The 113,338-nt window shown below is 73.3% G+C and carries 103 protein-coding genes and 5 pseudogenes (1 of these 108 cut by a window edge); 67 read left to right on the forward strand and 41 right to left on the reverse strand.

Annotated elements, in window-relative coordinates:
• Window positions 1-144 precede the first annotated feature (144 nt).
• The 4 genes from AB0N76_RS06610 to AB0N76_RS06625 all read left to right on the forward strand — a co-directional run bounded on the left by AB0N76_RS06610 (window position 145) and on the right by AB0N76_RS06625 (window position 2,768).
• A complete protein-coding gene (locus tag AB0N76_RS06610) occupies window positions 145-318 on the forward strand; it encodes a hypothetical protein (RefSeq protein WP_363553837.1) in 174 nt (57 codons plus the stop codon).
• Between the two features lie 208 nt (window positions 319-526).
• Window positions 527-1,318, forward strand: coding sequence for a TIGR04222 domain-containing membrane protein (locus AB0N76_RS06615; RefSeq protein ID WP_363553839.1), 792 nt, complete (start codon window positions 527-529; stop codon window positions 1,316-1,318).
• 129 nt (window positions 1,319-1,447) lie between these two features.
• Entirely contained in the window at window positions 1,448-2,116 is a 669-nt protein-coding gene (locus AB0N76_RS06620; RefSeq protein ID WP_363553841.1) for a DedA family protein, read from the forward strand.
• A 121-nt stretch (window positions 2,117-2,237) separates the two neighbouring features.
• Window positions 2,238-2,768, forward strand: coding sequence for a hypothetical protein (locus tag AB0N76_RS06625; RefSeq protein ID WP_363553843.1), 531 nt, complete (start codon window positions 2,238-2,240; stop codon window positions 2,766-2,768).
• A 113-nt stretch (window positions 2,769-2,881) separates the two neighbouring features.
• Here the strand turns inward: AB0N76_RS06625 and AB0N76_RS06630 are convergent, their stop codons facing one another.
• Window positions 2,882-3,634, reverse strand: coding sequence for a hypothetical protein (locus tag AB0N76_RS06630; protein ID WP_363553845.1), 753 nt, complete (start codon window positions 3,632-3,634; stop codon window positions 2,882-2,884).
• Between the two features lie 208 nt (window positions 3,635-3,842).
• On the opposite strand from AB0N76_RS06630, the gene AB0N76_RS06635 reads away from it, so the two are divergent.
• From AB0N76_RS06635 to AB0N76_RS06645, 3 genes are all read left to right on the forward strand, one after another.
• Complete coding sequence (locus tag AB0N76_RS06635) at window positions 3,843-4,190, forward strand: DoxX family protein (RefSeq protein WP_363553847.1); 348 nt, start codon at window positions 3,843-3,845, stop codon at window positions 4,188-4,190.
• A gap of 43 nt (window positions 4,191-4,233) precedes the next feature.
• Window positions 4,234-4,827 carry an RNA 2',3'-cyclic phosphodiesterase gene (gene thpR, locus AB0N76_RS06640; protein ID WP_363553849.1) on the forward strand — a complete coding sequence of 198 codons (594 nt, stop codon included), beginning with the start codon at window positions 4,234-4,236 and terminating at the stop codon, window positions 4,825-4,827.
• A 192-nt stretch (window positions 4,828-5,019) separates the two neighbouring features.
• Window positions 5,020-6,117 (forward strand): hypothetical protein, encoded by a 1,098-nt coding sequence (locus AB0N76_RS06645; RefSeq protein ID WP_363553851.1) that lies wholly within the window; start codon window positions 5,020-5,022, stop codon window positions 6,115-6,117.
• Between the two features lie 318 nt (window positions 6,118-6,435).
• Here the strand turns inward: AB0N76_RS06645 and AB0N76_RS06650 are convergent, their stop codons facing one another.
• Window positions 6,436-6,909, reverse strand: coding sequence for a DIP1984 family protein (locus tag AB0N76_RS06650; protein WP_363553853.1), 474 nt, complete (start codon window positions 6,907-6,909; stop codon window positions 6,436-6,438).
• A 372-nt stretch (window positions 6,910-7,281) separates the two neighbouring features.
• Here AB0N76_RS06650 and AB0N76_RS06655 point away from each other — a divergent pair, with 372 nt between their 5' ends.
• Entirely contained in the window at window positions 7,282-7,764 is a 483-nt protein-coding gene (locus AB0N76_RS06655) for a hypothetical protein (protein WP_363553855.1), read from the forward strand.
• Window positions 7,765-7,892: 128 nt separating this feature from the next.
• Here AB0N76_RS06655 and AB0N76_RS06660 read toward each other — a convergent pair whose 3' ends face one another.
• The 3 genes from AB0N76_RS06660 to AB0N76_RS06670 form a co-directional block, all read right to left on the reverse strand.
• Window positions 7,893-9,785 carry an FAD-dependent oxidoreductase gene (locus tag AB0N76_RS06660; RefSeq protein ID WP_363553857.1) on the reverse strand — a complete coding sequence of 631 codons (1,893 nt, stop codon included), beginning with the start codon at window positions 9,783-9,785 and terminating at the stop codon, window positions 7,893-7,895.
• Window positions 9,785-11,161, reverse strand: a complete 1,377-nt coding sequence (gene lysA, locus AB0N76_RS06665; protein ID WP_363553859.1) for a diaminopimelate decarboxylase — start codon at window positions 11,159-11,161, stop codon at window positions 9,785-9,787. The genes AB0N76_RS06660 and lysA overlap by 1 nt, the downstream gene beginning before the upstream one ends.
• A 176-nt stretch (window positions 11,162-11,337) precedes the next feature.
• A complete protein-coding gene (locus AB0N76_RS06670) occupies window positions 11,338-12,603 on the reverse strand; it encodes an MFS transporter (RefSeq protein ID WP_363553861.1) in 1,266 nt (421 codons plus the stop codon).
• Between the two features lie 454 nt (window positions 12,604-13,057).
• On the opposite strand from AB0N76_RS06670, the gene AB0N76_RS06675 reads away from it, so the two are divergent.
• From AB0N76_RS06675 to AB0N76_RS06685, 3 genes are all read left to right on the forward strand, one after another.
• Window positions 13,058-14,101 carry a helix-turn-helix domain-containing protein gene (locus AB0N76_RS06675; RefSeq protein ID WP_363553863.1) on the forward strand — a complete coding sequence of 348 codons (1,044 nt, stop codon included), beginning with the start codon at window positions 13,058-13,060 and terminating at the stop codon, window positions 14,099-14,101.
• Between the two features lie 189 nt (window positions 14,102-14,290).
• Window positions 14,291-14,965, forward strand: a complete 675-nt coding sequence (locus tag AB0N76_RS06680; RefSeq protein WP_363553865.1) for a DUF4097 family beta strand repeat-containing protein — start codon at window positions 14,291-14,293, stop codon at window positions 14,963-14,965.
• Window positions 14,966-15,029: 64 nt separating this feature from the next.
• A complete protein-coding gene (locus tag AB0N76_RS06685; protein WP_363553867.1) occupies window positions 15,030-15,539 on the forward strand; it encodes a hypothetical protein in 510 nt (169 codons plus the stop codon).
• Between the two features lie 91 nt (window positions 15,540-15,630).
• Here AB0N76_RS06685 and AB0N76_RS06690 read toward each other — a convergent pair whose 3' ends face one another.
• Both AB0N76_RS06690 and AB0N76_RS06695 read right to left on the reverse strand, forming a co-directional pair.
• Window positions 15,631-16,716 (reverse strand): AI-2E family transporter, encoded by a 1,086-nt coding sequence (locus AB0N76_RS06690; protein WP_363553869.1) that lies wholly within the window; start codon window positions 16,714-16,716, stop codon window positions 15,631-15,633.
• Window positions 16,717-16,919: 203 nt separating this feature from the next.
• A complete protein-coding gene (locus AB0N76_RS06695; protein WP_363553871.1) occupies window positions 16,920-17,114 on the reverse strand; it encodes a hypothetical protein in 195 nt (64 codons plus the stop codon).
• A 342-nt stretch (window positions 17,115-17,456) separates the two neighbouring features.
• Here AB0N76_RS06695 and AB0N76_RS06700 point away from each other — a divergent pair, with 342 nt between their 5' ends.
• Together AB0N76_RS06700 and AB0N76_RS06705 are read left to right on the forward strand one after the other, a co-directional pair.
• Window positions 17,457-18,026 (forward strand): ATP-binding protein, encoded by a 570-nt coding sequence (locus tag AB0N76_RS06700; RefSeq protein ID WP_363553873.1) that lies wholly within the window; start codon window positions 17,457-17,459, stop codon window positions 18,024-18,026.
• 86 nt (window positions 18,027-18,112) lie between these two features.
• Window positions 18,113-18,982: a YhjD/YihY/BrkB family envelope integrity protein gene (locus tag AB0N76_RS06705; protein WP_363553875.1), complete on the forward strand. Its 870-nt coding sequence runs from the start codon at window positions 18,113-18,115 to the stop codon at window positions 18,980-18,982.
• A gap of 33 nt (window positions 18,983-19,015) precedes the next feature.
• Here AB0N76_RS06705 and AB0N76_RS06710 read toward each other — a convergent pair whose 3' ends face one another.
• Window positions 19,016-20,242 (reverse strand): RNA-guided endonuclease TnpB family protein, encoded by a 1,227-nt coding sequence (locus AB0N76_RS06710; RefSeq protein ID WP_363553877.1) that lies wholly within the window; start codon window positions 20,240-20,242, stop codon window positions 19,016-19,018.
• 183 nt (window positions 20,243-20,425) lie between these two features.
• Here AB0N76_RS06710 and AB0N76_RS06715 point away from each other — a divergent pair, with 183 nt between their 5' ends.
• Entirely contained in the window at window positions 20,426-20,884 is a 459-nt protein-coding gene (locus tag AB0N76_RS06715) for an SRPBCC family protein (protein ID WP_363553879.1), read from the forward strand.
• A 99-nt stretch (window positions 20,885-20,983) separates the two neighbouring features.
• Here AB0N76_RS06715 and AB0N76_RS06720 read toward each other — a convergent pair whose 3' ends face one another.
• Entirely contained in the window at window positions 20,984-21,439 is a 456-nt protein-coding gene (locus AB0N76_RS06720; RefSeq protein WP_363553881.1) for a helix-turn-helix domain-containing protein, read from the reverse strand.
• Window positions 21,440-21,571: 132 nt separating this feature from the next.
• On the opposite strand from AB0N76_RS06720, the gene AB0N76_RS06725 reads away from it, so the two are divergent.
• A complete protein-coding gene (locus tag AB0N76_RS06725; RefSeq protein WP_363553883.1) occupies window positions 21,572-22,030 on the forward strand; it encodes an STAS domain-containing protein in 459 nt (152 codons plus the stop codon).
• 18 nt (window positions 22,031-22,048) lie between these two features.
• Here AB0N76_RS06725 and AB0N76_RS06730 read toward each other — a convergent pair whose 3' ends face one another.
• Window positions 22,049-22,594, reverse strand: coding sequence for a DUF6328 family protein (locus tag AB0N76_RS06730; RefSeq protein ID WP_363553885.1), 546 nt, complete (start codon window positions 22,592-22,594; stop codon window positions 22,049-22,051).
• Between the two features lie 217 nt (window positions 22,595-22,811).
• Here AB0N76_RS06730 and AB0N76_RS06735 point away from each other — a divergent pair, with 217 nt between their 5' ends.
• On the forward strand, window positions 22,812-23,324 hold the full coding sequence (locus AB0N76_RS06735) for an RICIN domain-containing protein (protein WP_363553887.1): 513 nt from the start codon (window positions 22,812-22,814) through the stop codon (window positions 23,322-23,324).
• Window positions 23,325-23,417: 93 nt separating this feature from the next.
• Here AB0N76_RS06735 and AB0N76_RS06740 read toward each other — a convergent pair whose 3' ends face one another.
• The 3 genes from AB0N76_RS06740 to AB0N76_RS06750 form a co-directional block, all read right to left on the reverse strand.
• Window positions 23,418-24,260, reverse strand: a complete 843-nt coding sequence (locus AB0N76_RS06740) for an alpha/beta hydrolase (RefSeq protein WP_363553889.1) — start codon at window positions 24,258-24,260, stop codon at window positions 23,418-23,420.
• A 5-nt stretch (window positions 24,261-24,265) separates the two neighbouring features.
• Entirely contained in the window at window positions 24,266-24,910 is a 645-nt protein-coding gene (locus tag AB0N76_RS06745) for a dihydrofolate reductase family protein (RefSeq protein ID WP_363553891.1), read from the reverse strand.
• A gap of 176 nt (window positions 24,911-25,086) precedes the next feature.
• Entirely contained in the window at window positions 25,087-25,392 is a 306-nt protein-coding gene (locus AB0N76_RS06750) for a hypothetical protein (protein WP_363553893.1), read from the reverse strand.
• A 374-nt stretch (window positions 25,393-25,766) separates the two neighbouring features.
• On the opposite strand from AB0N76_RS06750, the gene AB0N76_RS06755 reads away from it, so the two are divergent.
• Together AB0N76_RS06755 and AB0N76_RS06760 are read left to right on the forward strand one after the other, a co-directional pair.
• Window positions 25,767-26,375, forward strand: a complete 609-nt coding sequence (locus tag AB0N76_RS06755; protein WP_363553895.1) for a SigE family RNA polymerase sigma factor — start codon at window positions 25,767-25,769, stop codon at window positions 26,373-26,375.
• Window positions 26,375-27,085: a hypothetical protein gene (locus tag AB0N76_RS06760; RefSeq protein ID WP_363553897.1), complete on the forward strand. Its 711-nt coding sequence runs from the start codon at window positions 26,375-26,377 to the stop codon at window positions 27,083-27,085. The genes AB0N76_RS06755 and AB0N76_RS06760 overlap by 1 nt, the downstream gene beginning before the upstream one ends.
• Before the next feature lie 47 nt (window positions 27,086-27,132).
• Here the strand turns inward: AB0N76_RS06760 and AB0N76_RS06765 are convergent, their stop codons facing one another.
• The gene (locus tag AB0N76_RS06765; RefSeq protein ID WP_363553899.1) at window positions 27,133-27,570 is read right to left on the reverse strand and encodes a hypothetical protein; all 438 of its coding nucleotides are present in this window, start codon (window positions 27,568-27,570) and stop codon (window positions 27,133-27,135) included.
• Between the two features lie 222 nt (window positions 27,571-27,792).
• Here AB0N76_RS06765 and AB0N76_RS06770 point away from each other — a divergent pair, with 222 nt between their 5' ends.
• The 3 genes from AB0N76_RS06770 to AB0N76_RS06780 all read left to right on the forward strand — a co-directional run bounded on the left by AB0N76_RS06770 (window position 27,793) and on the right by AB0N76_RS06780 (window position 30,674).
• Entirely contained in the window at window positions 27,793-28,359 is a 567-nt protein-coding gene (locus AB0N76_RS06770) for a TetR/AcrR family transcriptional regulator (RefSeq protein ID WP_363553901.1), read from the forward strand.
• 96 nt (window positions 28,360-28,455) lie between these two features.
• Window positions 28,456-28,971, forward strand: coding sequence for a VOC family protein (locus tag AB0N76_RS06775; protein WP_363553903.1), 516 nt, complete (start codon window positions 28,456-28,458; stop codon window positions 28,969-28,971).
• Complete coding sequence (locus tag AB0N76_RS06780; RefSeq protein WP_363553905.1) at window positions 28,968-30,674, forward strand: FAD-dependent monooxygenase; 1,707 nt, start codon at window positions 28,968-28,970, stop codon at window positions 30,672-30,674. The genes AB0N76_RS06775 and AB0N76_RS06780 overlap by 4 nt, the downstream gene beginning before the upstream one ends.
• Before the next feature lie 69 nt (window positions 30,675-30,743).
• Here AB0N76_RS06780 and AB0N76_RS06785 read toward each other — a convergent pair whose 3' ends face one another.
• On the reverse strand, window positions 30,744-31,112 hold the full coding sequence (locus tag AB0N76_RS06785) for a hypothetical protein (protein ID WP_363553907.1): 369 nt from the start codon (window positions 31,110-31,112) through the stop codon (window positions 30,744-30,746).
• A gap of 97 nt (window positions 31,113-31,209) precedes the next feature.
• The gene (locus AB0N76_RS06790) at window positions 31,210-31,530 is read right to left on the reverse strand and encodes a hypothetical protein (RefSeq protein ID WP_363553909.1); all 321 of its coding nucleotides are present in this window, start codon (window positions 31,528-31,530) and stop codon (window positions 31,210-31,212) included.
• Window positions 31,531-31,909: 379 nt separating this feature from the next.
• Here AB0N76_RS06790 and AB0N76_RS06795 point away from each other — a divergent pair, with 379 nt between their 5' ends.
• The 3 genes from AB0N76_RS06795 to AB0N76_RS06805 all read left to right on the forward strand — a co-directional run bounded on the left by AB0N76_RS06795 (window position 31,910) and on the right by AB0N76_RS06805 (window position 34,938).
• On the forward strand, window positions 31,910-33,076 hold the full coding sequence (locus AB0N76_RS06795) for a HEAT repeat domain-containing protein (protein ID WP_363553911.1): 1,167 nt from the start codon (window positions 31,910-31,912) through the stop codon (window positions 33,074-33,076).
• A gap of 208 nt (window positions 33,077-33,284) precedes the next feature.
• Entirely contained in the window at window positions 33,285-34,106 is an 822-nt protein-coding gene (locus AB0N76_RS06800) for a S1 RNA-binding domain-containing protein (protein WP_363553913.1), read from the forward strand.
• Window positions 34,107-34,275: 169 nt separating this feature from the next.
• On the forward strand, window positions 34,276-34,938 hold the full coding sequence (locus AB0N76_RS06805; protein ID WP_363553915.1) for a hypothetical protein: 663 nt from the start codon (window positions 34,276-34,278) through the stop codon (window positions 34,936-34,938).
• Window positions 34,939-34,981: 43 nt separating this feature from the next.
• Here AB0N76_RS06805 and AB0N76_RS06810 read toward each other — a convergent pair whose 3' ends face one another.
• On the reverse strand, window positions 34,982-36,001 hold the full coding sequence (locus AB0N76_RS06810) for an LD-carboxypeptidase (RefSeq protein ID WP_363553917.1): 1,020 nt from the start codon (window positions 35,999-36,001) through the stop codon (window positions 34,982-34,984).
• Window positions 36,002-36,137: 136 nt separating this feature from the next.
• Here AB0N76_RS06810 and AB0N76_RS06815 point away from each other — a divergent pair, with 136 nt between their 5' ends.
• The 3 genes from AB0N76_RS06815 (at window position 36,138) to AB0N76_RS06825 (ending at window position 39,099) form a co-directional block, all read left to right on the forward strand.
• On the forward strand, window positions 36,138-36,959 hold the full coding sequence (locus AB0N76_RS06815) for a hypothetical protein (protein WP_363553919.1): 822 nt from the start codon (window positions 36,138-36,140) through the stop codon (window positions 36,957-36,959).
• Window positions 36,960-37,026: 67 nt separating this feature from the next.
• The gene (locus tag AB0N76_RS06820; RefSeq protein ID WP_363553921.1) at window positions 37,027-37,404 is read left to right on the forward strand and encodes a hypothetical protein; all 378 of its coding nucleotides are present in this window, start codon (window positions 37,027-37,029) and stop codon (window positions 37,402-37,404) included.
• Window positions 37,405-37,473: 69 nt separating this feature from the next.
• Window positions 37,474-39,099 (forward strand): hypothetical protein, encoded by a 1,626-nt coding sequence (locus AB0N76_RS06825; protein ID WP_363553923.1) that lies wholly within the window; start codon window positions 37,474-37,476, stop codon window positions 39,097-39,099.
• 21 nt (window positions 39,100-39,120) lie between these two features.
• Here AB0N76_RS06825 and AB0N76_RS06830 read toward each other — a convergent pair whose 3' ends face one another.
• Both AB0N76_RS06830 and AB0N76_RS06835 read right to left on the reverse strand, forming a co-directional pair.
• Entirely contained in the window at window positions 39,121-39,609 is a 489-nt protein-coding gene (locus AB0N76_RS06830) for a DUF1269 domain-containing protein (protein ID WP_363553925.1), read from the reverse strand.
• Between the two features lie 143 nt (window positions 39,610-39,752).
• Window positions 39,753-40,031, reverse strand: a complete 279-nt coding sequence (locus AB0N76_RS06835; RefSeq protein WP_363553927.1) for a hypothetical protein — start codon at window positions 40,029-40,031, stop codon at window positions 39,753-39,755.
• Window positions 40,032-40,241: 210 nt separating this feature from the next.
• On the opposite strand from AB0N76_RS06835, the gene AB0N76_RS06840 reads away from it, so the two are divergent.
• Window positions 40,242-41,369 (forward strand): hypothetical protein, encoded by a 1,128-nt coding sequence (locus AB0N76_RS06840; RefSeq protein WP_363553929.1) that lies wholly within the window; start codon window positions 40,242-40,244, stop codon window positions 41,367-41,369.
• A 127-nt stretch (window positions 41,370-41,496) separates the two neighbouring features.
• A complete protein-coding gene (locus AB0N76_RS06845) occupies window positions 41,497-42,465 on the forward strand; it encodes a hypothetical protein (RefSeq protein WP_363553931.1) in 969 nt (322 codons plus the stop codon).
• A 57-nt stretch (window positions 42,466-42,522) separates the two neighbouring features.
• Here AB0N76_RS06845 and AB0N76_RS06850 read toward each other — a convergent pair whose 3' ends face one another.
• The 3 genes from AB0N76_RS06850 to AB0N76_RS06860 form a co-directional block, all read right to left on the reverse strand.
• Window positions 42,523-43,557 carry a pentalenene synthase gene (locus AB0N76_RS06850; protein WP_363553933.1) on the reverse strand — a complete coding sequence of 345 codons (1,035 nt, stop codon included), beginning with the start codon at window positions 43,555-43,557 and terminating at the stop codon, window positions 42,523-42,525.
• A gap of 191 nt (window positions 43,558-43,748) precedes the next feature.
• Window positions 43,749-45,062, reverse strand: coding sequence for a phage tail sheath subtilisin-like domain-containing protein (locus AB0N76_RS06855; protein ID WP_363553935.1), 1,314 nt, complete (start codon window positions 45,060-45,062; stop codon window positions 43,749-43,751).
• 174 nt (window positions 45,063-45,236) lie between these two features.
• The gene (locus tag AB0N76_RS06860) at window positions 45,237-45,935 is read right to left on the reverse strand and encodes a hypothetical protein (protein WP_363553937.1); all 699 of its coding nucleotides are present in this window, start codon (window positions 45,933-45,935) and stop codon (window positions 45,237-45,239) included.
• 474 nt (window positions 45,936-46,409) lie between these two features.
• Between AB0N76_RS06860 and AB0N76_RS06865 the strand changes: the two genes are divergently transcribed.
• Together AB0N76_RS06865 and AB0N76_RS06870 are read left to right on the forward strand one after the other, a co-directional pair.
• Window positions 46,410-47,084 (forward strand): hypothetical protein, encoded by a 675-nt coding sequence (locus AB0N76_RS06865; protein WP_363553939.1) that lies wholly within the window; start codon window positions 46,410-46,412, stop codon window positions 47,082-47,084.
• Window positions 47,085-47,355: 271 nt separating this feature from the next.
• Entirely contained in the window at window positions 47,356-47,958 is a 603-nt protein-coding gene (locus AB0N76_RS06870) for a tetratricopeptide repeat protein (RefSeq protein WP_363553941.1), read from the forward strand.
• 71 nt (window positions 47,959-48,029) lie between these two features.
• Here the strand turns inward: AB0N76_RS06870 and AB0N76_RS06875 are convergent, their stop codons facing one another.
• On the reverse strand, window positions 48,030-48,272 hold the full coding sequence (locus tag AB0N76_RS06875) for a hypothetical protein (RefSeq protein WP_363553943.1): 243 nt from the start codon (window positions 48,270-48,272) through the stop codon (window positions 48,030-48,032).
• A 282-nt stretch (window positions 48,273-48,554) separates the two neighbouring features.
• On the opposite strand from AB0N76_RS06875, the gene AB0N76_RS06880 reads away from it, so the two are divergent.
• Together AB0N76_RS06880 and AB0N76_RS06885 are read left to right on the forward strand one after the other, a co-directional pair.
• The gene (locus AB0N76_RS06880; protein WP_363553945.1) at window positions 48,555-49,565 is read left to right on the forward strand and encodes a winged helix-turn-helix domain-containing protein; all 1,011 of its coding nucleotides are present in this window, start codon (window positions 48,555-48,557) and stop codon (window positions 49,563-49,565) included.
• A gap of 283 nt (window positions 49,566-49,848) precedes the next feature.
• Window positions 49,849-53,109 carry a BTAD domain-containing putative transcriptional regulator gene (locus AB0N76_RS06885; protein WP_363553947.1) on the forward strand — a complete coding sequence of 1,087 codons (3,261 nt, stop codon included), beginning with the start codon at window positions 49,849-49,851 and terminating at the stop codon, window positions 53,107-53,109.
• Between the two features lie 34 nt (window positions 53,110-53,143).
• Here the strand turns inward: AB0N76_RS06885 and AB0N76_RS06890 are convergent, their stop codons facing one another.
• Window positions 53,144-54,754, reverse strand: a complete 1,611-nt coding sequence (locus tag AB0N76_RS06890; protein WP_363553949.1) for an alpha/beta hydrolase — start codon at window positions 54,752-54,754, stop codon at window positions 53,144-53,146.
• A gap of 465 nt (window positions 54,755-55,219) precedes the next feature.
• Here AB0N76_RS06890 and AB0N76_RS06895 point away from each other — a divergent pair, with 465 nt between their 5' ends.
• Together AB0N76_RS06895 and AB0N76_RS06900 are read left to right on the forward strand one after the other, a co-directional pair.
• Window positions 55,220-55,699, forward strand: coding sequence for a hypothetical protein (locus tag AB0N76_RS06895; protein WP_363553951.1), 480 nt, complete (start codon window positions 55,220-55,222; stop codon window positions 55,697-55,699).
• Window positions 55,700-55,897: 198 nt separating this feature from the next.
• Window positions 55,898-57,481 (forward strand): alpha/beta hydrolase, encoded by a 1,584-nt coding sequence (locus tag AB0N76_RS06900; RefSeq protein ID WP_363553953.1) that lies wholly within the window; start codon window positions 55,898-55,900, stop codon window positions 57,479-57,481.
• A gap of 15 nt (window positions 57,482-57,496) precedes the next feature.
• Here AB0N76_RS06900 and AB0N76_RS06905 read toward each other — a convergent pair whose 3' ends face one another.
• Together AB0N76_RS06905 and AB0N76_RS06910 are read right to left on the reverse strand one after the other, a co-directional pair.
• Entirely contained in the window at window positions 57,497-58,228 is a 732-nt protein-coding gene (locus tag AB0N76_RS06905; protein ID WP_363553955.1) for a DUF4241 domain-containing protein, read from the reverse strand.
• Between the two features lie 97 nt (window positions 58,229-58,325).
• Entirely contained in the window at window positions 58,326-59,678 is a 1,353-nt protein-coding gene (locus tag AB0N76_RS06910; RefSeq protein WP_363553957.1) for a hypothetical protein, read from the reverse strand.
• A gap of 375 nt (window positions 59,679-60,053) precedes the next feature.
• Between AB0N76_RS06910 and AB0N76_RS06915 the strand changes: the two genes are divergently transcribed.
• Window positions 60,054-61,169 carry a hypothetical protein gene (locus AB0N76_RS06915; RefSeq protein WP_363553959.1) on the forward strand — a complete coding sequence of 372 codons (1,116 nt, stop codon included), beginning with the start codon at window positions 60,054-60,056 and terminating at the stop codon, window positions 61,167-61,169.
• 55 nt (window positions 61,170-61,224) lie between these two features.
• Here AB0N76_RS06915 and AB0N76_RS06920 read toward each other — a convergent pair whose 3' ends face one another.
• Window positions 61,225-61,695: a PH domain-containing protein gene (locus AB0N76_RS06920; RefSeq protein ID WP_363553961.1), complete on the reverse strand. Its 471-nt coding sequence runs from the start codon at window positions 61,693-61,695 to the stop codon at window positions 61,225-61,227.
• A 219-nt stretch (window positions 61,696-61,914) separates the two neighbouring features.
• Here AB0N76_RS06920 and AB0N76_RS06925 point away from each other — a divergent pair, with 219 nt between their 5' ends.
• Window positions 61,915-62,169: a hexameric tyrosine-coordinated heme protein gene (locus AB0N76_RS06925; RefSeq protein ID WP_363553963.1), complete on the forward strand. Its 255-nt coding sequence runs from the start codon at window positions 61,915-61,917 to the stop codon at window positions 62,167-62,169.
• Between the two features lie 387 nt (window positions 62,170-62,556).
• On the forward strand, window positions 62,557-63,075 hold the full coding sequence (locus tag AB0N76_RS06930) for a hypothetical protein (RefSeq protein WP_363553965.1): 519 nt from the start codon (window positions 62,557-62,559) through the stop codon (window positions 63,073-63,075).
• A 234-nt stretch (window positions 63,076-63,309) separates the two neighbouring features.
• Here AB0N76_RS06930 and AB0N76_RS06935 read toward each other — a convergent pair whose 3' ends face one another.
• Window positions 63,310-64,248, reverse strand: a complete 939-nt coding sequence (locus AB0N76_RS06935) for a MerR family transcriptional regulator (protein ID WP_363553967.1) — start codon at window positions 64,246-64,248, stop codon at window positions 63,310-63,312.
• A gap of 95 nt (window positions 64,249-64,343) precedes the next feature.
• Between AB0N76_RS06935 and AB0N76_RS06940 the strand changes: the two genes are divergently transcribed.
• Complete coding sequence (locus AB0N76_RS06940) at window positions 64,344-65,882, forward strand: alpha/beta fold hydrolase (RefSeq protein WP_363553969.1); 1,539 nt, start codon at window positions 64,344-64,346, stop codon at window positions 65,880-65,882.
• Between the two features lie 167 nt (window positions 65,883-66,049).
• Here the strand turns inward: AB0N76_RS06940 and AB0N76_RS06945 are convergent, their stop codons facing one another.
• The 3 genes from AB0N76_RS06945 to AB0N76_RS06955 all read right to left on the reverse strand — a co-directional run bounded on the left by AB0N76_RS06945 (window position 66,050) and on the right by AB0N76_RS06955 (window position 68,536).
• Window positions 66,050-67,741, reverse strand: coding sequence for a CHAP domain-containing protein (locus tag AB0N76_RS06945; protein ID WP_363553971.1), 1,692 nt, complete (start codon window positions 67,739-67,741; stop codon window positions 66,050-66,052).
• 233 nt (window positions 67,742-67,974) lie between these two features.
• A complete protein-coding gene (locus AB0N76_RS06950; protein ID WP_363553973.1) occupies window positions 67,975-68,289 on the reverse strand; it encodes a hypothetical protein in 315 nt (104 codons plus the stop codon).
• A gap of 7 nt (window positions 68,290-68,296) precedes the next feature.
• Window positions 68,297-68,536: a hypothetical protein gene (locus AB0N76_RS06955; protein WP_363553975.1), complete on the reverse strand. Its 240-nt coding sequence runs from the start codon at window positions 68,534-68,536 to the stop codon at window positions 68,297-68,299.
• 349 nt (window positions 68,537-68,885) lie between these two features.
• Here AB0N76_RS06955 and AB0N76_RS06960 point away from each other — a divergent pair, with 349 nt between their 5' ends.
• On the forward strand, window positions 68,886-69,857 hold the full coding sequence (locus AB0N76_RS06960; protein ID WP_363553977.1) for a LuxR C-terminal-related transcriptional regulator: 972 nt from the start codon (window positions 68,886-68,888) through the stop codon (window positions 69,855-69,857).
• Window positions 69,858-70,077: 220 nt separating this feature from the next.
• On the opposite strand, the gene AB0N76_RS06965 is transcribed toward AB0N76_RS06960, so the two are convergent.
• A complete protein-coding gene (locus tag AB0N76_RS06965; RefSeq protein ID WP_363553979.1) occupies window positions 70,078-70,383 on the reverse strand; it encodes a helix-turn-helix domain-containing protein in 306 nt (101 codons plus the stop codon).
• Window positions 70,384-70,754: 371 nt separating this feature from the next.
• Here AB0N76_RS06965 and AB0N76_RS06970 point away from each other — a divergent pair, with 371 nt between their 5' ends.
• From AB0N76_RS06970 to AB0N76_RS06995, 6 genes are all read left to right on the forward strand, one after another.
• The gene (locus tag AB0N76_RS06970; protein WP_363553981.1) at window positions 70,755-72,086 is read left to right on the forward strand and encodes a lipase family protein; all 1,332 of its coding nucleotides are present in this window, start codon (window positions 70,755-70,757) and stop codon (window positions 72,084-72,086) included.
• A 141-nt stretch (window positions 72,087-72,227) separates the two neighbouring features.
• Entirely contained in the window at window positions 72,228-72,788 is a 561-nt protein-coding gene (locus AB0N76_RS06975; RefSeq protein WP_363553983.1) for a GNAT family N-acetyltransferase, read from the forward strand.
• Window positions 72,789-72,877: 89 nt separating this feature from the next.
• The gene (locus tag AB0N76_RS06980) at window positions 72,878-73,801 is read left to right on the forward strand and encodes an aminoglycoside phosphotransferase family protein (protein WP_363553985.1); all 924 of its coding nucleotides are present in this window, start codon (window positions 72,878-72,880) and stop codon (window positions 73,799-73,801) included.
• A gap of 383 nt (window positions 73,802-74,184) precedes the next feature.
• The gene (locus tag AB0N76_RS06985; protein ID WP_363553987.1) at window positions 74,185-75,498 is read left to right on the forward strand and encodes a hypothetical protein; all 1,314 of its coding nucleotides are present in this window, start codon (window positions 74,185-74,187) and stop codon (window positions 75,496-75,498) included.
• A gap of 378 nt (window positions 75,499-75,876) precedes the next feature.
• On the forward strand, window positions 75,877-76,572 hold the full coding sequence (locus AB0N76_RS06990) for a hypothetical protein (protein WP_363553989.1): 696 nt from the start codon (window positions 75,877-75,879) through the stop codon (window positions 76,570-76,572).
• Between the two features lie 164 nt (window positions 76,573-76,736).
• Window positions 76,737-78,041: a hypothetical protein gene (locus AB0N76_RS06995; RefSeq protein WP_363553991.1), complete on the forward strand. Its 1,305-nt coding sequence runs from the start codon at window positions 76,737-76,739 to the stop codon at window positions 78,039-78,041.
• Window positions 78,042-78,149: 108 nt separating this feature from the next.
• Here the strand turns inward: AB0N76_RS06995 and AB0N76_RS07000 are convergent, their stop codons facing one another.
• A complete protein-coding gene (locus tag AB0N76_RS07000) occupies window positions 78,150-79,412 on the reverse strand; it encodes a hydrolase (protein WP_363553993.1) in 1,263 nt (420 codons plus the stop codon).
• A gap of 264 nt (window positions 79,413-79,676) precedes the next feature.
• Between AB0N76_RS07000 and AB0N76_RS07005 the strand changes: the two genes are divergently transcribed.
• Window positions 79,677-80,876, forward strand: coding sequence for an ATP-binding protein (locus AB0N76_RS07005; protein WP_363553995.1), 1,200 nt, complete (start codon window positions 79,677-79,679; stop codon window positions 80,874-80,876).
• Entirely contained in the window at window positions 80,873-81,556 is a 684-nt protein-coding gene (locus AB0N76_RS07010) for a response regulator transcription factor (RefSeq protein WP_363553997.1), read from the forward strand. Before AB0N76_RS07005 ends, AB0N76_RS07010 begins: the two co-directional genes overlap by 4 nt.
• Before the next feature lie 47 nt (window positions 81,557-81,603).
• Here the strand turns inward: AB0N76_RS07010 and AB0N76_RS07015 are convergent, their stop codons facing one another.
• Entirely contained in the window at window positions 81,604-82,635 is a 1,032-nt protein-coding gene (locus tag AB0N76_RS07015) for a medium chain dehydrogenase/reductase family protein (protein ID WP_363553999.1), read from the reverse strand.
• A gap of 143 nt (window positions 82,636-82,778) precedes the next feature.
• On the opposite strand from AB0N76_RS07015, the pseudogene AB0N76_RS07020 reads away from it, so the two are divergent.
• The 11 genes and pseudogenes from AB0N76_RS07020 to AB0N76_RS07070 form a co-directional block, all read left to right on the forward strand.
• Window positions 82,779-82,918: pseudogene (locus AB0N76_RS07020) on the forward strand (TetR/AcrR family transcriptional regulator); the annotation flags it as partial.
• Between the two features lie 236 nt (window positions 82,919-83,154).
• Window positions 83,155-84,504 (forward strand): bifunctional folylpolyglutamate synthase/dihydrofolate synthase, encoded by a 1,350-nt coding sequence (locus AB0N76_RS07025; protein ID WP_363554001.1) that lies wholly within the window; start codon window positions 83,155-83,157, stop codon window positions 84,502-84,504.
• A 426-nt stretch (window positions 84,505-84,930) separates the two neighbouring features.
• Window positions 84,931-85,338 (forward strand): Rid family hydrolase, encoded by a 408-nt coding sequence (locus tag AB0N76_RS07030; RefSeq protein WP_363554003.1) that lies wholly within the window; start codon window positions 84,931-84,933, stop codon window positions 85,336-85,338.
• A 137-nt stretch (window positions 85,339-85,475) separates the two neighbouring features.
• A pseudogene (locus tag AB0N76_RS07035) lies at window positions 85,476-85,529 on the forward strand (hypothetical protein); the annotation flags it as partial.
• A 100-nt stretch (window positions 85,530-85,629) separates the two neighbouring features.
• Window positions 85,630-85,743, forward strand: a pseudogene (locus AB0N76_RS07040) (transposase); the annotation flags it as partial.
• A gap of 453 nt (window positions 85,744-86,196) precedes the next feature.
• Window positions 86,197-86,385 (forward strand): hypothetical protein, encoded by a 189-nt coding sequence (locus tag AB0N76_RS07045; RefSeq protein WP_363554083.1) that lies wholly within the window; start codon window positions 86,197-86,199, stop codon window positions 86,383-86,385.
• Window positions 86,386-86,387: 2 nt separating this feature from the next.
• Complete coding sequence (locus AB0N76_RS07050) at window positions 86,388-87,674, forward strand: hypothetical protein (RefSeq protein ID WP_363554004.1); 1,287 nt, start codon at window positions 86,388-86,390, stop codon at window positions 87,672-87,674.
• An 8-nt stretch (window positions 87,675-87,682) separates the two neighbouring features.
• The gene (locus AB0N76_RS07055) at window positions 87,683-88,072 is read left to right on the forward strand and encodes a hypothetical protein (protein ID WP_363554006.1); all 390 of its coding nucleotides are present in this window, start codon (window positions 87,683-87,685) and stop codon (window positions 88,070-88,072) included.
• On the forward strand, window positions 88,069-88,542 hold the full coding sequence (locus AB0N76_RS07060; protein ID WP_363554008.1) for a protease inhibitor I42 family protein: 474 nt from the start codon (window positions 88,069-88,071) through the stop codon (window positions 88,540-88,542). Before AB0N76_RS07055 ends, AB0N76_RS07060 begins: the two co-directional genes overlap by 4 nt.
• Window positions 88,543-88,636: 94 nt before the next feature.
• Window positions 88,637-88,887: pseudogene (locus tag AB0N76_RS07065) on the forward strand (glycerol-3-phosphate dehydrogenase); the annotation flags it as partial.
• Window positions 88,888-89,503: 616 nt separating this feature from the next.
• Entirely contained in the window at window positions 89,504-90,196 is a 693-nt protein-coding gene (locus tag AB0N76_RS07070; RefSeq protein WP_363554010.1) for an AraC family transcriptional regulator, read from the forward strand.
• Window positions 90,197-90,562: 366 nt separating this feature from the next.
• Here AB0N76_RS07070 and AB0N76_RS07075 read toward each other — a convergent pair whose 3' ends face one another.
• Window positions 90,563-97,096 carry an RHS repeat-associated core domain-containing protein gene (locus tag AB0N76_RS07075; RefSeq protein ID WP_363554012.1) on the reverse strand — a complete coding sequence of 2,178 codons (6,534 nt, stop codon included), beginning with the start codon at window positions 97,094-97,096 and terminating at the stop codon, window positions 90,563-90,565.
• A gap of 93 nt (window positions 97,097-97,189) precedes the next feature.
• Complete coding sequence (locus AB0N76_RS07080; protein WP_363554014.1) at window positions 97,190-101,524, reverse strand: LamG-like jellyroll fold domain-containing protein; 4,335 nt, start codon at window positions 101,522-101,524, stop codon at window positions 97,190-97,192.
• A 1,206-nt stretch (window positions 101,525-102,730) separates the two neighbouring features.
• On the opposite strand from AB0N76_RS07080, the gene AB0N76_RS07085 reads away from it, so the two are divergent.
• Together AB0N76_RS07085 and AB0N76_RS07090 are read left to right on the forward strand one after the other, a co-directional pair.
• The gene (locus tag AB0N76_RS07085) at window positions 102,731-102,958 is read left to right on the forward strand and encodes a hypothetical protein (protein WP_363554016.1); all 228 of its coding nucleotides are present in this window, start codon (window positions 102,731-102,733) and stop codon (window positions 102,956-102,958) included.
• A 79-nt stretch (window positions 102,959-103,037) separates the two neighbouring features.
• Window positions 103,038-103,580, forward strand: a complete 543-nt coding sequence (locus tag AB0N76_RS07090) for a hypothetical protein (protein WP_363554018.1) — start codon at window positions 103,038-103,040, stop codon at window positions 103,578-103,580.
• 1,219 nt (window positions 103,581-104,799) lie between these two features.
• Here AB0N76_RS07090 and AB0N76_RS07095 read toward each other — a convergent pair.
• From AB0N76_RS07095 to AB0N76_RS07105, 3 genes and pseudogenes are all read right to left on the reverse strand, one after another.
• Window positions 104,800-105,408 (reverse strand): ferredoxin, encoded by a 609-nt coding sequence (locus AB0N76_RS07095; RefSeq protein WP_363554020.1) that lies wholly within the window; start codon window positions 105,406-105,408, stop codon window positions 104,800-104,802.
• Window positions 105,409-105,692: 284 nt separating this feature from the next.
• Window positions 105,693-105,959 (reverse strand): annotated as a pseudogene (locus AB0N76_RS07100) (hypothetical protein); the annotation flags it as partial.
• Between the two features lie 632 nt (window positions 105,960-106,591).
• Window positions 106,592-107,044, reverse strand: a complete 453-nt coding sequence (locus AB0N76_RS07105) for a hypothetical protein (RefSeq protein ID WP_363554022.1) — start codon at window positions 107,042-107,044, stop codon at window positions 106,592-106,594.
• A 362-nt stretch (window positions 107,045-107,406) separates the two neighbouring features.
• On the opposite strand from AB0N76_RS07105, the gene AB0N76_RS07110 reads away from it, so the two are divergent.
• Window positions 107,407-107,712, forward strand: a complete 306-nt coding sequence (locus AB0N76_RS07110; protein WP_363554024.1) for a hypothetical protein — start codon at window positions 107,407-107,409, stop codon at window positions 107,710-107,712.
• A gap of 339 nt (window positions 107,713-108,051) precedes the next feature.
• Here AB0N76_RS07110 and AB0N76_RS07115 read toward each other — a convergent pair whose 3' ends face one another.
• On the reverse strand, window positions 108,052-108,939 hold the full coding sequence (locus AB0N76_RS07115) for a hypothetical protein (protein ID WP_363554026.1): 888 nt from the start codon (window positions 108,937-108,939) through the stop codon (window positions 108,052-108,054).
• Between the two features lie 602 nt (window positions 108,940-109,541).
• On the opposite strand from AB0N76_RS07115, the gene AB0N76_RS07120 reads away from it, so the two are divergent.
• The 3 genes from AB0N76_RS07120 (at window position 109,542) to AB0N76_RS07130 (ending at window position 110,964) form a co-directional block, all read left to right on the forward strand.
• Window positions 109,542-109,670, forward strand: a complete 129-nt coding sequence (locus AB0N76_RS07120; RefSeq protein WP_363554028.1) for a hypothetical protein — start codon at window positions 109,542-109,544, stop codon at window positions 109,668-109,670.
• A gap of 6 nt (window positions 109,671-109,676) precedes the next feature.
• A complete protein-coding gene (locus tag AB0N76_RS07125; RefSeq protein WP_363554030.1) occupies window positions 109,677-109,997 on the forward strand; it encodes a hypothetical protein in 321 nt (106 codons plus the stop codon).
• A gap of 361 nt (window positions 109,998-110,358) precedes the next feature.
• On the forward strand, window positions 110,359-110,964 hold the full coding sequence (locus AB0N76_RS07130; RefSeq protein ID WP_363554032.1) for a hypothetical protein: 606 nt from the start codon (window positions 110,359-110,361) through the stop codon (window positions 110,962-110,964).
• A gap of 104 nt (window positions 110,965-111,068) precedes the next feature.
• On the opposite strand, the gene AB0N76_RS07135 is transcribed toward AB0N76_RS07130, so the two are convergent.
• The gene (locus AB0N76_RS07135; protein WP_363554034.1) at window positions 111,069-111,578 is read right to left on the reverse strand and encodes a hypothetical protein; all 510 of its coding nucleotides are present in this window, start codon (window positions 111,576-111,578) and stop codon (window positions 111,069-111,071) included.
• Between the two features lie 938 nt (window positions 111,579-112,516).
• Between AB0N76_RS07135 and AB0N76_RS07140 the strand changes: the two genes are divergently transcribed.
• Together AB0N76_RS07140 and AB0N76_RS07145 are read left to right on the forward strand one after the other, a co-directional pair.
• Complete coding sequence (locus tag AB0N76_RS07140; RefSeq protein WP_363554036.1) at window positions 112,517-113,092, forward strand: hypothetical protein; 576 nt, start codon at window positions 112,517-112,519, stop codon at window positions 113,090-113,092.
• Window positions 113,093-113,219: 127 nt separating this feature from the next.
• Window positions 113,220-113,338, forward strand: partial view of a hypothetical protein gene (locus AB0N76_RS07145; protein ID WP_363554038.1) — the 5' end (the start) only. Its footprint extends 457 nt past the window's final position; 119 of the gene's 576 nt are visible here — the first part of the coding sequence; the start codon lies at window positions 113,220-113,222; its stop codon lies beyond the right edge, outside the window.

The following is a 113,338-nucleotide window of genomic DNA, read 5'->3' on the forward strand; positions in this document are numbered from 1 at the left end:
TACCTCACCGTAGGAACGACCCAGACGCGGCAGGGACGTGGCAGCCAGTCACGCGCTTAGCTGCAAGCTCGGTCCTTTAGGGCCGAGAAGCTGACGGACGGGATCTGGACCTGCGGCGGTTCCCCGATCGTCCCGGGCTACGTCGTGACCGGCTACCAGGTCCCCGGCTGCAACGGGGTCGGTGCTTGGTACCACCAGCTCGCGAAGGTCGGCCTGCTCACCTGCCCGAACTCGCCGATCCCGGCCGGCTTCCGCTCGGGCCCCTACTGGGGGATCGGCTGCAGCGGCCACGGTGGCTTCTACCTCGCCCGCGCCTGACGCCCGGTCCGAACCCGATCGCACGCGCGCAAGCCGCAGGCACCGCACACCTCGTGCGGTGCCTGCGGCACGTCCGGCGGCGACGGGAGGCCGGCACGGGCCGGTCGGCGGAGGGGGCCCTCGGGGGAACTGCCGGCCCGGCGGTGTCGTCCTGCGGGGAGGGCGACCCGGGGGAGGGCCGCCGGATGTCCGGCGTGAAGGGGGCACGGTGGGGACGAACGGTGTGGTGGGCGCGGTGGCCGCCCTGGCCGGGGCGGGACTGCTGCGGTGGCTGCCCGTCCGGGGGCGGTCGGACGACCTGACGGCGGCGGGGCTCGCGGGGGTCCGCGGGGGGCCGAGGGCCGCGCTGGTGGCGGCCGTCGTCGAGCTGCACCTCGCGGGGGTGCTCGACGTCGACCGGCGGGGCCGGCTGCGCAGGGTGGTCCACAACTCGCCCGGGCGGGACGGGACGCCGTTGCACCGCGCCGCGTGGGCGGCGTTCGGCCGGACCCTGTCGTGGGCCGACGCCGCGACCGCCCCGCCGGTGCGCCGGGCCCGGGAGGAGCTCCGCGTCGACCTGGTGCGGCGCGGCCTGCGCTGCGGCCGGGTCCGGCTGGCGGCGGCGCACCTGCTGACCGTCACCGCCGGCGTCGCGGCCGCGCTTGCCGAGGCGCGGGGCGCGGGCGGGGCGGGCCTGCCCGTGGCGGCGCTCGCGCTCGGGTTCCTGTGCACGCCGGCGCGCACACTGGCCGGGCACCGGCTGCTGCGCGGGCTGCGCCGCCGTCACCCCCTGCCCGGCGCCGCGGGACTGGCGGCCGCGGGGGCCGCGGCGCCCGGGCCCGGGGAGACCGCCCTGCTGGTCGCGCTCCACGGGCGCCGGGCGCTGCGCCGGCTGCTGCCGGACGTCGCGGCCCGGGCCGCTCTGCTGGGCGGCCGCGCGGCCCGCGAAGCCGTCGCCCGCACCGGCGGTGGCCCGCACGAGGGATCCGGCGCCGCCCTGTCCGGCGGCGACGGCCCCTGACCCGCGGCCGCCACCCTTCCGGCGCCCCGGTCCCCCGCGCGCGGACGCGCTCCCCGCCCGACCGGGTCATCATGGGAACAGAGCTGACATCAGGGCGGAAAGCGGACCGATCCCTGGCGAGGGGGGCCGATGGGCGCGATCACCGACTGGCTGCGCAGCCTGTCCGGCCCGGTCGTGTACGCGGTCGTCGGCGGCATGGTCTTCACCGAGGACGCCCTGTTCTTCAGCTTCTTCATCCCCGGCGAGAGCGCCGCCGTCCTCGGCGGCTTCCTCGCCCACCAGGGCCGGGCCTCGCTCGGCTGGATGGTCCTGGTGGTGGTCTGCGCGGCCGTCCTCGGCGACTCCGCCGCCTACGAGATCGGCCGCCACCTCGGCCCGGCGATCCTGCGCACCCGCCCGCTGCGGCGCCACGCCAAGCGGGTCGACACGGCGCAGGACCTGATCCGCCGACGCGGTCCGGCCGCCGTCTTCGTCGGCCGGTTCATCGCCTTCTTCCGCCCGCTGGTGCCCTCGCTGGCCGGGGTGTCACGGATGCCGTACCGCCGGTTCCTGTTCTACAACGTCCTCGGCGGTATCGCCTGGGGCGTCGGCTTCACCCTCCTCGGCTACTTCGCCGGAGCCGCCTACACCAGGGTGGAGGGCACGGTCGGGCGGGTCGCCGCCATCGCGATCGCCGTGCTCGTCGCCGTCGCCCTGCTGCTCTGGTACCTGCGGCGCCACCGCACCCGGCACCCCGAGGACGACGACGGACACGGTGACGGACGCGACGATGAACGCGACGACGGACGCGACCCCTGACCCGCGTCCGCCGCTCCCCGTCCCACCTACCCACCCCCGACAGGCGGATGGACCCGGCGGATCCCCCAGGAGCCGGTGGGGCCCATCCGAGTGCACTGCCCGAAACCGCAGGTGAATCGGCATGAAGTTCGAACGCGATGTCAGCCCCGGCGACTGGCGGGATCCCGCCAAGGAGCGACGCCTCTACGCGCGCGCCCGGACCGAGCTGGGAGAGGTCGTCCTGCATCGCGCGCGGGCGAGGCGGGGAGGCGAAGCCCAGTGGGACGGCTGGGAGGAGTGGACGATCAGTCTTGAGGGTGAGGAGATCCTCGTCCTGCACGACATGGCCAGCCCGGGGGTCGCGGCACGCCGCCGAGTACAAAAGACCGTCCACGGAAGCTTCGCCGGGACCTGTATGAACCTGTCGGGGCGCCATTCGCCGCTGTCGAGCGGACGGTCCGTCGTCTTCGCGACGGAGACCGGCACGATCCGGTTCCGGACCCACCGGTTCAGCGCCCAGGCCCTTTCCCCGCAGGGTGAGGTCGTGGCGGAACGGCGTTCGGGCGATTGGGGCGGGGTGCGAGCCGAGGTCAACGTCGTGGCCGCGGTTTGCGTGTTCGAGTGGGGAGGCCTGGACGGATTCCTGGAGTCGCCCCTCCTCCAGTTCATCTGACGGCAGGGGCAGGGGCAGGGGCGGACCTTGAGGCGGTTCGCTGCGGGTCGGACAGGTGGCCGGTCCGCACGGGACGAGGTCCTCGATCCGGGTGGCGCCGGCAAGGGGGACGGTCAGCCGCCGGCGAGGCGGCGCGAGACGAGCCGGACCTCCTGGAGCTGGGCGGTGGTCAGCCGCCGGGCCTCCCAGACGACGCCGGCCACATCCGCGGCCCGGGGGTGGAGCGGTGGCAGGCCGTCCGGGAGGCGGACGCCGCCGAACGCCGCCAGGTCGCGGGCGGGGATGCCGAGCAGGCCCGCGAAGCCGGCGACCAGTTCGGGGGTCGCCTCGACGGTGCCGCGGCCGATCCCGCCGACCGTGGACGCCGCCAGGTAGGTCCGCCCGCCGGTGACCGCGTACAGGGCCTTGGCCGTGCCCGGCCAGGTGAGGTTGCGGCTGTGCGCGAGGTCCAGCAGTACCGCGCCGAAGCCCGGCTCGTACCGGTGGTGCGGCCGGTCGACCCCGCCCCGCCCCTGACGCACCACCGTCGGCTGCGCCCGGATCGCCTCCAGCAGCAGGCGCCGGTCCCCGGCGGGCATGGCCATCGTGTCGTGGACGACGCTGTCGACCGACCAATGCGGATTGCGGGTGACCGGGGTCAGATCGTCGGGCACCGGCTGCCCGGCGAGGACGAAGAGGTCGGCGGCGTGCAGCCCGAGCACCGGCCCGAGGCCCCTGAGCAGCTCGCCGCCCGGGGCCCGCCCGTCGAGCACGGCCCGCAGCTCTGCCGGCCCGGTGCCGGCCGCCGCCGCGAGCACGGCGGCGTCGAGCGCCCGGTGCCGCATCAGGCGGGCCAGCAGCGCATCGAACCGCCGTATCCCTGTCACCACGTCAACCTATCGACCCGCATACAGAGGCCGGACGGGAAGGCGTCACCGATACCCGGTGGGGAGCCGTCGGAAAAATTTCTGCGGCAGTGCTGTCACATCCGGGCGGGGTGGCGGGTCAGTGGAGTGTCCGAGCAAGCGCGGACGAAGTGGGGCGGGGTTCGTCCCGTCCGCTGTCCTCCAACACACGAAAGCCGGGGTTCCCATCATGTCCGTCGCCTACACCGTCCTCGCCGTCGTCAGCGCCCTCTGGGTTGGCTTCTCCGGCGTCTCGCTGGCGCGTCGTGCGGAGTTCGTGACCCAGCCGCTCGTGGAGTACGGGGTGCCGCGCTCGTGGTGGGCCCCGCTCGCGCTGGCCAAGCTCGCCGGCGCCGCCGGCCTGCTGGTCGGCCTCGCCGTGCCGGCCGTCGGCGTCGCCGCGGCGATCGGGCTGATCCTCTACTTCCTCGGCGCCGTGGCCACCTGCCTGCGGGCCCGCTCGTACAAGACCGTGCCCTTCCCGCTCCTCTACCTCGCCCCCGTCGCGGTCACCCTCGCCCTCGGCCTCGCCGCCTGACCGAGAGATCACGCGGCCGCCGGCGGGGTGCTAGAAATCCCTGATGAACGTTCCCCCCGAGCTCCCGACCCTGCGCGTCTTCGTGGCGCTGGCCCCGCCCGACGACGCCAAGGACGAGCTGGCCCGGGCCCTGGCGCCCGCCTACGCCGCCTACCCGCGGCTGCGCTGGAACCGGATCGAGGACTGGCACATCACCCTCGCCTTCCTCGGCGAACTGCCCTCCACCGCCGTCCCGCCGCTGCGCTCGGTACTGGCCGACCGGGCGCACTCGCACCCCGCCCTGCACCTGGGCCTGCGCGGGGGCGGCCACTTCGACGGACGGCTGCTGTGGAGCGGGATCGACGGGGACCTGGACGGGCTGCACCAGCTCGCCGCCGACGTCCGGCAGCTGGTCAGGTCCTGCGGGATCGAGTTCAACGAGCGCCCGCTGCGCCCCCATCTGACGCTCGCGCGCGCCCGCCGCGACGACCCCGTCAGCGTGCCGCAGGCCGCCGAGGGCCTGGCCGCCTTCGTGGGCCGGCGCTGGCCGGCCGAACGCCTCCACCTGGTCGGCAGCAACATCGGCCGCGGCCCCGGCCCGATCCACTACCGCGACATCGAGGCGTGGCGGTTCGCCACCCCAGCCCAGGACGTCTGAGGACATGTCCGGCCGAAGGGGGCGGAACCACCGGCCGGTCACGGCGGGACCCGGGCCTCGGGTGCGGTGACACCGCGTCGTGCCGGTACGATCCTCCTCGCCCGGTGCCCCCGTTCAAGCCCGGTGCCCGCCCGGGACCGCTCAGGTGCCCGGGCGATCCGTCCTCACCCTCCCCGGCCAGGAAAGCAGTTCATGCTCCTCATCTCCGTTGTCTCCCTCCTCGTGCTCGTGGTCGCCGGCGCGGCCCGGGTCGTTCCCAAGCTGCTCGCCCGGGGGCGGCAGGGCCGCCGGGCGGACGAGCTGCGGGTGGGTCTGGTCCCGCGCGAGCAGCTCGTGCTGTTGGGTGAGGAGCCGTCCGCCGAGGCGGCGGCCGTGCTGGAGGCGGCCCGGGCCGGTGACTGGCGCCCGGCGGCCGCGTACCTGGCGGAGGCCGAAGCCGACGCGGGCCTGCGCTGGGCGCGGCTGGGGCCGCTGTGCAAGGCGGCCGCCGAGGACGACAAGTGGCTGCGGCGCTGGCGCGAGGGGGAGCCGCGCAGTGCCGCCGCCGCCCTGCTGCAGACCGATGCGCTGATCGAGCGCGCCTGGGACATCCGCACGGGCCGGCTCGCCGCCGAGGTGAGCGCGGAGCAGTTCCGCAGGTTCCACAAGGTGCTGTTCGAGGCGGAGAAGACCGCGCTGGAGGCCGTCGAACTGGCGCCGGCCCAGGACCCCAACCCCTTCGTGGTGCAGATCGCCATCGCCATGGGACTGGGCTGGCCGCGCGAGGCCTTCCGCGCGCTCTGGGTCGAGGTGGTGGCCCGTGACCCGCACCACCTGCGGGCGCACGAGGGCGCGCTGCAGTACTGGTGCGCCAAGTGGCACGGCAGCCACGAGCTGATGCACTCCTTCGTGGACGCCGCGCTCGTCGACGCTCCGGCCGGCAGCCTGCTGTCCGTGCTGCGGGTGCAGGCGTTCTACGAGCAGCACACCCGCGACGGGGCGCCGGCGGACGCCTACCGCACGCCGGAGTTCACGGCGGCCGTGGACGCCCTGCTGGCCGACCTGGCACAGGCCGACCCGGCGCGTCCGCAGGTCCAGGACGCCCGGGCCTGGGCCGCCTGGGGGCTGGTCAAGAACGCCCGCCCGGCGCAGGCGCTGGAGCAGTTCAGGCTGATGGGCCGCGAGATGGCCGGCCCGTGGCGCTACTACGAGGACCCGCGCAAGGTCTTCGACGCGATGCGCGAGCTCAGCCTGCAGGCGGCCGCCCGCGCCTGGGTCAGTGGGCAGCGGAGCGGGGACATGACGCTGTAGCCGGACCGGGGACGGCCGCCCGGGCGCCGTACACCCGGGCGGCCACCTCGGAGGCCGGAAGGTGCGAGGGCCGTGCAATCAGCACGGCCCTCGCACCGGGTGTGGGGCGCCCCGTTCCCGCCCTCGTCGTCCGGATCTGCACATGGTGGTGAGCTGTGTGCTGTGCCCTGTCACCTGTACGCGATGCTGAGCTGCATGGTGTGGTGGGGAGTCGAACCCCTGCGTTGCTCTTCACGCGCCAGGGCCGGATGAACCGCCGGCCGCGGTGTGTGCACGCCTCCGTGGCGACTACCTGCTTCCCACACCCGGCTCGTGGGATCAGTCCTCGATCAGGTCGATCTCCCAGTTGGTGCGCTGGATCAGGGTGTCCACCTCGCGGATCTCCTTGGCCAGGGCGTCCGCCTGGGCGCGGAGCTCGGCGACCGGCAGGGCGGAGAGGATCCGGAGCTCGGAGCGCAACTGCCGTACGGCTCCGCGCTGGTCGCGTCCGGAGGCGGCGTCGGCGGCCGCGGTGGTCACCGAGTGGCGCAGCCGCAGGACGTCCCGGCGGGCGAGGGCGTCGGTGAGGGTGCCGCCGCCCTCGATGACCGCGGTGGAGTTGGTCCGGTTGATCTGACGGATCAGCCGCTCCAGCTCGTCCAGCACCTCGCCGGCCTGGGCCAGGACCTCGGCCGCGTTCTCGGCCGGCTCCTCGCCCTCCTGGTACCGGGCGCTGCCGACGACGCGCGCCCGCAACTGCTCCACCTGCCGCACCGCGGCCGCGCGCTGCGCGAGCGCTTCAGCCAGTTTCACCGCGTCATCACCTCTACGTCCTGCTGATCGTCCGGTAAGTATGCACATCGGGGCCTGACGGCGCCGCGGAATTCCTCGGCCGACCGCACCATGGCCGGCTACCCGGCTCCCGCCCGTACCATGAATGTGGTCGATTGACGAATCGTCAATGCCCAATGGGCCACACCTGCTTGGCCATTTGTGCAGGGCTGCCGCCGATCCTCGATTTCCATTGACGGGCCGCCGACCGGCTGATGGTGTTCATGCGCAGGGCCCGGCGTGCCGCGGATATCGGGAGGCCGTCGTCGGCCGGACCGTCTGCGGTCGGCCGACCCCGCTCCGCTTGCCGTCCGGCCGGTGGGAAGATCTGTGTCCGAGGGGTCAGCGTTGAGGATGGGGAAACTGGGCAGGGGCGCCGCGTCGGCCGCCGTGGCTGCCTCGATGGCGATGGGGACCGTGGTCGCGATGTCGGGCACGGCCAATGCCGGCACCGACTGGATCCAGGGGGCCGGATTCCTGATGAACTCCGTGTGCGACAAGCCCGATGTCACCAACGAATCCCTCGCCAACATGGGAGGAGATCCGCCCTTCTGGGATCAGGGCATCTTCCCCTGCGGGGGAGGGTTCAACCGGATCATGCCGATGGTCAGGATCAACGGCGTGCTCCACGTCTTCGGTGTGGGGACGGACTACGCGGTGTGGGTGAGGTACACCACGACCTGGAATTCGCTCGGCGGCCGCGTCGGCGGCGGATTCGTCGCGTACGACTACAGCAATTCCAATGGTTCCCTGACCCTGAAAATGACCGGCACGGACGGCAACCGCTGGTCCAAGACCCGCTACAGCGGCGGCGGCTGGACCGACTGGTCCCGGTAGGAGCGCACCGGTAGGAGCGCACCGGTAGGAGCGCACCGGGAGACGCGCACCGGGAGACGCGCACCGGGAGACGCGCACCGCCGGACCCTCGCGCGGGAGGGTCCGGCGGTGCGCGCGGGGCGGCCGGGTCAGCGTTCGCGCCCCAACTGCGGGACGTGGACGGCGCGGTCGGTGCGCTGCGGGTGGTAGAGCGTGTGCATGGGGTGGTGGATCCCCTGCAGGGCGTGGGCGACGGCCTCGGCGATGACGGGGGCCTGGGCGAAGCCGCCGGTGTTGTGCCCGGCGGTGACGACGAACGCCCCGTTGCGCGCGGCGATCGTCTCGAACAGGCCGAGGTTGGAGGCGGTCCACGGCCGCACGCAGTGCTTCTGCGTGCGGCGCAGCCCCTCGCGGCCGCCGACGCTCTCGTAGGCGTCGGGGAAGAGCAGGCGCACGGTGTCGGCGATCCCCGCGTGGATGTCCTCCAGGCGCCGCTCGTCGATGTTGTGCGGGTCGGCGCCCGTCCAGCCGTAGCCGGAGCCCACCATGAGGACGGGCCGTCCGGACTCGTCGCGCCCGACGGTGACGTTGGCGTCCTCCGCGACGTGGCCGCGCCGGGCCACCTTCAGCGAGTGTCCGAGCGCGGGGTCGGTGTTGGGGATCGTGGCCCAGCAGCCGAGCACCCCGTTCACCTGCCGCAGGACGGGGATCTGACGGCGCAGCGAGTCGTCGTCGGCGCCGGGGGAGAGCACGTAGTGGTCGTACAGCAGCGGGCCGTCGGTGGTCAGCACGCCGGTGACCACGCCCTCCCCGTCGCCGTCCCCGTCCCGCATGATCTCCTCCACCCGCAGGCCGAAGTGCAGGCGCACCCCGCCGGCCTCCAGGTCGTCGAGCAGGCGGGCCATGGTGTCGTGGACGTTGACGGTGAAGCCCTCGACGAGGACGCCGCCGGCGAAGGCGTGAGCGGCGGCGCGGGCCAGTGCGGGGAACCGCTCGCGGACCTCGCCGCCGGAGTAGGCGGCGATGGTGGCGCCGACCGCGTCCTGGCGGCGGCGGGCGGCGGCCAGGTGCGCGGGGTCCTGGTACAGGCGCAGGATGTCGTGGCGCAGCTCGACGTCGTCGAACAGCTGGGGCCGGGTGCGCAGCCAGGTCTGCCACAGCTCGCCGCTGCGCCGGTTGAGGCCGAGGATGTCGCCGTTGTAGGCGCGCGCCAGCCAGGGGGGTACGCGCTGGAAGTCCTGGACCCACTGGCGGTCCTGCTCGGTGTCGTGGCGGCGCACGTCCCAGCCGAGCCGGGCGGGCGGGCGGTCGAACACCGTCATGCTGTCGAGGTCGTCGGGGGACTTGGCGTGGTAGTCGTCCATCTCGGTGTAGGTGAACATGCGGGCGTTGCCGCCGCCGCGCGAGGCGCCGTACTCGGTCCAGGGGCGGGCGGCGCGCGGGTCCGGGGCCGCGTCGACGATCGTGACCCGGTAGCCGTCGGTGTGCAGGGCGTGCGCGGTCATCAGGTTGACGATGCCGGCGCCGATCATCAGCACCGTGCCGCGCCCGCGGGCGGGGGAGGGGAAGGGGGACGGGAACACGGCCGGGCGCGGCGCGCCGGCGGCGGCCTCGCGCTCCCGCTCCTGGGCGAACCGTTCGGCGACGGCGAGCGCCTCGTACGCGCCCGCGTCCTCCTCCCCGCCGCTCAGGGGTGTGACCGTGTACAGCGGGACGTCGAAGGGCAGGACCTCCGCGACCGGCCGCTGACGCATCGTCGGAAGACGGCGCTCGGACGTCCCGGGCGCACCGGGCACACCGCCGGCGGAGGCGACGATGCGCACGACGGCCAGCGGCTCGTCGCCCATCGCCTCGCGCCAGCAGCGCAGGACCTCCCGGCCGACCGGGCGGTCGGTGACGAGCACGTTCGGACGCAAGTCCCCGACGGCGCCCGCGAGCGTGCCCTCGTCCGCCGCGTGCAGGTCCGCGCGGCACACGACGACGCCGTCGGCCAGGGACTCGGCCAGGGCGGGTGAAACCGGTACCGTGACGACGATCAGCACTACTCGTTCCCCCCATCCGGACCGGACACCTCGGCGCCAGCATCGGCATCGGCATCAGCGTCGGCGTCCGTTTCCCGGATCTCCGTCAGGATCGTGTCCTCGAACCGCTCCCGGCGCACGACCAGCCGCGCGCGCCCGCCCTCGACGAACACCACCGGCGGCTTGTCGAACCTGTTGTGCTGGTTGAACATCGAGTGCGTGTACGCGCCCGTGCACTGCACGGCCAGCACCTCGCCGGGCGCCAGGTCCGGCAGCAGCACCTCGTCGATCAGCTTGTCCGTCTCGCAGTGCCGCCCGAACACCGTCGACTCGTGCAGCGCCGCACCCGTCAGCTCCGGGTTCGAGGCGAGGACGGCGTGGTGGACGGACTGGTACATGATCGGGCGCGGGTTGTCCGACAGCCCGCCGTCGACCGCCACCAGCCGGCGCGCGCCGCTGTGCTTGGTCGGGCCGACCGTGTACAGCGTCGTCCCGGCCTCGGCGACCAGCGAGCGGCCCGGCTCGACGCCGAACACCACGTCCGGCGCGCACAGCGGGACCACCTCCCGCAGGAACACCGGGATCAGGTCGCGCGCCCACTCGGCGGGGGTGGGCGGCGTGGTGACGCCGTCGTAGTTCACCCCCATGCCGCCGCCGACCGTGACGGCCGCCGGCCGCCAGGACCGGCCGGCGCCGGCCTGGACCTCCCGCACGAACGCGCCCAGGTCGTGCAGCGCCCGCCGGTGGTACTTGGTGTCCACCACCTGCGCGCCCAGGTGGAAGTGCAGACCGCGCAGCCGCAGCCCCGCACACCCCAGGATCCGCGCCACCGCCTCGGCCGCGTCCCCGGTGTGCACCGCCAGCCCGAACTTCGACTCCAGGCTGCCGGTCGTGTACTTGGGGTCGGTGTGGATGTCGATGCCCAGGTTCAGCCGGATGTCCACGGCCTGGACGACGCCCTCGCGCCGGGCCTGCCGGTCGATCGCCTCGATCTCGTCCAGGCAGTCGACCACCAGGGAACGCACCCGGCTGCGCACCGCCAGCTCGATGTCCTCGTGGGTCTTGTAGTTGCCGTGGAAGGTGATCCTCGACGGGTCGGCGCCCGCCCACAGCGCCAGGCGCAGCTCGCCCGCCGACACGACGTCCAGGCTCAGGCCCTCGGCGGTGGCGAGGCGGACGATCTCGCCGACCAGGAAGGCCTTCGAGGCGTAGGCGACGTCGATGTGCGGCCAGTGCGCGCGGAACGCCTCCAGGTAGGCGCGGCTGCGGCCGCGGACGTCCGCCTCGTCGATCACGTAGAGCGGCGTCCCGTACCGCCGCGCCAGTTCCAGCGTGTCGCAGCCGCCGATCTCCAGGTGACCGTCGGCGTTCACGTCCTGCGTCCCGTATTTGAACATGACTCCCCTCCATGGTTGTCGCGCGTGTGGTTTCCGGTGGTCCGCGCGCCCCCGCGCCGGACCACCGGCTGCCCCCGTTGCCCCCGTTGCCCCGTGGTCTCTTCGGGCCTCTCGGCCTCCGTGCCCCTCGGCCCCTCTCGGCCCCCGTGCCCTTCGCCCCCTCGCGCCCCGCGGGCTCAGCGCCCCCCGCCCGCGGCGATCCGCTTGCGCACCGCGGCGTTGGCGGCCGCCGAGATCGACAGGCCGATCGCCGCGATGAGGAGCAGGGCGGAGGAGATGTCGCCGACCAGCGCGAGCACGCCGGCGCTGATCGCCGATCCCAGCCCGAACAGGGCGAACTGCGCGGAGAACCCCTGGGTGCGCAGTCCGGCCGGGATGCTCGCTTCGAGGCTGATCGAGCGCTGGGTGTTGAACGGCGTGATGAAGAACCCCGACACCCCGACCCACACGGCCACCGCCGTCATGCTCCGCGACCACACCAGGGCGGCCACCGACGCCATGACGGCGACGAGCGTGAGGAACGACTGGACGGTGATGTGCAGGGTGATCCGGGGCGCCGCCTTCCCGTAGCAGAGCGTCCCGGCGATGCCGGTGGCGGCCAGCACGCTGACCAGGATCCCGGCCCAGGAGGTGGAGGCCCCGGTCCGGGCGAGCAGGACGGGCAGCGCCGACACGATCCCGGTCACCGCCATGCCGACCGCGACGGAGTCGGCCAGGCTGGGCCACGCCAGTCGGTGGGACCACAGCGACCGGGACGTCCCGCCGTCCCCGCCCGCGCTGTCCCCGCCCGCGCTGTCCCCGCCCGCGCCGTCCCCGCCCGGCCGGGGTGCGGCCGGCCCCGTCCCGACCAGCGGGCCGAGGAACAGGTGGACCCCCAGGAAGGTGGCGGCCATGGCGGCGACCTCGATCCACGGCAGGTGGAAGGTGCTCAGGCCCGCGATGACCACCGGCCCGAGGATCCAGCCCACCTCCGTCATGATCGAGTCCCAGGAGAACGCCAGCGCCCGCAGCCGCGCGTCGGCGTACTCGACGAGCACCGAGCGCGACAGGCCGGGCAGGCCGCCCGGCAGCGCGGCGCACAGCGCGGTGGTCACGGTCACCACGGCGGAGGAGAGCCGGAACGTCCCGAGCAGTGCGAGGGCGACGTGCAGCAGGAACGAGGAGACCGCCATGACGGCGAGGACGCGCCGCGGGTTCCCGGCGCGGTCCAGCACCCGGCCGGCGGCGGTGGCCGTCAGGGCGCCGGTCAGCGTGTAGACGCTCACCAGGAACGCGCCGTAGGCGTAGCCGCTGACGTAGGTCCCCAGGCTGATCAGCGCCAGCGTCGCCATCGGCTCGGTGATGCGGGCGAAGCAGGTGCCGAGCGCCCACCGCCACCACCACGGCGTGGTGAACAGCCGCGGCTTCGCGTCGAGCCCGGCCACCGCCGGCAGCGCGTCCATCAGGAGCCGCCGCTGGACGTGCGCGCCGCGCGGGCCGGACGGGTCGGGCGCACCGGACGGGTCGGGTGGGTCGGGTAGGTCAGGTGGTTCGGGCGGGGCATCGGGTGCTCCTCCAGGGGTGGATGCGGCGTCCGGACGCGGGGCGCCCCCTCGCTGACGGCGTGTGACCGACCGCACACGCCAGATCCGACGGAAAGCCAGGTCACGGTGTCCGTGAAGCGGTTGGGTGTTGTCATGACTTGATCGAAAAGGGGCTCCGGCCCCATCAAAACCGCTCCGCGGCAACGCCGTCACGGGCCCGGACAAACGCCGGACAAACGCCGGACAGGTCTGGACCACCCCGACCACAGCACCCCGGACGCCCCACCGCCACGCCGCCCCACCCCGCCCCGCCCCACCACGACCGACACCCACCACGACCGACACCGTCACGACCGACAGAGAGGACCAGCAGGTGGGACGGCAGGAACGGCCGCTCGACGCCGACGGAGGCCCCCTGGTGCTGTTCGCCCTGGACCTGCGCGAGCTGCGGCGCCAGGCCGGCAGCCCGCCCTACCGCCGGCTCGCCACCCGCACCAACTACTCCGCCTCCACCCTCGCCGAGGCCGCCTCCGGACGCCGGCTGCCGAGCGAAGGGGTGCTGGCCGCCTTCGTGACCGCCTGCGGCGGCGACCCGCGGGAATGGGAACGTCGCCGCATCCACACCCACCGCCAGACCACCCGCCCCCTCACCCATCCACCGGCCCCGGCCCCCGAGCCCACCCCCGTTCCCGCCACTCCCACCCCTGCCGCCGCCGCCCCCGCCCCCGTCACGCCTCCACCGGTCCCGATCCCGGCCCCCGACGCCCCCGCCCCGCGCCGCATCCTCTCCCTCCTGGCCGCCACGGTGATCGCCCTCGTCCTCACCCTCACGGTCGCCCTCGCCACCACCGCCGCGGGAGACTCCGGCGCACCCCCGGCCCTCGAAGCCCAAGCCCCCGAAGCCCAGACCCCCGAAGCCCAGGCCCCCGAGACGCCGGCCCCGCACCCGGATGCCGCCCGCCGGCTGCGCCCCGACACCGGCATCCCCCCGCAGTACCGGGACCTGATCGTCGACGCCGGCACCGCCTGCCCCGCGTCACCGGAGGTCACCCCGGCCCTGATCGCGGCCCTCCTCGAAGCCGAGAGCGGCTTCGACCCGAACCTGAGCGACCCCGCCGCCGACGCCTACGGCATCGCCCGCTGGACCCCCCGCGCGCTGCGCCCCTACCTGCCGCCCGACCGCCAGGGCGCCCTCCCCGCACCGCCGTTCACCCCCGAGGAGTCGATCCCCGCCCTGGGCCGCATGCTCTGCGCCACCGCCCCGACCCTGCACGCCGCCCCCGCCGACGCCCCGCTCGCCCTCGCCGCCGCCTACCGCGCCGCCAACGCCGCCCTCACCGCCGCCACGGCCGACCAGCCCTACCTCGACCGCGTCCGCCGCGACCTCCACCGCTACGGGCAGGCGTCCCCCGGGTAGCGTTCACTCTCAATTCATTGCAACATTCGACGGTTTGTCGTTGCGTTAGATTCAGAACTGCTGCAACGATATATCAGCTCTGACCTGCATAAATGAAGAATCGGCGCAACGAGCTTGTTGTCACGGGTTGGAAAGCAACGTAGCTTTTCCATCGTCAGAAACAACGAGCGCAAGCGCAGGAGAGACATCATGCAGAAGTTCGACACCCCCGCCCCGGTCACCGCCGTCCTGGACATCCCGGCGGGTCTCATCCGCTTCACCGCCACCGACCGCGGCGACACCGTGGTCGAGGTCCGGCCCCGGGACGCCTCGAAGCGGCGCGACGTGAAGGCGGCCGAGCGGATCCGGGTCGCCCACGCCGACGGCGTCCTGCACATCGAGGCCGCACCGGCCGAGAGCCGGATCCTCGGCGGCTCCGGGCAGGTCGAGGTCAACGTCCAGCTGCCGGCCGGCTCCCACGTCGAGGCGAAGGCCGCCCTCGCCGAACTGCGCGCCACCGGTCGCCTCGGCAACGTCGTTTTCGAAGGCGCGCAGGCCACCGTCGGGCTCGACGAGACCGCGAGCGCCCGCCTCACCCTCCAGGCCGGCGACATCCACCTGGCCCGCCTGAACGGCCCCGCCCACCTCAGCACCGCCAAGGGCCACCTCACCGTCACCGAGGCCACCGGCGACGGCGCCCTCACCCTGCGCACCGAGCACGGCGACATCGCGGTCGGCGCCGCCCGCGGCGTCTCCGCCACCCTCGACGCCGGCACCTCCTACGGCCGCATCCACAACACCCTCAACAACACCGACGGCCCCACCGTCCGCCTGGCCGTCACCGCGACCACCGCCTACGGCAACATCACCGCCCGCAGCCTCTGACCCACCCCACAGCACACCGACCCGCACCGACCCGCACCGACCCGACGACGAAAGGAGGCGGACCGTGAAGACGGCCCGCAAGCAGACGACACCCGGCGCGTTCGCCTCCTTCGCCCGCTACGTGCTCTGCGGCGGCGCCGTCGGGCTCGCCTCCAGCCTCGCCGTGGCCGCCCTCGCCACCCGCATCCCCTGGACCCTGGCCAACGCCCTGGTCACCGCGGTCTCCACCCTCCTCGCCACCGAACTGCACGCCCGCTTCACCTTCGGCGCTCCCGGCCGCGCGACCCGGCGCCAGCACGCGCAGTCGGCCGGCTCCGCGGTGGCCGCGTACGCGGTCACCTGCACGGCGATGCTCACCCTGCACCACCTGGTGCCCGCCCCCACCGCACTCCTCGACCAGGCCGTCTACCTGACCGCCTCCGCCCTCACCGGCACCGCCCGCTTCGCCGCGCTGCGCCTGCTCGTCTTCACCCGCCGCCCCCCGCGGCCCGTCCCCACCACCCACCCCCTGCCCACCACCACCGCCCGCACCCGCGCCCCGATCGCCCCGACCGGGCTCTGCCGGGCCGCCTGACCCGCCCGGCCGGACCGGCCGAGCGGGACCACGTCAGCCGCTCCCGGGCCGGCCCGACCCGGTGCCGTCCGCCCCGCCCCGGCTGCCCTGGCTACCCCGGGTGCTCCGGTGGGCCGTGGTCGCGCAGTTCGGTGATCACCGCCCAGGCGACCGACACCACCGGCACGGCGACGACCGCGCCCAGGACGCCGGCCAGGACGGCGCCGCCGGTCACCGACAGCGCCACCACCACCGGGTGGATCCGCACCGACCAGCCCAGCACCAGGGGGTGCAGCAGATGGCCCTCGATCTGGCCGATGACCACGATCAGCCCGAGCACCAGCAGGGCGACCACCGGACCGCGGGCGGCCAGGGCGACCAGCGCCGCGACGGCCAGCGCGATGGGGGAGCCGATCAGCGGGACGAGCGCGGCGACGAACTCCAGCACCGTCAGCGGCAGGACCAGCGGCACCCGCAGGACGGCCAGGCCGATGCCGACCAGCACCGCGTTGGTCCCCGCCACGATCAGCACGCCGCGGGTGTACCCCGCGAAGGTGTGCCAGGCGGCGCGCCCCGCCCGGCTCCAGACCGGCCTGGCCCGGGCGGGCAGTTGGTGCTCGGCCCAGCGCCACATCCGGTCGCCGGAGTGGAGGAAGAACACCGAGCAGAACACCGCGAGGGCCAGCCCGGTGAGCAGTTCGACGGCGCGGCCCGCGCCGCTGAGCGCGGTGCTGAGCAGCGCGGAGCGGTGGGCGGTGACGAACTGGCCGAGCTTGGCCCGCAGATCGGTCACGGTCCCGGCCCGCAGGTGGAAGGGGGCGCCGGTGAGCCAGTGGTCGATCCGTCCGAGGCCGCCGCGCAGTTCGGCGCCCAGCCGGCTCCACTCGCCGGCGACGGTCGTCCCCACCAGGGTGAGCACACCGGCCACGACCGCGACCGCGCACACGACGGCCAGCAGGACGGCGAGCGAGCGGGGCAGCACCCGGGCCAGCAGGTCGACGAGCGGCCGCAGCACCGAGGTGATGACCAGCGCCACGAACACGGCGATGACCGGCAGGGCGAGCAGGGACAGGGCGGAGACGGCCAGATAGGCGGCCACGCCGAGCACGACCAGCCTCCACGCGTACCCGGCGGCGATCCGCAGGCCGGGCGGCACCCGGTCCGCGGACGGGACGGGCCGCGCCCGGGGCGGCGTCACCGGCCGCTCGGCAGCCGCCGGCCCGGGCCGGCCGCGTTCGGTCGCCCGGTGCCGTTCAGTCGCACGGGCCGCCTCCTCGGCGTCGGCCGGGCACCCGGCGCGACGGGCACGCCGGGGTCCGGTGCCGCGCGGCTACCCGGACGGGGCGGCCGGAAACAGCCGCGGACACGTCGCAACGGCGGTGCGCGCGGGGGACTGCGGGCTCAGTCGGGCGGCTCGTGCGGCACCGGCTCGTGGACGGGCTCGTGGACGGGTTCGGTCGCCCCGTGCTCCGGGCCGCGCCTCGACCCCTCCTCGTCGTTCCCGGGCGGCGGATCGCTCTCGCCGGCCGCCGGGGACTCCGGGGTCTCGACGGGCACCGGCGGATCCTTCGGCACGGGCCGGTCCTGGTCGCTCACGCTGCTCAACTCCTCCGGGAGACGACGGACGGACGGTCAGGGACGGAACGCCGGACCCGACGAACACGCACACACCGCCATGGCGCGCGTCTATCCGGGCGCGCCCCGCCGAAACGTCACGGCAGCAGGCCCCGGCCGGTCCGCGACCGCCGCCGGTGCGTGTAGTCACCGGGGGAGAGGGCAGACGCCGGGCATGGACGACGAGCAGGCGGGGTGCCCGGCCGCACCCCGCGCTCCCGCGACCTGACCGTTCCGGGCCTTGTGCCGCGCGACGGCGTTCCCGTCCCCGATCCGTCCTCCATCCGCCCCCGATCCGGCCGGTCCGACGTTGAGGAGGCCCGGATGAACCGCCCAGTCAACGGGCCGCTGCCGGCCCCCGGCCGGACCAGGCTGCTCGCCTTCGGAAGCAGCGCGGGAGCGGTACGGCGCAGCCGCGAGTTCACCCGGGACGCGCTGGTGTCCTGGCACTGGCTGCCCGCCGCCGCCGAGGAACAGCGGACCGCCGAGGAGCAGCAGACCGACCAGGAGCGGCGGACCGCCGCGGAGGACGTCCTGCTGATGGTCTCGGAGCTGGTCACCAACGCCTGCCGGCACGCCCCCGGGGGCGTGCGCGAGCTACGGCTGAACTGGGACGGCGTCCGGCTGCGGGCGGAGGTCGCGGACGCCTGCCCGATCCCGCCGGGGCTCCTGCGGTCCGCCGCTCCGGGGTGGCCGGGCGGGCACGGCCTGCGCGTGGTGGACCGGCTCGCCCGCGCCTGGGGCTGGGCGCCCGAGGGCCGGGGCAAACGGGTCTGGCTGGAGGTACCGGCCCCGCCGGACCGCCACGCCCACCGTGCCCGCCGCGTCCCCCACATCCCGCACGTCCACCACACCCCGCACATCCCCCAAGCCCCACGCACCCACCGGGACTGACGGTGGATCGACGGTCGCCGCGCGCCACCCCCGGACGAGCAGCCCCGCGCGTCCGGGGGCAGACCCTTCGCACGGCGGCCGCGGACGTGTGGGAACAGGGCCGCAGCGTCGAACTGCTCCAGCGCTCGATGGCCTTCGCCGCGCTGTTCTTCGTGACGCTCGTCCCCCTGCTGGTCGTCATCGCGGCCGCCTTCCCGGCCCGCGGCAGCGGGATCGCCGAGTGGATCACCGACGGACTCGGCCTGACCGGAAAGGGCGCCGAGGCCGTCCGGCTCCTCTTCGCCTCCCGGGGCCAGGTGCTCAGCACCACCACGGGCTTCGGCCTGGCGGCGGTGGCGGTCTTCGGGATCTCGCTGATGGCCGCCGTCCAGGGCGTCTACGAGCGCATCTGGGAACTCGACCGCGGCCCGTGGCACGCGGTCTGGCGCCAGACCGTCGCGCTGGCCGCACTGATCGGCTACATCGTGCTGGCGGCCTGGAGCGGGTCCCCGTGGCGGCACTCGCCCGTCCAGCCGACCTTCCGCATCATGGTGACCACCGTCGGCGCCTTCCTGCTGTTCTGGTGGCTCCAGCGCCTGCTGCTCGCCGGCCGCGTCCCCACCGCCGACCTGCTGCCGGGAGCCGTCGCGACCACGGTCGCGCTGGCGGGGCTGCGCCTGTTCTCCCGGCTGGTCCTCGCGCCGCTGCTGGTGTCCAACGCGGTCTCCTACGGCACCGTCGGGACGGTGCTGGTGGTGCAGTCCTGGCTGATCGGCGTCGGCTACACGGTCTACGGCGGCGCGCTGGTCGGCCGCGCCGTGACCCGGGCCCGCCAGGAGCGCGGCCGGCCCCGCCGCGCACGGTTGCCCCGCCCCATGCGGTTGCGCCACCCCGCGCGGTTGCGCCGCCGCCGGGCGGGCAGACGCGCAGTCGGCCGGGAACGGCCCGGCCGCATCCCGCGAGGAGGCCCCAGTTGACATCCTCCCCCTCCTGCAGGAGGGGGATTCCCCTCAGCCTCGCGGCTGAGACACCCCACGTGTGGGGGGTGCTGGGACTATTTCCTGCTTCACCGACGACTGCCCGCCCGGAGTGCTCCGTTGAGGTCTGACACCGTCTCCACAGGCTGCAACCGCCAGTCCGGCGGCCAGAATGTTGCGGGCCGCGTTGACGTCCCGGTCGTGGGTCGTCCCGCAGTCGCACGTCCACTCGCGGACGTTGAGCGGCATCCTGCCTTGCAGGGTGCCGCAGGCCGAGCACAGCTTGGAGGAGGGGAACCACCGGTCCACGGTGATCACCTCGCGCCCGTACCAGTCGGCCTTGTACTCCAGCATGGACCGCATCTCGGTCCAGCTCGCGTCCGCGATGGCTCGGGAGAGCCTGCGGTTCTTGAGCATGTTCCGGACGGTCAGATCCTCGATCACGACCACTTGGTTTTCGCGGACGAGTCGGGTGGTGAGCTTGTGCAGGAAGTCCCTGCGCCGGTCGGCGATCCTTGCGTGGACCTTCCCGACCTTGAGCCGGGCCTTCGCCCGGTTCGCGCCGTCGCCCTTGGCCTTGCGGGACAGTTCCCGCTGGGCCTTGGCGAGTCGGGCACGGTCCTTGCGTCCGTGCTTCGGGTTGGTGATCTTCTCCCCGGTGGAGAGCGTCACCAGCGCGGTGATACCCGCGTCAATACCGACTGCCGAACCGGCGGGGGCATCGGGCAGCACGGCCCGGTCGTCGCACAGCATCGAGACGAACCAGCGTCCCGCGCCGTCCTGCGACACCGTCACCGTGGACGGCGACGCGCCGTCCGGAAGCGGACGGGACCACACGATGTCCAGCGGCTCGGCCATCTTCGCCAGGGTCAGCCTGCCGTCGCGGTACCGGAACCCACTGGTGGTGTACTCGGCGGACTTCCGGGACTTCTTCCGGGACTTGAACGTCGGGTACTTCGCCCGCTTGTTCCAGAAGTTGTGGAACGCCCCCTGCAGATGCCGAAGCGTCTGTTGCAACGGGACGGACGACACCTCGGACAGGTAGGCCAGTTCCCCGGTCTTCTTCCACGCCGTCAGCATCGCCGAGGTGGCGTTGTAGTTGACCCGCTCCTGACGCAGCGTCCACGCCTCTGTGCGGGCCGCCAGCGCCAGGTTGTAGACCTTGCGCACGCATCCGAACGTGCGTGACAGCTCAGCTGCCTGCGCATCGGTCGGGTAGAAGCGGTACTTGAACGCCCGCTTCACATGGTTCGCAGCCACGCTCACAAACTAGTGTGACTACAGGTTAGAGATCAAATCTGCGGGTCAGAGCACCGCGGTCCGCCTTGGCGGCGAATCGCAGCTCCTTGCCCTGCTCCGCAGGAGTTTCGTTTCTCCCCCAGCCTTCGGCCGGGGGCACCCCCACCCCCGGCTGAAGCCGGGGGTATCCACGAAAGGACCCCGATGAGCATGGTGAAGGAGTCGGTCGACGTCGACGTGGCGCTGCGCACCGCGTACGACCAGTGGACGCAGTTCGAGGACTTCCCCCGCTTCATGGAGGGGGTCGAGTCGGTGACCCAGCTGGGCGACCGCCGCAACCACTGGCGGACCAGCATCGGCGGTGTCACCCGTGAGTTCGACACCGAGATCGTCGACCAGCTGCCCGACGAGCGGATCGCCTGGCGGACCACGGACGGCGAGGTGGACCAGAAGGGCGTCGTCACCTTCCAGCGCCTCGACGACCGGCGCACCCGCATCAACATGGCCATCGACTTCCGGCCCGAGGGCATGGCCGAGAAGGCCGGCGACCTGATGGGCATCGTCGGCCGGAGGGTGAAGGGGGACCTGCGGCGCTTCAAGGACTTCATCGAGCAGCGCGGCCGGGAGGAGGGCGGCTGGCGGGGCCGGATCAAGCCCGCCTGACTGCCGGGCCGCCCCGGCAGTCCACGTCCCCGCAGTCCACGTTCCCGCAGCCCGCGACCCCGGCCGTCCGTGACCGGGGCCGCGGGCTGCCGGGACGTGTCACGGCAGGCGGTCGGACGGCCGGGCGGCCGCAGCCCCGAGGGGCAGCGGGGCCCGCTCCCCGTCCTGGCCGGCCTCGTCCGGGAGCCCGTCCGGAAGGCCGTCGGCGTCCGTGTCGCGCACGTCGTACAGGTCGTCCGCGTCGTGCGCGGGGTGGGCCCGGGCGAGGACGTCGAGCAGGGCGGCCACCCGCAGGCCGCCTTCCGCGGGGTGCCTGAGCGGGGTGTCGGGGACGACGCTGTAGTGGTTGCGGCGCCCGGAGCGGGTGTGGGTGAGGTATCCGGCCCGTTCGAGGTCGGCGACGATGGCCTGCACGGCGCGTTCGGTCAGCCGGCACACCCGCGCGACGTCGCGCAGGCGGACGCCGGGGTCCCGGTCGATGGCGGTCAGCACCCGGGCGTGGTTGGTGACGAACGTCCAGCTCGTCCGCGCGCTCGTCGTCTTCTCACCGGCCATACGTCCATCGTAGGAGCCCGATCGCGCGCAGTGCCATTGACGAATCACGGTTCACGTATCGGTTGACGTGAGAAGGATTCCGGCAGACGCTGAAAGGAGTAGTCCCAGGCTTCCCAGGCAGGAGAAATGGCCATGAGCGGTAAGCCGCCTGTGGTGCGCTCCGCCGCCCCCACTGCTCCGCCCCCGGGGCCGGCCGGCGGGCGTCTGCCTGCGGACGCGCGGATCGCGGACGGTCTGCTGGTCCGGTTCGCGGCCGACGGGGACCGGGTGCGCGCGACCGTCCGCGGGGAGATCGACCTCGATGTCGCCGACGGCCTGGGCGAGGTCCTCGGGCGCGCGCTGCGGGCCAGCCGCACCGGGCTCGACGTCGACCTCGCCGCCGTCACCTTCTGCGACAGCGCGGGCCTCAACCTCCTGCTGGCCCTGCGCGACACCGCCCACCGCACCGACCGCACCCTCGCGGTCACCGCGGCCGGCACCCGGGTCGAACGCCTGCTCGCGATCACCGAGACGACCGACCTGTTCACCCCCGAAACCGCCCCCGACCCCACCCCCGGCGACGGCCGCGACACCACCACCCCGGACCTGTGACCACCCCGGCCCCGGCCGTCAGCGGTCCTCGGCCGGGCCGGATCCGCCGGATGCGGCGGCGGCGGCCGTGCGGCGGGCGGTCGCGCGCCGCAGCACGATCTGCGGCAGGACGAGCCAGGTGGTGGTGAACCAGAGCAGGGCGGCGGCGCTGAGCGCCCACGCGGCGGGCGGGTTGCCGGTGGCGGTGCGCAGGAGCAGCAGCAGGGCGGCGGCGATGGTCAGGGCCAGGGTGGCGAGGCCGGTGGCGATGAGGCGGGCGGCGACGTGGATGAGTTCGGGCTTCATGTCGTGGCCGGCGAGGAAGCGGTGGAAGGCCACGGGGGCGACCAGGGCGCCGGTGGCGATCACGCCGAGGACGACGGTGGCGACGTAGAGGTTCTTGTCGAAGTCGGGCAGGTCGGCGAAGCGGGGGGTGAAGGCCACGCTGATGAGGAAGCCGAAGAGGATCTGCGCGCCGGTCTGGCACACGCGGACCTCCTGGAGCATCTCGCTCCACAGCCGGTCGGCCCGTTGCTGGGGCGTCTCGTCGCGGCCCCGGCCGGGGGAGCGCTCGTCCTGCGTCACGGCTTTCTCCCTAGGAGCGGCTTTCTCGCAACCTACGTCCCCCCGGCGCCGCCCGCCCGGGCAACACCCGCCCCTGCCGCCCGCGCCGCAAGTGTCGGGTCAACGTCGGGCCAACGTCGTGGTCGCCCGGCACGTCCGGCCGTGAGCATGGACACCGGCCGGGCCGGACAAGCCCGGGCACCGGCCGCGATTCCCACCGACGGAGGGGCAGCGAACCATGAGGACCCGTTACACGGCCGCGCTCGGCGTGGCAGCCGCACTCGTCACGATGATCGGCGGCGCGGGCACGGCCCACGCCTCCGTGGACTCCGTGAACTCCGTGAACCTGGACAACGTCGTCATCGGCAGCAGCAGGTTCATCGACCACCACCTCACGAGTGTCTACGGCAGCTACGAACTGAGCTCGACCGTGCTCGGCACCAACGCGGCCAACACCCGCTGGAGGATCGTCTCCGTCGCGCCCGACACCGGATACCCCAACGTCCAGATCCGCAACAGCAGCAGCGGACGCTGTATCCGGGCCATCAACGCCGGCACGGTCCAGATGAAGTCGTGCGACTCCAAGGACCCGTACCAGATCTGGGCGATGACGGGCGGCACGGGCGCCGCGCAGTTCTTCAACTTCGCCGTGCGCTCCTGCCTGGACAACGGCAACAACAGCCCCTACCTCTTCCACGAGGAGGGCTGCAACCCCAACAACCCGTACCAGCGCTGGTTCGTCGTCTCGTAGCGACCCCGCCCCCCCCACACAGCCGCCCCCACCCCCACACCCCGCCCGGTCCGCTTCGGGGGAGCGGACCGGGCGGCGGGGGGCGGTCCGGCCCTACCCGAGCGCGAGCATCGCCGCCGCGACCTCGCCGGCCGCCGCGGTGGGGATCGCGGTGGCGGCCTCGTCGAGGACGAGCAGCCGCGCGCCGGGGATCTCGCGCGCGATCGCCTCGCCGTTGCCGAGCGGGAAGAAGCGGTTGCGGCGGCCGTGGACGACGAGCGTGGGCAGCTTGATCCCGGGCAGGCGCTCACGCCAGCGGGGGGCGCAGTCCAGCCGGGAGAACACCAGGCCCAGCTGGTTGGCGAGCTGGACCTCGGGGGCGGTGGAGGGGGTGCGGTCCCAGATCCGGGCGGCCAGGTCGCTCGCGGCGGCGGGGTCGTCGCCGAGGATCAGCGCGCCGTCGGCGGCGGCCTGGGCGACCGCCGCGCGGTCGGCCCAGTCGGGCAGCGCCCGCGCGAACAGACGGCCCATCGTCTCCCCGTCGTGGTCGGGGAGGTCGTCGTCGACCGGGCCGGGGGCGACCGGGCGGGTGCCGGCCAGGGTGAGCGCGCGGAACGCGTCCGGGTGGTCGAGCGCGGCGACCTGGGCGACCATCCCGCCGACGCCGATCCCCGCCAGGTGCGCGGGCGCCGGGCCGAGCGCGCCGGCCAGGGCCGCGGCGTCGGCGGCGAGGTCGCGCAGGGTGTAGGCGGGCGCCTGCGGGTCCGCGGTCGTCGACGCCCCGCTGTCGCGCAGGTCGTAGCGCACCACCCGGCGCCCGCCGGCGGCCAGCCGCTCGCACAGCGCGTCCGGCCAGGAGAGCATCGTCGGCGAGCCCACGAGCAGCACCGGCGGCGCGCCGGCGTCCCCGAACGACTCGACGCCCAGGCGGATCCCATTGACCTCGATGGTGGTCATCGGGCTCACCGGGCTTCGTCGCCGTGCCCGAGACCGCGGTCGGGCGCGCTCATGTCGCCCGTGCGGGGCGTGCCGTCGGCCAGCCCGTAGCGCAGGAACACGGTGCCCTGCGGGCCGGCCACCGGCGGCTGGAGTAGCGTGAGGTTGCTGGGCACCGCGCCGTCGCCGAACACCTTCTTCCCGACGCCGAGCACGATCGGGTGCACCCACAGGTCGAGGCGGTCGAAGAGCCTCTCCCGCAGCAGGGTCTGCACCAGGTCCAGGCTCCCGACCACCTTCACCTGCTCGTGCCGCTCCCGCACCTCGCGCACCGCCGCAGCCAGGTCCGGCCCCAACTGCGTGGACCCGGCCCACGGCAGGTCGGGCGTGCCGCGCGAGGCCACGTACTTCGGGATGCGGTTGAACAGCTCGGCGATCTCGCCCTCCTTCTGGTGCGGCCAGTAGCCGGCGAAGATGTCGTAGGTGCGCCGGCCGAGCAGCAGGGCGTCGGTGCCCTCGTACGCGGCGAGGATCTGCGCGCCGGTGGCCTCGTCCAGCAGCGGCGCCTGCCAGCCGCCGAACGGGAACCCCTCCGGGTCCTCGTCCGGCCCCCCGGGCGCCTGCCCGACGAGGTCGAGGGTCGCGAACATCTCGATGTCGATGAGTCCCATGTCTGCACTCCCGGTGAGTCGGTGATCCCCGTCGAGATGTAGACCCGCCGGCGCCGGAAAACTCATCGCCACGCCGACACCCGCTTTTCCGCCCCCGCCGCCCGCTCCCGCGCCGCCCGTCCCCGCCGCCCGCCCCCGCGCCGCCCGCAGACCGGGGCGGCGAGAGGCCGTGCAGCTCAGGTCGACGCCGGGCCGACCTTGCATCCGCGAATTCTCTCGTCGAAGAGAATTTCCGGGGCGTTGATCTCGCGGACCTGGACGTGCAGGTTGATGTCATCGCCTTTCTGGAAAGACCCGGGGACTGACACGCTCACGCCGTTCCTGAGCGTGGTTCCGGTGACATCCCTCTCTCCCGAGGTGGTGACTCCGTTACGGTCGACAAACGCGATGACGTGATAGGTCCGGAAGATGCTCACCGCCGAGAAGGTGGGAAGGCTGACGCTCAAGCCGTTTTCTGCGGTTCCGACCGTGATGCCGCTCATGCTCCACCTTCGTTGTCGCGGGGTCGGCGCCGCGAAGCCCGCGGCGCCGGGATCAACCAGAACTGGTAGTCCCCGCCGTGGGCGACCGGCCAGTCCTTGAGCCCGACAAGGTCACTCGATGGAGGGTCCGGCCAGGGCGGGGCCGGGGGCGGTCACGGGGCGGGGCGGCCGACCCGCGCACAGCCGGCACCGGCCACATCCTCGACGTGCCCGACCCCCGGAGCGCCCGGCCCGGGCCGCGCCCCGCCGCAGCGCACACCGCCGTGCAACCCTTGCGGCGGCGCGGCGGTGAGTAGGGCAGAGCGATGATCCGACCGGGTCGTCGCGCGGAGACGAAGAGGACGTGGATGACCGCGAGCGCAATACACACACCGGTGGAGGACCGGCCACAGCCCGTCGCGGCACCGGCTACCGCGGGCGGCCCCGGCCCGCACGGGCTCGACTTCGAGGCGTTCGCCGCCAGCCGCTGGCGGCGCCTGGTGCGCACCGCCTACCTCCTCACCGGCGACCACCACGAGGCCGAGGACGTGGTGCAGGCGACCTACGCCAAGGTCTTCCGGAACTGGTCCCGGATCAGCCGCCTGGACGAGCCGGACGCCTACGTCCACCGGGCCCTGGTGAACAACAACCTGAGCCGCCACCGGCGCCGCCGGGTCAGGCAACTGCTCGTGCCCGTCCTGCCCGACCGGGCGTCCCCGGCGGGGGGCGGCCACCGCGACGTCGAGGAGCGCTCGGTGCTCCTCCAGGCGCTGGCGGAGCTGCCGCCGCGTCAGCGGGCGGTGGTCGTCCTGCGCTACTGGGAGGACATGAGCGAGAACCAGGTCGCCGACGTGCTCGGCTGCTCGGCGGGCAACGTGAAGAGCCAGGCCAGCCGCGGCCTGGCGAAACTGCGCGGCCATCCGGCGCTGGCCCCGTACGCGACGCACACCGGTTCAACGAGCGACGGTTCGACGATCGACGGCACGAACGGAGGCAACAGGTGATGGACACCGAGGACATGGTGCGCGGCGCGCTGCGGGACGAGGCGGTCCAGGTCGCGGTGGCGGACTGGACGCCCGGGCCCGTGCGCGACCACGTGCGCCGCCAGCGGCGCGGACGCCGGGTGGCGATGGGCGCGTCGGCGGTGGCGGCCGCGCTCGCGGTGGTCGCCGGCACGGGGGCGGTGCTGACCGCGCCGGACGGGGCCCGGACGATCGGGCCGGCCGCGCAGGCCCCGCAGAACCTGCGGGTCCCGGAGGGGCCGGCGCCCGAGGCCCTGGTCGTGGAGCCCGGCAAGCAGCTGCCGCTGGGCCGCCCGAACTGGTGGATGCAGCTGAAGGACCGGGAGATCTGCATCCACGACGCCCCCGCCTACGGCAGCGGCCCGGGCTGCGGCGGGCACTCCTGGGCGGGCGGCGCGACCGAGATCACCATGCAGTACTACGGCAACCCGCCGCAGTACCGCGAGGGCCTGTACAACCTCATCTACAAGGGACCCGGCCAGGTGGCCCGGATGACCATCGAGATGGACGGCCGGGCGGACTGGGTCACCGTCGCCTCGCTCCCCGGCACCCCGGGCTACGCCACCGGCTACCTCTGGGGCCCCGGCGCCAAGAAGCCCGACGACGGGCAGCCGCACCCGCTCGAAGGCATCACGATCGCCGCCTACGACGCCCAGGGGAGGGTCCTGGCGAGCAAGACGGTGTCGTCCTGAGCCGGACCGGCCGCTCGCTGTCGGGGGCGGCCGGCCCGCGTCCCGGACTACCAGCCCTTGGGGACGCCCGGGTACCACGCGGTCCAGCCATCCCACGGGGTGAGGGTCCGGGACCAGGTCACGTTGTTGGCGTCGACGGAGCTGATGGTGAAGTTGAAGTCGCCCCGGTGGTTGAGGATCTTCACCTGCCGGACGAAGGGGCCGCCGCCCAGGGAGCCCCAGGCTCCGTTGTCGTCGTTGATCCACACCGCGTGGTCCAGGCCGATCACGAAGCGGGCCTCGCCCTTCGACGTCTTCATGATGGTCTCGCCGGAGCCGTAGGCGAAGCCGCAGTAGAAGAGCCCGCCACGGTTGGAGCAGGTCTTCCCGACGACGACCGGCTTGTCCGACGCCTCGGCGGCGGGGGCCGCGGTGGCGGTGGGGGCGGCGGCCAGGAGGGCGGCCAGTGCCGACGCGACCGCGGCCGCGTTTCGGATCTTGTTCATGGTTCTCTCTCGCTGGCAGGGCTGCGCGCCGGAATCGGTGGTACGGGCACGAATCACCCTGTCGCCCCGGCTGACGCCCGGTCAAGATCGCGTCGCCACGACGGCGCGATCTCGGGCCCGCGCTGCCCGATCGCGCAGACCGGCGTCGTCGGGACCGGCCCCTCGAAGGTCGCCGGGCCCGGCCCCTCGAAGTCGTGGGGCCGCCGCCTAGGCTTGGTTGCCATGCCAAGAAACCGTCAGCAGATCCCGAAGGCCGAACGCGAGGCCCTCCTGGTCGAGAGCGCCTGGGAACTCTTCGCCACCCGGGGATACAAGGGGACCAGCCTGGCCGAGGTCGGCGAGGCGGCGGGCGTCGCGGCGAACGCCGTGCGCTGGTACTTCCCGACCAAGGACGACCTGTTCGCCGCCGCGCTGGAGCGCCTGTTCCTGCGCGAGCGCGAGCGCGTCGAGACGGATCCCGCGATCGGGGGCGACCCGCGGCGGCAGCTGGTGGCGTTCCTCGTCGACCTGGAGGCCCACCGCGGCCTGCACCGCGAGGCGTACGACCGGATGGGCGAGGCGCCCGCCCTCGCCGACGCCTACTCCCGCATGCAGGAGTGGCTGGAGGGCCGCCTCCTCGCGGCCGTCGCGAGCCGCCTGTCCGAGGGGGCGGACGTCGCGCCGGTGGCGGACGTGGCGCACGTGCTCTTCGAGGGGCTGCTGGTCAGCGTCCGGAAGCCGGACCGGCCGGCCGGGGAGCTGGTCGACCTCCTGGTGGAGGCGCTGGTGGCCGTCGCGGCGGCGCGCTGACCTCCTCTCTTGACTGCCATACAAGAGCCTGCCTAGGTTTCTCTTGTATGGCAGTCAAGAGGGCTGCCGTGCGCCCGAGATGGAGGTCGCCGCCCCATGGCTTCTCCCGAAAAACTCGCCCACGTCGTCCTGCGCACCGGCCGCCTGCCGGACATGACCGACTGGTACGCCCGCGTCCTCGAAGCCCGCGTCGCCTTCGCCAACGAGGCCCTCGCCTTCCTGACCTACGACGACGAGCACCACCGCGTCGCCCTGGTCGCCACCGGGGCGGCCGAGCGCCCGACACCCGCGCACACCGGCCTCCACCACATGGCCTTCACCTACGCGACGGTCGGGGACCTGCTCGACACCTACCGCCGGCTGAAGGGGGAGGGCATCCACCCCTTCTGGTGCGTCGACCACGGGCCGACCACCTCGATGTACTTCGAGGACCCCGACGGCAACCACGTCGAGCTGCAGATCGACAACTTCACCACCGCCGAGGCCCTCGACGCGTGGTTCCGCTCCGGGGCCTTCGAAGCCGACCCGATCGGGGCCGACTTCGACCCCGACGACCTGCTGCGGCGCCTCGAACCCGGCGCGGCCCCCGACGGCCCGGCGCGGCGCGCATGACGGACATCGACGCGAACGGCATCCACGTGAGCGACACCCACGCGAACGGCATCCACGCGAACGACACCCACGCGAACGGCATCGACACCCCGGTCGTCATCATCGGAGCCGGCCCCGTCGGACTGGCCACCGCACTCGTCCTCGGCCGGCACGGGGTCCGCAGCGTCGTCTGCGAACAGTACGGCGGGATCAACCCCCACCCCCGGGCCCACGTCGTCAACACCCGCTCCATGGAACTCTTCCGCGCCTGGGGCATCGCGGACGCCGTCCGGGCGGACGCGGTCGACCCGGCCCAGGCCGGCACCGTCCTCTGGAAGCAGACCCTCGCCGGGGAGCCGCTGGGCCGGATCGACTTCGCCGACGGCCCGCCGGACGCGCTCGCGCGGCGGGCCCGGGCCTCCGCCGAGCAACTCGTCTCCTGCGCCCAGGACCGGGTGCAGCGCCACCTCCTGGACGCGGTCCTCGCCCAGGGCACGGCCGCCGTCCACTACGGCACCACCGTCACGGGGGTGCGGGACCACGGCGACGCCGTCGACGTCACCCTGGACGGCGCCGGCGGACGGCAGGTCCTGCGCACCCGCTACGTCGTGGCGGCCGACGGCGCCGGCGGGGGCACGCGCGACCGGCTCGGCATCGCGATGGACGACGCCCCCGTCCTCGGCCACCAGCTGAACATCTACTTCCACGCCGACCTCTCCCCGTGGATGCGCCGGGACCCCGCCCTGCTGGTCTGGCTGATCAACGAGACCTCCCCGGGCGTCCTCATCGGGATGGACGGCGCCCGCCGGTGGACCTTCCAGCGCGACTTCGACCCGGCCGCCGAATCGCCGCAGGACTACCCGCCCCACCGCTGCGCGCAGCTCATCCGGGAAGCCGTCGGAGCCGCCGAACTCGACGTCGACATCCGCTCCGTGGGCTCCTGGACCATGACGGCCAGGACCGCCGAGACCTACCGCCGCGGCCGCGTCCTGCTCGCCGGCGACGCGGCGCACCAGTTCCCGCCGACCGGCGGCCTGGGCATGAACAGCGGTCTCGCCGACGCGGACAACCTCGCCTGGAAGCTCGCCGCCGTGCTGGGCGGCCACGCCTCCGACACCCTGCTCGACAGCTACGAGCGCGAACGGCGCCCCGTCGCCGTCGACAACGCCCGCCACAGCATGCTGAACGCCATGAGGCTGGCCGAGGTCGGCGCCGGGCCCGACGTGGCGGTTACCGCCGCACGCCTGGCTAGCCCGGACCCGGCGGCCGCCGCGGCCGAACGCCGGCGGATCGCCCGCGCCGTCCCCCGCCAGCGCCCGCACTTCGACGCGCTCGACCAGGAGATCGGGTACGTCTACGGAGCGGCCCGGCCGGCCCACGGCCCCGCCGTCCCCGGGGCACGGCTGCCGCACGCCTGGGTCGAACGCGACGGGGAACGGCTGTCCACCCATGACCTCCTCGGACCGGGCTTCACCCTCATCACCGGGCCGCAGGGCACGGCCTGGGCCGAGTCCTTCTCAGGTCCCTTCGCGCACCGCGGCGTCGTCATCGGACGCGACGTCACCAGCCCGGACGGCCGCTGCCTCGACCTGCTCGGGATCGGCGCGGACGGCGCCCTCCTCGTGCGGCCGGACGGCCACATCGCGTGGCACAGCACCGGGGGATCGACCCCCGCGGCGGCCCTCGCCGACCTGCTCCACGACGCCGGGCACCCCGCCCGCTGACGCCTCGCCAGCCGGCCCGCGCCGCCTCTCCCCGCGGCGCGGGACCGGCGCCGCACACCCTCCACCCCACTACCCGCGGCCGAAGAAACGGCCATCCGTCCACCTCGGGACCGCCACCGGCCCGGCGTACCGGACCTCCTCGACCAGCTCGCCCACGGACACCTTGAACGAGGCGCTCTGCAGACCGTCCCGGAGCGACACCAGGAACGAGCCGTCCGCCAGCCGGTAGACGCGCCGCCAGGGCCGCTCGCCCCAGCGGGCGAAGCCCCACGAACGCCCGGGCTCGTATGTACGGGCCAGCTGCTCGGCGACCTCCCGCGCCTCCTCCAGCGAGCCCGCCTCCCGCTCGACATCCAGCCGCCAGTGCGCCCCGCCCTCCTCCGGATGGTTCTCGTAGTCCTCCTGCACCAGCACGAACCACGTCCCGTCGGCCGCCATCACCCACCCCTTCCCCCCGGCAACCTACGCCCACCCCGTACACGGGCGGGAGAGCCCCGCACGCCCCGTCGGCGACCTCACCCACCTCACGGCCCTATCACCCAAGGCGCCTCGAGTCGGCGTTCGCGCCCGGCTTCTCAGGCACCACCACCTGTGCCCGGTGCTCTTCGTACGGGAAGTAGTCGTACGTCTCGGCCACTTCAGGGTGCTCCTCGAACACGACGTTCTCCAGCTCCCTGCGTGCCGCGTCCAGCGCGTCGATCGCCACCTCCAGCTGCTTCGCCGGAAACGCCCTCGGCCCGGTCCGCGGGTACGCGTTCTCCAATCCGACCTGTTCGTGCAACAGATGGTTGCGTACACCGGAGAGGACCTGGCCCAGCCGCAGGTGCTCGGGGTGGGGGAGACCGCGCTTGGTCATCGTGCTGCTCCTCGTTTCGGGGTGGGCGCAGCGTACCGCCCACCCCGCCAGGCCGTTCTCCGTGCGGATGCCGGCCGGCTTCCGACCGCCCGGCAGATGCCCAGGCATCAGGAACAGTCAGGGGTGGGCCGGTTCAACCGGCGTGGGGGAGCCGCGACCGCCGGCGCCGAGATCCGGGCCACCGCCGACGTGTTCGTCGCCGAGATCCAGGCCAAGCTCGGCCTGTCCGTCACGGCGTCGGCCACCGTCACGAACACGGAGTCCTTCGCCGTGAACTGTGCCCGGCGGCAGCCCTGTCGGGGAACGCGCGGCGGCGGGGCCGGGGGAGCGGAGCGGAAAACCGTTCGCTCCGGTGTCCGGGCGGGGGCATGATCGGCCGGTGGATCTGCCCTTCCTGCTGGCCGCGGTCGAGCGCGGCGACGACATCGCGGTCTTCGAGTCCCTGGACGACGGGGTGATCGACCGACTCACCGGCGACGACGGCGTCACCCTGCTGGCCGCCGCCGCGTACGCCGGGCGCCACGAGGTCGTCAGCCGCCTGGTCGGGTGGGTCGACCCGAGCCATCCCTGGGCCGGCGGCGTCGACCCGGTGACCTGGGCCGCCGAGAACGGTTCCTCCTGGGTCCTGGACTCGCTGCTGTCCCTCGACCGCGACCCGTTGCGCGAGGACAGCGCGCACCGCCGCGCGCTGCGGGTGGCGCGGGCGGCCCTGGACTCCGGGGCCGGTGCCGGGTTGGTGCCGCCCCCGGCCCACCGGGCGGTCATCACCGACCTGGAGGCGAAGCTCGGCGTCCACCGCACGCCGGACGAACTGATGGCCCGCGCCCTGGTCCACGCGGATCCCGGGCACGACGACTGGCTGGCGTCGCTGTGCCGGATCGCCTGGCCGGAGAGCCAGGAGCGGTTCGACTGGGCCCGCGCGGTGGCCGAGGGCGCAGGGGAGGCCGGTTCGCTCGCCCGTCGGCGCTTCGCGCTCGACGCGATCAACTTCCTCGGCTTCGGCCTCAACCCCGACATCGACGACGAGCCGCCGTTCACCCGGGAGGCCGTCGGCTTCCTCCGGCCCCGGCTGGACACCGAGCGGGACCCGTACGCCCTGCGCACCGTCGTCGCGGCCTTCACCGGCTACTGCTCCCGCGAGGAACTCCCCGCCGTCCTGGCGCACGCCGACCACCCCGACCCGGGCGTGCGCCATGGCGTCGCCCTGGCGTTCCCCGCCCTCCTGGCCGACCGCCCCGACTCCCTCGCCGTCCTCCTGCGCCTGGTCGACGACCCTGCCCCGGTGAACCGCGCCAGCGCGCTCCATGCCCTCACCCGCTCTCCCGCCGACACCCCTGCCGTGCGCGGTGTGCTGGCGGCCCACCTCACCGACCCCGACTTCGACGCCCGCCTCGAAGCCGCCATCGCCCTGGCCCTGCGTGGCGACGAACGCGGTACGCCGGTCCTCGACGAGATCCGCCGCGGCATCAAGAACCGCAGCAGCCGCGGCGCGGGCCGCCTCGACGACTTCCATTACGAGCTCCGCGCCCGCACCCCCGGGCCGTGATCCCACAGCCCGGGCCGGCGGCGTGGACGGGGACGGCGAGGCCGGAGAGCACCGGGAAGCCGCCGCACCGCGAATGCCGGGACGCGCCCGGCGCGGCCCTCGCGGCGGACCGCGGCCGCCGTCCAACTGCTCGACCGGGCACCTCGGTCGGCCGGTGAGCGGGTTGACTCGGCCACCGGAGCGTTCGGCTTCGCCTAGGCTCACCTCCATGTCCGAGCCGACCCCCGACCCTCGCCTGCAGTACTTGGTCAACCAGCTCCGGCCCGGGGCCGTGAGAACGGTGAAGGTCACCGGATTCGACGGAACGGACGTCCTGGTCGAGCTCGTGGACGCCGAAGGAGGGGAGACCGAGATCGGTCGGATTCCCCGACAGGAGGCGTCGATGCGTCGGATGGAGCACCCGTCCGAGCTGTTCGACATCGGCCAGGAGATCGATGCCGAAGAGGTCGGGCGCTGGGGCGAAGGTCAGCTTCACTTCTCCGCCAGGGCGTGTGAGATTCCGGCCTTGCGGTCCTTCCTCCTCGCGTTCGAACCAGGGCAGGTCGTCGCCGGGACGGTCTCCGAGGTCCACAACTTCGGGGTATTCGTACACGTCGACGGCGAACCGGACGGCCTGTGCACCGGTTTCATCCGGGGGCCGGACCTGACCTGGAGCTGGATCAGCCATCCCTCCGAGGCCGTCGAAGCGGGCCGGCGGATCACCGCTGAAGTGATCATCGCCGAGACACGCACCGGGCAGGTCACTCTCTCCTTGAAGGCCCTCCAGGAAGATCCGCTCATCCGGTTCGCGGATCAGGTCGGCCGAGTCCTCACCGGGCCGATCACCAGGATCGTTCCTTTCGGCGTGTTCGTGCAGCTCGCCCCGGACGTCGTGGGGTTCCTCCACCTCTCGGAGTTGACCGACGAACCGGTCGAGACCCCGGACCAGCTTGTCTCTGAAGGCGAGCTGATCACGGTGAAGGTCACCGAGGTCGACCTCCAGCGCCACCGGGTGCGGCTGGGCGTCGCCGGCGAAGCGGACGGAACCTGAGGGGGGTGTCCCTTACTCCTTTGCCGGACCGGCAGCCGGTGGCGGAGGGATGTCGGACGGGCCTGAGACACTCCGGCCCGTGCTGATCGAGGGATACGACCACGGGCCGCTCGTCGCCGGTGAGCGGCTGCTCCGGCGCGCCGGGTTCTGGTCCAATCACCTGCCGACCATGTGCCGGTTCGCCCCGGGGGAGGACCGGCCGGCACCCGAGTGGTTCGGTGACGACGGCGCCGACACGGACGCCCTGTCCGAAGTCCTCCTGGACGACCGGTCATGGCCGGTGTTCCGTGTCCCGTTCCAAGGCGGTCACAGCGCCGTCGTCGTCTACCGGAACCTCGCCGGTGACTGCGGGATCGACTACCTGCTGACCCACCCGGATTGGCATCGGGCAGCGGACCTGTCCGGCTATGAGGGCGACTGGTACGGCCCGGGCCTGTCCTGGCGCGAGATCGTGCACATCGCCGACACACCGGACCTGGTCGCACCCGGCGTGCACGACACCGTGGCCCGGCTCCTGCTCCTGGTGCCGCTGCTCGCCGACGACGATCTGCCGCCGGAAGCGCCGGCACGGCTGAGCGCCGCCCTCACGGCCATCGGAGCACCCGACGACTCCGCCCGGGACACGGCTGACCATCTCCTTCGGAACAGACGGCCTGCAGCCGGTCGCCACGGTGGCGCCGACTCCCCTCTGAGTGGCGGCAGCCAACGGCACACTGGGTCGGACCCGGATGAACCGGCGGTGCCGGGGGCGCTCGACCTCACCCGGGCCCAGAACGATGCCCTCGCCGACGCCTTGGGAAGCAGGCCTCGCCGACTGTCCCTGGCCGGGTGACCCGACGGACCCCGGAGCCCGGAGCGACGAGAGCCGGCCGAGCCTATGAGCCGGCCGCCGTCGCCCCGGCCGGCCGTACCGCCGGCTCCAGCAGCGACAGGGTCCGCCGCCGCGCGTCGAGGCCGGCGCGGATGCCGACCGGCATCGGCAGGTTCGGGCCGGCGTGGCCGAAGTCGACGTTGCCCAGGACCGGGATGTCACGGTCGCCGAGAACGTCGAGGACGATCTCGCGCAGGGTCGGGGACGCCCCGGGGTCGAGGCCGCCGATCCCGTGTGGGACGCCCACGACCATGCCGGCGATCCGGTCGAGGATGCCGCTGTGCCGCAGCACCTGCAGGTAGCTCCACACGTGCGAGGCCAGGCCGCCCGCCTCCTCCCAGAACAGCACCGCGCCGTCGAACCGTTCGAGCGCCAGCGCGTACGGCGTCGCCTGCGCCAGCACGATGCGGTTGAGCACTCCGCCGATCAGCGGACCCTCGGCGCGGCCGGGGCGCCAGCACTTCCACGACGGGCCCGCCGGCAGCGCGCCGATCGCCTCGGGGCCGGTCAGCAACCTGGAGTAGAGCGCCGCGAGTTCGGCCCGACGCGGCGCGGGCGCGCACTGCCAGTGCCCGCCGAAGCCGGGGACGGCCATGTCGGCGTGGAACCCGACGAGCCCCGTGCGCGCGTGGAGCACCAGGTGCAGCAGCGAGATGTCGCTGTAGCCGAGGATCGGCTTGGGGTCGGCCCTGATCGCCTCGACGTCGATCAGGTCGAGGTAGCCGAGCGCCGTCTGGCCGCCGTCGCTCGCGACGATCGCGCGCACCTCGAGATCACGCAGGAGGGCGTTGAGCTCCCCGGCGATCTCCGCGGGCGGGGCCGCGCTCCACCAGTGCCGGCGTCCCGCTTCGAGGAGCGGAGCCCGGCGCACCCGGAACCCCATCCGCTCGAACACGGCCACCGTCTGCTCGACGTTGGGCTCGCGGGCGGCCGGCAGCGGACCGGACAGCGAGGCGATGACGACGAGGTCCCCGGGCCCCAGGGCACGGGGCCGCAGCAGCTGCGGCAGCGCGGAACCGGTCACCGCCGCAGTATCCCGGCCCCTGCGGCGGCACGCGACACCTTTACCGCGCCCTGCCACCCCGCCGCACCCGTGGACTGTGACGGACCGTTCGCCGAATCGGTACCTCCCCGACGAGAGCGGCCACTAGCCTGCCGCCATGGCTCCTTGGGAACTGCTCCTGGTGATCGCCGTCCAACTCGTCGCCCTGGGGCTGCTCATGGTGGGCGTCGCGTTCCTCAGGGAAGGGCCGGACGCTCCTGTCTTCTACATCGGGGGAGCCGTCACCCTGGCCTATCCGGTCCTGGACGTCGTGGTGCTGATCACCTCCTGGCCGATGGACGGCGCCGCGGCGGTCCGCTTCCTGGTCGTGGCCGGGGTGCTGGTCGTCGCGGTCCTCCTGAAGGTCCTGCGACTGCCCATGCTCCTCGGACTCGTGCTGGCCGGGGCGGCCATGGTCTGGCTGGCCTACCAGTTCGCGAGCGGCGGGCTGTCCGGCCCGGCCGGCCCCACCGGGCCGGTCGCCGTCCCGCACCCCACCCCCACCGTCTCCTCCACGTTCACGCCGCCGCCCGCCCTGCCGCCCACCGCCTCCCCGGCCGGCCCGTCCTCCCCGGGCGGTTCGTTCCCGTCGGCGCCTCCCGCACCGGCCCCGACCGTGACCGTCGAGGTCACCGTCACGGCGGTGGCGACCGCGACACCGAACCCCGTCGTCACCGTGGCCGGCCCCACGGTCCTCGTTCCCGGACCCGCGGTCACGGTGGCGGGGCCGACGGTCACCACGACGGTGACTCCGCCCCAGGCCCAGGCCCAGGCCGAGGCGTCCTCGGACGTCAAAGGCTGGATCGGTGCCATCGGCGGACTGATCGGCGCCATCCTCACCGGAGCGGCCGCGATGTACACGGCCGTCAAAATGGCCCCCCGCCACGGAAGGCACGGCCCGGGCGGCTCCGGCACCTCCGGCCGCGACAACAGGCCCTGAAGGCCGTCCGGCCACCGACCGCACCCCGCCCGGTGTAACCCGAGCGGGTGATGATCGTTGACCGGACATGCCCAACCACACGCATAGCGCCAAGCGCTTACTCGCCGGTCTCGCTCTCGCCACGGCGATGACGCCGTTCGCCGGCCCGGCACACGCCGACCAGTCCCTCACCCGGGAACTCGGCACCACCGCGGACAACTTGACCAACACGTGCAGCTTCGGCCAGACCGGATCGACGACCACCAGCAACAACGCACAAGCCGCCAACCCGCTGGTCGCCCTGGTCAACGGCGCCATCAACGCGGTGGTCCCGGTCGACCTCAACGCCCAGGCCCTCGACTGCAACAACATCGGCGTGAGGGACGTCGTGAACCTCAACGCGAAGAACTCCGACAAGAAGGTCGACGTCACCGAGGTCGACGACAGCTTCAACCACCACGGCTGAGCCTCCCGCGGCGCCCGCCGCCTGCCCCGCCGGGCGTACCCGGGCACCGCGCGGGGGAGGCTGCGGGGTATGCGCGGGGCGGGGGAGCGGGAAGCGGTTCGGGCGGTCGTCCGCTGGGCGGGACACCCGGGGACGCTGGGCGCGGTGGCGGTGCTGCTGTTCAACGACCACGTGGCCAAACGGGCCTGGCCGGGGCCGGTGACCGGCAAGCTCAGCGACCTGGCGTGGATGCTCGTCTCGCCGGTGGTCCTGGCGCTGCTGCTGACGCCGTTGCTGCGGCTGCGCGGCGACCGGCCGGCGATCGCGGGACTGGCGGCGACGGCGATGATGTTCGCCGTCGCGAAGTCCGGCCCGTGGGGCGGCGAACTCGCCTCCACCATCTGGTCGTTGAGCGGCGTGACGAGCCGGATCCGGGGGGACCGGAGCGACTTGGTGGCGCTGCCCGCGCTCGGCATCTCCTGGTGGCTGTGGACGCGCTCGCGTGCCGCGGAGCGCCGCCCCCGGCGGTGGACGGCGGCCGTGGCGGTGCCGCTGGCCGTGGCCGCGATGGTGGCCACCTCGACGAGCGGTCCGCAGCAGCCCGTGCTGTGGCGCGCGGGGAACCAGCCGGTGCTCGACACCGCGGACGGGCACCGGTGGACGACCCGGGACGGCGGCACGACGTGGGCCCCGCTGGGGGACCGCCAGGACCTGCCCGGCGAGAGCGAGGGCCGCGGCCGGCCGCAGGACGGCCGGTGCGCGGCGGACGAGCCCCAGCGCTGCTTCCGGCTCCTGGACGCCACCTCGCCGATCGAGGCCAGCGACGACGGCGGCCGCACCTGGCACACCGCCTTCGACCCCGGACCGCCGTGGCGCCGCCTGCCGTACCCGACCCCCACCCCGAACCCGTCCGCGTCCGCGCCCGCGCCTCCCGCTTCCGACCCGCCCTCTCCCAGCAGGCCACCGACCGAAGCCGGGCAGTCCCGCCCCGCCGAACTGATCATCGTCCCCGCCCCGCAGGAGGGCTGGGTGGTGCTGGCCGACTACCCATCGTTCGGCCTGGTGCGCGGCACCCCCGGCGGCACGTGGTCGCTCCAGCGCTACCCCACCCGCCGCACCGCCGTCGTCCCCGAGAAACCCCGCTCCTGGCTCCTGGGGCTGCCCGTGGCGCTAGCCGTCGGCTTCGCGGGTGCCCTGGCGGCCGACGCCGCCCGCCTGCTGCGCACCGCCGCACCCGCCCGGCGCCGGCGGGAACTGCTGCTCCTGCTGCTCCGCCAGGGGCTGTGCCTGGCCTGGGTGCGGCTCGCGGCGTGGCTGTGCGGCGGCAAACTGCTGTGGCTGCTCCCCGGGGTGGTGCCGGCGAGCCTGCTGACGGTGGGACTGCTGCCGATGCTCTGGTCACTGCGCCACCGGCCGGCTCCGGCGGGGCGCCGGCTGCTGCTCGCCCTGTCCGTGTTCGGGACGGCGTACGCGGCCACGGCGCTGCTGCCCTACCTGCGGTGGGCCGCGGGCGCTCTGGCGGCCTGGTCACAGGCCTCGGACCAGGCCTTCCTCACGGCCCTGGCCGCCACCGCGGTCGCCCCGGTCGTCGCCGCCCTCACCACGCCCCCGCCCACCCGCCCGCACCCGCCAGGCCCGCCGAACTCCCCGAGCCCCCAAACCCCCGCGGCCTCCCCAGCCTCCCGCGACGCCGGACCGTCCGCACCACGCGCGTGACGGTCCGACGGCCGCCCCGCCCTACGACGACGCCTTGGCGATCTCCCGCAGGTGCTCCTCCTCCTCGTGGCTCAGCGAGGTCTGGATCAGCTCCCCGCCGAACCGCGCCACCGCCGGGACCACCTTGTCCTGGGTGGCGCTGCGCACCAGCGCGAACAGCGCGGCGCTGCCGGGCTGCATCTTCTGCCCGACCTGGCGCATGAAGTTGTCGTCCACGCCCGTGTCGGTGGAGGCGCCGACCGCCGCCCCGGTGGCGCCGCCGATCGCCGCGCCCAGGAACGGCATGAAGAACAGCAGCCCGATCACCCCGCCCCACAGCGCCCCCGCCGCGGCGCCCGTCCCGGTGTTGGACACCGCCTGGTGCAGCTTGATTCGTCCGTCCTCGCGGCGCTCGACGACGACGACGTCCTCCAGGTCGATCAGCTTCTGCTTCTGGAGATCGATCAGCTCGTCACGGACCTTCCGCGCGGTGCTGACATCCGGGTACGCGATCGCGAACAGGTTGCTCACCGTGGATCCCTTTCACTGGCCTTGACGCACGTCTGCCAGCACCCTAGCCAGGACCATCACCATTCATCCCGCTTCCTCCTGGTGTGTCCGCCTTTCCTCCCACCGAAGCGAAGCCCCCACCCCGCCCCTCCTCACTCCGCCCCTCACTCCGTCCTGAACCCGGGACACGGGCACGCCCGCTCGCGCCAGGTGCCGATCCAGTTGCCGCCGCCGTCATAGCGGTCCGGGCCGTCGTACTCGGTCTCGCTGCAACTGCCGCGCGAACCATGGCTGTACGCGCCGTGCCCGCACGCGACACAGCCCGGCGGCGCCGGCGGCTTCGGCGGGAACGGCGTCCCGCTGCGCCACACGACCACGACCGCGACCACGCACAGGACCACGATCACGATCCCGACCACGCCGATGACGTTGTGCGTACTCATCCAAGGCCCCCTTCGCACCGCTGTGTGGGTCCACGCACGGGCCGAGGGCCACGGTTCCGCGCCCCGGTCAATCCCCGGACCACCGGGCCACCGGGCTACCGACCCCGGCCGGACGGCAGCCCATCAGGAGATCCGACAACCCGATCGTCTACGTCGGACCGGCGCCTGCCATACTCGGCGCGAACTTCACCCAGAGGAGAGACCTTCCCCATGCGCCTGCGCCACGCCCTCGGACTGACCGCCGCGGCGGCCACCGTCGTCCTCGGCCTGCCGGTCCCGGCCGTCGCCGGACCGGCGGCCGCCGCGACCCCGCCCGGCGCCGGGCGGCACATCCAGGAGCAGGCACGGACCACCCCCGCCGGGGCACCGGCGCAGCTCCTGACCGGCATCGATCCCAGGACCGCCGTGTTCCAGCCCGGTGAGCGGGTGCAGGTCCTGGCCGCCAACGAGTCCGGGCTGCTGAACAGCGGCGCCCACTACGGCTACGGGGTGTGGGCCACGTTCTCCACCGTGCCCGCCGCCAACCGGTCCTTCGCCGAGAACACCGTCACCTCGACCGCGATCGGCACCACGACCGACGGCGTGGTCCACAACGTGGTCGCCGCCGACAGCCGGGTCTTCATCGCCGACCGGAACATGTCGAACCGCCGCTGGTCCCCGTGGGGCGAGATCACCGCGGCCGGCGCGGCCGGTCCGCTGCCCGGCGCCCCGCAGCAGATCGCCGTCGCCGCCATGGGCTGCAAGCTGCACGTCCTCGCCCTGGTCGACGGCGACGTCTACCAGGCCACCGGCGACTGGAACACCGGCACCTGGTCCGGCTGGGGCGACGTCAGCTCGGCCGCCGACCTGCCCCCCGTCACCCGGATCGCGGCCGCCGTCACCGGGAACTCCCTGCACGTCGTGGGCCTCGGCCTCGACGACGGGGTCTACGTCGCGGACGGCGACTACGACCGCGGCACCTGGGGCACCGGCGAGCCCACCTCCGTGCTCGGCCTGCCCTCCGCCGCACCGATCGACGAGCTCTCCGCCGCCGCGATCGGCAGCAAGCTGCACATCGTCGCGGTGGCCGGCGACCGCCTCTACCAGGCCAGCGGCGACTACGCGGCCGGCGCCTGGGCGGGCTGGGGCGACCTGACGGCGGCCACCGGATCGCTCGGCCCGGTCGAGCGGGTCGCCGCCGTCGCCATCGGCAACAAGCTCCACCTGTACGCCCTCGTCGGCCGCCGGATGTACAACGCCACCGGCGACTACGACCGCGGCGCCTGGTCGGGCTGGGGCAACGTCACCGCCGCCGTCGACGCACCCGGGCTCACCGACCTGTCGGTCACCGCCGCCTGACGGACCGCCGGCACCGGGTACCGGCCGCCGCTGCACCGCACGCGCGGCGGACCGGCCGAAAACGCTTTCGAAAATGTCAGTGGTTCGTGCAAGTCTTTCCCTGCTCATCCCCTCTGACGGAGAAATCGTGACGATCCGCCGCACCACCCTGATCACCACCGCCACCCTGCTCGCCCTGTCCGCCGTGGCCGCCTGCAACGACGGCGGCACGCAGTCGGCCCCGGCCGCCGCCGGCGCCCCGGCCACGGCGAGCGCGCCCGCGAGTGCGACCGCGAGCGCGATCAGCACCCCGAGCGCGACCGCGACGGCGGAGACCCCCGTGCCCACCGCCACCCCGACCCCCACCGCCACGCCCACTGAGACCCCCACCCCCACGCCGACGCCGACCGCCACCGGTGCCCCGGTCGACGCCGCCGGCGCGTTCGACCCCGCGGTGGCCCTGGCCAACGCCGACCGGACGCCGTACGCCGCCACCGAGACCATGAAGACGACCGCGGCGGCGGACGGCATGGGGACGGTGATCACCCAGACCGGCCGGATCAACTTCAACACCCCGACCCGCGAGTCCCGGATCGAGACGAAGATGACGATCGGCGACGTCGGCGACATCGACGGCGGTGACGACGAGCCGCTGCTCTGGATGGAGACGCTCAACACCGGCCAGGCCACCTTCATGCGCGACAAGTCGAAGCCGGGCAGCGCCTGGCGCGCGGGGGACGCCGGCGGCGGCAACAGCGACACCGCCCGGGCCGACGACGTCACCGGCTACGCCAAGGCCCTCATCGAGGCCGGCCCCGCCGCCCGCAAGGGGATGGAGCGGAAGAACGGCGTCCCCACCTACCACCTGGGCGCCCGCCTGACGGCCGCCCAGGTCAAGGCGATCGACCCCAAGGCCTACCAGCGGATGGTCGACAAGGGCGTCACCGCCCAGGACCACGACCTCTGGATCGACCGGGCCGGCCGCGTCGTGGCCCAGAAGATGTCCATGAAGGTGCCCGGCGGCGACACGACCGCCACCTCCGTCATCACCGTGTCCTACACCGACTTCGGCCCCCGCGAGACCTTCACCGCCCCGACCGCCGCCGCCACCAGCTGACCGGCACCGCCGCCGCCTGCCGACCGGCGCAGCCGTCATGGGAAGGCCAGGGGGCTCCTACCGGTAGCGGCCGCTGAGCCGCTCCCAGCGGTTGTCGCCAGCCACGATGTCCTGGAGGTGCCGTACGTAGCGGCGTACGGCACGGCGTTCGGCGTCGGTGAGGAGGACGTCGAAGTCGGAGATCTGCTCCTCGAGGGCCACGGCCCGCTCGCCTCGCCGGTGGACCATCGCGGCCAGGTGCGCGAAGGCGTCGGGCCGTGCCCTGCCCCCGCCCTCGGCGATCAGCAGGAGGTTGTTGCGGTGATCGCCGGCCCGGGCCTCCTTGCCGGAGGAAACAAGATCATTGTTGAGGGTGATGATCTCCGCGAGGCAGGTGCGGAACTCGGTGAGCCAGGGCGAGTACCACACCAGGGAGGGCAGTTCGAAGTCACTCACGGCTTCGGACATGTCGAAGATCGGGTAGGCGCACTTGATGACGGTCAGTTGCCGCAGTGTGCTGGTGCGGCCGTTGACGCGGTTGGCGATCTCGCACGCCTGGGCGGCGAAGAACGCGTGCCAGTGGGCGGTCGACCGCCGCACCCACCACCGGGAGCGGCCGCGGCGCAGCCGCCGCCACAGGTCGGCGAACGCGTGCACCCGGGGCGCCGCGCCGGCCGGCACGGGCGCGTCCGGGGCGTCGAGTACGGCGGTCATGGCCCGGCAGAGGTCCGTGGCCGCCGCGAGGTCCCGGCCGACCGGCCCGTCGAAGACGTCGTCGACGGGAGTGAAGGCCCAGCCGATGTAGTCGGACACCACCTGGAGCCGTTCGGTCGGAGCCTGCGGGAACCACCACCCGGCGCTCTCGGCGAGAAGCCAGTCGGTGTACCGGTCCGCGTTCACCCGGCGGTCCTCCGCCAGCCCGAAGTCGTGCATCCACGCGACGGAGCGCTCCCGCAGGACGGCGACCCGCGGGTTGATCCCGCGCACCGGCCACGGACAGCCGAACTCGACGTCCTGGGGATGCGTCCGCTCGTCCCAGGCCGGCCACCGGGTCATGACCTCGCCCCGGCTGTCGAACAGCCCGCCCGGCAGGCGGCGTTCCGTCGCTGCCATCCGATCGACCCCCTCCCGCGCCGGAGCCCGCGAACCGGCCGGTCGCCCGCCGACGCAGACCGGCTACCCCGCGGCAGCCGGCCCCAACCACAGGCGACGGCTTCTCCCGGACCCGTCCCGTCCCGCCCCGTTTCCGTCCCGTCCCGTTCCCGTCCCGTTCCCGCCCCGGCGGGGCGGGAACGGGTGTGCCGTCAGGTGGCCTTCGCGCTCCCCGCGGGCTCTCCCGCGATCTGGGTGACGGTGAAGTGGACGAACTCGGCGGGGCGCACCGCCGCGACGCCGATGTCGCAGACGACCTTGCCGTCGTCGACGGTCTCGGGCGTGTTGTTGGTGTCGTCGCAGATCACGTAGAACGCCTCGTCCGGTGTGCGCCCCACGAGGGCGCCCTGGCGCCACTGGTCGGTGAGGAACGAGGAGACGGAGTGCCGCAGCGTCGCCCGCAGCCGCTCGTCGTTGGGCTCGAACACCGCCCAGGTCGAGGACTGGCGGACGGAGTCGGCGAGGTAGGACACCAGGCGGCGCACATTGAGGTAGCGCCAGTCGCGGCCGGTCGACCTGGTGCGGGCGCCCCACACGAGCAGGCCCCGGTCCGGGAAGACCCGCAGGCAGTTGACGCCCTTCGCGTTCAGCTCCCCGTGCTGCTCGTCCGTGAGGGCGGCTTCGAGCCTCAGCGCGCCGCGCAGGTTCTGGTTGGCGGGGGCCTTGAAGACGCCGCGTTCGGCGTCGGTGCGGGCCCAGACGCCCGCCACGTGGCCGCACGGCGGCACGGTGCGCTCGACGGCGTCGACACCCGGGACCGTGATCCACGGGTAGTACAGGGCGGTGAAGGCGGCGTCGTCGGTGTCGGGCGAGGCGAGCGTGTCGGCGAAGGCCGTCACCTGGGCCGGGGTCAGGCCGGGTGGCGGGTCGAGGATCGCCAGCCGGTTGCGCTGCTCGGTGCAGTGCTTCAGGACCTCGGCCATCCTGGCGGCCCCGGCGGCGTGGTCGGGCGCGGGCGCCTCCTTCTCGGCGGAGACGTCCGCGGTCATGTCCCAGAGGCTGGGGACGGCGACCATGGTGACCTCGGGAACGCCCTCCAGACCGGCGAGACCCGCGCGGGCGTCCGCGTTCCCCGCGAGGTCCCCGGGCGAGAGCGCGCTCTGCGGACTGGTGAAGCCCACCACGTAGCAGGATCGCCCGCCGTTGGCGAAGAACCCGTGGACCGCTTCGGCCAGGGGCAGGCACCGCTCCAGCGCGTGAACGGCGGCCGGGTCGGTCGCGTCCGCCAGCTCCTTGGCGATTCCCGCGATGCTGTAGCGGTCGGCGAACTCCCGCCAGCTGCCGACCTTCTGCGGGAGGGCACGCTCGGCGTCGGTGAAGGGCGTGGAAGCCGCGTCCGGGGCGTCGGCGGCGGAGGCCTTCGTGTAGCCGAGGAACGCCGGGACCGACGTGCTCGCTCCGGTGATCGTGCGTACTCCGCTGGGGAGCTCCGTCACGTAGACCCCGGGTGGGTTCTGGCTGGACATGCGCACACTCCTTGAGGAGGAAGGGGGTCGCTGCTGAGGCGAACGACGAAGCCGTACCCACCCCAGCGCACCCCGTCGCCCGCCCACCCCTCCGAGAGGGCAAACCACCTGTTCGGGTGAAGCCATCGGGCCCGCGCGTCCGTGTGCGCGGCACCCGGCCCCGCCCCGCCGCGATCAGTACAACAGCGCCGCGGACTCGGTGACGGCCTGCTGCCGGCCGGGGGTGGTGTAGGCGAGGTTGACGACGCTGCGGCGGATGCCGGGACGGCGCAGCGCGGTGACGCGGTGGGCCGTGGTGTCGCTGCGCAGGAGGTAGGCGTCGCCGGGGCGGTGGCGGGCCGGCCGGGCCGCGGGCGTGTCCAGCGCGCCGAGGCTCCCGGCCCGCGGGACGTACTCGAGGAGTCCGCCGTCGCCGGGTCCGGCCGGGGCGTCGGCGAACAGCACCAGGGCGAGCGGGTAGTCGTCCGTGTGGGCGCCGTGGGTGTCGCCGGGGCGGTGGAGGATGTTGACGACGTACCGCTCCAGCGGCTCGCGCACCGGCACGGCGTCGAGGCCGGCGACACGTCCGACCAGCGCGATCAGGCTCGGATCCCGGTACAGCCGGTCGATCAGCCCGGAGTGCCGGGCGATGACGTGCCCGCCGAGCGTGGTCATGTGCCGCGGCGAGTCGTCCATGTACGCCATCGTCAGGTCCCGCCGGGTGGCGAGCTTCTCCAGCCGCGCCACCTCGGCGCGCAGCAGCGCCAGGGCGGCAGGCCCCAGCAGCGCCGGCAACGGCAGGTACCCCTCGGCACGGAACCGCTCGCTCAGGCCGGGCGCGTACGGCGGCAGCGACAGCACCACCCTGCCGTACCCGGGCACCCGCCCGCGCACGCCCGTCGCGCCCGCGGTTCGACCGGACGCCCCACACGCGGCCACCCCACCGGCGACCGGCGACAACCAGGACCCACATCGTCAACAGCTCGCTGGGGGACCGGGGCGCCATCGGCACACCCGCCATCCGCGACGGCGCCGACCACCCGTGGGCGAGCCACGGCCGCCCCCGGCCCTGGCCCCCCTCGTGAAGCCCGGCCGCTCCGAGGCCACCACACGCCTGCAGCGCTGGGAAACCGGCGGCAACGGCTTCCCACGCGTCATCACCCTCGCGACCGACCGGAAGACCGTCGACCTCCAGCCCACCGCAAGCTGACGCAAAATCCCTGTGGAGCATCCGAAACGACCCCGCGCCGCTCGCGCAGCTGACAGCCACCGGAATCCGGGAACTCCACCGCCTGGTGGTCGGCGCGGATTGTCAGTCCCGGCCGACAGGATGCGGGTGACACAGCAGCCCCCGTACCGAGGAGTTCCGTGACCGCCGCCGCCGTGGAGCCGACCTACCGTCCCGTCTTCCAGTCCCTCTGGTGTGCGACCGACCTCGGTCCGCACCGCCCGTGTGAGGGCACGTACGAGTGGTACGACCCCGGCACCCTGCCGCCGCTGGACCCGGCCCGTTTCGACGGCGGGTTCGGGTGGCTCGGCGGCACGGGCCCGGTGGTGCCGGAGCTCGCCGGGCACCTCGACGCCGTCGCCGCCGGCCTGGCCGCCACCGGGGTGGAGCTGCCGGCCGACTTCACGGCTTTCCAGGCCGGCGCCGCCAGCCACGGGGCCCTGGACGCGGTGTCGGCCACGGCCTGCTGGACGGACGTCTCCTCGCCGGTGCCGAGCCCGGTGGAGCCCGGCGCCTTCCTGGTCCGCTTCCTGCGCGACCAGCAGGACTGCGTGCACTGGTACCTCTATCTCCGCCCCGACGGGGAGGCCTTCGTGGTGGCCTCCCCGCTGGACCTCGCGGACGCGCCCGAGTGGGACGAACCGGATGTGCCGGTGGACTGGTTCGGCTCCATCGCCTGGTGCGCTCCCTCGTTCGAGGAGTTCGCATACCGCTTCTGGGTGGAGAACCGCCTGTGGCGTGTGCTGCACGGCTACGGCGAGGAGCGCATGGACGACGAGCTCGCGGGCTACCTCACGTACTACGGGCAGCCCTGATCCCGATCGGTGACGAGGCCGACGGCCGGCATCCCGGCCCGCCCGGCGAGGCCCGTCGCCAGGTGCATGGCCGGTCGGCGGGGATGGCTGCGGGGAACACCGCCGGTTTCGGGCCTGGCCGTCGCGGGTGGTGAACGGGGCCGGAAACAAGGAGTCAGTGCCTCCCACCCCTTGGAGGGTCTACGGGGCGATGCCGGCACCGATTGCCTGGAGCGCGGTTCCAAGGCCGGCGAACCACAGTCCTCGAGCCTCGGTCTCCAGGCCTGCCGCAATGTCCGCACGGATCTCCGTCGTCCGCCGGTCCACCGTGTCCTTCAGGCCACGGACCACGTCGTCGCGTTCACGGCCCTCCGCGCTGAGTGCACCACTCGGCCGACCGGCCTCCTCCTGCAGCCATACCACCCGTTCCACGAGGAACCGCTCGACCTCCTCTCGGCTGGCTCCAGGATCCGGTACAACCACTGCGGTCGCGCGCCTCGCCTGGACGCTCGGCCAGCAGGGCCGCCTCACGGAGGCGGACGCCGAACTCCGGACCGTCCTGGAGCTGCGCCGCGCCCTGTTCGGGGGCGAGCACCACGACACCCTGGCCGCCCGGGAGCGGCTGGCCTGGGTGACCGGGCTCCGGGGCCGGCCCGCGGAGGCGGAACGCGAACTCGCCGCCGCCGTCGTCGCCGTCCGCACCCGCCTGCTCGGCCCGGACTACCCGAGCACCGTGAACAGCACCGTCCTGCTCGCCCGGGTCATCGCCCGCCGGGGCCGCCGCGACGAGGCCCTGGCCCTGCTCGCCGACGTCCACCGCCGCCAGGCGCACCTGCTCGGCGCCGACCACCCGCACACCCTCGAAACTCGCGGCCTCCTTGACGGCGGACTGTAGGAGGCCCAGATACGGGAGCCCGCGCCCGCCAGGCGGCCGTCAATCGCATGCCCCCCGGAAGCAGGCACCTGTCACCTGCGGATGAATCCGATCTCGACGGACGACAGGAACGGCTGCACCCCGACGCACTGCCAGCCGACCGCCTCCACGTTGCGGATCATCACGTCGAGTTCCTTGCGGATCTTCTTCATCGTCGCGCCGGGGTGCCGGAAGTCGATGTCCAGTACGGCGACGAAGGTGGCGTCCCCTTCGTTGTAGGCGGTCCTGGCGTCCGCGACGAGCTTCTGCATGCGCCATGCGTGGATCAGCCCCATGTGCTCTCCCCTTTCGACGGGTCGGCCCGCGGCCCGCCGTTCTCAGGATGCCCACCCCGAGGGATACTTGCCCCTTCGTCGGCTAACCAGTATCGGCTCGGCACGGTCGGTCCCCAGGCCCCCCGGATTCGGACACGGAATGTCCGTGCCCTGGAACGATCCGGTCAGGGCCGGGCAACGCCCCCGTCCCGCCGCGCCGCCTACGGTGGCCGCAAGGCCGCAGGGGGGACGGCGTCAGAACGCCGCGGTACCCCTGCCGAGATCCCGCCGGAAGGGGCGCAGTTGCTGCGGATCCACCTCACCCACGACGACCTGGCCAGGGTCCGGATCGCGCGGGCACCCGACCCGCTCGCCGAGTCGATCCTGAGCCTGTCGCTGGTGCAGACCCGCGAGGCCGGCGGCGTGGCGCTGGAGGGGTGGCGCAGCCGGACCCGCAAGAGCATCCGCCCCGAACTGCGGGTGCTGTTCGACCTGGCGACGCCCATCGGGGCGGCGGAGGCCGCGGAGGCGTTCCTGCACGCCGGCAGCCACACCCTGCCCGAAAGCCTGGACCAGACCTGGTCCCTGCCCAGCCGCCGGTGGAGCGCCGACCTGGACGCCCTCAGCGGGATGCGCCCCCGCGCGCCCCGGTGGGTCTACGAACTGCACCGGGGCGGACGCGAGTGGCGCGAACTGGTCGACCGCCGCCTGCGCGAGTACCACGCCTTCGCCGTCGCGCCGTACTGGTCGCAACTGCTGGCCGCCGCCCACACCGACCGCGCCCGCCGGGCCGCCCTCGCCGCCGACCACGGCCTGGACGGACTGCTCGGCAGCCTCCACCCCGACATCCGGTGGCGGTCACCGGTGCTGACGCTGCCCTGCCCCGTCGACACCGACCTGCGGCTGCGCGGGGCCGGCGTCATGCTCGTCCCCACCTTCTTCTGGCCCGACCCGCTGGCCCTCACCGACAACCGCGGCCTCGACCACCCGCTCGTCCTGCACTACCCGCTCGCCCCCGACCTCGCCACCTACCGCGCCATCTGGTCCTCGGCCGCCGCGGACGGGCCGGACGGCGCGCTCGTCGCCCTGCTCGGCACCACCCGCGCCCGCACCCTCCAGGCGGCGGCCGACCCGGCCGGCACCGCCGAACTCGCCCGCCGCACCAACACCTCGCCCGCCACCGCCAGCCACCACGCCACCGTCCTGCGCGCCGCCGGCCTGCTCACCACGGAACGCACCGGCCCAGGCGTCCGCCACACCCTCACCCCCCTCGGCCACGCCCTCCTCGACGACCGCACCCCCGCCCGCCCATGACCACCCCCTGCCGCACCCACCCCGAGGCACGGACACCCGCCAGGCTCCGATCACGGATCCCGGTTCCGGTCCAACTCCTGGGCCCCGTCGCTGCTTGAGGCGTCCGCGTCGGGCGGCAGGAGGGCGGGCACCACCTCGGCGTGCTCGACGGAGATCGGGTCGCTGAGACCTCGCGTCGGAGCGTGCCGCCCTGCCGTCCGAACCCCGGCGGGACGCCGGGATAATGATCTTGGAGTGGTCTTGGACGCCGGCCGGTGCCGGGCGAGGGCGAGGGGCGGGCGGGGTGCGGATCAACGTTCTGGGGCCGCTTCAGGTGGTGCGGGGCGGGGACGGGGCGGCCGTCGAGGTCGGCGGGGCGCGGCTTCGGCTGCTGCTGGTCCGGCTGGCCCTCGACCCCGGGCGCGTGGTCACCCGGGAGCGCCTGGTGGACGACCTGTGGGCGGACGCGCCGCCGCTGGAGCCCGCCGGCGCCCTGCAGTCCCTGGTCTCCCGGCTCCGCCGGGTGCTGGGGGAGGACCGGACGGTGGTCGGTTCGCACCCCGCCGGGTACCTGATGGAGCTGCCCCGGGCGAACGTGGACGCCTGGGACTTCGAGCAGCAGGCGGCCGCGGGGCGGGCGGCGCTGACGGCGGGCCGGTGCGCCGAGGCGGTCGCGCTGCTGGAGGGGGCGCTGGACCTGTGGCGCGGGGCACCGTTCGCGGACGCCGCGGGTGCCGGGTTCGCCTGCGCGCCGGCGGCCCGGCTGACGGAGCTGCGGCTGGCGGCGGTCGAGGACCGGGCGGACGCCCTGCTCGCCCTCGGCGGTACCGAGGCGCTGCCGGGGCTGGTCGCCGAGCTCACCGGACTGTGCGTCACCCACCCGCTGCGCGAACGGGCCGCCGTCCGGCTGATGCGCGCGCTCCACGCGGACGGGCGACAGGCGGCGGCGCTGGAGGTGTTCGAACGTACCCGGCGGGCGCTGGCCGAGGAACTGGGCGCGGACCCGTCGGCCGAACTGCGGGACGCCCACCTGCGGGTGCTCTCCGGTACGACACCGCCGACCGCGCCGCCTACCGTCGGGCCGTCCCCGGCCGGGCGGGCGGCACTGCCCCTCCCGCTCACCGCCCTGGTCGGCCGCGACGAGGCGCTGGCGGCGGTTGGGGAGCGCCTGCGCCGTTCCCGCCTGGTGACGCTGACCGGGCCGGGCGGTGTCGGAAAGACCCGGCTGGCGATGGCGGCCGCGAGCGCCGCTCCGCCCGCGACGGACGTACGGCTCGCCGAACTCGCGGGCGCCGACGGGCCGGACGCGGTGACCCGGGCCCTGCTGACCGCGCTCTGCCGCCCGACGCAGGCCGGCGCGCTGGCCGCCGGCCTGCCCACGGGAGACCAGACCGGCGATCCCGTCGACCGGATGGCCCGGGCCCTGGAGGGCCGCGACGTCCTGCTCGTCCTGGACAACTGCGAGCACCTGATCGAGGACGCGGCCCGGCTGACCCAGGGCCTGCTGGCCGCCGTGCCCCGGCTCACCGTGCTGGCCACCAGCCGCGAACCGCTCGCGATCACCGGCGAGGCGCTCTGGCCGGTGACACCGCTCGCCGTGCCCGAGCCCGGATCCACCGCCCGCCAGGCGCTCGCGCACCCGGCCGTCGCCCTCTTCACGCAACGGGCCGCCGCCGCCAGCCCCGGCTTCACCCTGGACCACGACACCGTCGAACCGGTCGTCCGGATCTGCCGCGAGCTGGACGGCCTGCCGCTGGCCCTCGAACTGGCGGCGGCCCGGCTGCGGTCCCTGAGCCCCGGACAGGTCGCGGCGCGACTGCACGACCGACTCCGGCTGCTGGAGCGCGGCCCGCGCACCGCTCCCGACCGCCACCGCACCCTGCGCGCCGTCATCGACTGGAGCTGGAAGCTGCTGGACGAGGACGAGCGCGTCCTGCTGCGACGGCTCTCCGTCTTCGCCGGCGGAGCGACCCTCCCCGACGCGCACGCGGTCTGCGCCGACAACTGGCCGGGCGAGCCTGGCGGGCCGGCCCCCGACCCGACGGCCGTGGAGGACCTGCTGGCCGCCCTGGTCGACAAGTCCCTGGTGGTGGCCACCGGGCAGCAGGACGGCACCGTGCGCTACCGGCTGCTGGAGACGGTCCGCGCCTACGCCGCCGAACGGCTCGCCGAGGCCGGCGAGGACGGCCCGACCGCCGCCGCCCACCTGCGCCGCTTCGTCGAACTCGCCGAGAACGCCGAACCCCGCCTGCGCACGGAGGACCAGATCGGCCGGCTGGCCCGGCTGGACGCGGAGCAGGCCAACCTGGACGCGGCACTGGCCCGGGCCCTCGCCACCGGCCCGCCGCAGCACGCGCTGCGGCTGACGGCCGCCTGCGCCTGGCCCTGGCTGATGCGCGGCCGGGGCCACGAGGCCGGCGAGCGGGCGGCAGCCGCCCTCGCCGCCCACGGCCACACCCCACCGCCCGGCCTGGAACAGGCACACGCCCGATGCGTGATCCTGGCCCAGCTCACCGCCCCGCCCCAAGCCGGCGCCGAACCCGCGATCCCGCCAGAGACGATGACCGCGGCGCTGCTCACGGCCGAGCGCACCGACCACCCGGTCGCCCTGGCCGCCGCACTGCTGCTCGCCATGGCGGGACCGCCGCACGCGGTGGACGAGACGGCGCGGCGCTACACCGGGCACCCCGACCGGTGGCTGCGCTCCGCCGCCCACCTGGTGCTCGGCCGGATCGAGTTGGGCGCGGGCCGCACCGCACACGCCGAGCACCACGTACGCACCGCCGTGGACGGCTTCCGCGCCCTGGGCGACCGCTGGGGGCTGGCCATGGCGCTGGTCACGCTCGCCGGACTGCTGTCCGTCACCGGCGCCACCGACGAGGCCCTCGCGGCGCTGGCCGAGGCCGGTGAACGGGACGCCGAGACGGGCGGCCGCGGCGAGACGCCGCTGTCCCTGGTGCTGTCGGGCCGGCTGCGGACGCGCCGCGGCGAGGCGGCCGCGGCCCGCGCCGACCTGGAGCGCGCGCTGACCGAGGCCGAACGGGCCAAGGACCCGCACCTGCAGGCCGCCGCCCACTACGCACTCGGCGAACTCGCCCGCCGCGAAGGGGAGTTGAACGATGCCCTGCACGGCCAGCAGGAGACACTGCGCCGGCTCGAACGGCTGCCGGCGTCCGGCCCCGGCGCCCCCGCCCGCCTGCACCTGCTCGCCCTGCTGCACACCGGCCTGGCCCGCACCCAGCAACGGCGCGGCGCGCCGGACGCGGCCGCACCGCTGCACCGCCGGGCCCTGGAACTGGCCGCCGAAAGCGGCGACCGGCCGGTGCGGGCGGACGTGCTGGAAGGGTTCGCCGAGCACTGCCTCGACCTCGGACAGGCGGCGCGCGCGGCCGCGGCCCTGGGCGCCGCGTACGGCCTGCGCGGGGCCCACGACGCGGGCGATCCGCAGCTGCGGGCCGTCCTGGACGGCTGCACGGAGGCCCTCGGGGAGGCCGCCTTCCGGACCGCCTGGGAACGCGGCCGGACGCTGCCGCGACCGGAGTCACTGGCCCTGGAGACGGGCTGACCCACCCCGGTCGGCCCGCCCCCCGAAGATGCGATCACCCGCTGAACGGCGGCTCGTTGGGCGCGCAGACCGTCCCGGGCGCGGGCAGGACGCCGTCGACCAGGTAGCGGGCCTCGTACCCGGCGGCGCAATCGCTGGGATTGGCCAGCACGGAGTGGCCGTAGCCGTCGACGGTCAGCAGCCGCGCGCGGGCCAGCGAGCGGGCCATCGCCCGCGACCCCTCGTACGGCATCGCCGGGTCACCGGTGTTGGCGACCACCAGCACCGGGTGGGCGGTCGGACGGTCCCACGGGCCGTCGTAGCGGTCGCGGTCCCGGACGGGCCAGTCGGCGCAGCGCGCGTCGGCCCAGGCGAAGTACGCGCCGGCCTCGCCGGAACGGGCCCGGGCCGTCGCGGCCAGGGCGGGCCAGTCGGCCCGGCCGGGCGGGTTGGCGCTGTCCGAACACACCAGCGCGAGCGCCTGGTCCGGCGATGGGCGGGGGACGGGCGGCAGCGGGGTGCCCGGCGCGGCGGGAGCCTCGGTGGCGGTCCACAACGCCTGGAGCGTGGCGCCGAACCGGGCCCAGCCGGTGGGCAACTGCGCGACGGGGTTGGTTCCGTACAGCGAGATGATCGTCGCCTCCACGGCCGACCCGGCGGTGAAGGTCATCTCACCGACCACGACCGGCCGGGCGCGCAGGCGCCGGAGCAGCTCGCCGTACCGGGCCCGGGTCGCGGCGCCCGTCCCGGCGGAGAAGGCGCAGGTCGGCGGACCGGCCTGGCCGCACCGGTCGAGGAAGGCGTCCAGGACGCGGGCGGCGGCCACGTCGGTGCCGTTGCGCAGCAGGGCGCCCGCGCCGGCGGCCTGGTCTCCGCGGCCGGTCGACCAGGCGATGGGGTCCGGGGCGCTGTCGAGGACCATCGCGCGCACCCGGTGGGGGAACAGGTTGGCGTAGGTGGCGCCGAGGTAGCCGCCGTAGGAGGTGCCCAGGTAGCTGAGCTGCCGGTCGCCGAGCGCCCGCCGCAGCAGGTCCATGTCCCGGGCCGTGTTCGCGGTGGAGATGTGCGCGAGCAGGCCGGGGGTGTGGTCCGCGCACTGCCGGGCGAGGCGCCGGTAGGCGTCGGCCCAGGCGTTCTGCTGGTCCGCGCCCTCGGGGTAGCCGGCGGCGGTGCCCGCCAGCAGGGCCTGCTCGTCCGCCGGGTCGTCGAAGCACCGCACGGGAGCGCTGGCGCCGGTGCCGCGCGGGTCGAAGCTGACGATGTCGAAGCGCCGGCGCACCTCCTCGGGGAACAGGCCGAGCATCGCGGGCAGGGCCACGGTGCCGGGCACGGCCGGGCCGCCGGGGTTGTAGAACAGCGAACCGATCCGGTGGGCCCGATCTGCCGCCGGGTGCCGGATGACGGCGAGGTCGATCCCGGCGCCGCCCGGGTCGCGGTGATCGAGCGGGACGCGGGCGCTCGCGCACTCCAAGCCGTCCGCGCACGCCGCCCACGCCAGCCGCGGCACCGGGACGGCGTCCGGCACGGCCACCGCGGTCGCCGGGCACACCGCCGCCAGCAAAGCGGCCGCGGCCGCACCGGCGACCAGCCGCCAGGAAGTGGCGCGGGCGGCCCAGGCACGGCGCGGCCCTGCGGCCGGGCCGGTGGGAGAGGAGGTACGAGACACGCGGATGCCCTTTCGTCGACGGGTCCGGGCAGTCGAAGGCACACCTCGGTCGAGGCACACCACCCGGCACCCGCGACGGTTCCGCACCACACCGGCAGACCGCTGGCAGATCGCTGGCAGCGGCTCGGCTACCCCCTGGCAGGGAGGGGAGGTCTGGCGGGGATCGGCGAGAAGCTCCCTGGAGCGGTCAATCTGCTCGACCGTCAACATCGTGAGGCGCCACACCATTACCGGACGGCCCCGCTCGTCGCGGTCGACCGGCTTTGCCGCTGACCTGTCAGCTTCCCCCGGCCTGTCCGACGCGGCGGGTCACCTCTGCGGCGTTGCCATCAGCGGCCCGCCGCCGGCTATGACGGTGGGCCGAGTCCCGGCCCCGAGGCGGACGCCCGGCCCGAACATCACAGGAAGGGGACCAACCGAGGCGAACCGGTTGGGCGGTGAGGCGTGGACTGGGATCCTCGGGCCATGACTGAAGGCGAGCGACAAGACGACTGCGCCCGTGGGCAGATGACTCGTATGGAGGCCGAGATCAAGCAGCTGCTCGACGAGGCGGAGTATCGAATGCGTCGCGCCGACCGGAAGGTGCGCTTCTGGTCGTTCTTCGATGTCGCGCTCGGCCTGCCCGCCGCAGTTCTCGCTGCCGTCTCCGGGGCTGCCGGGCTGGCTTCTGCAGATGCTCGTATCCCCGCGGCGTTCTTGGCCCTTGGCTCCGCCGGGTTCTCGGCAGCGTCCGGGTTCCTCCGCAGTGAAGTGAGGCTGGCCGCCAGCAGGCGCAGTCGACAGGCCTGGGCCGAGGTCGAAGCGGGTGCCCGTCTGATCATGACCCAGGCATCCGGGCTGGACAACGAAGCAGCCAACGAGGCGCTCAGGAGACTGTTCGACATTCGTCGGGCGGCGATGACGACTTACACAGAGAACACCCCGACCGGCCGGATCACGTCGTAGCACCGTGCGGACCTTGGGCAGGCTCACTGCTCGTCCGATGCCGGAGGTTGAACGACAAGCCACCCGGATGGTCCTGAAGTAGCAGATCCACAGGGGCACTTCGGCGGGGGAGGCCGGTACCGGCGGTGGACGCGCCAGGGCGGCGCGGGCGCCTACGGTCGCCCCGACGGCCCGCCGAGGCACCCCAGAGGAGACACCGTGATCCGCGCCGCCAAGCCGGCCGCCGCCGTGGCGGCACTGGCCATGACCCTCCTCACCGCGTCCGCGGCACCGGCACTCGCCGCCCCCACACCGGCCGCCACCACCGCCGCGCCCGCCCCCGCCGACCCGCTCGCCGCCCTGCGCGACCAGCAACCGCTCTGGCACCCCTGCGCGACCGGCCCCGACGACACCGCCGGCGCCGACCTCGACGCCGCCGGCGCCCGCTGCACCGAGGTCACCGTCCCCCTCGACTACCGCCACCCCGACGGACGCACCCTCAGCATCGCCCTCTCCCGGCTGCCCGCCACCGACCCCGCCCACCGCCTGGGCACCCTCTTCTACAACCCCGGCGGCCCCGCCGTCCCCGTCCGCTCGCTCACCCTCGCCCTGCGCCAGGCCGCCCCCGCCCTCGGCGCCCGCTACGACATCATCGGCATGGACCCGCGCTTCGTCGGCGCCAGCACCCCCCTCGACTGCGGCTGGCCCACCGCCGGCCCAGGCTCGGCCGGCCCCGACCGCCTCGGCTTCGACCGGTCCGCCGAACTCGCCAAGGACCTCGCCACCCGCTGCGCCCCGTACCGCGCCCTGCTGCCGCACGCCTCCACCCGCAACACCGCCCGGGACATGGACCTGGTGCGCGCCGTCCTCGGCGAGCCGACGATCGCCTACCTCGGCTCCTCCTACGGGAGTTACCTCGGCGAGGTCTACCTCCAGCTGTTCCCCGACCGGGTGGGGCGGGTGGTGTTCGACGCGGCCATGGACCCGGACCGCTTCGGCCCCGACCTGACGGCCACCCAGGGGCCCGCGATGGGGGCCGCGCTCGCCGCCTGGGCCGCCTGGGCGGCGGGCCGCGACGACCGCCACCACCTGGGCACCACCACCGCCGAGGTGCTGGCCTCGGTCGAGCGGGTGCGCCGGGCGGCCGAACGCGCCGCGCTGACGGTCGGCACCCTCCGCATCGACGCCCGCACGCTGCCGCAGGTGCTGTGGACGGTGTCGGCCGGCGACGACGACAACGCCTACGAGGGCTTCTCCGCCCTGGCGCGCGTCCTGCTGGACGCCGCCGAAGGCCGGCCCGCCGACCCGACCCCGCTGCTGGAGGCGGTGCTGACCGGCCTGGCGTCCCCCGACACCGGGGGCTACGCGGCCACGCAGACCGCGATCATGTGCGCGGACCGCGCCGCCTCGCGCGACCCGCTCGCCTACTACCGCGACATCCAGGCCCACCGCGCGGACGAGCCGCTGTTCGGCCCGCTCACCCGCAACCTCACCCCGTGCACCTTCTGGCCCGCCGAGCCCGCGGAACCGCCCACCCGGGTGCGCAACGCCGTCCCGGTCCTGCTGGTCGGCGCCGACGGCGACCCGGCCGCCACCTACCCGGGCCAGCTCTCCGCCCACCGCGCGCTGACCGGCTCCCGGCTGGTGACCCTGCGCGGGGCGTTCCGCCACACCGTCTACGCGGGCCTGTTCGCCCCCCGCGACACCTGCGTGGACGCGGCCGTCGACCGCTACCTCCTCGACGGCGTCCTGCCCGCCCAGGACACCGACTGCCCCTCGCCCCGCCCGCCCCGCCGCCCGTAGCCAGGAGGAACCGGCTCAGTCCCAGGGGCTGGTGGGCACCGGACCCGGTACGACGATCACCGCGACCTCGCCGTCGCGGGCAAGACCGGTCCAGACCTGGCCCCAGCCCTCCGGGACACCGAAGGTCAGCAGGTCGGCCCGGCGCTCCTCGTCCCGGGCGAGCTCGAACCAGCCCCCGCACAGCCGCTCGGTGCCCCGCCCCTCCGATGAGCCGCCGGAGCCGCCGAAGCCGCCCGCGCCGCCCGAGCCGCCGAAGCCGTCGGCCGCCTCACCCGCCAGGAAGCGGCGGAAGGGCTCGGTCAGCGGCTGCCAGGCGGTGGCATCGACGAAGCAACCCATCGCCTCCTCCGCCTCGAACCCGGCGCCGTCGGCCCGCAGAGCCGGCTCCTCGCCCACCCCGAGGGCGAGCTCCCACACGGCCACCGGCTCGTCCCGCACCCGCAGCCGCATCGCGGCGCACTCCCGGTACTCCTCGTAGGAGCCGTCGTAGAAGCGGGGACAGCTCGCCCAGGCGACATCCACCGGGTACTCACCGGGCGGGATGCGCGAGGCGAGCTCGCGCGGCGGCCCGGCGATCCAGGGCGAGTCCACGACCAACCGCCCACTGGGCAGCCGCACCGTGGCGACGTCCTGCACCTCGGCGATCTCGATCCAGCTGTACCAGCCCTGCGGATCGCCGCCGATCCGCGCCCCCGGCGTGAACAGCCCGTCCAGGTACTCCCGCGTCTGCGGCCTGACCTCGCCCATCCCCACCTTTTCCCTTTCCTTCCCACTCCCACCAGCACGTGCCGCCCCGCACGGTACCCACCCCCACCGACACCCCCGGCGGGGCCGGAGGGTGCGGTCAGGGGGCCTTGACGTCGGGGATGCGGACGCCTTCGCCGAGGCAGTCGCGGAACTCGTACCAGGGGGCGGGGCCGCTCCAGCGCAGGGCGGTGGCGGCGGTGGTGGCGTCGGCGAACCGGCAGCCGTCGTAGAGCACCTTGCCGGCGGTGGTGGCGGTGGCCGTCGTCACCTGGTGGGAGCCGAGCAGCGCGCAGTCCTGGTAGCGGATCATCGGCCCGCGCGAGGGGTTGACGGCGTTGAAGCGGTAGACGTGCGCGGTGGCGCCGGCGGCGAACGGCTTGAACGAGTTCGCGGTGTCGTCGCAGGAGACGAAGGTGATGCTGCCCTTGTACCAGGCCGAGTCGATGACCTTGTGGTCCTTGCCGCGCACCTCGAAGCGGATGCCCTGCGCGTACAGCCGCATCACCGAGTCGTTGCGCGGGCTGTTGGCGTTGAGCTTGAAGAAGGTGCCGGTCGATTCCTCGTCGACGAGGATGTACGAGCCGCCGATGAAGTTCATCGACCCGCCGCGCTCGTTGCGCACGAAGACGCCCGACTGGAACTCGACCTTGCAGTCACGGAACCAGTAGTTGAGGAACTGGTCCTGCTGGTTCTCGGTGGGCTTGCCGCCCATCACCAGGAAGGCGTCGGCGTAGGAGCCGCTGATCTGGCAGTGGTCCCAGCCCATCTCGCTGTTGAGGTTGGAGGTGCCGGCGGGCCCGTCCAGGACGATGCCCGCCTTCCAGGTGCCGTGCCACTCGACGTCGGTGTACCAGGTGTCCTGGACGCCCTTGCCCACGCCGGAGACCGCGAGGTTGAAGGTGGCGGTGGCGTCGCGGCTCTCGAAGGTCAGACCGCTGAGGCGGATGTTCTTGTAGCGGCCGTCGTTGGTCCACAGGACCGTGTTCGGGGTGGTCGGCGCGTAGACGACGCGCGAGAGCCGCTTGCCGTACCCGCTGATGGAGATGCCGTCGATCACGCCCGGGTTGTCGGTGCCGTGGGTGACGGGCAGCAGCGAGTCGGGCTGGGTCAGCAGGTAGGTGCCGGGTGGGACGAGCAGGACCTTCTTGGGGGTGTAGCCGGTCTTGGGAGCGCCCCCGAGCAGTTCCAGAGCGGCCTTGCGGAACGCGTCGTCGCTGGGGGTGCGGCCGCTCGGGTCGGCGCCCTTGGCGACGACGTCGACCACGTAGTCCGCCGGGCCGGCGGTGACCGCGGTGGCCGCGGCGCTCGCCGCCGAGGCGCGGGTGCCCAGGGCGACGGTGCCCGCGAGCGCGCCCGCCCCGGTCATGCCGGCGAGCAGCGCCCGGCGGCCGGGCCGGCGCCCGTTCTCCCCGGCGCCGTCGTCGTGCCTGCCGTCCGCGTATGTGGTCATCGGTACCCCCGGTGGGAAGAGAAAACGGTCGAGCGCCGCCGACGACCGGAAGTCGATCATGGCGGGTCCGGTGATCCTCCGTCATGCCCGCCCCACGCCGCAAGCCTGGGCCCGCGGCCCACCGGACGTCCGTCGACCCGGCCGCCCCGGGGCGGCCCGGGCCGGCGCCGGCCGCCGCTGATCGCCTCCCGGTATCAACTGCCCTACCTGATACGGGAGATGACCGAGTGACGGAACGGTTCCCGGATGACCGAAACCGTCCGTTCCGAAAGGTCATCTGGCGCGTCTGCGCGTTGACCACGTCCCCCCGGCGCCTTTTTGATGGTCGGTGGTTCTCCGACCGGAGTACCGAACCGGAACTGCGTGGGGGGAACCATGCGAGGACGTACGAACCGGGCCACCGCCAAACGCGCGCGGGCCGCCCTGAGCACGGCGGCCGTGGCCTGTGCGGTCGCGACGGCCCTGCCCGCGGCGGCCTGGGCCGGGCCCGCCGCCGGCACGGGCGCCGCCGGCGTCCACTCGATCGGCATCGAGCGGGTCAGCGTCGCGGCCGACGGCACCCAGGGCAACGACGACTCCGCCCGGGTGTCGATCACGCCGGCCGGCGACCGCATCGTGTTCACCTCGTACGCCAACAACCTCGCCCCGGGCGACACGGGCAGGTACGACCGCGTCATCGTCCGCGATCTGACGACCAACCAGAACCGGCAGTTCACCGGATACGCGACGGCCGCGCCCATGCTCAGCAGCGACGGGCAGGTCCTCGCCTACCTGGCACCCAGGTTCGCCAACACGGCGCTCTACCAGGAGCACCTGACCCGGGGCTGGACGTCCGCCTACACCTGCTCGCTCTTCACCTGCGAGGCGGCCATGGGCTCGAACGAGACCCACCAGGCGTTCACCGTCAGGTTCCGGCCGCCGGAGCCCAACCAGCGCGTCGAGGTCCGCCGGCCCGACACCGGTGAGCTGCAGACCGTCGACGTCATCCACAACACCGCGCCGATCCGGCCGTCCATCAGCCGCGACGGGACCCGCCTCGCCTACCAGGACGGCGGCGACCACGACATCTTCCTGTGGGACTGGGCCGACAACAACGCCGCCGGCCCGATCGAGGGCCCGGACAAGGCGGCCGAGCTGGTCCAGCTCAGCGACGACGGCAACAAGGTCGTCTACCTCTCGGGCGCCGACACCTACGTCCACGACGTCGCCTCCGGCACCGCCCTGCTGGTGCCCGGGGTGAAGGGCGTCGCCATCGACCCCACCGGCCGCTACCTGCTGCACACCCCGGCGGGGTCGACCGGGCCGGCGCCGCTGACGCTGCGCGACCTCGAGACGGGCACCGACGAGGTCGTCACCGACCGCCCCGCCACGGCCGGGATCGACACGGTCAGCGCCGGCGGGCGCCAGGTGGTCTTCCAGTCCGCGGCCGCGGACCTCGTCCCCGGCGACACCAACGGCAAGGCGGACATCTTCCTGCGCACTCTGCGCTGACCCCAGGTTCGCGGTCCGGGGCGCTGAACGGGCGGGCCCCGGACCCAACCCGGGTTCAGCCGGCGTCGCCGCGGCGTTCGGCCAGCAGCGCGTTCAGCCGTTCCACTTCGCGGTCCACCAGGACGTGCTTGTCGTCGACGTAGGGGAGGTGGACCTTACGGCCGTCGGCGCGGAACGCGTAGGTGAGGAATGCCGGCGCGCCGCGGCCGTGCGCGTTCGGGTTGGGTGCCTTGGCGAAGTGCGTGATCGCGGCCCAGGGCAGTCGGCGGCGGCGCACCATCCCGCGCACGGTGATCCCCTGGGCGGTGACCAGGGTGCCGGCCCGCAGGACACCGACGATCACCAGCAGGCAGAAGCCGACCACCAGCAGCGAGCCGATCAGCTTGCTGGACGGCGCGAACTCCTTGTCCTTCCAGATCGGCAGCATCGCCCCGAAGGACAGCAGCAGGACGGTGAACGCGAGCCCTCCGACGCGCGTGGTCGCCACCCGGTACTCGTGCGGAACTCTCAGCCGGTCGTCGCTCATCCAGCCCGCCTCTCGATCGTCTCCACCGGCCCGCCGTCATGGCCGGTGTCCGGTCGGATTCGCAGTGTAGGGGCGGGAGTTGTTCACCGACAGGCCATCGGGAAGACGGCGAAGGCCGAACGCCAAGCCGAAGGTCCGTCGGACGCGCTCGTCACTCCTTCGGCTCCGTGAAGCGTGTCAGGCACCGTCCGTGCTCCGGCCGGAGGACACAGTGGCGCCATGAACCGCGTACCCGAAGAAGGCATGGTCCTGGTCCCCGGCAACTCCCTGATCACGAGCTCCCCGGAAGAGGGACGCGCACTGGCGCTGACCCTGGCCCGCCATACCGTTCACAACATCCAGCCCGATCTGGACGTCCTGAAGGGCGGCCGGCCGAACTACTCCACCACCCCGGACAGCCTGGTGCTCGCCGCACAGGTGGTGGCCACCGAGTTCGCCACCATCGCAGCCGCCAACGACTACTGGCGGGCCTGAGGCGCCGAGGACAGCGCCCCCGGGGTCCTTCCGGCTGCGCAGCCGCGCCGTGCCGTAGCCGATGAACCGGACGAACGCCCAGGCCGCGCCGATGAAGATGATCAGGGCACCGGCGAACTCGATGAGCCGCACAGCGAGGTCGACGACGTCACGCAGCGTCGGCGCCGGCGGCCGCCGGCTCTCGCGGGCGTGGCCGACCGCGAACGTCGCGCCCGGCCGGCGCGGCCGCGCCGGGGGCCCTCGACACGGATCCGCCGGCGCGGCAGACTCCCGCGATGAAGGCCCGCCCCCTCGCCGGGAGCCGCCGTCGTGCACGGCTTCCGGCGGCCGCACGGTCATGCGCCAGTAGATCCGATACACCGTCGACTTCCCGGAGGAAGCATGGGCATGAAGAAGATCCCGGCGGCCGTCTGCGCGACCGCGCTCGCCTGTGGCGCGGTGGTGGCCGGGGCGGCGCCCGCGTCCGCCACCACCCTCGTCACCTGCGTCGGGACGACGAGCGTCGACTTCTCCCCGGCCATCACCGACACCAGCCGGACCGTCGCGGTCAGCGGAGCCGACGTGGCCACCCTCTGTCTCAGCCTCACCCACCCGGCGCTGACCGGCTTCACCGGCCCGTTCTCCGGCACCGCCACCCAGTCCTGCACCACGTTCTTCGGCGGCGGCTCGGGCACCGAGACCCTCTACTGGAACGACGGCACCACCAGCACCTGGAACTACACCAACAACTTCTCCAACGTCAACGGCACCAAGATCGGCACCTCGACCGGCACCGTCTCGGCGGGCACCCTGGCCGGCAGCTCCGTGACCCAGACCATCACCTTCGCCAACCTCGATCTGACCGCCTGCTCCACCACCGGCCTGAGCCGGATCAGCGGCACGGACACCTGGACCATCACCGGCTGACGGCCGCCGCGCCCCGCCCGGAACCGTCCGATCGCGCAGCCCCCGTCGGTGTTGCCGCCCGTGAGGACGAACCTGAGCGGGCGGCCGCGTCCGTCTCCGCCTGGATCGCGCGGAGCAGCCGGCAGAACGTTGCGCGGCTCGGAGCCCGTTCGCCCAGAGGCCGGCAGGCGCCGAACGCTCCCCCCGGTGAAGCCGCCGGCCCGGGCACGTGGCGCGGCCTCGGCGCGGTCCGGGTCAGGCGGTGGAGCCGGCGAGCTGGGTGTCCAGGGCGGCGCGCAGCCACGCGTCGGCGGAGCCGGGTGTGACGGCGGGCGGGCCGTCGGGCGGGGTGGCGAGTTCGGTGACGAGTTGCCAGTAGCGGTCGACCAGCGGGTCGGCGGTCCGGTCGAGGACGTACCCGAGGCGGCGGCGGAACTGCGGGGTGTCGCGCAGGCCGCGCGCGTCGGCGTGCGCGGCGACGAAGCGGTCGAGGGCCTCGCCCGCCCGCGCCGCGCCGTGGCCGTGTGCCATCTGCGCCGCCGCCAGTTCGTAGGCGTGGGCGAGGCCCTGGTAGAGCACGGCGGGCCGGTAGTCCTCGCCGGGGGCGCGGAGGTCGGGCCGGCAGACGTCGACGCTGAGCCGGCCGGGGGCGGTGAGCGCGTGCATCCGGGCGAAGGCCAGGACCTGGGTCGGGGTCGGGTCGTCGGGGGGCTGCGGGACGGCCGCGTCGATGATGGTGGTGAGGAGCGGGGCGGGGAGCCGCGGGGGCAGCACCCGGCGCCAGAAGCGGGCCATCACGGTGGTGTCGGGCGGGCCGGCCACCGCGCCGATCAGCTGGAGCCGGTCGGCGCGTTCGGCGGGGGAGCAGTCCTGGAGCAGCCGGAGGGCGGCCTCGCGCCAGCGCAGGGCGGCCAGTTGCGACCCGATCTCGCGCAACTGCCGGGCGACGGCGTCCTCCAGCGCCGACTCCTGTTCCAGGGCCCGGCCCACCTCCGCGACGGGCAGGTCGAGCGTGCGCAGGGAGCGGATCAGCCGCAGCCGCTCCAGCGCGTCCGGGCCGTACCGGCGGTGCCCGCCGGAGCTGCGGCCGGCTGCGGGCAGCAGGCCGCGGTCGGAGTAGAAGCGGACGGTCTTGACCGTGGTGCCCGCGCGCTCGGCGAGCTCCCCGATGCTCCACAGAACGTCGGGCGACAAGGCTTGAACCTCCCTCAAGGGGAGTTCCTACCGTACCCGTACGCACCGGCGGCCCGGAGGCCGGGCGGGCGGACGAGACGCGCGAGGAGACGATCATGACGGCGTTCGTGCTGGTGTCGGGGCCCTTCACCGGTGGCCTGCTCTGGCGGGAGGTGGCCGCCAGGCTGCGGGAGTCGGGGGCGGAGGTATACCCGGCGACGCTCGCCGGTCTGGGGGAGCGGCGCCATCTGGCCGGTCCGGACACCGGGCTGGAGACGCACATCGAGGACGTGGTGCGGCTGATCGACGAGGTGGACGCGCCGCAGGTGGTGATCGTCGGCCACGACTACGGCATCCACCCCGTGCTGGGCGCGGCCGACCGGCGCCCGGAGCGGATCACCCGGATCGTCCACCTGGACGCGGGCCTGCCCCAGGACGGTGACACCGCCCTCCAGCAGGTCCCCGACGAGCAGGTGCGGGACCGGCTGCTGAACCCGGCGGGCCACGACGGGGACGGCGGGCTGATCGCCCCGCCGGACGCCGACGGGTGGCAGCGCTGGGGCAGCACCGACGGGCTCTCCGACGAGGCGCTGGCCCGGCTGACCCGCCTCGCCTCGCCGCAGCCCGGCGCCACCTTCACCCAGCCGCTCCGGCTGTCGGGGGCGCTCGCCGCGCTGCCGGTCTCCGCCATCCTCTGCACCGCGGGCGGCATGAGCACCGCCAAGGTGGAGCGCCTGCTGACGCTGGGCCTGCCGCAGGTCGAGGCGCTCGCCGACCCCCGGGTCGGCTTCTTCGACCTCGACACCGGCCACTGGCCGATGCTCTCCCGCCCCGACGACCTGGCCGACCTCCTGCTGCGCGCCGCCGCCGGCGAGGGCCACCGGCTGACCGCGCCACCGGCCGGTCAACAGCCCGGCTACCTGCGCCCGTTCGCGCTGGACGTGCCCGAGCAGACCCGCGAGCGGATCGGCCGAGTCGACCTCCACCTGCCTGCGGACCTCCACCCGTCCTCGGACGCCGATACCGGGGCGCCGCGCCCGGCGGTGCTGTTCGTCCACGGCGGCCCCCTCCCCGAGACCCTGCGCCCCACCCCGCGCGACTGGACGACCTTCGTCGGCTACGGCCGGTACGCGGCGAGCCGGGGCGTGATCGGCGCGACCCTGGACCACCGGCTGCACTCCCTCGCCGACTTCCCGCTCGCCGCGCAGGACGTCGCCGAGGCCGTCGACCTGCTCCGCGCCGACCCGCGCGTGGACGCCGACCGCATCGCCCTCTGGTTCTTCTCCGCCGGCGGCCTGCTCGCGGCCGACTGGCTCTCGGCACCCCCGCCGTGGCTGCGCTGCCTCGCCGCGACCTACCCCGTCCTCGCGCCCCTGCCCGGCTGGCACGCCGTGGACACCCGCTTCCGCCCGGCGCCCGCCCTGGCCGGGACCGGCCGGCTGCCCGTCGTCCTGACCCGGGTGGGCCTGGAGGCCCCCGAGATCGCCGCGACGGTCGAGGAGTTCACGGCCGCCGCCGAAGCGCACCGCACGGACCTCGAAGTGATCGACGTCCCGCACGGCCACCACGGCTTCGACACCCTGGACCCCACCGACGAGTCCCGCACGGCCATCCAGCACGCCGTCCACCGCGTCCTCACCCACCTCCACCCCTGACCCGTCGCCGCCCCGCCCGCTCCGGCGCACCGCCCCTGGCCGTACCCGCTTGCCACCCTCTCCGCACCGAGCGGGATGTCGACACGGTGGCCGGTCACGGGTCCGGCCCCGACTCGGTCGAGTCGGGGCCGGCTGTCGGAGTCCTGGCGGCTGTTGTGGAGGAGGGGTTACTCGGCGGGGGTGCCGGCGTAGCCGGTGAGGTCGGTGGTGGCCCAGGCGCCGTTGGTGGGGTGGTAGGTCAGCTGCAGGTGGCCGTCGGCGTAGTTGCGGCTGTAGAGCGCCAGGGTGCCGTCGGGGTTGAAGGCGGAGCTGAGGTTGGTGCCGTCGGTGGCGGGGGTGCCGGCGTAGGAGGTGAGGTCGGTGGTGGCCCAGGCGCCGCTGGAGGGGCGGTAGGTGAGCTGGAGGTGGCCGTTGGCCGCGTTCGCGGTGACGATGCCCAGGGTGCCGTCGGCCTGCTGGAACAGGGCCGGGGAGCCGCCTGCCGACACCGGGGTGCCGACGGTGGTGGTCAGGTCGGTGGTGGTCCAGGCGCCGGTGCTGTTGGCGATGTAGGTGAGCTGGAGGTGGCTGTCGGCGGAGCTGCGGCTGTAGATCGCCAGGGTGCCGTCGGATCCGGTGAAGGCGCTGACGGCGCCGTCGGTGGCGGGGGTGCCGACGTAGCCGGTGAGGTCGGTGGTGGCCCAGGTGCCGCCGGGGGCGCGGTAGGTCAGGCGCAGGTGGCCGTTGGACGAGTCGGTGGTGATCGCGCCGATCGTGCCGTTCTGCAGGGCGAAGGCCGCCGGGGCCTTGTCCGCGGTGACCGGGGTGCCGGCGTAGGAGGTCAGGTCGACGGTGGCCCAGGTGCCGCTGGCGGGCAGGTAGGTGAGCTGGAGGTGGCCGTCGGCGTAGTTGCGGCTGTAGATCGCCAGGGTGCCGTCGGAGCCGGTGATCACGCTGTAGGTGCCGTCGGTGGCGGGGGTGCCGACGTAGCCGGTGAGGTCGGTGGTGGCCCAGGTGCCGCCGGCGGAGCGGTAGGTGATCTGGAGGTGGCCGTTGGCGGCGTTCGCGGTGACGGCGCCCAGGGTGCCGTTCTGCTGGACGAAGGCGGCCGGGGGGCCGCCGGCGGAGACGGGGGCGCCGGCGGTGTTGGTCAGGTCGGCGGTGGCCCACTTGCCGCCGGAGGGCAGGTAGGTGAGCTGGAGGTGGCCGTCCGCGGCGGAGCGGGTGAACGTCATCGACGTCCCGTCCGTGCCCAGCGCGGTGCCCTTGTCGCCGCGGATCGCCTTGGCCGGAACGGCGGGCGCGGTGCCCCCGCCGCCGGCCGTGACGGGGGAGATGTAGCCGCTGATCCGCTGGCCCCACGGCGCGCTGCCCACCGAGTAGCTGCCCGTGGACTCCTCCTGGACGATGCCCCTCGGGTACTTGCTGTGGCCCTCGTTGCCGCCGATCACGGTGATGCGGCCGTTGCCGACGGCGGTGACGATCGCGACGTGGCTGGCCCAGTCGCTGTCCGGGTTGTAGTCGTAGACCACCGCGTCCCCGGGGTGCGGGGTGCCGGACAGCGTCCCGTACCTGACGCCGTAGTCGTAGAAGCTGGCGGCTCCGTCGGTGAGGTCGCCCAGGTGCTGGACCCCGCCGCCCTGGGCCCAGGCCCAGCCGGCGAAGTCGGCGCACCAGGCCTGGCCCCTGGCGGAGCTGGTCTGTCCGGCGCCGCTGCTGTAGCCGCTGCCGGGGCCGTTGCCGAGCTGGCTCTGGACGGCGGTGACGATGCTGCCGGAGGTGTCGGCGTGGGCGGGCATGGCGGTCATGCCCGCGATGGCGGCCGCGGCGACGGCGACGGCGACGGCGGACTTCTTCAGACGGGTGAGTGAAATGTTCATGACAGATAATCCTCGGGAGTTCGGTGAATGCGGGCGTATGGGGCCGTGCGGGGTGCCCGATCGGATGGTCGGGCCGATTCCGGTGCTGGCTGTCCTGCAGGAACAGCCGGTCCGGGTGGGGCGGGGTGCGCGAGAAGGTCGGTCCGCTCGTGCGATGGGTGCCCGTGGCGGATGGGTGCGCAGGGTTCGAACAGGGCGCCGGGTGTCGGGGGAGGGGGCGTGCCGGGTCCGGGTCAGCGGGCGGCGCGGTCCTCGGCCGTCGGCGGTTCGAGCGGCAGGTAGCCGTGGCGCAGCAGGGGGGAGGTGCGGTGGCTGCGGGCGATCAGGCGGTGGGCGCGGCTGATCGCGTCGGGCTGGCCGGGCTCGTCCCGGGTGAGCAGGCAGAGCAGGAGGTCGATCCGGTCGGGGGCGAGCCGGGCGCTGGCGTACTCGAGTCCGTCCGCGGGTTCGGCGTGCGCCCACAGGGCGTCCACGGCCTTGGCGGCTTCGCCCTCCTGTGCGGCCGTGCCGGGGTGGCGGCGTTTCAGGCTGGCGTGGAGGATTTCCACCGCGGGTTCAGCCGCCCCAGCCGATGCTGCCCGGGGTGACGACCCCACCCCACCCGATACTGCCCGGGGTGGCGACCCCGCCCCACCCGATGCTGTCGGAGCCGGTTGCGGTGGGGGTGGGTGTCGGCGTCGCGGTGGCGGCCGGGGTGGTGGTGTCGGCGGCCGAGGCCGCGCCGGGGGCGATGAGGAGCACGGTCAGGGAGGCGGCGGCGACCGCGGCGGCCTGGGCGATACGGGTGCGGATCATGGCGGAGTCCTTTGCTGCAGGTGGGAAGGGTGTGGTCCGGTCGGGTGTCCCGCGGTTGACGCTCCGTCCGGCTGCCGTTCGGGCTGTTTCCCTGGCGGCGATCACTAGCTTCGCCGCCCGCCGGCACCGCCGGAAGGCCTTCCGGATGTCGCCAATCGGCCTGTCTGGATCCGGACAAGATGTCATGTGCGCGTCATAAATTCGGGAGTGTGACGCGCGCCTCACTCTGCCGATGGCGCCCGGTATCACCACGGGCGTCCGTAATCGAATCTTGAGCCGAGAACGGCATGGCTGTTTGAATGCGACCGGCCGCCTCACGGGAAGGCGGCCGGGTGTCCTGGGGGGATGCATGCTGGAAGCGCTGGGCCTGACGGCCGGAGCGGCGGCCGCGTACCAGGCGATGCTCGACCACCCCGCCTACGGCGTGGACGAGATCGCCGCACACTGCGGGCTGACCGCCGGCCAGGTGCACGGCCACCTCGACGAACTGGCCCGGCTCGCCCTCGTCCGGGCCTCCGCCGAACGGCCGGGGCAGCTGCGCGCGGTCAGTCCCGACATCGGCCTGGCCGACGTCCTCACCCGCCAGGAGGCGGAACTCGCCTCCCGGCAAGCCAAGTTGGCGGCCTCGCGAGCAGCCGTCACACGCATGGTCGCGGACCGGGCCGAGCACCGCACGGCCCACGGCGAACGCTTCCTCGGGATGGACGCCATCCACGCCCGCCTGGAGCGGATGGGCCGCAGCGCCACCACCGAAGCCCTCGGCAGCCAGCCCGGCGCCCAGCGGCCCGACGACCTCGCCGCCAGCCGCGTCACCGACGCCGAGGCCCTCTCGCGCGGCGTCGCCATCCGGACCCTCTACCAGGACTCCACCCGCAACCAGCCCCACGTCGCCACCTACGCGCACTGGCTGCTCAGCCAGGGCGGCGAGGTCCGCACCACCGCCGCCACCCCGTCCCGCATGGTGATCATCGACCGCAGCCAGGCACTCGTCCCGATCGACCCGGCCGACAACCGCAAGGGCGCCCTCTACGTCACCGAACCCGGCATCCTCGCCGCGCTGCTCGACCTCTTCGACCAGGCCTGGCACACAGCCGTCCCCCTCGGCGCCACCCAGCCCGAGGACCCCCGCACGGGCCTGACCGGCACCGAACGCGAACTCCTGCGCCTGCTCGGCTCCGGGCTCACCGACGACGCCGTCGGCCAACGCCTCGGCATCTCCTCCCGCACGGTCGGCCGCCACATGTCCTCGATCATGGAACGCCTCGGCGCCAGCAGCCGCTTCGAAGCCGGGATCAAAGCGGCGCACCGCGGATGGCTCTGAGCCGCACCGGACGCGTGGAAACCCGCGGCGAAGGGCCTTTGGCGCGCGTACGCCCGGGCGCGGACGCCTGTGAGGTCCTTTCTCCGGCACGATCACGTTCGGCGAGGGCGGGCGGCTGACCGCCTGGGACGCGCCCGCCGCGCGGCTGCAGAGCGGCTGGACCGCCCGTCCGTCGCAGGGCCCGTCCGCCCGCAGGGCCGGGTCGGGGCCGGACGGTCCGTCAACCGCCCGGCGTCGGCCGCTCGCGCGCCGCCGCGTCGAAGGCCGCCGGCGCCGCCCGCAGCATCGACAGGTCCCCGCCCCGGGCCGGGTCCAGGCCGGTGAGCGCGGTGGCCTTGCGCAGCCGGTAGTCCACGGTGTTCGGGTGCACCCGCGGCAGGGCGGCCGCCCGGCGCCGGTCGAACCCGCCGGCCTGGAAGGCGCGCAGCGTCTCCAGCAGCTCCGGGCGCCCGGCCAGCGGCGCGAGCAGCGCGGCCAACCCATCCCGGGCCGGGCCCGGACGGCTCAGCTGGCACTCCAGCAGCACGTCGTCCAGCCGGTACAGGCCCGCACCGAGTCCGGCCGCCCGGTCAGCACCGCGGGCACCAGGAGCGGCTGTCCGGCCGGCAGCCGCTGGTGCGGCGGCTGCCCGCCGCAGCACGGCGCCCGGTCGCCGGTCCCGTCTCCGGGGGAGCCGGTCGCGCTTTGTGGTGCGGTCACAATCCACCTCGCGAAAGTTTGTGAGCCGTGCCCGGGAGCGGACCGGCGCCGGACGGCCACCATGGTGATCCAAAGTTACCTACCAGTCGGTAACAGGATCGTCCGCATAAACGCCCGGCGGCGGGCCGCGCCTGACGCCCACTCAGTCACCCCACCCGGCGGACCGACCTGTGAACCGACCTCTGAACCGGGGGAGACATGTCCAAAATCACCGCCCGACTCCTGGCCACCGCCCTCGCCACGGCGCTGGCCGCGACCGCCGCCCCGGCGGCCGCAACCGCCGCAACCGCCGCGAGCACGCCGAGCGCCGCCGACCCGTTCTACGCCTACGACGGCAGCACACCCCTCGCCTCACTGCCGCCCGGCACCGTGCTGAAGACCCGCCAACTGCCCTACCACCTGGTCGGCATCCCCACCCCGCTGACCGCGATCCAGCTCCTCTACCGCAGCACCGACGCCCAGGGCCGCCCCGCCGCCAACGTGACCACCGTGGTCCGGGCACCGGGCGGCGACGGCCGCAAGGCGGTCTCCTACCAGTCGTTCTACGACTCGCTCAACCCCGCCGACGCCCCGTCCCGGGCGATCGCCGGCGACGTCACGCTGGGCGGGGTGATCGCCAACTCCGAGGCGATCTTCGTGGTGCCGCTGCTGCTCCAGGGCTACGACGTGGTGATCCCGGACACCGAGGGCCAACCGGCCGACTTCGGAGCCGGCCCCGAGTACGGCACCAACACCCTCGACTCGATCCGGGCCGCGACCAACTCCACCGCCACCGGCCTGGGCCCCGACACCGCCTTCGGGCTCATGGGCTACTCCGGCGGCGCCATCGCCACCAACTGGGCGGCCGCCCTGGCCCCCAGCTACGCCCCCGAAGTCAACCGCCGCCTGGTCGGCTTCGCCGAGGGCGGCCTGCTGGTCGACCCGGCCCACAACCTCAAGTACGTCGACGGCGCGCTGATGTGGAACGGCCTGACCCCGCTGGCACTGATCGGCGTCGCCCGCTCCTACGGCCTGGACCTGACGCCCTACCTGAGCGACTACGGCCTCCAGGTCTTCCAGAAGCTGCAGAACGCCTCGATCCTCAACGCCCTCGGCCAGTACCCCGGACTGACCTGGGCCAAGATGGCCAAACCGGAGTACGCCGACCCCAACTCGGTGCCGCCGTTCGTGACCGCCGTGAACCGCGTCAACCTCGGCAGCGCCGCCACGCCCACCGTGCCCGGCTACATCGCGCAGGGCAACGGCGGCATCTGGGAGGGGACCTTCAACAACCCGCCCGGCATCGGCACCGGCGACGGCGTCATGGTCGCGGGCGACGTACGGGCGCTGGCCCGCCAGTACTGCGACACCGGCAACCGCGCCATCAAGTACGACCAGTTCGACCTCCTCAGCCACCTCGGCGTCCCGGCCCCCTGGGCGCCGCTCGCCCTGAACTGGCTGAACGACCGCTTCGCCGGCCGCCCGGCCCCCTCGGACTGCGGCTCGATCCCGCCCGGCAACTCCCTGGCCCCGGAACCGGTCCGCCCCTGACGGCCCCCGCGCGGCGCCCACCGCCCACCGCGCGCCGGCCCCTGTTCCGGCGCGGTCCGCGCCGGAACAGGGACGACCGCCATGTCCGCCGGGCCGTAAAGCGGTGGACAGCCCTCCGGCCGCTGGGCGAGCATCTCCGCGATGAACAGCGAACCTCACTCCGCCACCGCCAAGCGCGTCCGTTTCGTCGAGCTCGGTGCGAAGGCGCTGCGCGCGCTCGCCGACGGCGACCTCGCCGGCGGCAGCGCCGAGGCGGGCGTCGCCCTCGACCCGCACTTCGTCGGCGACCGGGCCCGCTGGATCTTCGGCTACCGCGCCGACCAACTCGCCCAGGACCCGTCGGCCGCGCCCTGGATCACGCGGGCCGCGGTGTCCGAACCGGACGGGGCCGTGGTCGGCGACGCCGGGTTCCACGGGCCGCCGGACGAGGACGGCATGGTCGAGGTCGGCTTCACCGTGGTGCCCGGGTACCGCCGCCAGGGCTACGCCCGCGCGATGCTGAGGGAACTGCTCGTCAGGGCCGCCGCCGAACCCGGTGTCAGGACGGTGCGGGCCAGGGTCAGTGCTGACAACACCGCCTCCCTGGCCACCGTCGCGGGCTTCGGGTTCACCCGCGTCGGCGAGCAGGGAAACGAACGCGACGGGCTCGTCCTCGTCTTCGAGGTCCCGGCGGACACGACGGCCGTCCCGGTCGAGCCCTGACCGGAGGAGGACCGCACAGGCCGGACCCGGACGCACGGTGCCGGCCACGACCGCTCGCCGCACCGGCGGGCCGACCCGAGGAGTTGCTCTTGGCGACCGAGGCAATCACCGAGGCAATCACCGAGGCAACCGCGGACACCCGCCCGGAGATCGATGCCACGCTGGTCAGGCGCCTGGTCGACGCGCAGTTCCCGCAGTGGGCCGCGCTGCCCCTGGAACCGCTCGACCCGGCCGGCTCGGACCATGTGATCCACCGGCTGGGCGAGGAATTGTCCGTACGTCTGCCCCGCCACATCGGCGCCGTCGGGCAGGCCGAGAAGGAGGCCGAGTGGCTGCCCCGGCTCGCCCCGCACCTGCCCCTGGCGGTGCCGGTACCGGTGGGGGTAGGGCGGCCCGACTTCGGCTATCCGTGGCCGTGGGCGGTGTCCCGCTGGCTGGACGGCGAGGCGGCGACCGTCGAGGCGCTGGCCGATTCGTCCGAGGCCGCCGTCGAACTGGCCGGGTTCCTGCACGCCCTCCAGCGGTTCGAGCCCGAGGAGATCCCGGCCCGCGCCGCCCGCGAGGACCTCACCGCCCGGCCGCTGGCCGCACGTGACCGGGCGACGCGGGCCGCCATCGCGCGGGTCGACGGCGTGTTCGACGGCGCGGCCATGACCGAGGTGTGGGACGCGGCGATCAGCGCCCCCGGGTGGGAGGGTCCTCCGGTCTGGGTCCACGGCGACTTCCACACCGGCAACCTGCTGACCGTCGACGGCCGCCTCAGCGCGGTCATCGACTTCGGCGGGCTCGGCATCGGCGACCCGGCCTGCGACCTGACGATCGCCTTCACCCTGATGTCCGCCGGGAGCCGGACCGCTTTCCGCGCCGCGCTCGGCGTGGACGACGCCACCTGGATCCGAGGCCGCGGCTGGGCGCTGGCCACGGCCCTCAACGCCCACACCCACCACGCCGCCGTCAACCCCCGGGTCGCCGCGCAGACCACCCGTCAGATCACCGAGGCCCTCATCGGGTAGCGGAAGACGCACCGTTCCACGCCGTGTCCGGTGATCGGCGCACGATGACGGACGGGGGAGCCCGGTCTCCCGGCGCTGGGCACGGGGATGCCGAACCGGTAGCGGGCCTGGTGGGCCGCAGGCCACGGGCGCCCTGTCCCGAGCGGCGTGCGGTCGATACGCTCGTGGCGGGACATCTGCCCAGGGGTTCGGGGGAGCCGCCAGTGAGAGTTCAGGGTGAAGGACCTCCGGAACAAGAGCCGCCCGACACACCGCCCGTCCCATCTGAAACACCCCCAACACTCCCAACACCGCCTGCGCCACCAGCCGCCCCGCCGTCCGCCCCCGCCCCGCCGTCCGCCCCTGCCGCACCGGGAAACGGCAAGCAGATCCTGGTCGGGGTTGTGGTCGGAGTACTGCTGCTGGTGATCGGGGTGCCGGTCGGGCTGCTCACCACCGTCTGGCAGGACGACCTCGGCAAGGACGACCCGCGGTTCTCCGCGCACTACGCACTGGGCACCGTCGGCAACCCCACGGTCATCCCCCAGGCGATGAGCGCACCGGACATACCGGCCGACGTCGTGAAGAGCGGGTGCGTGGGCAGCCGGACCTGGGCACACGAGCACGGCGGGACGGACTTCGGCACGTCGGCGATCGACCTCCAGCTGGTCGGCGCGAAGGACCGGACCGTGGCGATCCGCAACATCCGGGCCGAACGCATCGGAGCCCCCCGGCCGCCGGAGACCGGCACCGTGCTCGGCTGCGTCTCGCAGGGCATCGGCGAGGTGGGGAAGATCGGGCTCGACCTCGACTCGCCGTCCCCGGCCGCGCTGGTCGGCTACGCCCAGGGGGAGATGTCCTACACGCCGTACTTCCGCGACAAGTACCACTACCTCGAGAACCAGAAACCGGAAGTCTTCAGCGTGACGGCGCTGGCCTCCGAGCACAGCTACGACTACGTCATCAAGATCGACGGATCCGTCGACGGCGAGGACCGGACCTGGACCCTGACCGCCGAGGGCGGCAAGCCCTTCCGGATCTCCGGAGTGCGCACGGAGCACTCCAACATGCTCACCTTCGGGCTGCAGACGCCCCGCACCGACTACCGGAGCGGAGGCTTTTTCGGGCCGTCCCGGTGCACCACCGTCTGCACCGGCGACGACGACCGGCAAGTGCAGCAGCCCCCGGGCATCACCTACCCGCCGCGTCCTGCGCCCTCCCCGCCCCGGCGACCGGCGGCGAAGACCCCAACGCTGACGGTCGCACCCCACGACCCCGAATCGGTGGCCATCGCCTGGGCCGTGACCTCCTACAGCTTCGACCACAGTGATACGGAAGCCGACGTCACCACGCGCTCGGCCCGCTACCTGACCGAGTGGCTGCGCGAGAAGCGGCAGTCCTACGCATCGACCACACTCACCGAAGGCAGCCCGCAACTCCAGGAACTCCGGGCCCACCGCGGCTGGTCCGAAGTACGGGCCGCGGACGTGATGCTGGAGAAAACCGACGACGACACACCGCCGCCCCTGACACGCCAGGAGGTCAGGCTGAGAGTCCGCATTCAGTACGACTTCATGGACGAGCAGGGCTGGAGCGCGGCAGCAGGCAAGCCGAGCAAGCTGCTGTTCGACGAGTACCTGGTCACCATGGCCCGTCAGGCCGACGGCACCTACCTGGTGGACGCGTACTTGGACGCCGCCCGGCCGACCGGCGGTTGACCGGCGGACCCGGAGCCCGCGGCCGGCCCCGGCCGGCCGTCGATCCGCCCGGGCCGACACCGTCGAACCACCGCGGCCACGGCGGCCGGGACGGACCGCGTCCCGGCCGCGTAGGTGAGGACCTGGTTCTGGTCCGACCTCTGCGGCGAGGTGACGCCGAGTCTGGTCGGCAGCATGTGATCGGGTGCGTGGAGGGTTCTGCGGCCGTCACCTTCGGGGATCGTCCTTGTCGCAGCATCCACCGCAGTATCCGTCGCCGACCCGCGCCCCGGCGGGCGGTGACCCGTCTCAACGAGGTCTGATCGGTCCCACCGGAGTCCGACCGCCTGGGAATCGCCTCATCGGAGGTCGACGTCGCAGGTCAGATAGGGTTCCGGCGTGATCGAGGACCTGCCTTCCGACGTTGCCGTGGCCGACGGGATGCTGCTCGCCGGCTACTTCGTCACAGCGCCCGAGCGGCTCGCGGGCTCGGGCCTACCCCGGACGGCACGGCTGGTCACGGCATCCGAGTGCCTGAGCGACCGGCTTTCGCAGGACGGTGCCTGGTTCGCCACCGTGCGGGAGGCGTTGGCGGCCTGCCTGCTGTTCCAACTGCCCGCGCAGGCACGCTTGTACGCCCTGCTGGTGCCCTCCGAGCATGCCGGCGGATTCGTCGCCGACATCCACGCGGCCGGGACGGACGAGCCGGTGCTGCTCGCCCACCTCAACGGTCGTGGCGGAGGCGAGCCGGCCCGGAAGGTGGCCGAGCACGGGCACGAACTCGGCTGGGAGGTTCTCGGCTACGACTACGGACTGCTCCACAGCTGGCTCTGCAACGACCTGTACGACGACGGTGTGCTCAGTCTCGGCGTGGGCACCAACGACCACGGCCTCCTGCCCGACCGGGAAGCCGCCGAGCGCGTCGCCGCCTGGGCCAACGCGCGTGGCGACACCAAACCAGTCACCTGGTTCCCCGGCGCCCTGATCGAGTGGGACACCCCGATCGAGAGCCGCCCCGGCCCCGCCACCACCGGGACGGAGCCTTCTGCTCCCCAGCCCTGGTGGCGCCGGATCCTCCAGCTCCAGGTGTACTGACCGCGGAGCCTGACGGGGCCGGGATCCGTCCCACCGGACGTTGACCGCGGGCGGAACCGGGGTGTCGGGGGTTTCGGGGGTGGCGGCTAAGGTGCCCGGTCGTGGAAGCTGATGATCTTGATTACCGGACCCGGACCCAGTCGGGCTGCATCCCTGCGTCGCTGGTGACCAGGCTTCTGGAGCTCGGCCACGAGCGGGAAGTGGAGGCCCAGGCCGCTCACGGGGAATGGTTCTGCGCGCTGGCCTGGGCACGGCTGCTCGGCGACCGACGGCAGCACGAGCAGGCACTGGACGTGCTTGACCCGTATGTCGCGACGGGCTGGTGGCCGGCCGCCCGGGCCCGGGCCGAGCTGCTCGAAGGCTGGGGCAGGGCGCCGGAGGCGATCGAGCTGTCCCGCCCCTACGCCCAGGCCGGCGACCGGACGGTCCTGGACTTCTTCGCACGTCTGCTGGCCCGCCACGGCCGGGCCACCGAGGCGCTCGCACTGCTGCGACCCGGGATCGAGGACTGGCTCGTCGCCAAGGCCCTGGTCGACGTCGCCGAAGCCGCAGGCCAGGACGACGAGGTGGCGGCGCTGCTGGAAACCCGGATCGAGGCCGCGGTCCCGGCCTGTGACGACCCCGACTGCCGCCGGCTGCGCCTGGAGCCGTCCAACGCCTTCGACCTGCTCGCCACCGTCCGGGAACGGCAAGGCCGTGTCGATGAGGCGATCACCCTGCTGCGCCGCCGGGAGAGTACGTCGGTCAACGGCCGGGACGCACTGGCCGACCTGCTGGCCAGGCACGGACGGATCGAGGAACTGCGCGCGTACGCCGGCTCCGAGTACCACGGGCACGCCGCGCAGAGCCTGGCCGAGGTCCTGGAGGCACGCGGCGATGTGGAGGGAGCGATCGCCGCCTACCGGACCTTCGCCGAAAGGCCCCACGGCATGGGGCGCGTAGGCCACCTCCTGTCCCGGCTCCTGGTCCGGCACGGCCGCGTCGACGAGGCGATCGCGGAACTGCGCGCCCTGGCGGACTCCCCGGACGGCGCGGACGCCTGCGTCGTCGACGCCCTGTGCACCCTGTACACCGAGCACGGCCGCGCCCAGGAGGCGCTGGCCTACCTCGACACCCTCAAGGAGCGGCGGGACGGTGAGGAGGAGTGGGAGTTCTCCCAGATACGGCTGCCGCTCATGGCCGCCTGCGGCCTGCTCCACGAGGCGATCGAGCAGGCTCGGGCGCACCCCGAAGGCGGCACCTGGTACGCGGCCTGGTCCCTCTCGCACCTGCTTGCCGGGGCCGGCCGCACGGAGGAAGCCGTCGCCGTCCTCGAACAGCACCCCGGGTCCAACAACACCGTCCTGGCCCACCACCTCATCGACCTCGGCCGCATCGACGAAGCCGTCGCCCTCCTCCAGGTCCGGCGAAGCGTCGCCCCGGCCCCCGCCCCCTGGGACGGCGCCTACTCCGACGAGCCACCGTTCTGACACCGATCCGTACCCGCTCCTGCTGATGGAGGTCGCGCTCACAGTCCGTCGGCCGCCGTCCCGGGGCGGCCCCCTCGGGCAGCGGCCGGCCCCGTGTCTCGGGCCGGTTCAGCTCAGCACCTCCAGCTCCGGCCAGTCGTCGCCGGGCCGGTCGAGGAAGCCGGTGGGCCGCCCCGTCAGGTACCGCGCGAAGAAGGCGGCGACGGCGGTGCGCTGGGCGGCCAGGGAGCGCCGGGGGTCGACGGTGCCGATGAGCGCGGCCGCGTCGGGGACCGGGAGGCGGCGGACGAGCTGGGGCAGGAGGACCTGGAGGTCGGTGTACGAGCCGTGGGCGGCGTCGCGCAGCCGCAGCGCGTGCCGGGGGCCGGTGGATGCCGTCCAGCAGGAGGCCCAGCTCGGTTCGGTGCGCAGGGTCTTGGTGCCGGAGGCCATCAGCAGGAAGGGTTTGGCGAGGCCGCTGTCGGCGACGGGTCCCAGGAGGGCGCCGTCGAGGTCGGCCGCCGCGCGGACGCGGGGCTCGTCGTGGGCGAGCTGGGCGGCGACGGAGCCGCCGAGGGACTGCCCGAGCACGCCGGTCCTGGCCGGGTCGGCGGCTTCGGCGAGCCCGTCCGGGAGCGGGTCGCCGCCGGTGCCGGTGCCGGTGGCGGGACGGTCCCCGCGGGCGAGCCGGTCGAGTGCGTCGAGGACGAAGCGGGCGTCGGCGAGGCGGGCCCGGGAGTGCCCGGCGAGGAGGGCGGCGATGACCTCCGGGGTGAGGTCGTCGGGGAGGGGGAGGGCGCGTTCGACCCGGCCGCCGGGGAACTCGACCTGTTCGGCCTCGTACGTGGAGTCGAGGGCGACGACGAGGTGGCCGCGGCTCGCCAGCTCCTCGACCAGGGTGGTGCCCAGGGCGCGCGAGCCGCCGTCGCCGGAGGAGAACAGCACCACGGGCAGTCGGCCGGCGCGGCGGGCGACGGGCGCGCCGGTGCGGGCGTGGGTCCTGATCCCCCGCCAGTTCACGGCGCCGGCGGGGACACCGAGGGCCGGTGCGGAGTGCGCGTCCCAGTCGGCCGCCGCGGCCGGGGACAGCCAGGGGGCCGTCGGGTGCCCGGCGCCGGGTTCCGCCGGGTACCAGAGGCCGGCCATGAGCTCCCGGTAGGGCTTGGCGGGCAGGAGGGGGTCGGGGCGGCTGTCGTCGACCAGGTGCAGCGCGACGGTGCCCACGGGCCAGGGCCCGGTGGGCGCGGGCAGCCGCAGCGGGACGGGGGTGCCGGGGGCGTCGGGGGCGTGCGCGGGACCGCGGCCCCCGGCGGGGGCGGCGGCCACGGTGGCGAGCGCGGCGGCGCCGAGCGTGCCGAGCATGCCCAGCAGGGCGCGGCGGGTCGGTGGCATGGGCGGGCTCCTCGGGCGGTGCGGCTGCGGGGTCGTCACCAGCGTTCCGCCGCCGGGGGTGCGAGGCGCCCTGCCGGGGGACGATCCCGCCGGTGGGCGCGGGTCGCCCCGGGGCGCGTCCGCTCCTCCGCGCGGAGGAGCCCCCGGTGTCCCGCAGGAGCCCCCGGTCTCCGCCGGAGGGCGGACGCCTTCGCGGGCGCGGGGACCCTACCGTGGGGCTCCGGCGAGGACGCCGCACGACACGGACGCGAGGACGTACACACGATGACCGGGACCGGTGCGGTACGGACGGGCCCGCCGGGCGCCCTCGCCCGGCTGCCGGGGCGGGTGCCGCCCCTGGTGGCGGACGCCGGGCTCGCGGCGGCCCTGTTCCTGGTGACGTTCGGGCCGGGGCGGGTGGCGGACGGTACGGGCTTCGCGCTGCAGACCGCTCTGGTGCTGCCGTTGGTGTGGCGGCGGCGGGCGCCCCGGGCCGCGTTCGGGGCGATCGCCGCCGCGGCGCTCGCGCAGTGGCTGCTGGGTGTCCAGCTGCCGGCCGACGCGGCGTTGCTGGTCGCCCTCGGGACGGTCACCGCGCGGGCGCCGTACCGGTCGGCGTGGGCGGCGGCTCTGGTGGCGGCGGCCGGGGCGGTGCTGGCGGCGGCGCGCTGGGCGCCCGAGGGCCGCTTCCTCGCCTCGGCCGCCGCGATGACGGCGGCGGTCGCCGCGAGCGCGCTGCTCGGGGCGAACGCCCGGGTCCGGCGGGCCGCGCGGGCGGAGCGGCTGGCGCGGCTGGAACGGGACCGCGACGAGCGGGAGCGCCGGGCGGTGGAGGAGGAACGCGCCCGGATCGCGCGGGAGTTGCACGACAGCGTGACGCACGGCCTGTCGGTGGTGGTGGCGCTGGCGGACGCGCTCGGGCACGCGCGGCCGGCCGACGCCTGCGCCGTGACGGCCCGGATCGCGGAGACCGGGCGGCAGGCGCTGACCGACATGCGGCGGGCGCTGGACCTGCTCCAGGACGCCGGTCCCGACGCCGGTTTCGGCGCGGGCCCCGGGGACGACCGGCGGTCGCCGCCGGGGATCGGGCAACTCACGGCGCTGTGCGAGCGGATGCAGGCGGCGGGCCTGGTGACCCGGCTGAGGGTGGACGGCGAGGTGGCCGGGGTGCCGGCCGCAGCGCAGCTGACGGTGCACCGGCTCGTCCAGGAGTCGCTGACCAACGCGCTGCGCCACGCGCCGCAGGGGGCGCGCGCCGAGGTGCGGGTGTCCTGCGCGCCGGGGGCGGTCACGGTCGAGGTGACCGACGACGGGCGGGCCGCCGGGACCGGGCACCCCGCGTCCGCCGGATCCACCGGATCCGGGCGGGGTCTGACGGGGATGCGGGAGCGCGCCGCGGCCTTCGGCGGGGTGCTGGAGGCGGGCCCGCGGCCCGGCGGCGGCTGGCGGGTCTTCGTACGGCTGGATCCCGGGGGCGTGCCGTGAGCGTCCGGGTGCTGCTGGTGGACGACGAGGAACTGCTGCGCCTGGCGTTCGGCATGATTCTGCGCGCGGAGCCGGACATGGAGCCGGTGGGGGAGGCGGCCGACGGGGCGACGGCGGTGGAGCTGGCGCGGCGGCTGCGGCCGGACGTGGTGCTGATGGACGTGCGGATGCCGGGTACCGACGGCATCGAGGCGACCCGGCGGCTGCTGCGCGAAGTGCCCGGGACGCGGGTGCTGGTGCTCACGACCTTCGACCTGGACGCGTACGCCTTCGAGGCGCTGCGGGCCGGGGCCTCCGGCTTCCTGCTGAAGAACAGCCGGCCGCAGGAGCTGCTGGGGGCGGTGCGCGACGTGGCCCGGGGGGACGCCGTGGTCTCCCCCCGGGTGACCCGGCGGCTGCTGGACCGCTTCGCGCACCGGCTCCCCGCCGCCGGGGCCGACGCTGCCGGGGAGGGCGGCGGGGGCGAAGCGGAGCGGCTGCGCGTGCTGACCGCGCGTGAGCGGGAGGTCCTGCTGGGGGTCGCCCGCGGTCTGACCAACACGGAACTCGCCGCCGCCCTCGGTCTCGCGGAGCCCACGGTGAAGAAGCATCTCGGCCGGGTCATGGCCAAGCTGGGCCTGCGGGACCGGGTGCAGGCGGTGATCTTCGCCTACGAGCGCGGGCTGGTCGGGCCGGGGTAGGCGCCGGCGGCGGCGCGCCCGGGGGAGCGTGCCGGGGAGCGTGCCGCTCAGGGGGTCAGGACGACCTTGCCGGCGGCGGTGCCGGATTCGGCGAGGCGCAGGGCCTCCGCGGCGCTGGCGAGCGGGAGCTGGGCGGCGATGCGGGCGCTGACGTCGCCGCGGCGCACGGCCGCGAAGACCTCGGTGAGGTCGGTCCGCAGCCGGGCGCGGAAGCGGTCCCCGTTCAGCGACCGGCCGGCCCAGATGTTGTAGAAGTGGGCGCGGCGGCCGTTGGGCAGGGCGTTCCAGAGCCAGGTGCGGGCGAGGATCTTCAGGACGGGCCACTGCTTGGAGCCGGTGTCGTCGCGGGTGGAGGCGCTGCCGTACGCGACGAGGGTGCCGCCGGGGGCGAGCAGGTGCCAGGAGTCGACGACGCTGCGGCCGCCGACGTGGTCGAAGACGGCGTCCACCCCGCCGGGGGCCAGCTCCCCGACCCGCTCCGGCACGTCGCCGGCGCGGTAGTCGACCGGCGTGACACCCAGCGCCCGCAGCTCGTCGTGGTGCCGGGCGGAGGCGGTGCCGATCACCTCGGCGCCCGCGGCGCGGGCGAGCTGGGCCAGGACCGACCCCACGCCGCCGGAGGCGCCGTGCACCAGGACGGTCTGCCCGGCGCGCACCCGGGCGGTGCGGTGCAGCATCTGCCAGGCGGTGATGCCGTTGACCACGACCGTCTCGGCCTGGGCCGCGGTCAGGCCGTCGGGGACCTCGACCGCGTCCGCCGCGTCGACGACGACGTGGCTGGCCCAGCCGCCGACCTTCACCAGCGCGGCCACCCGCCGTCCGGCCAGGCCGGGGTCGACTCCCGGCCCGGTCGAGCGCACCCGTCCGACCAGGTCGTAGCCGGGCACGAACGGGAACGGCGGCTGGTCGTAGTACCGCCCGCGGCGCATCTGCTGCTCGGCGAACGAGACGCCGGTCGCCTCCATGGCGATCACGATCTGTCCCGGGCCGGGGCTCGGTACGGCGGTGTGGCGGATCTGCAGGCCTTCCGGGGCCACGATGCCCGGCAGGACGACCTGGACGAGGCGCTCGCTGGTCACGACCGCCCTCCCTTCGATAGATGTCTTCGCGTTCGTTACAAGCTATAACTTCCCCCGAGTGAGAGTCAATAACACTGGTGATAGGTTCTAACTAAACGGTCGGCGGAGGAACGGGGCGGTACCGCGCCCAGGCCCAGGAGAAGATCAAACGGCACGCCTGGCAGCAGATCGCCGGCGCCGGGGCCTGCGCCCTGTCCCGGTCCACGGCACCCCCCTGCCCGGCCACCGGGCACCCGAGGACACCACCCGGAGCGCCGCCGAGATCATGGCCGTCCTCGTCGACGCCGCACCGCCGAACCACCACCCCCCACCGCACCGCCGACACCCCTCGACACCCACCCGCACGAGCACCGCGCATGCGGGCCCGGGCCACGGCACGGACCGGTGGTGCGCTATTGCTTTCCACCGCCGTCCCCGTGTTCCCGCAGAACTCCCCGGGTTCACCCTCCGGGATGCAGGGGGCGGGCACGGTCCCTGCCGGAAGGTCTGACGGGTGTCCGTACGGGGGAGTACGACCCAATGGACTACCAGGACTGCGCGGACATCATCGAACAACTGCACGGCAGACCGCAGGGACTGTCCCGCGAGCGGCGGAAAGCCAACCTCCCCGAGTTGCTGAAAGCACTGAAAAGCCCCGAGCGCGACCTGCGCGGGATGCTGGTGGTCGGAACCAACGGCAAGGGCTCCACCTGCGCGTACGCCGTCTCGGCGGTGGTTGCCTCCGGTGCGCGGGCGGGCAGCATGCCCAGCCCGCACCTGCAGGAGCACCGGGAACGGATCCGCGTCGACGGCACCCCCACCTCGCGCGCCGAGTACGCCGCGGCGTTCGGCGAGGTTTGGCGGGCCGTCGACGCGCACGCCCTGCCCGTCCTGGCCTCCGGCCTCTACACGGCCACCGCCGCCGTCCACTTCCGCAACGCGGGGGTGTCCCTGGCCGTGGCCGAGGCGAGCATCGGCGGCAACTCGGCCGCCGCCGCGGAACTCGGACTCGACATCAAGGTCGTCACCGGCATCGGGCTCGACCACGTCGCACTGCTCGGGAACTCGATCGCCGAGATCACCCGCGCCAAGGTCACCGTGGCCCAGCGCGGCGACCACGTGCTGCTGGGACGACTGTGCCCCGAAGCGGCCACCGCCGCGCAGGAAGCCCTGGAGGAGCGCGCCCCCCTGTCCGTGTGGCGCATCGGCCACGAGATCGACTACAGCGTCCGCACGGTCGCGGGCGACCACCGCCCCGAGGTCCTGGTCGACGTGACCACGCCCCGCGCGGTCCACCGCGACCTGCCCTGCCCGCTGCCGGGGGCCCACCAGCACCACAACCTCGCGCTCGCCGTCGCCGGGATGGACGCCATGATCGAACGCGGCCACATCCGTCCACCGGACGGCAGGCACCTGCGCGAGCGCCTGGCCGCCACCCGCTGGCCCGGACGCCTCGAACTCGTCCCCGATGCCCGGCTGGACGGCTGGAAGGGCCGGGTCCTCCTCGACGGCGCCACCAATCCGCAGGGGATCACCACCGTCGCTCCGGAGATCCTGCGCCACGCCCGCACACCGTCGCGCCCCGACCACCCGCCCGTCATCGTCTTCTCCGCGTTCGAGGAGAAGGACGTCGCCGGGATGCTCGCCCCCCTGCCCGCCCACTGGCCCCTCGTCCTCACCCGCACCCGCTCCCCGCATTCCTCCGTCCCCTCCACCCTGCGCAGCCGCCTCGACCCCGAACGCCAGCGCCGGGCCCTGACCTCCGACGACACCCGAACAGCACTGCACCGGGCCGGCGAACTGGCCGGTCCCGACGGCCTGATCATCGTCATCGGCTCGCTGCGCCTGGTCGGGGAGGCCCGTACCGAGCTCGGCCTGCCGATCGTCTGAGGAGCCGGCAGACCGGGAGCCGAGCCGGCGGCGGAGAGGCCCGGACGGACGGTCAGGGCCGCAGCCGCGTCCGGCCGCACGGGCGCCGGCCCTCGTCGCCGAGCGGGTGCCGGACGGGGCAGCGGGTCCGTGCCGGAGGAGGCCCTCAAGGCGGGCGGCCCCGGGCCGGGTGGTCGTCCGTACCGCCTGGCACGAGCCGGCCCGCCCGGCCTGGGTCCGGCGGTGACCACCGGCACGATGGCCGGGCCGGTTCGGGTGCGGGTATGCGCCGACGAGGGCTTGGCCGCGTTCATGGCCCCGTCTGTGCGCGCAGAGAATAATTCGAGTTCGCGGTCGAGAAATTAAAATTCCGGAGGACCTGTAAATTCTGCCGAAAGGTTCCGGTCTGCAACCGGCAGTATCGTGTGCTGTATCGAAGGAGTGTTTGTGAGTTCTCAGGTGAAGGCATTCGGGTTCGGCATGCCGTGGGAATCGCTGTACGGTTACAGCCAGGCCGTTCAGGTGGGTGAAACCGTATACGTGTCAGGTCAGTTGTCCCATGACCGGCATGGAGACTTCGTGGGTGCCGGCGACTTTGAACTGCAGGTTCGCACCACGCTGGAGAACCTTGACCTGGTACTGAGGCGGTTCGGGGCTGTACGGGGCCAGATCGTGGAAACCACGGTACTGGTGAGGAATCTGCGGGAGAACTTCGAAGCGGCAGCACGCCTCCACGCCGACTACTTCGGGGAGCACCGGCCGACCAGCACGGTCATGGGCATATCGGACTTGGCGCTGCCGGACCAGCTCGTGGAAATCGGTGCCCTTGTGCGTCTTGATGTGAAGCCCTGCTGAACTTGAGTGGGTGATGTCGGACCCGTTTGGCCGGCAGTGGCCGGGCCGTTCCGGTGGCTCTGGACCGTGGGATACGCGCAGGCGGCGGGTTGACCGACGCTGGGAGGGCCGCGCGGGAACGGATCCGGCTGCAGGCCGTGGAACGCTTCGAGGGTGGGCAGGGGAATCGGGAGATCGCTGCCTTGTTGCGGGTGGGCGAGCGGTCGGTGGAACGGTGGCGGCGGCAGTGGCGCGAGCGCGGCGAAGCGGGGGGCTGTCGAAGGGATCGCCGGGGCGACGAGGCTCAGAGGCGTGCAGACCGCAAGGCTGGAACGGGAGTTGGAGTGCGGACCTCTGGCCCATGGCTGGGAAGATCAGCGGTGGACGCTGGCGCCGATCAAGACGCTGATCGGTCGGCTGTTTCACGTGAGCTACACGGTGGAGGGCACCGGGCGGCCGCTGAGGCGGCACGGCTGCCTGGCAGCAGCCGACCCGGCAGGCGATCGAGCGCGACGACCAGGCGGTCGAGGTCTGGAAGAAGGATGGTCACCGGCTCGAAGGAGGCCCACGAGATCGGAAACGGCCACGGGCGCGGGCTGGGCGGCCGGGAAGAGCGCCGGGTGCGTGTTCCCCTGCGGGGAGCGGACGGTGCCCGCAGACTCGGCGGTGCCGAGCGCCGGTTGGGGCCGGTCCGGACGATGCTATGCTGCCGGGTCGTCTACGGACCGTTCGGGGGCTGGGGGAGTGGGGGCCATGGGGATAGGCGGGGTGGGGACGGGGTTCAGTGCGGACCCGGCGAAGTTGGGGGACGCGGGCGATCGGCTGATCGCGGCCGGTACGGACGTGGGCGGCGTCAAAGCGGTCCTGGACCGGTTGGACATGTCGGACCCCGCGGTCCTTGGCGAGTACGCGGGTGACGCGGCGAAGGCGTTCTGGCAGGCCTGGCAGGACGAGCTCCAGGTGAATGTCGACGCGCTCTCGGACCTCGGGGGAAAGGTGCACACCACGGCGGCCAACTACTCCGCCACGGACCACGGTGTGCGGCAGCAGTACCGGCAGGGGGCCTGACCGTGGCGGACCACGGTGCGGACCTGGCCGGCCTGCTGGCGGACAGCCAGCGCCAGTGGGCCGAGAAGCTGAAGAAAGTCATCGACGAGTCCCATGGCATGTGGGGCGCCGGCGACCTCAAGTACGCGGTCCACGATGCCCTGCGGCTGCCTGCCCCGCAGGGCGATCCGGGCAAGCTCGGCGGACTCGCCGCGGCCTACAGCACGGCGAGAAGCCAGTTGGACCAGGTCCAGATGAAGGTGGAGAAGGTCGCCTCCGAGAGCTTGCCGAACGCCTGGACCGGGCAGGTCGGCGAGAAGGCGGCCGAGGTCGTCAAGGCCTCCGCCGACGACCTGACCCGCTGTCGCGACATGCTCGGCAAGGGCGCCGGCCAGCTCACCGCGCTGGCCGGCGCCCTGAGCGAGGCGCAGGCCCTGCACGGCCGGGGCCACGCACCGCTCGCCGAGGCGCTGGCGCTGCTGCACGAGATCACCGTCGCGGGCGCGCCGGACCCGTTCCACTGGGACGACGACAAGATGCACACCGCCAAGGCGCGGGCGCAGGAGGGCATCAAGCCGATCGTCGATGCCGCGGTGAAGGCCGAGACCGCAGGTCGGGCCGCCGTCCGCGAGCTGAACGCGCTGGCGAGCAAGGCGTTGGCCGGCAGGTTCAAGAACAAGGGCCTGGGCGCCGCGGACAAGCTGGTCCTCGTCGATGCCGCTCTCGATGGCAACCAGGTGTACGGCAGCATCCTCACGGCCAACGACGTGACCCGTGCCGGCCAGGCCATGGACAGGATGAGCGAGGCCGACCGGGTCCGCTTCGACCCGCTGTTCGCCTTTCAGCTCACCACCGGCGGCCGCCCCGGCGACCCCGCCCACGACAACGGCGAGGCCGCGAAGGCGCGGTGGGGCGAGGAGACCAGGCGGGTCTACGACACCCGCGCCTGGTGGCATTTCGGCGGGGGCGGGATGTGGGAGTGGGAGTCCGACGACATCGCCGACGACGAGATCGGCAAGCACACCGGTGCGGAGTACCGCAATGTGGATCTCGGCAGCCGGGACAAGCGCCAGAGCGCGCTGACCGAGATCGAACGGGTGATCGACGATGGCAAGCCGGCCCCGGTGTCGGTCCGCGGGGACGGAGGCCACCAGATGATGATCATCGGGCACCGGGGCGACCAGCTGGAGATCTACAACCCCTGGGGCTACACCGTCTGGGTCAGCGAGGCGGACTTCGTCGACAACCACATGGGAGGCGCCTCCGACGACAGCCTCCCCAACGTCAAGAGCATCCGGCTGCCCAAATGAGGCCCCAGGTGAACACCCCACAACCCCGCAGCGACAGCCGGCTGGCGGAGCTGGACGTCGAGATCCTGCTGCGGTTCGGCCTGCCGAACCCGGGACCGCACCGCTCCACGCTGTTCGGCGACGGCGCGGTGGCCGCCGCGATCACCGCCGACCGGCTCGGCGTCATGCCGCGCGCCCTGACCTTCCTGGGCGAGGTCGTCCGCGCCGGCGGCGCCCGCTTCGCGGCCGCACCGCCCGAGCCGCTGCCCGGCCCGGCCGCCACCGCGGCCCGCGGCTGGCTGGAGGCGGCCTCCATGGTCGTACAGGGCCCGCAGGGCGACCAGTTGGTCGCCCGCTGGCTCGACGCGGTCGCCGCCCTCCTGGCACTGCGCGTCACCCACCGCGAGGCAACCCCATGAGCAGGCGGTGGCGCCGGATCCTGCTGGGGGCGACCGCGGTGCTGGCCCTGGCGGTCGCCGCCGGCGCGGTGGCGATCCACCGCAAGCCCACCGGCAAGCTTGACCACGGCACGGTGTTCACCCAGACCTCGGGCGACCTGGTGGTCAAGCCCGGTGAGCTCTTCTCGATCGACGTGTTCGGCTACCGGGGAGCGGGCGACAACTGGACCATGGCCGCCCCCGATCCCGACCCGGCCGTCGCCCGCGCCACCGGCGACGAATACGTCGCCAACGCCGGCCTCACGGACCTGCTCGGCCTCGGCGCGACCGGGAACCTCGGCACGGGCGGCCACCACTACTTCACCTTCCGCGCGCAGAACCCCGGCCGCACCACCATCACCGTCCACGTCCCCTACCGCGACGAACTCGGCGGGTCCTTCCCCGGCGGACCGGACCAGACCAAGCGCCAGTTCACCGTCGACGTCCACTGAACCGCCCGCCGGTGCGGGACGGCCCGTTCCGCGAAGCTGGACGACTACGCGGTGGGCGCGTGGATGCGCCTCCAGCGCAAGGCCGACAACCTCAATGCTTTCGGCCGGCTCGTGGGAGACCGCCGTCGCACAGTCCTCGCCGACGCCGGGTGCGACGTTGTCCTCCAAACCCGCCGCACTGAGATCGCCGACGCCGTCAACGCCCGTGGCGAGAACCCCGACTACCTGCCCTGCCACAGGCTGCCCGGCTCCGTGAAGGCAGTCACTGGGCCGGCCCTCGCGCTGGCTGGCGCCGACGGCGCCTTGCTGTCCGTCCCCTCGCAGACCCTGCGCGCCGGTGTAGCCATAAGCGCGTGCGACGGGCAGCGTCCCCGCACGCTGGAGCATGGCGGACCCGTCGGCTCGCGCCCGAATGGGCACGGGATGGTGACGTCTGCGTGGAGTCACCGTCGAGTCGGCCGACGACCTGGGGCAGCGAACTCTTCGCGGCATGGAACTGCGGACCGACTCCTGGCAGGTGGAAGCCGTCCGGGTGCGCACTTGTCGAGGGCACGGCGGTACATGATGATGTCGGCGGGGGAGTCCCGCCGACATCAGCGGGGAACACTGCCGTGAAGGGGCGGGGATGACGGTGGGGGGCTCGGGGGAGCCGTGGGGCATGGGTTTGCCTGCGAAGGACCGCTTCGAGTACTGGCGGGACATGCTGGGCAGGACTCGGGAATGCGATGCCACCAGCGCTTACGCGGACAGCTTCGAGGCGGAGCTGCGGCGGTCGGAGCTGGGGCCGGTGACGATGTTCTGGACATCGGTCCCGTCGGCCCGTTTCGTCCGCAGCGAGCGAATGGTACGGCGTTCGGACCAGCCGGACCTGTACCACCTGACGCTGCTGACCTCCGGCACCCAGGCGGCGAGGCGCGGGAAGGACCAACGGGACAGGATCGGACCCGGGGATCTCATGCTCGTGGACAACACCACTCAGTACGACGTGCGGGTCTTCGGCACCGGCCCGGGGAACGCCCGCGCGGCCGGGATGGGTGTCGACATCCCCCAGGCGATGCTGCCGGTGCCCAGCCACCTGGTGTGCGAACTGCTCGGCCGGAGGCTGCCCGCGCAGGCGGGTTCGAGCGCGCTGCTCGCGGAGTTCCTGCTCGGGCTGGACCGTCAGGCCGGTGCGCTGCGGCCGGCGGAGGCGACCCGGCTCGGGACGGTGGTGGCCGACCTGGTGGCGGCCTGGGTCGCCCAGGAACTTGAGGCCGTCCCCGTTCTGCCCCAGGAGACTCAGTGGCGAGCCCTGATGGAGAGCGTCCGCGGGTTCATCCGGCACAACCTCCACGACCCCGACCTGACCCCGGCCACGGTCGCCGCCGCACACCATGTCTCCCTCAGTCATCTGCACCACCTGTTCACCCGGCACTCCGGCGGCGAGACCGTCGCCGCCTCGATCCGCCGCCAGCGCCTGCAGCGGGCCTACCGTGACCTGGCCGATCCGGCGCTGCGCCGGGCCCCGGTCCACCTCATCGCCGCCGGCTGCGGCATACCGAGGGCGTCCGAGTTCAGCCGCGCTTTCAAGACCGCGTACGGCGTCTCCCCTCGCGAACACCGCCATCGCGCGCGGCTCGCCCAGGCCCCGACGGCAGCAGCCCCGCCGGGTTGACCGGCGGGTGCGCGGCCCTGTCGGCCGTTGAACAACTCCTGGGGGGTAGCTGTCAGTGGCAGCTCTTTCTACTCTTTCTAATTGCGCCATCGGCCGGCGGCATGGGGCGGCGTCGCCGGAAGTAACAGCTTGATGGGATCGAGATGACACCGCCTGCGGGGTGACGGTGTACACCAGCCGGTGATCGATGTCGGATAGCCGTGTGGTGAGAACGGAATGCGCGGTCCGAAACGGTGGGAACCGGAAACCGCGCATCAGTCACCCGGCCGGTCGCCGACCTTGTTGGCGGGAGCCCGGGGAGTGCTTCGCGGCCGTGACTGCGGAGCACTCCCCGGATTCGTTCACCGGATGACAGTTGCCGCCGGATCAGTCTTCGGGTGAGAGGACGGTGCGGTACCCCCACTCGAAGTGGTTCTCAATGGATCGGCCACTGTCCCCCACCAATGGGCCCACAATAGGGCCGAGAGGCAATCTAGCCCACAGTGGTAGCTGCTTCCCGCGGTCCGCGAGCTTGGTCGCCGACTTCCAGTCCCATTGATCGTCTACCGTGAAAGTCATGTTTACGACACGCCAGCCTTCCGGGGCTGGTCCGACGCTGGCGATTTTGCCCTTCACCTTGAACGAGCCCATCACGGATTTAGCTTCGCCGTTGGTGCCGACCACCCCGTTGGTCAATGTGCCAACGACGTCGTTGGCGATTCCGAGTGGCGTTTCGAGCCACCAACGATTCCCTTCGCCGGGGCCGATGTCCTCATAATCATTCTCTAGTTCCTGGCCGATCGCCTTGCTTCCGTTGGCCTTGTAATTGGCGAGCAGGATGCCGACTAGATCTTTCACCTCCGACTGCTTGACGAGGTCCTTCACCAACGGGTCGCCTGCGCCGAAGTTCACCACATCGGAATTGTCGAACGCGTTGAGAAACCACGCTCGGAGGATGTCATGGGAGCTGTCATTGTTGCGCGGGTAGGTGCTTGTACGGTAGACACCGCAACCACCTACCTCCTTGCAGATTTTCGCGGATTTCTCCGCGTACCTGAAGAATTCGCAGGGGTTCGCCTTGTTGTTGCAGATGTTGGGCTTGAAGCCGCCCGCTCCGACGCGCACCGGCCACGGTATCTTGCGGATCTTGTCGGTCCAGGCCCCGTGGTTCGAGGTCCAGGTCTCCTGGATGAGCGTGCCTTCCGGGGTCTCGCAGGTGCCGAAGCCACCGCAGGTGCCCTCGGGGCGCAGACCGCTGGGGTCGCTGAGGTTGATGGGGTCGTTGTTGCTGTAGGTGTAGCCGGCGAGCGACTGGGGGTCGGCTGCGGCCAATACCGGGTCGGGACTGATGAAGCGTCCGGTTATGGGGTCGTACTCACGGGCGCCGAGGTGGGTGAGGCCAGTGGATTTGTCCGTGTTGCCGCCGAGGAAGCCTCGGCTGCCCGGCCACGTGACGGGCTTGGTGCCACGGGTTGCTCCGAAGGGGAGGGAGCGGCGCTGGTCCATCGCGCCCGTGGTGGCGTCGATGTTGATCTCGGCGGTGCCGTGGTGGTCGTTGACCTGGAAGGAGACCAGGTTGTCGTCGGTGCGAACCGCGGTGCCGGAGCCGACGGGGTAGTAGCGGGTGGCGGTGGCCTTGGTGGCCCCCTTGACCAGCTTGAGTTCGGTGCTGCCGAGGTAGAGCGTCCAGCTCTCCGCAGCCGGGTCGGTGGTGTCGAGGGTGTGTCCGATCAGGCGGCTTCCACCCGCGTCGTAGAGGTAGTCGGTGGTCTGACTGGTGGTCGTGGTGGTGGAGCCGGCCGTGGTCTTCACCGTGCCGGCGAGCTGGCGCAGCCGCCCCTCGGTGTCCCAGGTCAGGGTCTGGTCGCTGCTCTGGTTGCCGGTGGGCCTGAGGTGGCGCCCGCTGGTGGCTCCGGCCTCGTCGTAGTCGTAGCTCTCCACCACCGGCGTCGCGAGAGTGCCGGTGACGGTGCTGGTGGAGGTCAGGGTGTGCGGCCGGGCCGAGGTGGGAGCGGGATAGGTGTAGGAAGTGGTGGAGTCCAGTCCGGTATTGCCGGTGGTGTCGTGCCGGGTCTCACTCGCCCGGGTGCCGTTGGTGTTGTAGGTCCAGCTGGTCCAGTACGGGGCGGGGCCGCCGAGGTGGGTGCCGTTGGGTGCTGAGCAAGTGCCGGTGTTGGGGGTGTAGGCCTCGGTGAGGCGGGTCAGGTAGTCGTACTGGAAGCACTGCCGGTCGGTGCCGGCACGGGAGGTGTCGGTGACGGAGGTGACGTGGCCGGCCTGATCGTAGGTGTAGGCGGCGGCGCGTGCGGCTCCGGTGATGCCGTACTGGTCGGTGCGGCTGGAGGCGAGGCGCTGGGTGCCCCACTCATAGGCGTTGGTGACGTAGACCTCCTTGCTGGCGGTGCCATTGCTGAGAGTGGTCTGCAGCGGCTTGCCAGTGAGGCTGTAGGTTTGGCCGCTCTGGTACTTCGTCAGGCCCTCGGACGCAGTGAGCCGGTGGAGGCCGTCGTACGTGAAAGCCACGGATTCGGCCGCGAGATTTCCTGCTGCCGGGTAGGTAACAGATCTGGACTGGCCGTCGAGGCGGTAGGTGGCGCCGGTGATGTAGTTCCCAGCCAGAGCCTCCTGCCCGGGAACGGACGGGACGGTGACGGTGGTGCGGGTCGGTCGGGAGCGGGCGTCGAACAGTGAGTACGTGGTCTTGTACTCGTAGGTCTGACCGTCGACCGTGTTGAAGCGGGAACTGGAGGACAGCTGGCCCGTGTTCCCTGCCGGGTCCCACACCTGAGAGGTCCGCAGCGGGCCGGTGGAGGAGCCGTCGTGGGTTTCGGTCAGACGGCCGAGGTTGTCGTAGACATTGAAGATCGTCTTGCCGCGAGCATCGATGGTGGTGGTCAGTTGACCCCGGTCGTTGTATGTCTTCACCGAGGTGCCGGTGTCGGGGTCGACGGACTTGGTCTGACGGCCGCGCTGGTCGTACAGCCAGGTCCAGACGGTGCCGGCCGGGTCGGTCAGCTTCGTGAGGTTGCCTGCCGGGTCGTAGCCGTAGGTTGTGCTGTCGTAGGCGCCTGCAGGGGTGGCGGACTTGTACTGACGCAGTTCGACGGTGTGCCCAGCCACGTCCGTGATGGTCGTGGTCGGAGTGGCACCGGTGGGCGGAGTGACCGTGACGCGATCGCCGTTGTGCTCGATGAGCGTGGTGGCCAGCGGCGTGCCGACGCCGTTGCCTGCCAGGGCGACGGACTTGACGAGACGTCCGAGGCCGTCAAACTCCTGTGTCGCCTGGCTCTCCACACCGGTGGTGTCGTCGATGTTGCGCAGTATGCCGGAGGGGGCGCCGGTGGCGTAGTACGCGGAGTAGGAGAGAGTGGCCAGGCCCCGCTCGTTGTAGAAGGTGTCGGTGAGGATCCGACCGTTGTTGTCGGCGGGGGACTGGGTCTGTCGGCTCCGCCCGAAGCCGTCGTACAGGGTGTGGGCGGTCTGCTGGGAGCCGTCCTCGTTGAGGGTCTTGGCGGCGACGGAGACGATCTGGTTGTCCGCGACGGTGTAGGCGTACTCCTGGTTCGGGGTCTGCCCGGCGCCCTTGGAGCGGTCGGGCAGCCAGACCTTCAGGGTGCGGCCGAGCGCGTCGTAGAGGAGGTCGGTGCGGCGGCCGTTGGTGTCGATCGTGTCGACGGCCTGGCCGCGCAGCAGGTCGTAGTCGGTGGTGGTGGTCTGGGCGGTGCTGGCGTCGCCGGCCTTGGCGGGCGGGGTGGTCTCCACCGTCCTGGTGGGCCGACCGGTGGCAGGGGTGTAGGCGGTGGTGCTGGTCCGGGCGCTCGGCGAGGCCGTGGTGACCGGGTTGGTGGCACCGCTGAGGTCGTAGACCGTGCTGGAGGCCAGCTCGGTGCTGCTCAGCGGGCGGCCGTAGCCGTCGAAGGCGGCGGCGTGGTCCAGGTAGGTGGCGTTGTTGCCGGTGCGGGACTTGAGCGTCTGGATGAGGGTGATGTCGCCCTTGGCGGGCGCGGTGCCGAAGCCCTGGCCGTCGAACCGGTAGCGGATGTCCGAGAGCACCGCCGAGGTGCCGTCGGTCCGGGTGTCCCGGTTGACGTCGGTGGCGCAGCTGGCGGCGACCACCTCGACGCGGGTGGCGCCCGTGAGGATCCAGGCGCCGGTGTTGTCGGCGTACGTGGTGCGGGTGCAGGTGTCGTCGTCGGGGACCGCGACGTCGCCCTGGTTCTCGACCGTGGTGGTCCGGCCGTAGCCGTCGCGGGTGTTGTTGGTGCGGGTTTCCCGCCACCTGCTGCCCGCGCCCTTGTCGAGGGAGGTGAACGTGCGGGTCACGGCGGTGCCGGTGATGTTGGCGGTGGTGGTGCCCCAGTCGCGGACCCGCCTGGCGGTCTCCGTCTTCCACGGCGTGTTGGTGTTCTTGCCGAGGATGACGCCGCCGGGCTTGTCGTACTGCTCGGTGCGGTACTCGTAGCCCGCCCACGCGTTGTCGTCGGTCAGCACGGTGCCCTGGCCGTCGTCGACGGTGACGGAGCGCTTGCCGTTCCTGTCGGCCGGGTTGTTGCGGTCCTGGTCCATGCCGCGCAGGAAGTAGTGGTCGGCCTGGGTGGTCATGCCGGTGACGCCGCCGGTCTCCACCCGGGTGCGGGCGTAGCCGCGCCACTGGGACCAGGTCTTGAGCTTGTCCTTGGTCAGGCCGTCCTCGTCGTCGTAGTGCCAGGCGGCGTCGCCGAGGTAGGTGTAGTGGGTGACCATGTCGGGTGCGCCGCCGGTGCGGTCGGTGGCGATGACCGCGTCGACGACGTACTTGTTGAACCACTCCGTGAGGACCGGGGTCTCCTCGGAGGCCTGGTACATCTGCGGGAAACAGCGGGTGGTGTTGGTCTGCGGGGTGGGCAGGGCGTTCCAGTCGCAGGCCGGGGCCGAGTAGTTGACGTCGATCTGGCCGCCGCGCTCGTCGGTGACGGTGCCCAGGCGCTGCTTGATGAACGGCATGCGGCCGTCGCCGACCTTGTCGAGCCGGTTGGCCAGCTGTTTGTAGGCGAGGGTGGTCCTCGGCAGCGGCACGGAGGGGGTGGCGGAGGAGCCGGTGTGCTTGATCGAGTCCAGCAGGAGCTGGTAGTCGAAGTCGGCGGTGCCCCACTTGTGGGTCAGGTCCCAGGTGTCGACGGTGGCGTAACCGCCGTCGGCCTGCAGGGTCTTGGCCGCGATCTGGGTGAGGCGGGTGCGGGTGAAGAAGGTCGGCGAGAACTGCGTGGTGCAGTCGGTGCCGTCCTTGCAGGTCTGGTCCCACGGGGTGTCGTACCAGTACTGCCGGTTGGGGTCGATCTTCGCCGGGTCGCACACCCCCGCCGTGGTCTCCAGGCAGCGTTCGGCGGTGGCGAAGTCGACCCGGCCCATCGGCTTGACGCCGGCCGAGTACAGGTCGCTCTGCTGCTGGCCGTACTCGATGTGGTCCAGACGGCCGCCGCGCACGTACGGGGTGCGGTCGGTGGCCTTCAGGCTACGGCCGTAGTTGTTGGTCTCGGGGGTGTACCAGTAGGTGATGTCGTTGCCGTGGGCGTCGACCACCAGGTCCAGGTTCCACCGCCAGCCCTGCTGGCACCACGAGGACGCGAAGTCGGCACCGTTGCACGGCTCGCCCGCGTTGTTGCCGAACACCGGCACCGTGTAGACCGACCTGGTCTCCGGCTTGCCGGCCGACCAGTTCGGGAGGCGGTTGTAGCCGAAGTAGTAGCTGGTGCCGTCGGTGGTGGTGGCGCGGAAGTACTCGCCGTCGTTGTCCCCGTTGCCGCGTCCGGTGTCGCGGACGCGCACCACCTTCGTCGCGTCGTCGTTCTTGATCCGCCACTCGTCGCCCGAGACCGGGATCAGCTCACCCGCGTGCCCCGCGAAGCTGATCGTGGCGTTGTCCGTGCCCCAGCACAGGTCGCCCGGACTCGCCTTGCCGACCTTCGGCGCGCCGTCGTCCGCGCACGCCTTGTAGCTGCGTTCGACGAAGCCCGGCGAGAGGTCGAAGCCGTCGCCGGCCCAGGAGGCCTGGTTGTTGCTGTTCGCCGTCCGTCCGTCGATCGCACCGGAGTTGTACGACAGCCCGACCTTCGGCGTCAGTCCGCCGGGCATGGCGGTCAGCGGCATGTCGTACGACCAGGTGAACGCGCCGCTGTTCAGCGCGGTCGACCAGCTCGACGCGCTCGACAGGGGCGTGGCCTTGTAGTCGCCGCTGGGGCCGGCGCTGCCGGTGGTGGCGGCCAGCACCATCGCACCGGAGGTGGACTGCAAGCGCATCGACCCGGCCGGGGCCGTGGTCAGGGCGTCCGCGGCGACGGTCTGCTTCGCGACGTCGTTGCCGCCCGGCAGCGGGGTCTGCACCCGGCACTCGGGTAGCTCGGGCGTGGTCAGCGCGCACTCGGGCAGCCGCACCAGCTTCAGGCGCGAGCCGAAGCCGGAGCCCGCGGCCTGCGCGAAGGAGGAGTAGTCGACGGCGAGTCCGCTGTTCTCGTCGGCGCCGGAGACGGTCAGCAGCACGCCGTTGACCCCGGCCTTGGCGGCAGCGTCCTGGCCGAGCAGTTCGACCTTCGCCGTGCCCGCCGAGCCGGCGGACGCCACGGCGACCGGAAGCTGCCCGGCCTTGACGGCCTTGCCCTTCTCACCGGGTACGTCGACGGTGGCGCTGCCCGCTCCGGGCAGGCCGCCATGCCGGCCGTCGACCTTGCTGACGGTGGTGTCGGCCTTGCGGCCCTTGGTCTTGGCGTCGGAACCCTTGACCGGCTTCTCGGGCGAGACCGCCGCCGGCTTCGTATAGGGTGCCGCGGCCGCCGCGACGGCGGCCAGCGGCAGTGCCGGCAGCAGTGACCCGATCAGCGTGCCCGCGATGACCGCGGACACCCTCGACCGGGCCGGCCGCCGCAGCACCGACCTCTTCCTGCTCATGGGGGAACGACTCCTTGGAAGGGAGATGGAATGGGCTGGGACAGACCGCGGGCCGGGCGGCAGGTAGCCGCCCGGCCCGCGGCAGGAGGGGGATCAGACGCCGGTGGAGGTGTCCAGCTCGACACCGTTGTCGGCGAGCTTGCCGATCTGTGCGGGGCTCAGCACGCCCTGGAACAGCCAGACGTCGTCCAGCTCGCCGGAGAAGTACTCGCCCCAGGCGCCGGACTCCTTGTTCCGGCCGAACTGCACGCCGCCGCCCGCCTCGTAGGGCTGCGGGACACCGGGAGCCCAGGAGATGTGCGGGGTGCAGGTCTTGTCGCCGTCCGCGCAGCCCTGGTTCTCGACCTGGCCGTTGACGTACAGGAACAGCCGGTCCGCGAAGGCGTCGTAGCTGACCGCCAGGTGGGTCCAGTTCTCCATGACGGAGATGGCCGAGGTGTGTGCCGTCCTGGTGCGCGTCCCACCGGTGTTGGCGTCGGTGTCGCGGACCTCGGCCTCCCACTGGCCGTACGGCTGCCCGGTGACGGGGTTGTTGCCCAGCGGCACCCAGCGCACGGTGACCGCGCTGTTGTCGGCGCCTGCCACCGACAGGGCCGTCATCTTCCGGGTCGGGACGCCCGCGGTGTTCGCCCAGCCGGCCAGGGTGAAGCTCTGGCCGGTGTGCAGCGGGGTCGAGACGGTCGCGGCGTAGCCGGTGGAGCCGTCCAGCAGCAGGGTGCCGGGGACGGGCAGCACACCGCCGTCAGCCTTGATCGACGCGCCGCCGCCGAGCTGGGCGCCGGTCTTGGCCGGGCCCTCGTCCGGAGTGACGGCCGGGGTGCCGGTGGCCGAGGAGAGCTTCCAGCGGCCGGCCAGCTGCGGGCGCTGCTGCACCATCGCACTGGCCTCCCGGCCGGTGACGACGCGGTCGTACAGGCGCACGTCGTCGATGTCGCCGCCGAAGAACTCGCCGTTGACGCCCTCGCGGTTGACCGCGCCGATCTGGACCGGGCCGGGGTTGGCCCACGGCGCGTTCTGGGTGTAGTCCGACTCGCCGACCAGGAAGCCGTTGATGTAGAGGCGCAGCTTCCTGGCGGCGGTGTCGGAGACGCCCAGCAGGTGCGTCCATTCGCCGGTGGTGCCGCTGAAGCACGGCACGCCGTTGATCTGGGTGCCCGTCGTGCAGGCGTCCTGCCAGGTGCGCACCAGGGTGTCGGTGGAGCTGTCCTCCTTGTAGCGGCCGAAGATCCAGCGTCCCCAGTAGGGCGAGTAGTACAGGGAGAACTCGTTGTTGTGCCGCCCGATCTGGGTGACCGCCATCTTCGGGGTGGTGTCGCCGGGGGTGGGCGCGGGCAACTTCACCCATGCGGAGACCGAGAAGTCCCGGCTTGCGTCCACCTGCGGGCGGGTGCCGCGCAGGTAGTCGTCGACGCCGTCCAGGTGGATCGCCTTGTCGGCGATGCCGGGCCGGCCGAGGGCGACGCCGTTGTAGGCGGTCAGGTTGTCCGTCTCGGCGGTGCCGACCGGCTTGGCGGAGGCACCGTCCAGGTGCCAGACCGACCTGGCGGGCAGCCCGGTGGCGAGCTGCTTGTCGGCGGCCACGTCGGCGGCCTCGGCCCTGCTCAGGGAGCGGTCCCAGAGCCGGATCTCGTCGACCGAGCCCTTCCACGGGTCGGTCCAGTTGCCGAAGTACTTGGAGCGGCCGAACTCGAGCGCGCCGTGGACGTCCCAGTCGGCGGCGACGTTCACCGGGGTGCCGGGCACGCCGTTGACGTACAGGGTGCCGGTCTTGGCGGCCGGGTCGTAGACGCCCACCAGGTGGGTCCACTGGCCGAGCACCACGGGGGCGTCCGAACTCGCCGGTTCGAGGGCGTAGTCGGTGGGGTTGTCCCGGCTGGACGTCCACATGGCCCACTTGCCCTGGAAGGTGCCGAGGGCGAATCGGGCCGCGGAGCTGCCGTTCTCACTGACCGCGACCCGGTTGCGGGTGTTGTCGGTGAGGTTGACCCAGGCGGAGACGGCGAAGCCGCGGGTGGTGTTCAGCACCGTGCCCTGGGTCTCGGCGTAGCCGTTGACGGTGCCGTCCAGGGCGAGGGCCCCGCCGAGGTGGCCGGGCGCGCCCAGGGCGGCTCCGGAACCGAGGGCGGCCTCGAAGCCGCCGCCGGCTCCGGTGACGCCGGTGCCGCTCGCGTCGTCCATCGACCAGCCGGTGCGCTGGGTCTGCCCGGCGAGCACGTTGAAGTAGTACGTCTCGGGCTGCGAGGCGTTCCCCGCGCCGTCGACGGCCCGGGCGGACAGGAAGTGCACGCCGGCCGTCTGCGGCTGGACGCGCACGGTCTGCCCGGCGCCGCCGCTGGTGGCCACCTCGTTCGCCGCGGACGGCGAGGTGTCCAGGCCCCACTGGTACTTGACCACGTCGGTGGCGGCGGACTTCAGGGTGAAGTTGCCGCCCCTGCCGACGCCGTCGGTCCACGGCAATGCCGCGGTGGCGTCCTTGGAGCCCGGGTAGGCGTCCGAGGTGATCGCCGGCCCGTCCGGAGCGGACGTGTCGACGATGAAGTAACAGCCGGTCGGGTCACCGTCGGCGGACCACGGCCCCCACTGGGTGCCGTCCCAGGCGCGGGCCTCCCAGTCGAGCTGGAGGTCCTGCGGCAGGTCGGTGGGCAGCGGCCAGGAGAACATCGAGCCGGAGGCCTTGAACGTGTTGCCCGCGGGTGCGGCGTCCTCCGAGCCGGTGGACCACCAGCGCCGGCGCAGGCCGGTGCCGTCGTTCCAGCCGACCGCGAACTGCACACCGATGGCCTCGCCGTCCGGGTCGCTGGCCCGGGTGGTGACCTGGGGCATCTTGTTGATCCTGATGCCCGGGTACTGGCAGACCGACCCCGGAGACATCGTCATGTCGGACATCGGGATCTGGTTGGGCCGCATGTTGTAGTACACCGAAAGGTAGGCGTCGTCGGTGAAGCGCTTCCAGGCGAGGGTGTCTCCCTCGTTCTGGGCCTTCAGACCGAAGCTGATGGTCGGCCAGCCCCAGTTGGCGGCGTCCTGGACGAGGTTGCGCACCGCGCCGTCCTCGCCGTACTCCAGCCATCCCCCGGGGCAGTTGCCGCTCCAGCCCTTGGCGGTGTTGATGGTCTGCAGGTAGCGGCCCCAGAACCCGGAGGCGTTCTGGCCGTTCCAGGTCAGGCCTGGGGCGATGTGGCCGGTGTTCCACAGCTCGACGGGTCGGGCGTCGCAGGAGTACGACCAGCTCTCGTAGGTGCCGAAGGTGGCGGACAGGATCTGCTTGCCGACGAACGGGTTGGCCACCTGGAAGAACGCCCGCTTGACGTCGGCCGGCACACAGCGCGAGTCGCCGTTGCAAAGGCCGACGCCCCAGTCGTGGACGTAGCTGCCGGTGTTCGTGAAGTGCCAGTACGCCTGGTTCGGGTAGCTGCGCGAGACGCCTGCCCAGTCGCCGGCGTGCGGGGTGTTCCACGCCGGGTCGATCATCACCGGGTAGACGGTGTCCGGGGCGTCCAGCATGCCCTGGTCGGGCGTGAGCAGCAGGCCGTCCTTGGGCAGGTCGACCTTGAGCCGGGTCATCTTCGCGCCCTCGCCGGGCAGGTCGCCGTAGCCGGCGGCGGCCGGGTCGTTCGGCGCGGGCGCTGCGGGGGCCTCGGCCTGCGCCGCCGCCTGCGGAGCGGCCTCGAAGGGCTTCGAAGCGGTGGCGGACGGCTTGGAGGAGTCCCACATCACCGGAACGGGCGCCTCGAAGACGGTGCCGCCGCCGGACGGGTCCGTCGCCTTGAGGGTGCCGTCGCCCTCCTGGCTGACCGACAGACCGGTGCCCACCAGGCCGAACCGGAGCTGGTCCAACTCGGGGTTCTTCGCGGCCTCAGCCGTATGCACCACGATGACCTGCGTGAACCCGGTCTTGGTGGCGGACAGCCGCAGGTCCACATCGGGAAGAATCGACGCATACTCGGCGGTCGCGCCGTTGAGCTTCGGCGCGGGCAGCGGCTTCGGCCAGCTGAGCCTCAGCTCCTTGCCGGCCCGGGCCATCGTGACCAGCGGTGCGCTGCCACCGCCGGAGAACCGCAGGTCGGCGGTGGACCCCTTGGGGGCGATACCCCCGCCGGGCAGCGTCTGCAGCGTCGGGTCGAGCTCCACCCAGCTGCCGTTCTTGCGCACCCGCTTGGGCTGGACGTAGGTGGTGGTCTTCAGCTTGCCGTCGGGCTGCGCGACGGTGTCACTGGTCTCGCTGCGCTTGGCGAGCACCTCCACCGGCTTGCCGGTGCGAGCGGCCTCGTGGACGGCGAGGGTTTCGGCGGTGTCCTGGGTGTCCGTGGCGCCGGGCGGAGGTGTCGCTCCGGTGGCGGAGGCCGGCACCACCGCGGTCGCGGCCAGCGCTATCGAGGCGAGTGCCGCGGCGAGCAGACTGCCCGACCGCCTTGCTGCTGTTCTCACTGCGTAAGCTCCGACTATTGGTAAGGGGCAAAGTTTGAACGGACCCTGGTGGGCACGTAAAAGCCCCGTCACGGTGCATCAGAAAAGCACGAGAGATGGCTCTGGGCGCCGCCGTATCAGGCCGGGGGAAGCTCGGGCGAAATCGGAAGACCCAGCCACCGGAATACGGGGCACATCACATGCGACGGGGCAGTTGTGGGCCTGGTGCAGGCGGCCGCTGACGTGAAGTGTGCCAGCGCGCGATCCGCACGAGTTGGCAATGCGTCGGCCCGTTCTTCGGATCGCGTCTGCGGTTCGACCGCCCGCGCCGGGCGCGCACCGCCGGGAACGAGCACCCGACCCAAGCCCGCCACCCGCCGCACCGACGGCACCGCGACCGGCCCGGCACGGCCGACATGATCACCGCCGGCACCCTGCTCACCCGGGGCTCCACGCCCTCGCCGACCGGGTGCCGCATCCGGGATCCTGTGGGCCCTCCCCTGCCCACCGCCGCGCGTGAACCGCTCGGCTGGCGGGTTCACCGCTCCGCTGGTCGAGTTCGTGCTCACCGGACACCCGCGCCAGGGGCGTGGACAGGAACTGCCGCAACAGCGCTGGGTAGTCTCCGACGGCGCCGGTGACGAGCTGACCTGGTTCGACATCGCGGTCGATGGACGATGGCAAGGTGCTGAAGCAGTACCGGGTGGCGTACATCCAGGCCGGTTCGTTCGCCGAGTGGACGGAACGCCTGGAACGGGAGGCCGAAGAACGGCTGGAGACCGCGCCCGTACGGCCGACGCCGCGCTGCGCCCGTGTCGGACGTGCCGGGGCTCGATCGGGGGGAAGGAGGGCTCGAAGCCGGAGCTGCGGGAAAAGGCCCGGCCGGACCGGCTGTGCGAATCTGCGGTTTGTCGCCACTGGGAGATCGGCTGGTGTCACCGGCCCTTGTCGGTGGCGGCGTGCGGGGGCGGGGGAGCCGTGGATGTCACCGGGGTGCGGATATGTGGTGACATCCCAGGTGTGGGACGGCGACGAAGAGCTGCGACGGGAACTGCGACCGGCCGATGCCGAGGAACTCCACGCCAACCGTCCGGCCGCATTCATCGATCGGTTCCCCTCCTCGGCCCAGGACACCGGAGCGGGCGCATCCCCCAACCACCCGGCAGACGGTGTCGGTACGAGGCCCTGCGCTGCGCCCGGAACGAAGCCGCGCAGACAGGGACCGTGATGGCGTCGACGTTGGACAAGGCCGTGGAGCAGCTCGGCCACCGGTTGTCGCCGAAGCGGCGTTCCGCCGCGACCCGGCTGCGCCGGCTTGCCGACCCCGCAGCGGGTCCGCCGCTCCTGGAGGCCCTTGAGCGGGAGGTCCGTGACTCCCGTACGTGGGAGACCCAGTACCAGATGGTCATGGCACTGGGGATGTGCGGCCACCGCCCGGCGCTCGGCAGCGCGTGAGCCTTCGTCGAGGTGGGAACCGTCTGGTGGACGGCCGGGCTTGTCCTGGTGGGTGGGGTACTGGGGATGGGAGCCGGCGATGGGTGTGGAACTGGCCGAGGAGGAGAGGTTGCAGCTTGCCCAGTGGCATCTTGTCCGGGCTGATGGACTCCGTCTCGGTCTGGTGAATCGGGCCGGCGCTCTGCTGAGTGCGAACGCGCTTGTCATCACCGGGGCCGTGTTCGCCTCAGGGGCGACATCGTCGGAGGTGTCGCCGGTCGTCGGGGCGGTCGCGCTTGTCGCGTTGGTGGTGAGCGCGATCTCGGCAGCTCTGTCGGCTTCCGTGCTCACTGGGTTCCGCGGCCGTCCGGCGTTGTCCCGGCCGTCCGGCTTCCCGGTGCCGCTCGCCTTCAGCTACGGCGACACCGTCAGCGCCTGCGGTTCTGCGGAGGAGTTCCGGGCCGGATTCGTCGCTCAGAGCGTCGCCACGGCGGCCGACGCCGCCGTCCTCGAGTTGTGGCGCTGCATCAGCGTTCACCAGCTCAGGGCGAGAAGGATGCAACGCGCGACGCGGTACCTGGTGGCCGGTGCGGCACTCCTGGTCGTCATGGCCGCAGAGCGACTGCTCACCGGCCTGGCCTGAAGGCCCTGCCCGTCTGGGGGCGGGGCTGCTGCGCCTGCCCGCCTGCCTGCCTGCCTGCTGCGCCGCCGTCGCCGTCCCGCTGCGCTTCCACCGGCTTCGCACGGCGGCCGTCCCGGGTTCTTCTGGTGGCGGTCCGGGGAGGCGTCGCGGGATCGATGGCTGGTTGGCTGTCGCGTGCTGCTGTGGTGTGGGGTGTTGTCGTGTGCTGTGACGTGGGCGGATACCCCTGATTCCCTGTGCGGTCTGGGCGCGGCAGGTGGGTGCGGCGGGTGACGTTCGGGTGGTGGCAGCTGCCGTGCCGACGGCATCCGGGTCCAGGAGTCCTGACTACCGTCCAGGGACCTGCTGCGCCTGGCTCCGGCCGGGCGGCTGTCAGGTGGGCTGGGTTCGCAGGTAGGTGGGCCAGCTTGGTGGAGGGTGAACTGGTGTCGTGGTGTGAGATTGCTGGTGGGGCCGGCGCTCCAGAGCAGTCGTCCGTTCTCAGGGCCGACCGGAGGCGCGCCGATGGGGCCCGCGGCGCGGGTGGTGGCGGTGACGCGTACGTGAGCAACGCTATTTCCGCCAGATCGCGGCCAGGTGTGGACCGTCACCAGGACTCGGTTCCGCCGGCCCCCGGGGGCACCCGGGAGGGCCACCCGCCCGTCGCGCTGGCACGGCGCTGGCCGGGGTGAACCTCGGGGTGCTCGCGCTGCTGGTCCCGGGCGGAGCCGGCACCTTCATGGAATGGCGGTCTACCAGACCATCCAGGCGGACCGGGCGGAGCAGCAGCGCCAGGCGGCAAGGCAGTCCGGTAGGCGCTGCGCGATCTCGCGTCGCACGGCCTGGTCGCCTCTGACGGCAACACCGCTGCCCGGCACAAGACGTGGCGGCTGGAAGGCGCCGCCGGGAGGCCGCGGCCGCCCGGCGTGCTCGGGATGGTCCGCTCGGAGATCGGCGGCACCACTCGGGGTGCCGCGCGCTCCGGTGCGCAGCACACGATGGCGGTCAACGAGAGCGTGCTCGCGTTCGCCCTCGGCGGCAGCGTTCCTGGGGTCGCGGGTGGGGGTCGGCACGGTGCGGTCCTGGTCGACCGCGGCCGAGTCCCGCTGCCGGGCAGCAGGCGCAAGGTGCGCCCGGCCGACGTGCGACGGGGTCCGGAGTCGGGGGTGCCGGTGCTGATGGTGGAGGTCGCCCGCTCCACCCTGCCGCCGGGGCACGACCGGACCGCCGGGACCGAGCGTCACGGGGTACCCAGGGCCAGGGGCGGCAGTTCCTCGTCCGACCGGGGCTGGCGTCGTTCGGTGAGCCAGAAGAGATAGCCGCGGAGGTACGTCGCCAGGTCCGCCTCCCAGGCGGCCCAGCGGTGCCCTGCCTCGGCGTATCCGGATTCCTCGTCTTCGAACCACTCCCGCAGCGCGTGCCGGTCGGCCCACCACTGGCGGACGGCCTGAGGGGTCCAGTGGTCGTCGCCGTCCCAGGCGTAGCCGCCGGTGGGCTCGAGTGAGGCTGCGCCGTCCAGCAGTGTCCGCACCTGCTCGGGGGTGCGGGGCTGCACGAGGACCACCTCCATGAAGGAGGGGCAGTACCCGACCAGCTCGGCCGCGTACACGGGGCCGGGGCCGCCGGTGTCGGTCCAGCCGGTGTAGAAGGGACCGGGGACGTTGTACCGGTTGCGGTTCTTCCAGGTGGCGACGCCGAAGCCGCTGGGGTCGGCGAGCAGGCGGGCGGTCGGCAGGGGGTCCCAGTACGCGAGGCCGGCCACGGGCTCGTCCCATCCCTCGGGCAGCGCCGGCGGCCGGACGGGCCGCGGTTCGGGTCGCAGCAGGTTCTCCAGCCATCTCCATGCCATGGACGGAGGCTACCGCCGGGCCGACGCGCCACAGACGGCGGCCACAGGGGACGCGGGTCCGCTGCCGCTCCGGCCGCCTACGACCGGCGCCACGAAGCCGGCAGGAGAAAGCCCGTCAGTACCACCGCGACCCGATCCGATCCCTGGCCTGCGCCGGCCGCGGCCAGGTCCCGGAGGCGGAGAGCGCCAGGAAGGACGGCCCCCAGGGACGGCAGGAGCGGACCCTCGGCAGGGCTTCAGGGAAACTCGTGGGTGGTGCACCCGGACAGGGGGCCATCTGCGGCTCAGAACTCGCAATCACAGCCGTTCATGGAGTCGGCCCGGCAGTGGGCGGTCGGCCAGTACGGCGATGCGCACGGGCCGGGGTCGACCGACGTGTCGCCGGGCAGGGTGCGCCGGCACCAGCCGCACCGGATGGCGGTGGGCACGCCGGCCTGGTGCAGATGCTGCGCCACGCGGGCGGCGATGTCGAACGGGACGTCCGACCGGACGGCGGCGGGTGCGCTGTCCAACAGCTGCCGGCTGCGCCACAGGCTCAGCCCGGTGACCGTGCGGACGGGCTTTGAGAGCCGCCGGGTCGTGAGGGCAGCCGCCGGTCAGCAGAACCGTGAAATCCGGGTCCTCCACGGATCCCCCTCGCCGGCCGGTGCCGTGCCAGCACCAGTCAATCGCCCTCGCACGCCGTCAGGCCATCGGCTTTTTCGTTCGTCCGACCCCGCCGGTGAGGCCCTCCCCGCCGGGCCCCGTACGTGGGGGAGTTTCTCCAACGTTGGGTCTTTCCGCGGCCAGGACCGAGGAGGCAGCGCTGGCTGCGGTCGGGGTGGTCGTACCAGGGGACCAGGGCATCCAGGACAGCGGCATCAGGGGACCTCCTACCGGCGGCAGACCGGTGCAGAGCCTCAGCGGTGGGCGGCCTGATTGCGGCTGGTGGGCTCGGCTGCTCCGGTAGCAGGCGTTCCAACATCCACTGGGTCTCGGGGCCGAGGTCGATGAACAGGGACTGGACGCGGTAGCGGCCGGAGGGGAGTTCGACCCGGATGAGTTCCGGGACATGCGCCGGCGTCCGGGCCAGGGTGAGCGCGGGCACGGTCCAGGCCACCGCCTCGGCCGCACCCGTGCGGGGGTTCTCGGCCGTGGCTGCGGTGTGTGGTTTCCGGTGTCGTTCCGGGACTGGGACGCCGGGTCAGGGGTCGGTGAGGCGGGCGGGGCTGTAGGTCACTGGTAGGCGAGGGTGAAGTTCGTGACGGTGCTGAAGTCGCCCGGCACGATCGTCGCGCTCGCGCCGTCGCCTTGCAGGTACGCCGCGAAGCCCAGCGTGTTGGTGCCGTCCTGGAGCTTCACGGCGGGGCCTGTTCTCAGGCAGCGCCTGGACTCGGAGCGAGGAGATGGTGTCGTCGAAGTCGTCCCCGACGTACGGGGTGTCGTCGGTGAAGGTGGTGCTGGCGCCGGTGCCATCTGCGTTCGCGTAGACGGTGACCACGTAGCCGGCCTTCACTTTGATGGAGCTGATCGCGTCATTGCCCACCAGGCCGCCGTCGCTCTCCAGGTTGTAGTTACCTGCGGCCAACGCGAGACTGGCGCCCTTGAAGTCACGGTCGGCGAAGATCTCGGCAGCGGAACCGTTGCCTGCAGCCATGCGAAGCACCTCCAGAGTTGAAAGATCACGCCAACATATCTGAGGCACCGTCAACACAGGGCGGCTTTCGTCACGGTCAGCGGGCCTGTGACGTCCGGTGGCGGTGGCGGTGGCGGTGGCGTGCCGGCGGAGAGGGGGGAGGCCGCGGGTGAGCGCGGCGTTGCCCGGGCCGGAGCGCTGACGTGACCCCGTGTTCAACGGACGCGCCGAGATCCCTCCTCGCGGACATCTGATCTCCCTGCGCGATGCGATGGGTTGCCACCCGTTCGGGTCGGCGGCTGCCCGGTGGAGCTCCGACCCCGCTGAGGCGGCCAGGCGGGCTTGTGCTGTGATGGGGGCCCTGATCAGCCAAGGAGGACGTCGTGACCGTCGAGTCGCATGAGGACTGCGGTCCGGTGTATTCCCTCAGCCCGGACGAGCCGGTGTTCGTGTCGAAGCGTGTGCATCGCGGGCAGCCCGTTGTGAGTGTCTGCCTCGACGAGGACGGCGACTGGCAGGCGTTCTCGGCGACCGAGCCGCGGTGGTGGAAGGGCAGCCCCAGACTGGTCCATGCCGCGCATCTGCTGGAGAGCGATCCCTCGCTGGCGAGCCTGCCGGCGCTTGCGCTCAATCACTGGGCGACCCGCGAGGACGCTTCGTCGACGACGTGGCAGGTTTTCCGGGGCTGACCGGATCCGCGATGCTCCTGGGACTGTTGCAGCGGGCGGACGCCGCGGCCGGTGGCGGCCCTGCTGGAGGCGGTGGCCGGTGCTTCGGTGAGGACGATGCGGGCGTGGTGCGGGAGCCGGTCGACGGCCGCGGTGGCAATGGTCTTGGGCATGATCGAGTCGAAGCCTGACGGGTGGAGGTTCGAGGTGACGATCACCGAGCGGCGTTCGCGACGGCTCCCGCACCCTCTCCACCCGATCGGTCATCCGACCCAATGCGGCCGGCCGCCGCCCGCCTGCCCGCACCTCACGCCCAGGGGCCCCTCCGGCCGGCCACCGGGATACGCCGGGGCGGCGCGGTCAGGGTGCGAAGTACCAGCGGTACAGGCCGAGGTGCTGCTCGGCACGACGGCCGGCCAGGGCTGACACGCGTTCGAGGAGGTCCACCGCGTCGTCCGGCGAGATCTCATCGCCCGGTTCGCAGGCGCCCTCGGCCCACGCACGGGCCGCGGCCCGGAGCCGGTCTCCTTCCGCGGTGGCCAGAGCCGTGCACAGCGGCTCCGGGACCGCGAAGACGGTGAATCCGTCATTGGCCATGGGCACCACATCCCGCAGCACGCTCTCGGCGCCCGTCAGCCGGGCCTCCCACGTCAGAACCGCGTCATCCGGGTGGATGCCGTCGCACGGCACGGCCGGGAAGCCGTGGCTGCGCCCGGGGCCCACCCGCAGGGCGGACTCGTCGTCTCGTCGAGGAAGAACTCGCCCACGCGCACCATCCGCCGATCCTCGCATCCCCCACGGCCACGGCGCCGCGCTGCGCGCTCTCGTCACCTTCCCGCTGAGCCCCTGCCCCCTCGCGCCGCCCGACAGGCGCCCCGCCGCCCGGCGGGACCGCGTCGTGCCGTGGGGTGCGGGCAGCCGCTGTCGGCTGACGGCACCGCCCGGACGGGCCGGGGGAGCGCCGTGGCGGGGCCCGTCCGGCAGTTGCACGCCCCCGGCCACGGCGGGCTCGGGCAGTACGGCGCGGTCCAGCCAGGTGTTCACCTGGGAGTCGGGGCCGTCGGCGATCCAGGCGAGGACGGCGCGGGCGGTGACCACCACCCGCTGCTCGCCGACGGGTACGAGCCGGGCGCGGCCCGGCAGGGGGCCCGGGGCCTCGTCGTCGGGGAGCGGGTGGCCGCCGGTGAGCATCCGGGCGGGGCCTGTGGGCAGGTGGCCGTCGAGCAGCGGTGCGAAACCGGACCGCAACCGCTCCCGTACGGCCCACAGCGGCTCGATGGTGACCGTGCCGTCGGCGGCGGTCCGGACTGCGACCAGGGCGCCCTCGGCCGGGCCGTGACGGTGATGGGCTCTGTCAAGCCCGGCACCCTGGACCGCACCCTCACCATGGTGAGTGGATCGGGATCTGCTCACCCGAAGGCGTTACGGGGCCTGACCCTGCGGTCCGGCCGGAGGCCGCAGCGGCGTCCATCGTGGCGGCCAGCACGGGCAGTTCGCGCTCCAGAACGCCCAGCACCACCCCGGGCATCGCTGCGGCCAGAGCGCACACCGCCGCCAGCGCGACCCGCTCGCCCACCGCCGGCTCGGGAGCGCGGCGGCGAGCGGACTGCCGGTGACGACCCCGGCGTCGAGGTCGTACGCCAGCTCCTCGTCCAGTAGTCCTTCGCCGCCCGGGATGATCTCCTGCCCCGCGGCCAGCTCGACCGTGTCGGCGGCCCGCTTCAGCACCGCGCGGTGCCGGGTCTCCGACTGCCGGGCCGCGAGCTCGCCCGGGCCGCCGGTACCGCGTCGAGAGCAACCCGGACGGTGGGCTGCTACTGACCCCGGTCGTCTCCATCCCGGAGCGGGAGATGCAGGTGTGGACCAACCCGCACCTGGCCGAGCGGATCCGCACCGGCATCGAGCAAGCCGAGGCCGGCAAGACCATCGACCGCGGCGACTTCTCGCAGTACCTCGACGACGAGGATGACGAGGACTAACGCACGTTGTACAAACTCCGCTTCACCGAAGACACCGACGAGACCCTCAACCGCCTGGAGACCGGCCCCAAGGCCGACCCGGTCAAGCTCAAGAAAGTTCGCAAGGCACTCGCCCGCCTGGAAGCGAACCCCCGCTACCCCGGCCTGAACTCCCACCAGTACGAGGCCTTCCCCGGGTACACCGCCGAGAAGGTCTGGGACTCCTACGTGGAGAACCACAGCCCGTCCGCCTGGCGCATCTACTGGATGTACGGGCCGGACGAGAAGACCGACCAGGGCGAGCCGCTCTCCGTCGTCACGGTGTTGGTGATCGGCCCGCACCTGTAGGCCTCGCGTTCGGCGGGGCCGGATCCCAACCAATGGATCCGGCCCCGCCGATGGCATGTTCGCGGCCGAAAAAACCCAGGTCACACCCCTGGCCACCGCCTGACCGGCGGGTCTAGCATTCCCGCCACGGCGGCCCCACCACAGCACCACCGGGCCGCCGGCCAGAACAGCCGCGCCACGTCCCTGGTTGCTGCTGGCCTCCCACGGCCGGGCCCTGCGGAACGCCCCCCTCGTTCCCCAAGGCCCGGCCGCCTGCACCCCGCGCCCGCCCGGCAGGGTGCCCGCAGGGGAAACCGGTCGCCGGGCAGCGGGCCGGAACCCTACGCTGAGCCGCTCACCGACCCGCGGACAGGGGGAGAAGATGACGACCGACACCGCCGACCGCCGACCGTGGCTGCGCACCGAGCACGGCGCCACCATCGGGCACACCGAGGCCTGGAGCTGGGGGCGCACCGTATGGCTGCAACTGCGGCGGATCCTGCACGAAGACGACGGCGAGACCGGAATCATCGACGCCCGCCAGCTGGTGATGGCGCTGCGGATGGTCCTGCGCGGCGCCCAGATGACCCGCCGGCACCTGACCACTGACGCGGGCCGGGCGATCCTCGACGAGGGCCTGGCCGCGTTCACCGCCGCCGTTCCCGGAGGCAAGGAGGCCCGGGACGTCATCGAGCACTTCGACGAGTACACCCAGGGCACGGGCTGGCTCCAGCAGCCCGTCCGCCCCCGGCTGCGGGTGCCCGACGAGGAGCAGGCCCAGCGCTTTCACATCGACTTCCGCCGGGACGGCGACGACGGCCTGCAGCGCCCCATCCTGGTCGTCGGCCCCTACCCGATCGACCTGATCACCGCCGCCGACGCCGCCGAGCGCCTCGAATGCGACATCTACGAAGCGCTGCGCATGGACCAGGGCAACCCCGTCCCGCGGGGCTGGGCCTACGACGTCCGAACCATCCCGGCACCCTGACCGCCCCCGCACCGCCCCGCACCCCGTCCCGGCCGCTGCGCCGCACGTTCCCGCAGCGCTCACCGTTCCTCGCCGTGCCCGGTCGGCGTCGAGGCCGGCGTCCTTCAGGGCGTCGGGCGCTGAACCGGCGGGCCGGGGGCGGCGGTGCGGCCGGCCTCGATGGCGGCGTCCATCGTGACGGCGAGGGCGGGCAGCTCGCGCGCCAGCTCGCCGAGCACCGCTCCGGGCATCGCCGCGGCCAGCGCGCACACCGCCGCCAGCGCGACCCGCTCACCCACCGCCAGCTCGGGCAGCGCGGCGGCGAGCGGACTTCCGGTCACGACACCGGCGCCGAGGTCGTAGGCCAGTTCCTCGTCCAGCTGCCCCTCCCGGCCCGGCACGACCTCCCGCCCGCAGGCCTGCTCGACCGCGTCGGCCGCCCGCCCCAGCACCGCGCGGTGCGCCTCCACGGTCTGCCACCCGGCGAGCTCGCGCACCCACCCGGCCGCCCGCCGGCCCGCCTCGCCCGCCTCGGCGAGCAGCCCGTTCGCCGCGTGCCGTTGCGAGCGCTCCGACTGTTCCTGGTCCTCGTCTCCGAGGACCACCTCGTCCACCCGGACGGTCACGTTCGTCATGGCCGGTGAACTCGCCCGGGTCGCCGAGGTCACGGGCGAGGCGACGGGTTTCGCCTCGCCAAGGTGCCGCCTTTCGCCTCGCCGAGCCGTTCCCCCAGGTCACAGCGGTGACCCGTCCCACCCAGGGAGGAGCGGGCCGCGTACGGAGCGGCTTGCCGCCGTGTCGCCGGGCGGGCGGTCGCCGACACGGGGCCGGGCCCGGCTACGCCCCCCGGGGCGCCTGTCGGACCCGGGATGCACACCCACGGGCCATCGCCGGCGGGCGCCTCCGAAGCGGGCGAGAATCTGTAAGCCACCCCTACTGACCTGCTCTCATGCCACAGAACGGACGGCTTGGTCGCAGCGCGGACAGACGTAGCAGGCGAGGTCGGGCGGGTACCAGCGCTGACCGGGGCCGTCGGCCGCCACGGGTCGACAACCACGCCCGCGGTGCCGAGCCCGCAGACCGTCGCCACCGTTGGATCGCCGGTGCGACCGGGCCGGAACCGGCCGTATGCACGGCCAGGTGCTCCGGCTGCTTCAGTTGCTTGCCCACCACCACGACGTCCACCACCCCACCCTCCAGCCCACACCGCCGACCCCGCACCCCCAGCAGACGGGCGAGGCGGACAGGGAGATCTTGGCGTCGCGGCCATCCTGTTCCGTCTCGTCCCTCGGCTGTCCGCATCGTGGGCCGAAGGTGTGGCGCGCGTCACTATTTTGCCTTTTCATGGCAATTCTTCGGCCTGTCCATGTCTCTATATATCGGACGGCGGGCGGCAAATTTGCGGGAATGTGGAACGGGAGTTTCCAGTTCCCATTTTCAAGCAGGAAAAATGATTGCGAACGCTCGTGCGGGTTAGCGTTCCGTATGCCTTCGAAGATTTCGAAGGGGAGAGAGGGGGAAGTAAATGAAAAAGGCAACATCCGTTGTCGTTGCGCTGGCGAGCGGCGCCATTATGGCGCTCAGTTCTGTCCCGGCCCACGCGGTCGCGCAGGAGGCCGCGCCGACCTCGCGCACGGTGACCGTCGGGATGCACTTCGCGGGCTACGACAAGAAGACCGCCGAAGCCAATGGCTACGTCATCAAGAAGACCGCCAAGGGCTCCGAGTACTCGGTCAAGAAGGACGCCTCGCCGGCCGAGGAGCAGGAGCTCGCCGACCAGGCCGACGCCCGCGACGCCGCAGCCCTTATTGACAACACCGGTGAGGTCCACGGGAACTGCGGAAGCGCCTGGATCACCCTCACCGGGAACTCGAACCACCATGGCCAGCTCTCCACCGGGTTCGAGATCTTCAATCAGAAGGCCTGGTGGTACGAGTGGGGCGTCTCCGTCGTTGACGTGAACGGCAGTAGCCACCAGGGATGGGGGCCGTCCACGCTGAACTTCCAGTCCCAGTGGTCCGGGTCCCGGTCCGTCACGCTGTACGGCTCCGCCTACGCCACGATCATCCCCGGTGACAGCTACGCCGAGCTGGCCGACGGCACGTACTGCACCGCCGGTCCGGCGTCGGCGTACGACTGGTTCGGATAAGAGTTCGCAGGCCACGATGGTGCGCACGACAAAGCAAGGCGTGCCATGGATGGTCGGCACGTTCTGAGGGTAGGAGGTGGTGCGGCATCATCATCGATGCCGCACCGCCTCCGCATAACAAATAGGGTTGAACTTGTTCTTCGAAAACGGTGAGAGTCGCGACAGTGATAATGGAAAGCCGCTTCCCTCGGATATCGTAGGCAGTCTGGGGAGGCCTGTCGCGGTAATCGATGGCGCAGACGATCA

It is taken from the genome of Kitasatospora sp. NPDC093806 (genome assembly GCF_040683335.1).
In the GTDB taxonomy this organism is placed as follows: domain Bacteria; phylum Actinomycetota; class Actinomycetes; order Streptomycetales; family Streptomycetaceae; genus Kitasatospora.

Coding starts and splice junctions, on each gene's coding strand:
- thpR (WP_363553849.1), top strand. CDS start 4,234: ATGAACGTTCCCCCCGAGCTCCCGACCCTGCGCGTCTTCGTGGCGCTG.
- AB0N76_RS06760 (WP_363553897.1), top strand. CDS start 26,375: ATGGACACCGAGGACATGGTGCGCGGCGCGCTGCGGGACGAGGCGGTC.
- AB0N76_RS07045 (WP_363554083.1), top strand. CDS start 86,197: ATGTCGGACCCCGCGGTCCTTGGCGAGTACGCGGGTGACGCGGCGAAG.
- AB0N76_RS07135 (WP_363554034.1), bottom strand. CDS start 111,578: ATGACGAACGTGACCGTCCGGGTGGACGAGGTGGTCCTCGGAGACGAG.
- AB0N76_RS06680 (WP_363553865.1), top strand. CDS start 14,291: ATGCAGAAGTTCGACACCCCCGCCCCGGTCACCGCCGTCCTGGACATC.
- AB0N76_RS06870 (WP_363553941.1), top strand. CDS start 47,356: ATGTCCGCACGGATCTCCGTCGTCCGCCGGTCCACCGTGTCCTTCAGG.
- AB0N76_RS06800 (WP_363553913.1), top strand. CDS start 33,285: ATGTCCGAGCCGACCCCCGACCCTCGCCTGCAGTACTTGGTCAACCAG.
- AB0N76_RS07025 (WP_363554001.1), top strand. CDS start 83,155: ATGGACTACCAGGACTGCGCGGACATCATCGAACAACTGCACGGCAGA.
- AB0N76_RS06930 (WP_363553965.1), top strand. CDS start 62,557: ATGAAGAAGATCCCGGCGGCCGTCTGCGCGACCGCGCTCGCCTGTGGC.
- AB0N76_RS06785 (WP_363553907.1), bottom strand. CDS start 31,112: ATGGCGGCCGACGGGACGTGGTTCGTGCTGGTGCAGGAGGACTACGAG.
- AB0N76_RS06720 (WP_363553881.1), bottom strand. CDS start 21,439: ATGGCCGGTGAGAAGACGACGAGCGCGCGGACGAGCTGGACGTTCGTC.
- AB0N76_RS07105 (WP_363554022.1), bottom strand. CDS start 107,044: ATGGCTGCAGGCAACGGTTCCGCTGCCGAGATCTTCGCCGACCGTGAC.
- AB0N76_RS06815 (WP_363553919.1), top strand. CDS start 36,138: ATGGCTCCTTGGGAACTGCTCCTGGTGATCGCCGTCCAACTCGTCGCC.
- AB0N76_RS06825 (WP_363553923.1), top strand. CDS start 37,474: ATGCGCGGGGCGGGGGAGCGGGAAGCGGTTCGGGCGGTCGTCCGCTGG.
- AB0N76_RS06765 (WP_363553899.1), bottom strand. CDS start 27,570: ATGAACAAGATCCGAAACGCGGCCGCGGTCGCGTCGGCACTGGCCGCC.
- AB0N76_RS06715 (WP_363553879.1), top strand. CDS start 20,426: ATGAGCATGGTGAAGGAGTCGGTCGACGTCGACGTGGCGCTGCGCACC.
- AB0N76_RS07120 (WP_363554028.1), top strand. CDS start 109,542: ATGCAGGTGTGGACCAACCCGCACCTGGCCGAGCGGATCCGCACCGGC.
- AB0N76_RS07085 (WP_363554016.1), top strand. CDS start 102,731: ATGGCGTCGACGTTGGACAAGGCCGTGGAGCAGCTCGGCCACCGGTTG.
- AB0N76_RS06960 (WP_363553977.1), top strand. CDS start 68,886: ATGCTGGAAGCGCTGGGCCTGACGGCCGGAGCGGCGGCCGCGTACCAG.
- AB0N76_RS06945 (WP_363553971.1), bottom strand. CDS start 67,741: ATGAACATTTCACTCACCCGTCTGAAGAAGTCCGCCGTCGCCGTCGCC.
- AB0N76_RS06910 (WP_363553957.1), bottom strand. CDS start 59,678: ATGACCACATACGCGGACGGCAGGCACGACGACGGCGCCGGGGAGAAC.
- AB0N76_RS06770 (WP_363553901.1), top strand. CDS start 27,793: ATGCCAAGAAACCGTCAGCAGATCCCGAAGGCCGAACGCGAGGCCCTC.
- AB0N76_RS06670 (WP_363553861.1), bottom strand. CDS start 12,603: ATGGACGCGCTGCCGGCGGTGGCCGGGCTCGACGCGAAGCCGCGGCTG.
- AB0N76_RS06645 (WP_363553851.1), top strand. CDS start 5,020: ATGCTCCTCATCTCCGTTGTCTCCCTCCTCGTGCTCGTGGTCGCCGGC.
- AB0N76_RS06855 (WP_363553935.1), bottom strand. CDS start 45,062: ATGTCCAGCCAGAACCCACCCGGGGTCTACGTGACGGAGCTCCCCAGC.
- AB0N76_RS07095 (WP_363554020.1), bottom strand. CDS start 105,408: ATGGCATGGAGATGGCTGGAGAACCTGCTGCGACCCGAACCGCGGCCC.
- AB0N76_RS06735 (WP_363553887.1), top strand. CDS start 22,812: ATGAGGACCCGTTACACGGCCGCGCTCGGCGTGGCAGCCGCACTCGTC.
- AB0N76_RS06750 (WP_363553893.1), bottom strand. CDS start 25,392: ATGAGCGGCATCACGGTCGGAACCGCAGAAAACGGCTTGAGCGTCAGC.
- AB0N76_RS06635 (WP_363553847.1), top strand. CDS start 3,843: ATGTCCGTCGCCTACACCGTCCTCGCCGTCGTCAGCGCCCTCTGGGTT.
- AB0N76_RS06620 (WP_363553841.1), top strand. CDS start 1,448: ATGGGCGCGATCACCGACTGGCTGCGCAGCCTGTCCGGCCCGGTCGTG.
- AB0N76_RS07000 (WP_363553993.1), bottom strand. CDS start 79,412: ATGCCACCGACCCGCCGCGCCCTGCTGGGCATGCTCGGCACGCTCGGC.
- AB0N76_RS06805 (WP_363553915.1), top strand. CDS start 34,276: ATGTGCCGGTTCGCCCCGGGGGAGGACCGGCCGGCACCCGAGTGGTTC.
- AB0N76_RS06740 (WP_363553889.1), bottom strand. CDS start 24,260: ATGACCACCATCGAGGTCAATGGGATCCGCCTGGGCGTCGAGTCGTTC.
- AB0N76_RS06780 (WP_363553905.1), top strand. CDS start 28,968: ATGACGGACATCGACGCGAACGGCATCCACGTGAGCGACACCCACGCG.
- AB0N76_RS06920 (WP_363553961.1), bottom strand. CDS start 61,695: ATGAGCGACGACCGGCTGAGAGTTCCGCACGAGTACCGGGTGGCGACC.
- AB0N76_RS06925 (WP_363553963.1), top strand. CDS start 61,915: ATGAACCGCGTACCCGAAGAAGGCATGGTCCTGGTCCCCGGCAACTCC.
- AB0N76_RS07005 (WP_363553995.1), top strand. CDS start 79,677: ATGACCGGGACCGGTGCGGTACGGACGGGCCCGCCGGGCGCCCTCGCC.
- AB0N76_RS07130 (WP_363554032.1), top strand. CDS start 110,359: ATGACGACCGACACCGCCGACCGCCGACCGTGGCTGCGCACCGAGCAC.
- AB0N76_RS06915 (WP_363553959.1), top strand. CDS start 60,054: ATGCGAGGACGTACGAACCGGGCCACCGCCAAACGCGCGCGGGCCGCC.
- AB0N76_RS07140 (WP_363554036.1), top strand. CDS start 112,517: ATGGCGCTCAGTTCTGTCCCGGCCCACGCGGTCGCGCAGGAGGCCGCG.
- AB0N76_RS07060 (WP_363554008.1), top strand. CDS start 88,069: ATGAGCAGGCGGTGGCGCCGGATCCTGCTGGGGGCGACCGCGGTGCTG.
- AB0N76_RS06905 (WP_363553955.1), bottom strand. CDS start 58,228: ATGGGCGAGGTCAGGCCGCAGACGCGGGAGTACCTGGACGGGCTGTTC.
- AB0N76_RS06655 (WP_363553855.1), top strand. CDS start 7,282: ATGGGGAAACTGGGCAGGGGCGCCGCGTCGGCCGCCGTGGCTGCCTCG.
- AB0N76_RS06970 (WP_363553981.1), top strand. CDS start 70,755: ATGTCCAAAATCACCGCCCGACTCCTGGCCACCGCCCTCGCCACGGCG.
- AB0N76_RS06700 (WP_363553873.1), top strand. CDS start 17,457: ATGAACCGCCCAGTCAACGGGCCGCTGCCGGCCCCCGGCCGGACCAGG.
- AB0N76_RS06940 (WP_363553969.1), top strand. CDS start 64,344: ATGACGGCGTTCGTGCTGGTGTCGGGGCCCTTCACCGGTGGCCTGCTC.
- AB0N76_RS06775 (WP_363553903.1), top strand. CDS start 28,456: ATGGCTTCTCCCGAAAAACTCGCCCACGTCGTCCTGCGCACCGGCCGC.
- AB0N76_RS06745 (WP_363553891.1), bottom strand. CDS start 24,910: ATGGGACTCATCGACATCGAGATGTTCGCGACCCTCGACCTCGTCGGG.
- AB0N76_RS06895 (WP_363553951.1), top strand. CDS start 55,220: ATGACTGAAGGCGAGCGACAAGACGACTGCGCCCGTGGGCAGATGACT.
- AB0N76_RS06955 (WP_363553975.1), bottom strand. CDS start 68,536: ATGATCCGCACCCGTATCGCCCAGGCCGCCGCGGTCGCCGCCGCCTCC.
- AB0N76_RS07090 (WP_363554018.1), top strand. CDS start 103,038: ATGGGTGTGGAACTGGCCGAGGAGGAGAGGTTGCAGCTTGCCCAGTGG.
- AB0N76_RS06625 (WP_363553843.1), top strand. CDS start 2,238: ATGAAGTTCGAACGCGATGTCAGCCCCGGCGACTGGCGGGATCCCGCC.
- AB0N76_RS06875 (WP_363553943.1), bottom strand. CDS start 48,272: ATGGGGCTGATCCACGCATGGCGCATGCAGAAGCTCGTCGCGGACGCC.
- AB0N76_RS06840 (WP_363553929.1), top strand. CDS start 40,242: ATGCGCCTGCGCCACGCCCTCGGACTGACCGCCGCGGCGGCCACCGTC.
- AB0N76_RS06975 (WP_363553983.1), top strand. CDS start 72,228: ATGAACAGCGAACCTCACTCCGCCACCGCCAAGCGCGTCCGTTTCGTC.
- AB0N76_RS06835 (WP_363553927.1), bottom strand. CDS start 40,031: ATGAGTACGCACAACGTCATCGGCGTGGTCGGGATCGTGATCGTGGTC.
- AB0N76_RS07075 (WP_363554012.1), bottom strand. CDS start 97,096: ATGAGCAGGAAGAGGTCGGTGCTGCGGCGGCCGGCCCGGTCGAGGGTG.
- AB0N76_RS06790 (WP_363553909.1), bottom strand. CDS start 31,530: ATGACCAAGCGCGGTCTCCCCCACCCCGAGCACCTGCGGCTGGGCCAG.
- AB0N76_RS06850 (WP_363553933.1), bottom strand. CDS start 43,557: ATGGCAGCGACGGAACGCCGCCTGCCGGGCGGGCTGTTCGACAGCCGG.
- AB0N76_RS06820 (WP_363553921.1), top strand. CDS start 37,027: ATGCCCAACCACACGCATAGCGCCAAGCGCTTACTCGCCGGTCTCGCT.
- AB0N76_RS06725 (WP_363553883.1), top strand. CDS start 21,572: ATGAGCGGTAAGCCGCCTGTGGTGCGCTCCGCCGCCCCCACTGCTCCG.
- lysA (WP_363553859.1), bottom strand. CDS start 11,161: ATGTTCAAATACGGGACGCAGGACGTGAACGCCGACGGTCACCTGGAG.